Here is a 113,526-nt window from a genome sequence, read left to right on the forward strand (position 1 = left end):
CGCTTCCTGGGCTACATCGCCGGCACCCTGCACCTGCGCAGGGAAAGCGCGCTCAACGACCTGCTGGGCCTGCACCACTACAAAGACGGCTCCTATCTCTATGTGGTGGATGGCGACGGGCGGCTTATCTATCACACCGATGCCAGCCGGGTCGGCGAAGTGGTGAACGGCAATCCGGTGATCGAGGCCGTCATCGAGGGCCAGGCCGGCGCGCGCCGGGTGGTCAATTCACGCGGCGTGGACATGCTGGCCGGCTACGCGCCGGTGCCCGCCAGCGGTTGGGGCGTGGTGGCCCAGCGCCCCACCGCCGTGACACTGGAACCGATCCGCGAGCTGCTGTGGGCGCTGCTGGGCTACGCCGCGCCGCTGGCGTTGGTGTTCCTGCTGGCGATCTGGTGGTGTGCGCGGCAGATCTCGCTGCCGCTGTCGCAACTGGCCACCAACGTCGAACATCATGACGTCGCGGTGGCGATGCAACGGGTCAAGTCGGTGCGCGCCTGGTATTTCGAGGCCGAGCGCCTCAAGCGCGCGGTGATCTGGAGCTTCACCACCCTGCAGGAAAAGATCGGCAAGCTGAACCTGGCCAGCATCACCGACCCGCTGACCGGCCTGCGCAACCGGCGCGGCACGCAGGACGCGGTGGATCACCTGCAGGCTTCGGGCACGCCGTTCTCGGTGCTGGCGCTGGACATCGACCATTTCAAGCGGGTCAATGACACCTACGGCCATACCGCGGGCGACAAGGTGATCCAGGACGTGGCGCAGTTGATGCGCGACTGCTCGCGCCCCGGCGACATCCTGTGCCGCAACGGCGGCGAGGAATTCCTGATCCTGCTGCCGGGGGTGGCGCCGACGGAAGCAGTGATCGTGGCCGAGCGGCTGCGCCAACGCACCGCGGAGCGCGACTTCCCACAGGTGGGCGGGATCACGATGTCGGCGGGCGTGGCGCAATGGCCGACCAGCGGGCCGGACGTGGTCCAGGTGTTCCACGCCGCCGACGCCGCCCTCTATGCGGCCAAGCAGCAGGGCCGCAACCGCGTGGTGCTGCACGGCACTCCCTAGGGCCCGGGGCCGCCGCAAGCCCCCCTAAGCCATCGCCAACGCCCGGTAGTGGCTGGCGATGGCGGCCGCAAACAGGCCGCCGATTACCGACACGTGCTCCAGCGCGAAGAACAACGCCAGCCTGGCCTGCGGTTCGGGCAGGCGCCAGAAGGCGTGAACGATGAAGATCGTCAGCGCCAGGAACACCGCCAGCGCGGCGGCGGCCAGCCAGACAGCACGGTCCGCCAGGATCAGGATCGAACCGGCCAGCATCAGCGCCGCCACCGCGATGTTGAACAGGCGGGCCGGTTCCAGCCCCGCGCCCCGCATTTCCGCCACCCCGCCCTGGAAATCGATCAGCTTGGCCGCGCCCGAGGCGATGAAAACCACCGCCAGGCACAGCCGCGCGATGAACCAGAGCCAGGAGCTCTGAAGCACGGGTTCGAGGTATTGCGGCGTCTGCATGGGTGCTGCTCCTGATGGTCGGCGTTGTCCCGCCCGCCCGGCGGGCGCGGCGGCAGGCCGGATCCGGCGGGTTGCCAAATCCAGCGCGGCGGACTATAAGACCTCAACTTAACTTGAGGTCAACTTCCATGGCGGGCGACAAGCCGATCGACATCACGCGGCTCATGACGGTGGGCGAAGTCGCCCGGCGCAGCGGGGTGCCGGTCTCGACGATCCACTTCTACGAAACCAAGGGATTGATCCAGAGTTCGCGCAGCGACGGCAACCAGCGCCGCTTTCCCGGCATCGTGCTGCGCTACATCGCCATCATCAAGGTGGCGCAACGCACAGGCATTCCGCTGGAGGAAATCCGCGAGGCCATGTCGCGCTTCCCGCAGGACGGCAACCGCCTCAGTCCGGCGCAATGGAAGGCCCTGTCGTCGCAATGGCGCGCGAACCTGGATGAACGCATCCGCAAGCTGACCCGGCTGCGCGACGAACTGGACAGTTGCATCGGCTGCGGCTGCCTGTCGCTCAAGGACTGTCCGCTGCGCAACCCGGACGACGTGCTCGGCCGCGACGGGCCGGGCCCACGCATCCTGGAACGGCCCTGAGCCGCCCGGCGAGACGTCATGCGGCGCGCGGCGATGGCCTGGCAGCCGCGCAATTACAGTATCCTGCGCGCACAGCCACATCGCATCAGGCCGGCCCATCCGTATGTTGCGCAGTAGATTCTCGATCAAATCACTGGAACGCTATTTCCTGATATTGGCGGCGGGCGTGCTGCTGCCAATGTCGGTCCTGACGGGAATCCTGCTGCTCCAGAGCCGCGCCGCCTATCTCGCCACCGGCGAAGCGCTGCGCGCTTTCGCCATCGTCCGCACCACCATCGCGGCGATGGAAACGGTGTCCGCCGAGCGTGGTCCCATGAATGCCGCCCTGGGCGCCGACTACCCGGTCGGGGCATCCCTGCTGGATGGGCTGCAGGCGGCCCGCGAACGCAGCGACACGCGCATCGCCGAACTCCTGGCGCTGTACCGCGCCCCGCTCAGTCCGAACAGCGCGCGGGAGTTCACCAACATCCAGCGCATCCGCTACGCCCTGATCAAGGCCCGCGCAGACGCCGACGCCCTGATCGCCACGCCGCGCGCCGACATCTCGGGCCAGCGCGTGCTGGCGGCGGTGAACGGCATGGTGGCGCTGGTGCCCGAGCTGCAGGCGGCAATGGCCGAGAGCGCCGGCGTGGTGATGCGGAACGGAGCCGACGCGCCCAATCTGCTGACCCTGGCGTTGCTGGCGAGCGAGCTGCACGAACAGGCGGGCCTGCTGGGCTCGACCTTCACGCCGGCGCTTGCCAAGCACCGCCAACTGACCGAGTCCGACGAATACCGCATTGAACGGGTGCTGGGACGCATCGACCAGTTGCACGACCTGCTGGAGATGCGCCTGGCGACGCGGCCGGACCTGCGCGAGTCGCTGGCCTACGGCGACCTGCGGCATTTCTATTTCGGCGAAGGCATGCGCTATCTAGCGGAAGTGCGCGACATGGCGGCGCTGCAACCCGGCGGCGCCACCATCAGCGCGCGCGAGCTGGCCGCGACCTACGTGCCGCTGATGCATGCCATCAGCCAGTTCCGCGACCTGATGCTGGACCTGATGGAGGCGAGCATGCGCGAGCATCGGCGCGACGCGATCCGCTTGCTGGTCATCACACTGGTAGCCGCCACCGCGCTGGCGGCCGCGCTGATGCTGTCGCTGCGGCAGTTTCGCCGGCGCGTGATACGGCCGTTCGTGCAGGCCACCCGCATCATCGGCGCCATCGCCAACGGCACGCCCGTCGCCGCGATCCCCGTGGGCAAGTACCGCGGCGAGGTCGACGGCATGTTCGAGGCGCTGAGCGTGCTCAAGGACAACGCCGCCGCGCGCAAACGCGCCGAACTGGAGCGCGACCGCCTGATCGTCGACCTGGCGGTGATGGCGGAGACCGACTTCCTGACCGGCCTGCTCAACCGCCGCGCCTTCGAGAACCGCCTCGATCAAGCCCTGTCGCAATGGCGCGACGCCGGCGCGGCATTGGCCTTCATCCTGTTCGACATCGACGATTTCAAGGGCATCAACGACACCTACGGCCACGCCAGCGGCGACCAAGCCCTGAAAACGGTGGCCGACCTGTGCCGGCAGACCTGGCGGCAGGCGGATGTGGTCGCGCGGGTGGGCGGCGAGGAATTCGCCGTGCTGTGCCGGGCCCACAAGGCCGCCGAGGCGGTGGAGATGGCCGAACGCATGCGGCAGCGCATCGCGCGGGCCAGGGTGGCGGCGGAAAACGGCGCGGTGTTCGGGCTGACCGCCAGCTTCGGCGTGGCGCTGGCGCGCGGCCCCGGCATCGAGACGGCGGACAGCTTGTTCCGCCGCGCCGACGAACTGCTCTATCGGGCCAAGGTGGAACCGGGTGGCGCCGGAAAACACCGACTGACGGCGGGCGCCTTTGCGCCGCCAAAAAAAAGCCGCGTCGGAGTCGACGCGGCGTTGTTGCCTTGGAGGGGTCAGTCAGGAACGCGGGTCGCGTTCTTGTCCTGGGCGGCCTCGGAAGTTTCCGGGCGGGTGGAGGTTTCGGGGTCCGGGCGCGAACCTGGCGCCTTCCAGTTCAGCGGCGGAACTTCGAAGCGCGGTTTCTTGGCGATCAGTTGGGACATGTGCGTACTCTCCTGTGTGCGATGTCGGCCTGCCCTGCGCAGGGAACGACTCGGATATCCAGCGCGCCCGGGATGCCCTGGCGGCGATGCAAGGCAGGCATCAGGAACGGGCGCCAGGGCATGGCCCTGGGGTCGTCGGTAAAGCCGGCGGCGAAGCAAGACGCTTCGATGGACCCCCCCTTGGGGGAAGGCCAAGGCCTGCGCGCGGCATTGGCTTGGCGGCATCCGGAACAATTGCCGGCTTTTTGTGTGACGATCTAAGTATTTTAGTATTAATTAACAGATAAAGCAAGCATCTTGAGATTGGCTTATGTATCTGAATGGTGCGGCGACCCCAGCACCCGACGCCCGGACAGGGACGGCACAGCAAGTGAACCGAGCCCGTGCGTGGGGGGCGCGCTCACCGCCTGACCGACTCGCTTGACCGAAGAGAATGATCGTTCTACCATTGCCTCCATCGCATATAGAACGATCATTCTCAGCCATGCCCGACACGCCCAACCTCCCGCCCGACGACGCGCGCCTGCGCCTGCTCCAGGCCACCGAACGGCTGGTCTACGCCGGGGGCATCCACGCCACAGGCATGGATCTCATCGTCAAGACCTCCGGCGTGGCGCGCAAGCGCGTGTATCAGTACTACCCGAACAAGGATGCGCTGGTGGCCGCGGCCCTGCGGGCGCGCGACGAACGCTGGATGCGCTGGTTCGTCGACGCCACGTCGCGGGCGGCCACCCCCAGGGCGCGGTTGCTGTCCATGTTCGACGCCTTGCGTGAATGGTTCGCCAGCGAGGACTTTCGCGGCTGCGCGTTCCTCAATGCCGCCGGCGAAATCGGCGATGAAGCCAGTCCGGTGCTGGCGGTGGCACGCGAACACAAGGCGCGGCTGCTCGACCACATCCGCGCGCGGGTCCGCGATGCCGATCTGCCCGAGCCCGACGAGGCCGCCGCGCAATTGCTGGTGCTGATCGACGGCGCCATCGCGGTGGCGCTGGTCTCGCGCGATCCGGCCATCGCCGACAGCGCGCGCCGCGCCGCCGCCGCGCTGCTGGGCCCCGGGGACTGAGGCCATGACCCTGCCCGCCCCTTGCGCCCGGCCACGCTCGTGGCATTCCCGTTTTTTCCACCCGCCTGCGAGGCCAGCGCGATGACATCGACCCCCACTACCCGCCCCCCTCTTCCTCCCTTCACCCGCGACAGCGCGGCGCAAAAGGTGCGCCTGGCCGAAGATGGCTGGAACAGCCGCGACCCCGACAAGGTCGCGCTCGCCTACAGCCTGGATACGCGCTGGCGCAACCGCGCCGAGTTCGTCAACAGCCGCGAGCAAGCGCGCGCCTTCCTGGCCCGCAAATGGGCCAAGGAACTGGACTACCGACTCATCAAGGAACTGTGGGCCCACGACGGCAACCGCATCGCCGTGCGCTACGCCTATGAATGGCACGACGATTCCGGCAACTGGTTCCGTTCGTACGGCAACGAAAACTGGGAGTTCGGCGAGGACGGCCTGATGACGCACCGCTACGCCTGCATCAACGACCTGCCGATCCGGGAAGCCGACCGCAAGTTCCACTGGCCCCTGGGCCGGCGTCCCGACGATCACCCGGGGCTGTCCGAACTCGGCCTCTGAACCCACGGTGCGACGCTCGGCGGCGAGTCCCTTGCCCGCAGGGCGTCGTGGACGCCCTGCCTCGCGGCGGCGGCAAGCGGGCCTCGCGGTCCCGGGCTCGACGATCAGCGTTAACGGCCCCTAGGGATTTCCCGTGTTTTTTCCACGCGCTCCGCCTTGCGTGGAATTTTTTTCCATTTCCTGAAAGGTATTCGGAAGTTTGGATTCTTAGACTCCCGCATTCATTGGAATGTCAGCTTTCATTCAGGCCGAAGTCAGTCCGAATGAAAACCACAACAAAGGGAGGAATGAATCCAATGCAATCAAGACGCAGCGTCATCAAGCGCGAGGCGTGGGCCGCGGGCACGATGATCGTGCTCGGCCTGGGCGCCATCGCGCAGGCATCCACGTACACCCTGGGCAGCCTGGCCCGCATGGGCCCCGGCCTGTTTCCCGCCATTCTCGGCGTGCTGCTGGTCCTGCTGGGCCTGATCATCGCGCGCATGGCCTACTCGCCAATGATTACGGAAGAGGACGCCGAAGAGGTCCCGCCGCCCGAGTGGCGCGGCTGGGGGTGCATCATCGGCGGTCTACTGACCTTCATCCTGCTGGGCAAGTATGGCGGCCTCGTGCCCGCCACCTTCGCGCTGGTCTTCATCTCGGCCATGGGCGATCGCCAGCACACGCCGCGCAGCGCAGCGCTGCTGGCCGTGGGGGTGACCATTCTCGGCGTGGCCGTTTTCTCGTGGGCGCTGCAGTTGCAGTTTCCGCTGTTCCGCTGGGGCTGATCGATGGAAATCCTCAATAACCTGATGCATGGCTTTTCGGTCGCGTTCGCGCTCGACAACCTGCTGTGGGCCGTGTTCGGCGTGTTCATGGGCAACCTGATCGGCGTGCTGCCGGGCATGGGCGTGCTGGCCGCCATCTCGATCCTGTTGCCGCTGACCTACACCATGACCCCGACCGCCGCACTGGTGATGCTGTCGGGCATCTACTACGGCTCGCAGTACGGCGGCGGCATCACCTCGATCATGCTGAACCTGCCGGGCACCGCCTCGCACGCCGTGGCCTGCCTGGACGGCAATCCGCTGGCGCGCAACGGCAAGGCCGGCTCGGCGCTGTTCATGCTGATGTTCTCGTCGTTCTGCGGCGCGTCCGTCGGCATCCTGGCGATGATCCTGTTCTCGCCGCTGCTGGTCGACGTGGCCTTCAAGTTCGGCCCGGCCGAGTATTTCTCGATGATGATGCTGGGCCTGCTGGCCGGGGCCACGCTGGCCAAGGGCTCGGCGATCAAGGGCGTGGCGATGGTGGTGGTCGGCCTGCTGCTGGGCGTGATCGGCACCGACGTCAACACCGGCACCATGCGCTTTCACTTCGGCATTCTCGAACTGAGCGACGGCCTGCAGATCGTGGCGCTGGCGATGGGCCTGTTCGGCGTGGCCGACTTCCTCAAGAACATCAACCAGATCGGCGGCGACACCAAGGTCACCAGCACCAAGGTCAGCATGAAGTCGATGCGGCCCGAAGCCGGCGACATCAAGCAGTCGCGCGGCGCCCTGGTGCGCGGCACCGCCATCGGCGCGGCCTTCGGCATCCTGCCGGGCACCGGCCCGACCATCGCCTCGTTCATCTCGTACGCGGTGGAAAAGAAGGTGGCGCGCGAGCCGCGCCGCTTCGGCCGCGGCGCCATCGAGGGCATCGCCGGCCCCGAGGCCGCCACCAGCGCCTCGACCCAGACCAGCTTCATCCCCACCATGAGCCTGGGCATTCCGGGCGACCCGGTGATGGCGCTGATGCTGGGCGCGCTGATCATTCACGGCATCCAGCCAGGTCCGCAGATGATGGTCGAGCACGCCGACATGTTCTGGGGGCTGATCGCCAGTTTCTGGGTTGGCAACGTGCTGCTGTTGCTGCTGAACCTGCCGCTGATCGGCATGTGGGTGCGCCTGTTGACCGTGCCGTTCCGCTATCTGTTCCCGGCGGCGCTGTTCTTCGTCTGCGTCGGCGTCTATAGCACCAACAACAACCTGTTCGATGTGGGCATGGTGACCTTGTTCGGGGCGGCGGGCTATGCGCTGATCCGACTGCGCTTCGAACCGGCGCCGCTGCTGCTGGGCTTCGTGCTCGGGCCGATGGTGGAAGAGAATTTCCGCCGCGCCCTGCTGCTGTCGCGCGGCGACCTGTCGATCTTCGTGACGCGCCCGATCAGCCTGGGCTTCGTGCTGGCCTGCGTGATGCTGATCGCGTTGCTACTGGTGTCGGCCGTGAGGCAGAAGCACAAGGCGCAAGCCGCACTGGAACAAGCCCGCACGGCGGCCTGACCGGCCTCGACGGTGTGACCCACAGCCGCCCTCGGGCGGCTGTTTTTCCTGGCGCGAAAGACTCGTCGCGCGGGCGGACAACGGCCCGCTAGGCCTCGGGCGGCGCCGCCGGCCCCACGACGTGGCCATCGATATGGCCCAGCGGCCGGCCCGGATCGAGCCGGTCGCGCACCCGCTGCTTGAGCACCTTGGCTTCCGGAAAACCGCCGTCGCGCTTGCGGTCCCAAACCAGTTCGCCATCGTAGGTGATCTGGAAGATGCCGCCGGTGCCGGGCTGCAGCACCACCTCGCCCAGGTCGGTGGAGAACGTGGACAGCAGCTCCTGCGCCATCCAGCCGGCGCGCAGCAGCCATTGGCACTGCGTGCAATAAAGGATGACGATGCGGGGACGATGGGCGGCGGGCGGGGTGGCGGTCTGCATGGCGCGGATCATTCTACGCCAGCCAGGGGCGGGCGGCGCGGATCGCCAGTCGTGGATAATGTCAGGTTTTCCCGCGCGCGCGGTGCGCCCCGAGTCCGCCAATGAAGTCTGTATTACCCGCCCGCAGCCAACGCTGGCTGATCGGCCTGTTGATGGGTCTGGTCACCCTCACGCCGATGGGCATCGACATCTACCTGCCCTCCCTGCCCGCCATGGCCGTCGGCTTCGGCCAATCGATCAGCGCGCTGCAGGCCAGCATCACCCTCTTCATCTTCTCGGTCGGCGTCGGCCAGATCCTGATCGGCCCGCTGGCCGACCGCTACGGCCGCCGGCCGGTGGCGCTGGGCGGCGCGCTGGCCTACCTGGCCGGGTCGGCGCTGGGCGCCGCGGCCAATACGCTGGAGCTGTTCTACGCGGCCCGCGTGATCCAGGGCCTGGGCGCGTGCTCGGCTTCGTTGGTGGCATTCGCGGCGGTGCGCGACCGCTTCAGCCCGGCGGTCGGGGCGCGTGTCTACAGCTATCTGAACGGCGCATTGTGCACGGTGCCTGCGCTGGCGCCGATGCTGGGCGGCGCGCTGGCGGTGCATGCCGGCTGGCGCAGCACCTTCGTCTTCATGGTGCTGTTCGCACTGGCGCTGGCCGCGTTGCTGGCGTGGCGTTTCACCGAAACCCGCGCGGCCGCGCCGGCGCGCGGCACGCCCCTGTACAGCCTGCGCCGCTACGCGCCCATTGCGGCCAGCGGCCGCTTCCTTTACTTCGCCATTTTCGGCATGGCCGGCATGGCCATGATCCTGGTGTTCGTGTCGGCCGCGCCGGTGGTGCTGGTGCAGCAGCTCGGCTATTCGGAGCTGGGGTTTTCCGCCTGGTTTGGCGGCAACGCCGCCATCAACATCGCGGCGTTCTTCCTGGCGCCGGTGTTCATTGCGCGCTTCGGCCGCTATGCCATGCTGCGGGTCGGCATGATGGCGCTGCTGGCGGCCGCGCTGCTGCACCTGGCCGCCTGGCGCTGGGCGCCCGCGGCCGCTTGGATCTTCATGCTGCCGGTGGCGGTGCTCACCGTCGGCTTTTCGCTGGCGCTGGGTTCGGCGCTGAGCCTGGCGCTGGAACCCTTCGCCGATCGCGCCGGCACCGCCGCCGCGGTCTATGGGCTGTTCCAGATGAGCGGCTCGGCTGTCATCGCCACCGCCCTGCTGGACCAGGGTGTGGCCCCGCAAGCGGCGATGGGCCTGATCGGCGTAGTGATCGTGGGGCCGCTGCTCTGCCTGTCGGGCGTGATGGCCCGCCGCGTCGCCGCGTCTTCGCACTGAGCGCCCGGCCCACGCCGTCCGGCGTGGCTCACGCCGCCGCGCGCGGCGCGTTCGACAGGTGCATCAACAGCGCGCCGGCGGCGATCAGGGCCGCGCCCGCCAGCCGGCCGGGATTGAGCGCGCTGCCGACGAAGCCCACCAACGCATAGCGGTCCAGCAGCAGCGCCGCCAGCATCTGGCCGGCGATCACCGCCGCCAGGAAGGCGCCCGCGCCCAGGCGCGGCGCCAGCATCAGCGCCGCCGTGATGTAGAACACGCCGGCCAGCCCGCCGGTCCAGCCCCACCACGGCAGCCGGCCGATCTCGGCAAAGCTCGGCGCCGGCACGCGCAGAACCGCCATCACCGCCATCGCGGCGATGGCGCTGATGGCCAGCGAGACCATGGTGGCCCACAGCGGATGCCCCAGGTGACGGCCCAGGGCGGCATTGGCGCCGGCCTGGATAGGCACCAGCGCGCCCGCCAGGATGGCGGCGGGAACGGCGTAGAAGGTCGTGGTATTCAAGGTTTGCTCCGATTCAAGAGGATTGGCTTTATTCTCTTATTCGTCAACCGTTGAATCCAATTCGATATTTGTCTATTGAATATGCAGCCAGTGAATAATTTACGGGCCATCGACCTGAATCTGCTGGTGGTGCTGGACGCGTTGCTGCACGAGCGCAACCTGACCCGCGCCGCCGCCCGTCTGCCGATGAGCCAGCCCGCCATGAGCCACGCGCTGGCCCGCCTGCGGACGCTGCTTGGCGACCCGCTGTTCCATCGCACCCGTGGCGGCCTGCGGCCCACGCCGCACGCCCTGGCGCTCGAAGCGCCGCTGCGCGATGTGCTGGCGCAGGTGCGTCGGCTGTTGGCGGGCGCGGTGTTCGAGCCGGCGGCGAGCCGGCGCGCGTTTCGCCTGGCGATGTCCGACTATGGCGCGAGCGTGCTGCTGCCGCCGCTGATGCGGCGCCTGCGGCGCGACGCGCCGGGTATCGACCTGGAGATCAGTTATGCCAGCCGTAGCGGCATGATCGCGGGCGTGGCCGACGGCCAGCTCGACCTGGCGCTGGCCGTATTCGGCGAGACCCCCGCCGACATTCAGCGCGAGGTGCTGTTCGAAGAGCGCTTCGTCTGCGTCGCCGACGCCGCCGCCGGCCTGCCGTCGACATTGGAGGATTACCTGGCGCGACCGCACGTGCTGGCGGCCGCCAGCCAGGACCAGCGCGCGGCGGAAGTGGACGCGGCGCTGGCCCGCCTCGGCCAGTCGCGCCGCGTGGCGCTGCGGCTGCCGCATTGGACGGCGGCGTCCGCCGTGCTGGCCGGCACCGACCTGGTGCTGACGGTGGCGCGGCGCTCGGTGACGCCGGCGCCGGCCGGCCTGGCCGTGGGGCCGGCGCCATTCGCCATCGCGCCGCTGGCGTTCGAGATGATCTGGCACCAGCGCGCCGACGCGGACGCCGGCCTGGGCTGGCTGCGCGCGCTGCTCGGTCAGGTGGCCGGCTGAGGCGCGGCGGGCGCCGCCTATTCCCGCGCGCGCGGTGCCATGAACTCGGGGCCGACAGGATCGAGGACGTTCTTTTCCAGCAGTTCGTCGATGTCGGCCATGTCGGCGTCGCTCAGGTGCCAGCCGCAGGCCTGGTCCACGCCGTCCAGTTGTTCGGGACGGCGCGCGCCCCACAGGGCGATGGTCGGGCCGCTGTCCAGCACCCAGCGGATCGCCAAGGCCAGCACCGGCTTGTCGTAGCGGATCCGCGCCATGGCCTCCAGTTCCTTGGTGGCGCGCACGTACTGCTCGAAACGCGGCCGGCGGAACTTCGGATCCGCCGCCCGCAGGTCGTCGGCGCCGAAGGTGGTGTCCACCGTCATGCGACCCGACAGCAGGCCGCGGCACAAGGCGCCATAGGCCAGCACGGCCAGCCCGTGCTCGCGCGCATAGGGGAGCACGTCGCGCTCGATGGCGCGCTCGAACAGGTTGTAGGGCGGCTGCACCGACGCCAGCGGCAGCACCGCGCGGAACGCATCCATCTGCTCGGGCGAATAATTGCTCACCCCCACCGCCAGGATCTTGCCTTCGCGCTGCAACGCTTCCAGCGTGCGCGCCGTGTCCTCGATCGGCACCAGCGGATCGGGCCAATGGATCTGATACAGGTCGATGCGGTCGGTGCGCAGGCGGCGCAGCGAATCCTCCACCTCGCGCCGCAGCCGCTGCGGGCTGGAGTTGCGCCGCACGCCCTCGCCGGCCCATTCCAGGCCGCCCTTGGTGGCGATGACCGCCCGGTCGCGCATGCCCGCCAGGGCCTGCCCCACCATTTCCTCGGAATGGCCGAAGCCATACACCGGCGCGGTGTCGATCAGGTTGATGCCGCGCTCGACCGCGCCGCGCAGGGTGGCGATCGAGGCCGAGTCATCGGCGCCGCCCCACATCCAGCCACCGATCGCCCACGTGCCCAGGCCGATTCTCGACACAGGCGTGGGGATGCCTTCAATACGCATGGTCTCGACCAGCATGACTTCTCCTACACAAAAAGGTTGATGAGTGTAGGTCAGGTATTATTGAATCGGATTCAACGATTTATTCATCTTCGCCCCGCTGTTCATGCCGTCCTACAGCCGCCACGACCTGGCCGATCTCAGCGCCTTTGCGGCCATCTGCCGGCGCGGCAGTTTCCGCCTGGCGGCCATCGAACTGGGCGTATCGACCTCGGCCCTGAGCCACGCGCTACGCAACCTGGAAGATCGCCTGGGCGTCAAGCTGCTCAACCGCACCACCCGCTCGGTCGCGCCCACCGAAGCCGGCAGCCGCTTGGCGGCGCAACTGGACCAGAGCTTCGGCGAGATCGGCGCGGCCCTGTCGGAGCTGGACCGCTACCGCGGCGGCCCGCTGGGAGGCCTGCGCATCAACGTGCCGCGCGATGCCTCGCGGCTGCTCCTCAGCCCGGTGCTGGCTCGCTACCTCGACGACTATCCCGGCGTGCAGATCGAGGTCGTGGTCGACAACAACATGGTCGACATAGTCAAGGCCGGCTTCGACGCCGGCATTCGCTTCGGCGACACGGTGCCGCAAGACATGGTCTGCACGCCGCTGACCCCGCCATTGCGCTGGGTGGTGGTGGGCGCGCCCGCCTATCTCGGCCGCCACGGCACGCCCAGGACGCCCGAGGACCTGTTGCGCCACGCCTGCATCCGGCTGCGGCTCGGCGACCAGACCATGTACCGCTGGGAACTCGGGCAGCCGCCGCGCGCGCACGCCATCGACGTGCCCGGCGCGCTGATCGTGAACGAAACCGACATGGCGCTGGACGCCGCGCTGGACGGCATCGGCCTGGCCTATTGCCTGGAGCGCTGCGCGGAGCCGCACCTGCGCGCCGGACGCCTGCGGCGCGTGCTGGACGAGTGGTCGCCAGCGGGCGCGCCGCTGGTCATGTACTACCCCAGCCGGCGGCAACTGGCGCCCGCGCTGAGCCGCCTGATCGAAGCGATCCGCGGCGCCAACGGGCTGCCCGGCGCGATCGACGGCTAGGCCCCGCCAATCGCCCCGCATGGGTCGCGCCGGTCCGCAGGCGGCGCCAGCCTGCTATCGTGGAGGCCAGCCCCCCTTTCGGAGACGCCATGCCCGCCGATGCCCTGCCCCAGGACCCCTTGCTGTTGCACACGATGCGCGATGGCATCGCCACGCTGCGGTTGAACCGGCCCGCGCAATTCAATGCGTTGTCCGAAGGCTTGCTGGACGCGCTGCGCGCGCGCATCGACGCGCTCGCCCGTGAACCCGGCCTGCGCTGCGTGATCCTGGAATCGGCCGGCCGCGCGTTCTGCGCCGGCCACGACCTGCGCGAAATGCGCAGCCAGCCCGCGTTCGATTACTACCTGGCGCTGTTCCGCAAGTGCGGCGGCGTCATGCAGGGCCTGCAGGCCCTGCCGGTGCCGGTCATCGCCAAGGTCCGCGGGGTGGCCACCGCGGCGGGCTGCCAATTGGTGGCGAGCTGCGACCTGGCCGTGGCCGCCGACAGCGCGCGCTTCGCCGTCTCCGGCATCAATGCCGGCCTGTTCTGTTCCACGCCGGCGGTGGCGCTGAGCCGCAACGTGTCGACCAAGCGTGCCTTCGAAATGCTGGTGACCGCGCGCTTCATCGACGCCGCGCAGGCGTGCGACTGGGGCCTGCTGAACGACGTCGCGCCGGACGCGGAGCTGGATGCGCGGGTCCAGGCGCTGGCCGACGTGATCGCGTCCAAGAGCCCCGCCGCGATCCGCCACGGCAAGCGCATGTTCTACGCACAGCGCCAGATGGCGCAGGCCGAGGCCTACGAATACGCCGCCGAAGTCATGGCGCGCAACATGATGGAGGAGGACGCGGCCGAAGGCATCGACGCCTTCCTGCAAAAGCGCGCGCCGCGCTGGCGCCCGTGACCGGCGGCGCTACGCCAGCCAGCCCAGCGCCCAGCCGCCCGCCGCGGCGGCCAGCACCACCCACAGCGGCGACCAGCGCGCATACACCAGCAGGCCGAACAGGCCCAGCGCCAGCGCGAAATCCGCCTTGGAGCGGATCGCGCCGGTCCAGACCGGGTCGTACAGCGCCGCCAGCAGGATGCCCACCACGGCCGCGTTGACGCCCGCGACCATGTTGCGCACGCCGGGTCGGCGCCGCAGGCCTTCCCAGAAAGGCAAGGCGGCGGCCACCAGCAGCGCGCCGGGCAGGAACACTGCCACCAGCATGGCCAGGCCGCCGGCCCAGCCCGGCAATGGACCGGACGAGACCGCGCCCAGGAAAGCGGCGAACGTGAACAGCGGCCCCGGCAGCGCCTGCGCCACGCCATAGCCCGCCAGGAAATCCGCGCTGGACACCATGCCGCCGCCAACCGCGGCCGTCTCCAGCAACGGCAGCACCACGTGCCCGCCGCCGAACACCAGCGCGCCCGCGCGATAGAACCCCGCCAATTGCGTCGCCAGCGGCGCGTCCGACAGTGACGCCCATAGCGACAACCCCGCCAGCAACAGCGTGAACAGCGACAGGCAGAGATAACCGGCGCTGCGCGACACGCTCTGGGCCCGGTTCGCCAGCAGCGGCCGAGGCGGCACCTGCAGCAACACGGCGCCGGCCGCCGCGCCCAGCACGATGGCGCCGATCTGCCCCAGGGTGGTCGGTAGCGCGACGGCGATCAACGCGGCGACGATGGCCAACCCGGCGCGCGGCGCGTCTGGACAGAGCGAGCGGCCCATGCCCCACACCGCCTGCGCGATCACCGCCACGGCCGCCACCTTCAGGCCATGCACCAGCGGCAGGCTGGCCAGGCCGCCGAAACGCGCCAGCCCCAGGCCCAGCAGGATCATTGCCAGCGCGGACGGCAGCGTGAACGCAAGCCAGGCCGCCAGCATGCCCGTCCACCCGGCCCGTTTCAGGCCCAGCGCCATGCCGACCTGACTGCTGGCCGGGCCCGGCAAAAACTGGCACAACGCCACCAGATCGGAAAACGCATAATCGTCGAGCCAACGGCGGCGATCGACGAATTCCTCGCGGAAATAGGCCAGGTGCGCCACCGGGCCGCCAAAGGCGGTCAGGCCGAGCCGCAGAAAAGCGAAAAAGACCTCCGCACAGGTTCCGCCTCCAGCCGTCTCGGCCTCGCTGGCCACCGCTTTACTGGCGACGCGTTCATCGTGGGAAGGGGGTTGCGGCGGCATCGGACTCGACACTCTGGAACGGTTGGCGCCGGCCGGTCGCGCGGCGGCGTGATTCAAGCTTATAGCCGGGCGGCGTGGCAGTTTCAATCGTTCGCCCGGCGCGGTTCCGCCAGAGTACTGCATCAAGCTTCACAATTTCCATACAAAATCCGTTGGATAGCCCGATATCCGCTCTGTAGAATACGCCGGCCCACCGCGGTGGCCAGACGCGTCGAGCGGCAAATGTGCGGCGCCCGCGCCCACAGGAATTCCAGAATGCTCAAGTTCACGATCCGTATTTTCGTGGTCGCCGCCATCGCCTACATTGCCGCCTCGCAATTGGTCAACCGCAGCCTGGGTTATCTGCTCGAATCGATCAGCGCCGATCTGTCGTACGAGGCCGTGCGCGGCCAGATGTACGCGCTGCATAAAGAACTCGATCCGATCGAGCCCGAATCACGCGCCGCCTTCATCCGCGATTCCCTGCGCCCGCACTATGGCCTGGAATTGAAGCTGGTGACACCGGAACGGATCGAAGCGACCGAACAGGAAAAGCAGGATCTGGCCACGCGCGGCTTCATCATGCGCGACGAATACAACACCTATCTCGCTCCCCTGCCCGGCGAACCGCGGCAATGGCTGGAGATGCGCCTGCCCGGCGAACCCACGCTGGAAAAGTGGATCACATGGGGCGCGTGGCTGGCGCTGAGCATGGTGCTGGCGGCCGTGCTGCTGCTCCTGTGGGCGCTGCCGGTGTGGCGCGACCTGGATTCGCTGCGCAACGCCACCCTGCGCATGGGCCAGGGCGACCTGCGCGTACGCGCGCGCCTGTCGCATTTCTCCGGCATCCGCCATGTCGGCGAGAGCTTCAATCAAATGGCCGAGCGCATTTCGGCGCTGGTGGAGAATCAGCGCAGCCTGACCAACGCCGTCTCGCATGAATTGCGCACGCCGCTGGCGCGGCTGTCGTTCGAGGTCGACATGCTGGGCCAGGAGAAATTCCAGGCGCGGCGCGAACAGATCCTGCACGACATGCGCGCCGATATCCGCGAGCTCGAAACCATGGTCGACGAACTGCTGGTGTACGCGCGGCTGGAACGTCCCGCCGACGACGTCGTCAAGCAGGAAACCGTGGACGTGCGCGACTGGCTCGGCGAAGCGCTGGCGCAGGTGGCGCACCAGGCCGACGCGCGCGGCGTGCATTGCCACGTGCGCGACGGCCTGCCGGCGCATGTGCAGTTGCATCCGCGCTACATGAGCCGGGCGCTGCTCAACCTGGTCCAGAACGCCGTGCGTTACGCCAGCGCGCGCATCGAAATCTCGCTGACGAGCTGCCCGACGGGCGGCTACGAATTGATCGTCGATGACGACGGCCCGGGCGTCGCGCCTGTCGATCGCGAGCGCATTTTCGAACCCTTCATCCGGCTCGACGAAAGCCGCGACCGCGGCACCGGCGGCGCCGGCCTGGGCCTGGCCATCGTCAAGCGCGTGGCAGCCAGCCACAAGGGCACCATCGAAGTGCGCGAAAGCCCGTTGGGCGGCGCGCGCTTCATATTGCGCTGGATGTCCACGCCCGTCGCGGCGGATTGATTCACGCGCCGCATGGCGCCATGCCTGAATAGTATTCGCGCTGGCGGCACATTATCGCCAGGCGGTTGCATCACGCAGGAATTGTTGCATTCGCTGCCCCGAAAACTCACCGGTGCAACGCCGGACATTTATTCGAAAATTTACGAGCTTCTCCGGATCGCTGTTTCCGAATACACGAATCCGGTCAGCAAAAATCATTCCCGTGTGCCCCGCCCGGCCACGAAAAATCGACTCCCCAACAATATTTCCCCTGCGCATGCCGTGAGATTGACAACTTTTAAAAATAAAAAGCAGCAAAAAGCCGTCGCTTTGATGAATTATTAAAATTTCAAAATACTGGAACAAGGGATTTTATTGAGCCGAGCTCACATTCGCCCCATTATTTTGGATAGATAGTTCAATTAGTAATTTTAGTATCTATTTGAAAGTTTCATCATGAGAGAATTCGTTGAATTTATGAAAATAACAGTTACTATTTAAACAAGATTCTTAAAGAACATCTCGTCGAATTACTTTCAAACTGACGCCAGGTTTAAAAGCGGCACCCCTATAAAACCACCGCCGCTCGCGCTTCCCGATGTGCAGCAATCGCCTTTTTCGAGGCACCGGGCAGGTTGGCGATCCGGTGCTCCAGAAAAGGTTCATTGTGTTTCTGGAGCTGAGATGAAACCTGGCCACCGGCATGGCTTTTCCTGTTTTTCCTTCAACTATGCGTGGCGGGCGCTATTGCTGCTGCTGGCCCCCGTCCCGGCCGCACTGGCGTGTACCACCTCCGGCACGTCGATCCTGTGCAACGACGCCGTCGTCCTGCTCCCGATTCCCAACATCAACACCGTCAACAGCAGCGTGAACGGCGCCTCGGTGCTGGTCACCGCCAGCGGACAGTCCTCGTCCGCCTTGGTCGGCCCCTCGATCACCTTGAGTGGCAAGAACACCAGCCTGACCAATCAGGGCGCCGTCGACCCGGGCCTGGGGCTGGGCGCCCTGCTCAGCCTGGGCGCGACTGGCGCGCAACTGGGCAACACCGCCAACGGCGGCTCCGTGGTCATCAACAACAACGGACTGCTGCGCGGCACCGGCCTGTCCGTGCTGGGCCTGCCGGTCCTGACCGGCGTGGGCGGCGCCGCGCTGGTGGCCATGAGCGACGCCACCGGCACCATCAACATCACCAATACCAACCTCATCGAGATCCGCCCGGGCCTGCTGCCCGACCTGACCGCGCTGCTGAGCAGCCCTGTGATTGCCGCCTATGGCGGCGCGCCGATCACCGTGACCAACGCGGCCGGCGCCGTCATCAATGGCCGCGTCGGCCTGGGCCGCTCCGCTTCCGGCAATAGCTTCACCAATGCCGGCACGATCAACGGCAGCGTGCACATGGGCATCAACAGCGCCAACACCTTCACCGCGGTTACCGGCTCGTCCGTCAGCCAGGGCGGCGCCACGAGCATCGGCGTGGGCGCCAGCCTGAACGGACTCGGCGCGAGCGTGGCTTTGAATTTCTCGGCGCTGGGCCTGGTCGACGGCGGCGCTGGCGGCAACAACACGCTGGTGCTGCAGAACCCGGGCGCCAGCGGTACCAGCGGCAGCGGCACCGCCAGTTCCGCCACCTACATCAACTTCAACAACCTGATCGTCAACGGCGGCACCTGGAACGTCAGCGGTCCGCTGGTGGCCGCACAGGCCACGCTGAATGGCGGCCTGGTCAATTTCAACAATGCGGGCGCCTTCGGCAGCGGCACGCTGACCGCCAACGGCGGCGCCATCGCCAGCACGCAGGCCTTATCGCTGAGCAATGCGATCGCGCTCGGCGCCAACGGCCTCGGCATCCAGGGCGCCAACGACCTGACGCTGTCGGGCGCCACCAGCGGCGCCGGCTACCTGGACAAGTCGGGCGCCGGCACGCTGACGCTCAACGGCGCCAACGCCCACACCGGCGGCACGCGGCTGGGCGGCGGCACGCTGGTGCTGGGCACGAACTCCGCGCTCGGCCTGGGCGACCTGGCGGTCTATGGCGCCGCCACGCTGCAAACCGTGGGCGCCACCAGCATCGGCAACAACGTCGGGCTGGGGGCCACGCTCGCCCTGGCCAATACCGGCAACCTCGCGCTGTCGGGCAACCTCAGCGGCGCCGGCACGCTGGTCAAGAACGGCGCGGGCATACTGACCCTGAGCGGCGCCAACAGCCACGCCGCGACCCAGATCAACGCGGGCGGCCTGATCGTCGGCAACAACAACGCGCTCGGCAGCGGCGCGCTGACCGTGAATGGCGCCGCCAGCCTGGCCTCGACCACCTCGATGGCGCTGCAGAACGCCATCGTGCTGAACAATACGCTGACGCTCAATGGCGCCAGCGACCTGACCCTGAACGGCCTGCTCAGCGGCGCCAGCGGTTCGCTGGTCAAGAGCGGCGCGGGCGCGCTGACGCTCAACGGCGCCAACACGTTCGGCGGCGGCGCCACCCTCAGCGGCGGCAGCGTGAACGTCGGCAGCAACACCGCCCTGGGCAGCGGCGGCGTCATCGTCAATGGCGCGGTGACCCTGTCGAGCCTGGCCAACAACATCGCGCTCTCCAACACGTTCGCCTTGAGCAATACGCTGACCATCGCTGGCGGCAACAACCTGACGCTCAATGGCGCCCTTTCCGGCGCTGGCGGCTCGCTGGTCAAGACGGGTAGCGGCACCCTGACGCTCAACGCCGGCAACACCTTCGGCGGCGCCACGCTCAATGGCGGCGCCATCGTGGCGGGCGCCAACAACGCCCTGGGCACCGGCAGCGCCGTGGTGCAGAGCGCCACCGCGCTGGATGCCGGCGCGGCCGTCAGCCTGGGCAACCAATTCGTGCTGAACGACAACCTGTCGGTCCTCGGCTCGCAGGACCTGACGCTGGCCGGCGCCCTCTCCGGCAGCGGCCAGCTCATCAAGAACGGCGGCGCCAACCTGACGCTGGCGACCCAGAACACCCATAGCGGCGGCGTGCTGCTCAACGCCGGCACCCTGACGCTGGGCAGCGGCCAGGCTCTGGGCACCGGGCTGCTGGACGTGCAAGGCGCGGCTACGCTGGCCGCGGGCGGCCTGAGCGTGGCCAACCACATCCGCCTGGGCGCGGGCCTGGGCCTGAACACCGGCGGCCAGGGGTTGACGCTGTCCGGCGCGGTGAGCGGCGCCGGCGGCCTGACCTTGAACGACAACGGCATCCTGACCCTGTCCGGCAACAATAGCCATGCGGGCGGGGTCACGCTCAATGCCGGCACGCTGATCGCCGCGAGCGACACGGCGCTGGGCAGCGGCCAACTGACCATCGGCGGCAACGCCACGCTGCAAAGCACCGCCAACCGCAACTTCACCAACACTGTCGCGCTCAACGGCAACCTGACCGTCGACAGCGGCAACAACATCGGCCTGTACGGCGCCATCAACGGCGCGGGCAGCCTCATCAAGAACGGCGCCGGCACCCTGACGCTGACCGGCGCCAACAGCTTCGGCAACACCACCATCAATGCCGGCGTGCTGCAGGCGGGCACCGGCAGCCTGGGCGCCACCGTGCTCAACAACAGCAAGCTGGTGCTGGCGCAAGGCGCCAACGCGACCTACGGCGGCGCCATCAGCGGCAGCGGCAGCGTCGACGTGCTGGGCAACAACACCACGTTGATCCTGAACGGCACCAATACCTTCACCGGCGGCCTGAACCTGCTGTCGGGCACAGTCGAAACGCGCGGCGGACAGGCGCTGGCCGACAACCTGGCCGTCAACCTGGCGGCCGGCACCACGCTGCGGCTGACCGACAGCGAAACGTTCGGCTCGCTCAGCGGCGCCGGCAATCTGGCGCTGGGCGCCAGTGCCACCATGCAGATGGGGCAGAACAACGCCGACTCGGTCTTCGGCGGCGTGCTGAGCGGCGCCGGCAACATCGTCAAGAACGGCACCGGCGCGCTGACGCTGTCGGGCGTGAACACGCAGACCGGCCTGTTCAACGTGGCCGGCGGCAGCCTGAACGTCACCGGCTCGCTGGCCAGCTCGCAGGTCAACGTGGGCGCGGGCGCGAGCCTGGGCGGCACCGGCAGCGTGGCCGGCGTGGCCAATATCGCCACCGGCGGCGCGCTGACGGGCACCACCGGCCAGACGCTAACGCTGGGCGGCCTGAACATGAGTTCCAGCTCGCAATTCAATGTCTCGTTGGGCGCGCCCACGCCGCAGGCGCTGGTGCAGGTCAACGGCAACGTGACGCTCAACGGCAATCTCAACGTGACGGACAAGGGCGGCTTCGGCGTCGGCGTGTATCGCCTGCTGGGCTATACCGGCACGCTGACCAACAACGGCCTGGCGCTGGGCAGCCTGCCGCCAGGCACCCTGCCCGCCAACCTGCAGATCCAGACAGCGGTGAACCAGCAGGTGAACCTGGTGGTGTCCGCGGGCGGCAACAACGTGCAGTTCTGGAACGGCGCCAAGACCGCCGCCGACGGCGTGCTGGCCGGCGGCAGCGGCACCTGGGTGACGGGCCAGACCAACTGGACCGATCAGTCGGGCAACCTGTCGCAGGCCTGGGGCGGCCAGTACGCCGTGTTCGGCGGCGCCGCCGGTGGCAACGTCACCCTCACCGGCGACCAGGCGGTGACCGGCATGCAGTTCTTCACCGATGGCTACACCCTGACCGGCGGCGGCCTGCAACTGGCCACGGGGCCGAACGCGTTCCGCGTCGATCCGACCATGACCGGCACCGTCAACAGCGCCATCAAGGGCGCAGGCCAATTGCAGAAGCGCGACCTCGGCACGCTGGTGCTGGGCGGCGCCAACGCCTATACCGGGGGCACGCTGATCAGCGAGGGCGTGATCCAGGTCGGCGCCGACAACAACCTGGGCGACGCCAGCGGCGCGCTCGGTTTCGCCGGCGGTACGCTGCGCGTGACGGGCACCGGCTACACCGGCACCAGCCGCGCCATCGACGTCGGCGCGGGCGCAGGCTTCGACATCGCCGACGCCGGCAACGTCTTCACGCTGAACCAGGCCCTGGCGGGCGCGGGCCGCGTCACCAAGCTGGGCGCCGGCACGCTGGCGCTGGGCGGCGACAACAGCGCCATCGGCGGCGTCACGCTGGCGGCCGGCACGGTGTCGGTCGGCAGCAATACCGCGCTGGGCAGCGGTTCATTCAACATCAACGGCTCGGGTGCCCTGGACAGCACCGCCGCCGTGACGCTGGCCAACGATGTCTTCGTCGGCGCCGGCAACACGCTGACTCATCTGGGCTCGAACGACCTGACGCTCAACGGCGTTGTGGCCGGCACCACCGGCGCCCTGGCCAAACAGGGCAACGGCACGCTGACGCTTAACGGCGCCAACAGCTATGCCGGCGGCACCACCCTGTCCGCGGGCGCGATCCGCGTCGGCAGCAACACCGCGCTGGGCACGGGCCTGCTGACCGTCGCCGGGGCATCGAGCCTGCTGTCCGACGGCAGCGTCGCCCTGGACAACAACGTGGCGCTGGGCGCCAACCTGACCACGGGCGGCAGCGGCAACCTGACGTTGAACGGCGCCCTCGGCGGCGCCGGCACCTTGATCAAATCGGGCGGCGGCACGCTCACGCTGAACGGCATCAACACCCATGCCGGCACCCAGTTGAACAGCGGCACCCTGCTGCTGGGCAACAACCAGGCGCTGGGCCTGGGCCCGCTGGCCGTCAATGGCAACGCCGCGCTCGACGGCGGCGTCGACCTCTCGCTGGGCAATGCCATCACCGTGGCCGGCGGCGCCACCCTGACGCTGGCGCAGACGCACGACGCCCTCTTGTCCGGCGTGATCGATGGCGCTGGCGGCCTGATCGCCGGCGCGGCCGGCCGCAGCCTGACCCTGATTGGCGCCAACACCTACCAGGGCGGCACGCAACTGAACGGCGGCAGCCTGATAGTGGGGTCCGACACGGCGCTCGGCTCGGGCGCGCTGCAAGTCAACGACGCCGCCACGCTGGCCGGCACCGCCGGCGGCCCGGCCATCGCGCTGGCCAACACCGTGACGCTGAACAATGCGCTGACCGTCAACGGCGCGCGCGACCTGACCTTGTCCGGCACCATCGACGGCGCCGGCTCGCTGCTCAAGAGCGGCAGTTCGACCCTGACGTTGAACGGCGCCAACACTTACCAGGGCGGCACCAGCCTGGCCGCCGGCACCCTGCGGGTCGGCAACGGCGCCGCGCTGGGCAGCGGCGACCTGACGGTGACCGGCGCGGCGACGCTGGGCTCGACCCAGGCCGTCACGTTGAACAACAACGTGACGCTGAACCAGGGCCTGGCGCTGGATCTCACCAACGACCTGACCCTGGCCGGCGCGATCGGCGGCGCCGGCGGCCTGAACGCCAGCGGCGCCAGCACCCTGACGCTGGCCGGCGCCAACACCTTCGGCGGCGGCACCCGGATCAATGGCGGCACCCTGGTGGTCGGCGCCGATACCTCGCTGGGCAGCGGCGCCCTGGCGGTCAACGGCGCCGCCACGCTACAGGCGCTGACAGGCGTGACGCTGGCGAACAACGTGACCCTCAACGGCGGCGCGCTGACGGTTTCCGGCGCCCAGGACGTGACGCTGAGCGGCATGGTCGCGGGCGGCGGCTCTCTGGTCAAGCAAGGCGCCAACACGCTGAGCCTGAGCGGCGCCAACACCTTCCAGGGCGGCGTCACGCTGGCGCAGGGCGGCTTGAGCGTGGGCTCGAACCAGGCCCTGGGCAGCGGCGCGCTGACCGTGGCGGGCGCCTCGACGCTGACCAGCACCCAGGCCGTCAGCCTGACCAATAACGTCGCGCTCAATGGCGGCAACCTGAGCGTGGACGGCGGCAACGACATCACCCTGGGCGGCACCGTCAGCGGCGCCAACGGCCTCGTCATGAACGGCAGTGGCACCCTGACGCTGTCCGGCGCCAACAACTACGCCGGCGGCACCACCCTGGCCAGCGGCACGCTGGCCGCCAACAGCAATACCGCGTTGGGCACCGGCGCCCTGACGGTCACCGGCGCGGCCAACCTGACCGCCGCCGACGGCGTCACGCTGGCCAACAACGTCACGCTCAACAACACCCTCACCGCCGATGGCGCAGGCAACTGGACCCTGGCCGGCGTCATTGGCGGCGCCGGCGGCCTGGTCAAGGAAGGCAGCGGCACGCTCACCCTGACAGGCGCCAACACCTATAACGGCAATACCCAGTTGAACGCGGGCGGCCTGACCGGCGACACCGACAGCATCCGAGGCAATGTCGCGACCGCCGCCAACACCACGCTGACCTTCAACCAGAACGCCAACGGCACCTTCGGCAACGTGCTGTCGGGCGCGGGCAACCTGGAAAAGACCGGCACGGGAACCCTGACGCTGAGCGGCAACAACGCGCTGTCTGGCGGCATCGGCGTGGCGCAGGGCACGCTGCTCGCGGCGGGCGGCAACGCCATCAGTTCCGCGTCGGGCGTGCGCATCGACGGCGGCGCCACGCTGCAACTGACCGGCGCCGAGTCCATCGCCAGCCTGACGGGCAACGGCGTGCTGCAGGCCGACGCCAACGTGTCGCTGGGCAGCGCCAGCGACAGCCTCTTCGATGGCGTGCTGGCTGGCGCCGGCAACATCACCAAGACCGGCACCGGCACCCTGACGCTGGGCGGCGCCAGCACCAGCAGCGGCGCCTTCAACATCAACGGCGGCACGGTCAACCTGACCGGCTCGCTGGCCAACGCCAACGTCAACGTCAATGGCGCCGGCTCGACGCTGACCGGCAGCGGCACGGCCAGCGGCAACGTGTCGATCCTCAATGGCGGCAGCCTGGCGGTCAGCTCCGCCAACCCTGGCGGCCTGACCTTCGGTTCGCTCACGGTCGACAGCAGCTCCAGCATCGATGCGCTGCTGGGCGCGCCCTACTCCGGCAGCCTGGTCAACGTGCATGGCGACGTCACCCTGAACGGCAAGGTCAACGTCACCCAGGCCCCCGGCTTCGGCGTGGGCGTCTACCGCATCGTCACCTACAGCGGCAACGGCAACACCGCCGGCCTGGCGCTGGGCACCGGCGCGTCGCCGAACCTGAGCCTGCAGACCGGCATCGCCGGCCAGATCAACGTGCTGAACCAGTCGAGCGCGGGCGAGATCCAGTTCTGGCAAGGCGGCAACGGCGCCTGGACCACCGCGGGCACCACCTGGCGCAACGCCACCACGCTGGCGGCCGAGGCCTGGGGCGGCAAGTTCGGCGTGTTCCAGGGCAACGCCGGCACCGTCACGGTCGCCGCCAACCAGCAGTTCCAGGGCCTGCAGTTCTCCACCGACGGCTACATCGTCACCGGCGCCGGCGGCCTCACCGCGCAGGCCGGCAGCGACGGCGTGGCGACCCTGCGGGTCGAGCCCAACGCCACCGCCACGCTCGACACCGTGCTGAGCGGCAGTGTCGATATAGCCAAGCGCGATGCCGGCACGCTGATCTTCACCCAGGCCAACACCTACGTCGGCAACACCCGCCTCGAAGGCGGCGTGCTGCAGATCAGCGCCGACAACCAGTTGGGCAACGCCGCCAACGGCGTCGTCTTCGACGGCGGCACGCTGCGCTACGCTGGCGCGGCGCCGGGCACAACGGGCCGCGCCTGGACCCTGCAAGGGGCCGGCGGCGTCGACGTGGCCGATGCGGCCGCGGTCTACACCGTCAACGGCGTGGTGTCCGGCACGGCCACGACCGGCACGCTGACCAAGACCGGCGCGGGCACCCTGGTGCTGAACGGCGCCAACACCTATGTGGGCGGCACCCAGTTGCAGGGCGGCACCCTCAAGGTCGGCAATAACACTGCGCTCGGCACCGGCGTGCTGACGGCCGCGGCCGGCACCACGCTGGCCAACGACACCGCGCTGACGCTGGCCAACAACGCCGTGCTGCAGGGCGACCTGACGGTCCAGAGCAGCCAGGCGCTGACGCTGGGCGGCAACCTGTCGGGCGCCGGCGGCCTGGTCAAGTCCGGCACCGGCACGCTGACGCTGGCGGGCAACAACAGCTATCAGGGCAATACGCAACTGACTGCCGGACAGATCACCGCCGGCAGCAACACCGCGCTGGGTACCGGCAGCCTGATCGCCGCCGACGGCACGCAGCTCGATGCCGGCGTGGCGGTGCAATTGCAGAACGCCGTCGTGCTCAATGGCGCCCTGACCTTGCCGGGTTCCAACGACCTGACCCTGGCGGGCGCCGTCAGCGGCGCCGGCGGCCTGGTCAAGAACGGCGCCGGCACCCTGACGCTGGGCAACGCCAACAGCTTCGGCGGCGGCGTGCAGTTGAACGCGGGCACGCTGGCGGTGGGCAACCACGGCGCGCTGGGCAGCGGCACGCTGACGACCAGCGGCGGCACCACCCTCTCGGCCACCGCCCCGGTGACGCTGGCCAACGCCGTCACGCTCGGCGCCGGCACCACCACCGTCACCGGCGCCAACCTGGGACTGAGCGGCGTCATCAGCGGCGCCGGCGCGATCGACAAGACCGGCGCCGGCGTGCTGACCCTGACCGGCAACAACAACTACGGCGGCGGCACCGCCCTGTCGGGCGGCTCGCTGGTCGTGGGCGGCAGCAGCGCGCTCGGCAGCGGCGCCCTGACGGCCGCCGCCGGCACCACGCTGAGCGGCCTGGGCAACGCGTCCCTGACCAACGACGTGACCCTGGGCGGCAGCGTGACGGTCAACGGCGGCGACAGCCTGACGCTGGCCGGCGTGGTCGACGGCAGCGGTCCGCTGGTCAAGACCGGCACCTCCACGCTGACCCTGAACGGCGCCAACGCCTACAGTGGCGGCACCACCCTGGCGGGCGGCACGCTGGTCACCGGCGGCAACACCGCGTTGGGCAGCGGCGGCCTGTCGGTGACCGGCGCGAGCACCCTGCAGGCCGGCGCGCCCGGCGTCGCGCTCGCCAACCTGGTCAACCTGGGCGCGGCGCTGACCGTGTCCGGCGCCAACGACCTGACGCTGGCCGGCAACATCACCGGCGCCGGCAGCCTGACCAAGTCCGGCAGCGGCACGCTGACGCTGAACGGCCAGAACCAGTACAGCGGCGGCACCACGCTGGCCGGCGGCGCCCTGATCGGCGACACCCACAGCCTGACGGGCGCCATCGGCACCGCGACCGGCACCAGCCTGGTGTTCAACCAGGCCACGGGCGACGACGGCAGCTTCGGCGGCGCGATTTCCGGCGGCGGCAGCCTGACCAAGAACGGCGGCGGCACGGTCACCCTGACCGGCGCCAACAGCTACGCCGGCGGCACCACCGTCAACGCCGGCACGCTGGCGGGCAACGCCACCAGCCTGCAAGGCAACATCAACATCGTCGACGGCAGCGCGCTGATCTTCAACCAGACCGGCGCCGAGGGCACCTATGGCGGCAACATCACCACCACCGGCACCAACGCCGGCACGCTGACCAAGGACGGCTCGGCCAACCTGACGCTGACCGGCAACAACACGGTCGGCGGCGGCACCACCGTCAACGGCGGCGCGCTGCTGGTGAACGGCACGCTGGGCGGCGGCAACGTCACGGTCAACGCCGGCGGTTCGCTGGGCGGCTCGGGCTCGGTCGCCACCGACGTCACGCTGGGCAACGGCGCGCACCTGGTGGCGGGCACCCCGGGCAATCCGATCTCGTTCGCGCAGAACCTGAACCTGTCGGCCGGCACCCAGCTCGACTTCACGCTGGGCGCGCCGAACTCCGCCACCACCGCCGTGACCGTGGGGCAGAACCTGGCCCTGAACGGCATCCTCAACATCTACGACGGCGGCAGCCTCGGCACGGGCGTCTATCGCCTGTTCTCGTACAGCGGCACGATGACCGGCGCCGGCCTGACCTACGGCGTCCTGCCGTCCGGCTACACCAGCGCCAACCTGACCCTGCAGAACCAGCCGAACCAGGTCAACCTGGTGCTGCAAAGCCAGCCGGGCGAGATCCTGTTCTGGAACGGCGCCAAGACCGCGCCCGACGGCGTGATCGCCGGCGGCAGCGGCACCTGGAACGCCGCGGGCAACAACTGGACGGACGCCAGCGGCAACCTGGCCAGCAACTGGAACGGCAAGTACGCGGCCTTTTCCGGCGCCAGCGGCACCGTCACGATCGACGGCAGCCAGGCGGTCACCGGCGTGCAGTTCCTGACCAGCGGCTACACGCTGGCCGCCGGCGCCGGCGGGCAACTCAGCATCGCCCAGGCGCTGACCCCGTTCCGGGTCGAGGCCGGCGCCACCGCCACCATCGCGGCGCCAATCACCGGCGCGGGCGGCATCGAGAAAGGCAACGGCGGCACGCTGATCCTGGCCGGCAACAACACCTACACCGGCAACACCTCGATCCGCAGCGGCGTGCTGCAGGTGACCCAGGACAGCCAACTGGGCAATGGCGGCGCGATCTCGCTGAACGGCGGCACGCTGCGCATCGCCGATGCCGGCTACACCACCACCGCCCGGACGATCTCGCTCGACGGCACCGGCGGCGGCCTGGACATCGTCGCGGCCAACCAGACGTTCACGCTGAACCAGTCCATCAACGGCACCGGCGCGCTGCTCAAGCAGGGCGACGGCACCCTGGTGCTGAACGGCGTCAACGCCTATGCCGGCGGCACGGTGATCGCCGGCGGCACGCTGGAAGGCAACAGCGCCAGCGTCAAGGGCAACGTCAGCACCTCGGCCGGCACCACCCTGCGCATGAACCAGGGCGCCGATGGCGCCATGACGGGCGGCATCAGCGGCGGCGGCCAACTGGTCAAGGACGGCGCCGGCGCGCTGACGCTGACCCAGCCGTCCACCTACACCGGCGGCACCCGCATCAACGCCGGCACCCTGATCGGCGACACCAGCAGCCTGCAAGGCGTCATCACCAACAACGCCACGCTGGTGTTCAACCAGGGCTCGGACGGCAATTTCTCGGGGTCGCTCGCGGGCGCCGGCACCCTCGTCAAGCAAGGCGGCGGCGCGCTCGGCATCGGCGGTTCGCAGACCTTCAATGGCACCGTCGCGGTCAACGGGGGCACGCTGCAACTGGGCAGCGCCCAGGCGCCGGCCACCCTGCCCGCCGCGGTGCAGGTCAACAGCGGCGGCACCCTGTCCGGCTACGGCACCATCGCCAGCCTGACCAACGCCGGCACCGTGGTCAGCGGCTCGGGCGCGGGCGGCGGGCTGAAGGTCAGCACCAACTTCAGCAATGGCGCGGGCGCCACGCTCGCGGTCGGCGTCGGTCCGAACGCCGGCCCCAACGTGCACGTGACCGGCACCGCCGCCCTCGGCGGCACGCTGAAGGTGACCAACAACGGCCCCCTGACCGGCAACGATACCTTCACGGTGCTCACCGCCGACCAGGGCCGCCAGGGCGTGTTCGCCAACGCCGTCCTGCCGCAGTTGGCCTTCGTCGACGCGGCGGTCGGCTACGATCCGAACAACGTCACGGTGTCCTTCACCCGCAACCAGACCGGCTTCGGCTCGGTGGCGCAGACGCCGAACCAGCGCGCCGTGGCGGGCGCCCTGGGCGGCATCGATCCCAACTCGGCGCTGTATGGCGCCCTGCTCGGGCTGACCGCCGACGAGGCCACCGCCGCGTTCAAGCAGTTGTCCGGCGACAGCCACGCCTCGCTGGCCTCGGCGCTGATCCGCAGCTCGGAATCGGCCCGCACCCTGCCGCTGAACCACCTGCGCGACAGCCTGCAGAGCGAGAACACACAAGACGGCCGTCCGTGCGACGAGGCGCTGCGCACCAACGGCGGCTATTCGCAGCGCTTCTCCTGCCAGCGCAACGTCTGGGCCGAGGTCATCGGCAATTGGCAGAGCCAGGATGGCGACGGCAACGCGCCCAGCTACAAGCAGCGCGTGGGCGGCGTGCAGGCCGGCGGCGACATCCGCGTCGGCGACGGCTGGCGCGTCGGCATGGCGCTGGGCTACCAGGACAGCACCATCTGGCAGGACAGCCGCAATGCCCGCGCCAAGGTCGACAGCTACAGCGTCTCGCTGTTCGGCGGCAAGTCGTTCGTGCAGCCTGGCGGCTCGGCCTGGAACCTGATGGCGGGCGCGGCCTATAGCTGGCACCGCATCGACAACCGCCGCGACCTGACGCTGGCCGGCCGGAACCAGGAGCTCAAGACCAAGTACGACGGCAATACCACGCAGATCTTCGGGGAACTGGGCTACGCCATTCCGGTGTCGCCGCGGGCCACGGTCGAGCCGTTCGTCGGCGCGGCCTGGATCAAGCAGCGCATGGGCGGCTTCTCGGAAAACGGCGGTTCGGCGGCGCTGTCGGCGGGCAGCGACAGCAACGACATCACCACCACCACCGTGGGCCTGCGCGGCAAGCTGGACACCGAGATCGCCGGCGCCCCCGCGCGTCTGCGCGCCTCGCTCGGCTGGCGCCACGCGATGGGCGATGTCGATCCCGAGCGCGCCATGGCCTTCAGCTCGGGCCCGTCCTTCACGGTGGCCGGCACGCCGGTGGCGCGCGACGCCGCCGTCACCGAACTGGGCGCCGAGATCGCGGTCTCGAAGAACGCCTCGATCGGGCTGGGCTACCAGGGCCAGTTCGGCAACGGCAGCCGCGAGAACGCCGGTTTCCTGAACGTGCGCTGGAACTTCTGAGGGAATGCCCGCCCCGGCGGGCGCGGCCACACGGCGGGAGAGGGACGCGACGGTCCCCTTCCCGCCTGGCTATTCCCGGACGCCGCCCTGGGCGCCTCGCGCCAGCAGACTGGCGTCGAGCCGCATGGCGAATGCCGGTCTCCTCCTGCCGCTCATCTCCAGGCGCTGCCCACTTGTATGTAAAACGCGTTCTGGTCCTTGCTGTGCGCCACGTCGACGCCCACGGACAGGCCCAGCTTGCGCGCGATCAGATAGCGGAAACCAGCGCCTGCACTGACGATGCTGGAGGCCTCGCCGAAGCGGTTCCAGCGGCCATAGGCCTTGCCCACCCCGGAGAATCCCAGCACCGACCAGCGCGGCGTCACGTTCCAGCGCAGTTCGACCTCGGTGGTCAGTGCGTTCTTGTCCTGGTAGCGGCCGCGCGAAACGCCGCGCAGGTCCACATACGGCTGCGCGTAGAACGGCACCGTGCCGCTGGTGACCTGGCTGTCGAGCCGCAAGCCCAAGGTCCAGCGCGGCGAAAGCGGCTGCCACGCATAGCCGCGCGCGCCATAGGTATTGAAGGACTGCGAACTGCCGAACGACGGCCGCGCGAACTGCGCCTCCAGTTCGGCGTAGGCGCCCTTGGTCGGGTAGAACATGTTGTCGCGGCCGTCGTAGTCCACCACCAGGCCCAGCTTGCCGACGCGGCGCGTGACGTCGCTGGCCTTCAGTTCCGACGCCATCTGGCCGGCGAAGGTGGTGCGCGAATTGAAATAGGTATAGCGCGGACCCGCATACCATTTCGATTCGCCAAGCTTGACCAGCAACTGCTGCACCAGCATCGTGCCCTTCAGCTCATAGCTGCGGCCGCGGTTGAGCGCGCCGTAGTAATCCAGGTTCATACGCCCCTGGGCCAGGGCGCCCAGATAGCGGTAGCGGTCGCCGCCCCAGGTGTGGAAATGGAACAGCCCGCCGCCGCGCGATCCGTTCTCGGTCATCAGGCCGCCCACGCCCGTCACGTTGGGCGGCGCCAGCGCCTCGCCGCTTTCGCGCGCTTTCTGCCCGGCCTCCGACATCGATTCGGAAAAATACAGCAGCATCAACCCGCCGCCATAGCCCACCGCCGGCTCGGTGATCAGCGCCGGCACCGGCATCAGGCCCTTGTTGTTCAGCAGGTAGTTGCTGATGTCGAACGCGCCGTCCTCCGGATCGGTGAACTTCTGCGCTGCGGCGGCGCCGCAGACCAGCCACAATCCCAACACACGCGTGACACTCCGCATAGACGGCTCTCCCGACGACTCGGTCCGGCGACCTGGCCGGACGCCGGACCACGGCGCGTTGGCGCGTTTCAGAACACCAGCGTGGCCGATGCCATGAAGGTGCTGCTGCTATCCAGGCGGTTGGTGCTGCTGAGGGTCGGCACCCAGCGCAACCCGAGCGACAGTGAGCGCTTGTCGGCCAGCTTGCGGTCATAGGTGAGGACCGGACCCAGCGCCCAGTCGCGGCCCCGGAAGCCATTCAGCCGGTCGGCGGTGGGACCGCTGTCGCTGCCGAGCTGCTGTTGCGTGCCGAGCACCAGGCCCACGGCCAGGCCGTTCGAGAACATCTTGCGCCCCATCACATCGACGCCGAAGATCGGCGCGTTGCGATAGTCGGTGGCCTGGTTGCGGGTGTAGAACTGCACGCTGGCCACCGTGTCGAGCTGGAAGCCCGACTCCGGGAAGATGCGCGTATAGGCCACCTGCGGGATGAAGGTCCAGTTGTTCAGGCTGGGGTTGGCCAGCGCATTGGCATCGTACTTGCCGGTGGGCGCCCACACGTTCAGGCTCAGGGCCATGTGCGAGGTTTCGGAAAAGTGGTAGCCGGCGATGATCGGCGAGAAGTACAGGTCGAAAAGGTTCGACGTGATGTCGCTTTCGCCGCCGCTGCGGCCCAGCGGGCCGGTGACCTTGGCGTTGACCTTGGTCCAGACGTACGGCAGCGTGATGCCGGAAGCGAAGTTCCAGCGCCCCGGCCCGGTGTCCCAGGTCTTGAGCAGCGTGGCCAGCGTGAAAGCGGCCTTGCCCTCCACGTCGGCCGTGACCCGCTTGCCCAGGGGCACCTCGCGGCCGCCGCCGACCTTGCCGTCCAGGTAGATCTCGGCGAAATTCACCGCCCAGATCGGCTCGGGCGAAACGATGCCGGCGTTGGGCTGCACGCTGGTGCCCGTGACCTGCCGGCCCATCGCGCCCTCGGTGGCGTGGACTGCAAGGGGCGCGGCCAGCGCCGTGAAGGCGGCCACCCATGGTGCGGCGCATTGGCGCAGGCGGCGATGGCGCAACATTCTCGGCATGCTCGGAACTCCGGCGGAAGTTTGGAACCGGACGGGGCGCTCAGCGCCAGCGCCCAAAGAGGATGTTGATAGCGGCAATCCGGTCCCGTCGCACGGCGCAAGGGAAATCGTCGGCCGGATCAGGAAATCATTGGCATGCGCGGTCGAGCCCAACCGTTTTGGCGTGTAGTAATTCTGGAAATTGAGCGATGACGCCGGTATCCGCGTCCTGCTCCTGGTTTTCCGCGCCAACAACGTCATGCCCATGCTTCGTTCCCCTCGACCGGTTCACATCGCGCAAAGACAAACCTGCTGCCACTGATTATTCAGACCCTTTATGCATGCATAGAATTTATTATCGACAGGGTCAAATTCCGGACAATACTCTCACAAACTTTTGAATTCACCAATAGTGCGATCGGTTTTACCGGACGGCGCGATTGAAACAAATCGCAGGGCGCGCGGGGCGAAAATAAGAAACGCAAATAACAAAGCGGGAATGCCCCTTTCGGGGATTCCCGCCCATATTGAAAATACCGCGGCGCGTCGTCAGGCTGGCGCGGCCGCCCTGCGCGCATGGATCTGGTCAATGCGCAGTCCATCGCGGCGCGTGATCTCGAAGCGCCAGTCGCGCCACGCGATCACGTCGCCGGTTTCCGGAATCCGCCCTTCCGCACGCAGTAGCCGGCCCGCCAGCGTCGCGTCGTCGGCGCCCTCGGCCAGCTCCGCCGCCTCCAGCACCCGCGCCGCTTCGGCCAGCGCCAGGCGCCCGTCCAGCAGCCAGGAACCATCCGACAATTGCAGCGCTTCGGGCGGCGCCTCGCTATTTTCCGGCAGCTCGCCGGCCACCGCGGTCAGCACGTCCATCGGCGTCACCAGCCCTTCGCACACGCCGTGCTCGTCGACCACGATCAGCATGTGGTCGCGCGAGGCGCGCAGTTCTTCCAGCACCTTCAGCACCGGCGTGGTTTCCATCACGTAGCGCGGCTCGCGCGCCAGCTCGACCAGGTCGATCGGACCCGGGTTCTGCAGCAGCGGCAGCAGGTCCTTGAAGTGCAGCACGCCCAGCACGTTGGCCGGATCGCCGGCGCACAGCGGCAGGCGCGAGTGGCCCGAGGCGAACTTGCGCACGATCGCGTCGGGCGTGTCGGCCACATCCAGCCAGACCATGTCGCCGCGCGCCACCATGATCGCGCGCACATCATGCGCGCCAATGGCCAGCACCCGTTCGATCATGGAGCTTTCCTCCGGCGCGAACGCCGGTTCCTCGCCGACGCTGTCCACCAGCGCCACCACATCGTCGGCCGGTTGCGGCGCCTGGCCGCCGCGGCCGGCGCGCAACAGCCGCAGCACGGCCTGCGCGGTGCGCTGGCGGCGGCCCAGGGCATGCGCGCCCTTGGCCCGGTTGCGGCGCGCAAGCTGGTTGCACAGCTCGATCAGGATCGAGAAGCCGATCGCGGCGTACAGGTAGCCCTTCGGCACGTGGAAGCCCAGGCCTTCGGCCACCAGGCTGAAGCCGATCATCAACAGCAGGCCCAGGCACAGGATCACCACGGTGGGGTGACGCGCCACGAAGCCCATCAGCGGGCGGCTGGCCAGCATCATCACGGCCATGGCCACCACCACCGCGATCATCATGATGCTCAGGTCCTGCACCATGCCGACCGCCGTGATCACCGAGTCCAGCGAGAACACCGCGTCCAGCACCACGATCTGCAGGATCACCTGCCAGAACACCGCATGCTGCACCTTCTGGCCGCTGTCATGGCCGCTGCCGCCCTCGACGCGCTCGTGCAGCTCCATCGTGCCCTTGAACAGCAGGAACAGGCCGCCCAGGATCAGGATCAGGTCGCGCCCCGAGATCTCGGCGCCCAGCACGGTGAACAGCGGCGCGGTCAGGGTCACCACCCAGGCGATGCTGGCCAACAGGCCCAGGCGCATCAGCATGGCCAGCGTCAGGCCGATCATGCGGGCGCGGTTGCGCTGCGCCGGCGGCAGCTTGTCGGCCAGGATGGCAATGAACACCAGGTTATCGATACCCAGCACGATTTCAAGAATGACCAGCGTCGCCAGGCCAAGCCAGGCGGTCGGGTCGGACATCCAGTCAAAGATCATCAACGTTCCACAAGAAGACTCAGAAGCGGGCGAGCGCGCGGGTCCGGCAACGCCGGGGCCATGGCGAGGGGCGAACTCGGACAGAATGGAGCTGGGCCGCGCGTGCGCAAGGCGCGGACGGTGTCGGACAGGCCGGCGGCGCGCGGCCGCCTATGCGAGGCGTGGGCGCTGCGGCGAGATCGCGCGGAGCCGGCCGTGCGGGGCCGGACGCCGGAAGTCGGCAGGGAGGGGAAACCGGGCGCCGCCACGTGAGCGGCGCCGTACTAGGAGGCGGGTCGTCGGTCATAGATGGCGAAACCGTCCTCGCTTGCCGGGCAAGCGCAGGCCGCGTGTTCCGCCGTGCTCTCATTCTTTCAGGAACCTGAATATTAGCTGAAATGTAAGCGAGAGAAAAATCCGGGACGACCCGCATCGGAAGGGTGTCGCCGTCATCGAATCAGTGACAAACTCGATGCTCATACATATAAGCTGTCGCGGGATCCCTTTCACTCGGGAGCCGAACGCTCCGAAGGTTGTCGCCTCGCGGACCGCGCGCCGGGGGCCAGCCTCGCCGGACGCAGGCTCCGCCGCTGGAGCGATGAATGAAAGACCAACCTGTTTCCGCACGGCGCGGGCTGCTCAAGGCCCTGGCCGTGGGCGTGCCCGGCGCCGTCTGGGCGCCCCATGCCGCCGCCGCGCCCGAGGCCACGCCGGCCCCTGCCGCAGCTCCTCCCAACCGCACGCTCAAGTTCTTCAACGCCCAGGAAGCGCTGGCGATGGACGCCATCGCCGCGCGCCTGATCCCGGCCGACGAGCTCGGCCCCGGCGCCAAGGAAGCCGGCGTGACCCAGTTCGTCGACGGCCAGTTGGCGGGCGCCTGGGGCGCGGGCGAGCAGTTCTACCGTCAGGGCCCGTTCGAGGCCGGCACGCCCGAGCAGGGCTACCAGTTGTCGTTCACGCCCGCCGAGATGTTCCGGCGCGGCCTGGCGGCGCTGGACGCCGCCACCCGCAAACAGGATGGCAAGCCCTACGCCGAACTGGACGCCCAGCGCCAGGACGCCTGGCTGCACGACATGCAGGCCGGCAAGCCGGATTTTTCGCCATTGCCGTCGGCCGTGTTCTTCCAGGCCCTGCTGGACGCCACCATCGAGGGATTCTTCTCCGACCCGCTGTATGGCGGCAATATCGACATGGTGGGCTGGAAGCTGGTCGGCTTTCCCGGCGCCTACGCCTCGTTTTCCAACGACATCGAGCGCCACGGCGTGATCTGGGCCGGCCGGCCCGTATCCATCGCCAATGCGCGCGCCCACGCCATGAAACCGGGAGATGGCCATGGCTAAGACGCTCCCCGCGGTGGATGTGGCGATCGTCGGCGGCGGCTGGACCGGCGCCATCATCGGCAAGGAACTGGCCGCGGCCGGCCAGCGCGTGGTGGTGCTGGAACGCGGCGAGGCGCGCTGGCCCTCGCCCGATTTCCAGGGCCCCTACGTCCACGACGAACTCAAGTACACGCGGCGCCACGAGCTGCACCAGAACGCGGCCACCGAAACCTTCACCTTCCGCAACAACACCGACCAGAAGGCGTTGCCGATGCGCCGCTGGCAGTTCGCCTACCCCGGCACCCACCTGGGCGGCGCCGGCAACCACTGGTCGGGCGCGTACTACCGTTTCGATCCGACCGACTTCCGCCTGCGCAGCCACTACACCGAGCGCTACGGCGCCAAAATCTTCGATCCCGAGCTGACCTGCCAGGACTGGCCGCTGACCTACGACGAACTGGAGCCATACTTCGACCGCTTCGACTACCTGATCGGCGCCTCCGGCCAGGCTGGCAACATCAAGGGCCAGAAGCAGGAAGGCGGCAACCCGTTCGAGCCGTGGCGCTCGCGGCCCTACCCCAACCCGCCGATGAAGGTGCCGTATGCGCCGGCGCTGTTCGGCGAGGCCGCGCGCAAGCTCGGCTATCACCCCTACGTGCAACCGTCCGCGCTCTGTACCCGGCCCTATGTGAACAGCGAAGGCCTGCACATGAGCGCCTGTGTGTATTGCGGCTTCTGTTCCAACTTCGGCTGCGAGCACTTCGCCAAGGCCTCGCCGCAGGTCTGTATCCTGCCGGTGGCGATGAAGTTGCCGACCTTCGAGATCCGCACCGGCGCGCATGTGCTGCGGGTCGAGCTGACGCCGGACAAGAAGCGCGCGCGCGGGGTGACCTACGTGGACGCGGCCGGCGCCGAGATCTTCCAGCCGGCCGAGATCGTGGTGCTGTGCGCCTTCGGCATCAACAATGTGCGCCTGCTGCTGCTGTCCGGCATCGGCCAGCCCTACGACCCCGTGACCGACAAGGGCGTGGTGGGCCGCAACTACACGCACCAGACCACGTCCGGCGTGAACCTGTTCTTCGACGAGTCCGTGAACATCAATCCCTTCATGGGCGCCGGCGCCGTGGCGGTCACCATGGACGACTTCAGCGCCGACAACTTCGATCACGGCCCGCACGGCTTCGTCGGCGGCGGCTACCTGCAAATCCAGGTGGTCAGCGGCGCGCCGATCGGCTTTCATCCCACGCCAAAGGGCACGCCGGGCTGGGGCGCCGAATGGAAGAAGGCTGTCAAGCGCTACTACAACCACGCCGCCAACATCACCATTACCGGCTCGGCCCAACCGTGGCGCGGCGGCTACCTCAGCCTGGACCCCACCTACAAGGACGCCTGGGGCCTGCCGCTGCTGCGCGTGACCTACGACTTCCCCGACAACGACATCCGCATGTCGGCGTTCCTGACCGAACGCGGCGACGAGATCGGCCGCGCCATGAAAGGCGTGACGCAGACCGAGCCGGGGCCGCGCAAGCGGCCGTTCTCGGCCACCGTGTACCAGTCGACCCACCTGACCGGCGGCGCGGCCATGGGCAGCGATCCCGCCACCAGCGTGGTCAACCGCTACGGCCAGTCCTGGGACGTGCCCAATGTCTTCGTTACGGGCGCGGCGCTGTTTCCCCAGAACTCGGGCTACAACCCCACGGGCACGGTGGGCGCCACTGCCTATTGGATCGTCGAGAAAATCAAGGCGGACTACCTGCGTTCGCCGGGACGGTTGGTGTCATCATGATCGAACATCGCAACGGCATCTTCATCGCGGTGGCGCTGATGGTGGGCGTGCCCGCCGTCACACTGGTCGCCACCCTGCACCAGATGTTCGGCACCGGCGGCGACGGCCCGATCCGCGCCTCTGCGGTGCAGGCCCCGCCCGCGCCGGCTCAACCCGCGGCGCCTGCGGCGTCGGGCGCGCCGCCGGCCTCGGCCACACCGGCCACGGCAGCGCCGGCGTCCTCCGCTGCGCCCGCCCCCTCGGCGGCCTCGCCGGCCGCGCCCGTGCCCGGGCGCAGCGCGCTGGACTTCAGCGCATCGCGTCCGGCCTGGGAGGGCTACCTTCGCGGCGCCGACCCCGAACAGGGCAAGCAACTCGCCGCCGCGGGCAAGCCGGCGGCAGGCGTGCAGGCCTGTGTCGCCTGCCACGGCCAGGCCGGCATCACGCCCACCGGCGGCATCTTCCCCAACCTCGCCGGCCTGACGCCCGAGTACATCGCCAAGCAGTTGGCGGACTTCCGCCAGGGCACGCGCAAGCAGCCGCTGATGAACACCATCGCGCAAGCCCTGAGCGAGCAGGAAATCGGTCAGTTGGCAGCCTATTACGGTAGCCTGGCGGGACCGCCGCTGCACGTGGGCGAAGCCGGCGGCGAGGCGGCGCGCAAGCTCGACCAGGCCGGCGACGGCAGCCGCGCCTTGCCCGCCTGCGCCAATTGCCACGGCCTGCGCGGCATCGGCGAAGGGCCGTTGCTCCCGCGCTTGGCGGGCCAGTCCAAGGAGTACTTCGCGGACCAGATCAACGCCTTTCGCAACGGTTCGCGGCAGAACGACGATGTCGGCGTGATGCGCGCCTTCGCGCAGCGGCTGACCGACAGCGAGATCGAGGCGCTGGGCCAGTACTACGCGGGCACGCGCTGATCCGGCCACGGTCTCGGAGGGCGGCGCCCTGCCCGCGGCGCCGCCCTCCGAGGCCTTGCGTCCGACCTCGCTTTCGCCTGGCCGCCCCGTGGCCCGCGGGATGTGTTCCATTGCATATGAATATTCATCAAGTCTGTTTTTTTACTTGGTGTTTTCCCTAATCCCTTCATATAATTGCCGCACCATCAACCACCCCGAGATCATTGTGGACAACGACGGATGTAGTCGATACACGACTGCTTGCGCCGCTTGACGCAGGATCCGCAGAGTTTTCTGCCGAGTCCTGCGTAAAGCCAGGACACGGCTATTGGCCCGGCAGCCTCACGCTACCCCGGCCTCGGCCCTCCCGATACCGACTTACCGACGCGATACGCGGGCTTTGTTGCGCCCGTCCCACGCCCGGCGAGCGGCGCATGCATGTGGACCTTCCACCGTACTCCCGCCCGGAGACGACCATGCGCATCAAGAAATTCCTCCCCTTCCTGGATGGCGCCGCCGCCGTGCGCGGCGCCGACGCGGCCGCGCACACCCCGGCCGCCGCCCCGACCTATCAGTTCACCATCGTCAGCCTCGCCGACACCCTGAACGCGCTGCGCAAACAGTTGTACTACGAGCTGCAGGCCCTGAACCTGCGGGTCGTGAACGTGCGCATCTCGCGCCAGGAAGCCGGCCAGCTCGCCAGCACCATCGTCACGCTGCAATGCCCGCCCCAACTGCGCGGCCTGCTCAGCGCCATCGCCCTGCGCCTGGGCCAGAGCCCTGACGTGCGCCGCGTGCACTGGGAAAACGAAGGCGGCGCCCGCATCGCCGTGCTGCCGGCCTGAGCCGCGGAAAGGAGACTGTCATGAAAGACCCGTACAAATGCCTCCTCGTCGCCCGGGTGGCAGCCCTGCTGCTGCTCTGGCTGCTGGCTTTCATCCTGACCGCCGCCTCCGTCTGGCAAATGCCCTGAGGCCGAGGCCCGCCGCGACCGCCCCGGCCCGGTGAAGCCGCCGGGGCCGGGGCGACCTACATGCTGAACACGAGAACAACAACATGAAGAACTTCGAGAACATCCAGCTCCTCCCGCTGGCCAACACCCTCATCAGCCTGGCGGTGGCCTTCGTGCTCGGCTCCATCGTCGGCTTCGAACGCCAGTACCGCCAGCGCACCGCCGGCCTGCGCACCAACGCCCTGGTGGCGGTGGGCGCCGCCATCTTCGTCGACATGGCCTTTCGCGTCGGCGGCCCCGACGGCGGCGCGCGCGTGATTTCCTACGTGGTGTCCGGCGTCGGCTTCCTGGGCGCCGGCGCCATCATGCGCGAAGGCGGCAGCATCCGCGGCCTGAACACCGCGGCCACGCTGTGGGGCTCGGCCGCCATCGGCGCCTGCGCCGGCGCCTCGCTGATCCTGGAGGCAATCGCGGCCACCGTGTTCGTGCTCGCCGCCAATACGCTGCTGCGGCCGCTGGTCTCGTACGTAAACCGCCAGCCCGTCGACGCGCAGACCACCGAAGTCACGACCGTGATCCACGTCATCGCCCACGTCGACCAGCGCCAGGCCGCCATGACCGTGCTGGAAGACGTGCTCGAGGACGAGCAACTGCCCCTGTCCGAATTGAAGATCGACCAGTTCGGCGAGAACGAGGTCGAGATCGAGGCGGCGTTGAGCGAAGCCTCGGTGGACGAACTGGACCTGGACCGCGTCACCGCCCGGATCGCCGCCGCGCCGGGCATCCGCACCGCCTTCTGGGCCGCGCGCACGGTCTAGCGGCGCGGCGCCAAAACACTCTAGAATGGGCGCCGATCATGCGCCGCCCGTTCCCGTCCCTCGCTCGCAACGCCGCCTGCCTCTGGCTGGTGCTGGCGCTGTTCGCGCTCAAGGCTTTGGTGCCGCCGGGATTCATGCCCGCGACCCAGCAGCGCGGCACGCTGATCCAACTGTGCTCGGCCGCCGGCACCATCTGGGTGGCCGGTCCGTCCAGGCACAGCGACGCGCCCGACGAACGCCACGCGGCCCAGGCCGCCGCCTGCCCCATGGGCGCGATGCTGGCGGCGGTGGCCCTGCCATCGGCGGCCGCGCCGCTGCTCGCCGTCGGCGCGGTCATGATGCATCCGCTGGCGGCGCGCGCGCCTCCCGCGATCCACGAAGGATCCCCGCCCGGCCCGCCGCTCGGCGCCCGCGCCCCGCCCCTGCCCTCGGTACCCCGCTGATCGTTCCGCCGCGCCTTGCGCGGCTTTCTTGGCTTACCGGGAATTCCCATGGTTTCTATTTCCGCCAGGACGCGCCGCGTCCTGCCCTGGCGCGTGGCCGTCTGGACCGCGCTCGCCTTCACGCCCGCGCTGCATGCGCAGGTTGCTTCCACCCTGGCTGCCCCCAAGGCGCCCGGCGTCGCCACGCTGCCGGCGATCTCGGTCGCGGGCGACACGCCCCTGGCCACCCTGCTGGAACAGGCCAACACCGGCACCCTGCTGGGCCTGCGGCCGTTTGATACTCCCGCCAGCATCGACGTTATCAGCAACGAGCAGTTGCGCGCGCGCGGCGCGGTCAACGTCACCGACGCCATCACCCAGGCAGCCGGCGTCAGCGCCATGCGCCATCCTGGCAATGGCGGCTCGTCGTTGTCATCGCGCGGCTTCACCGATTCGAACTCGGTGGCCCAGTTGTTCGACGGCGTGCGCCAGTTCGGCGGCGTCGGCCAGACGTTCCTCTATGATCCCTGGGCAGTCGAGCGCATCGAAGTCCTGCGCGGCCCGGCGTCGGTGCTGTACGGCGAAGGCGCCATCGGCGGCGTGGTCAACGTCATCCCGAAAAAACCCACCCGCGGCCCGATCGAGAACGAGATCCAGACCACCATCGGCACCCACGACACCCAGAGGCTGGGCTTCGGCAGCGGCGGCGCGCTGGATGACAAGTGGTCATACCGGCTCGACATCAGCGGCAACCACAGCGACTCGGGCATCAGCCTGGGCGACGCGCGCGACCTCGCGGTCACCGCGGCGTTGCGGCTGGACGTGTCGCCGGAGCTGAACGTCACGCTGACCCAGGCCTACGCCTGGCAGGAGCCAACGCGCTACTTCGGCACGCCGCTGATCGCCGGCAAGATCGACTACGACCTGCGGCGCCAGAACTACAACGTGGCCGACAGCAAGATCATCTACCGCGACAGCCGCACCGACCTGAAGGCGGAGTGGTCGCCGAACCCGGCCACGCTGGTGCGCAGCCGCGTGTACTACATCGGCAGCGACCGCGACTACCGCGACGCCGAAAACTACACCTGGCAGCCGGCCAGCGGCCTGATCCAGCGCAGCGCCTACACCGACATCCGCCACGACCAGCAACAGGTCGGCAATGTCACCGATGCGTCCTTCGACGGCCACCTGTTCGGCCTGGCCAACAAGGTGGCGCTGGGCTTCGAGCTGAACCACGCCACGTTCAAGCACACCAACAATTCGCCGTATTCCGGCACCTCGCTGGTGGACGCGTACGACGTCGATCACGGCCGCTTCATCAACGTCGCCGGCACCTCGCCGCGCTATCGCAACAGCGCCGACCAGTACGCGCTGTTCGCGGAGAACCGCCTCATGCTGACCTCCCGCTGGTCGGTGCTGGCGGGCGTGCGCTATGACCACATCGACCTGAAACGACGTGACCTGGTGGCCGACCAGACCGCGTTCGACACCACCTTCAACAATGTCGGCTGGCGCATCGGGACCGTCTACGACCTGCTGCCCACGCTGTCCGTCTACGGCCAATACGCCGAGGCCGCCGACCCGATCGGCAGCCTGCTGCTGCTGTCGCCGGCCAACAAGGACTTCAAGCTGTCCAAGGGCCGCCAGATCGAAGTCGGCGTGAAGCAGACCTTCTGGGACGAAAAGGGCCAATGGACGCTGGCGGCGTACCACATCCGCAAGGACAATCTGGTGACGCGCGATCCCAACGATCCGACACTGCGCCTCCAGGTCGGCGAGCAGTCGTCGCGCGGCCTGGAGGCGACGCTGGGCGTGGAATTGACGCCGGCCTGGCGCGTGGACCTGAACGCGGCCGTGCTGCGGGCGCGCTACGACGACTTCAGCGAATCGGCCAACGGCGTGGCGGTATCGCGCGCCGGCAACGTTCCCACCGACGTGCCGGAACGCGTGGCCAATGCCTGGGTCAGTTGGAAATTCGCGCCGCAATGGACCGCCAGCGCCGGCCTGCGCTATGTCGGCCGCCGCTTCGCGGATGCCGCCAACCGGCTCGAAATGGCGGGCTACACCACCACCAACCTGGCCCTGCAATGGGAGCCGCGGCGTGACCTGACGCTGGCATTGCGCGCGTTCAACGTGTTCGACCGCCAGTACGCCGAGACCGCCTACTACAACCAGACGCAATGGCTGCTAGGCGAAGGCAGGCGCGTCGAGCTGAGCGCCAACTACCGCTTCTGACTCATTGGGTGAGCAGGTCGGAGATCGCGTCGCCCAGGTCTTTCACGGCGCCGGCCACGCCGCCGGCCGCGCCCTCGGCCCCCACGCCGATCGCGCGGCCGAAGCCGCGCGCGATCTGGGCCGCGAAACCCCGCGAGGCCGAGAACTTCGGATTGTCGAGGCTGCCGGCCAGCTTGAACTCCATGCGCAGCGTACCCTTGCGGTCTTCCAGCGCGGCCAGCACCGCCTTGCGCGGCAGCGAAAACAGCGAACCGTCGCCGCTGAACTTCAGATCGTGCAACGCCACCACGCCCGACGCGTTCAACTGCCGCTTGGCGACGGTGGTGCGCATGTCCAGGTCCATCGCGCCGCCGGCCAGCGATCCGGCGCCGTTCTCGGCCAGGTATGGCGCGGCATAGCGGATGTCCATGTTGCGCACCGCGACCGTCATGTCCGCGTCGCTGTCGCCCACCGCCAGCGAACCGCGCGCCTGCACCGTGGCCGCGCCGCTGCGGTTGTCGCGCACCGATCCCTTGAATTCCATCTGGCTCTGCTGGCCATCGGCCGGCAGCACCAGCGGATGCAGGCGCGCCGACACGTTCTCGAACGGAATGCGGTGCGGCGGCTTGGCGATGGCCGAGTCGATGAAGTCCAGCCGGCCGCCATCGAGGACGATATCGTCGACCCGGATCGGGCCCTTGTCGCGCGCCCGGCCGCCGTCGCCATCCGCCTCGCGCAAGGCGGCCTGCAGGGCCGGCGATATCTGCATGTCGCCGTCGGCGCTGCGCAGCACCGCGAAATCGAATCCCTCGATGGTGATCTTGCGGAAAACGGGCTGGCGCCGCAGCAGCGAGCCCCAGTCGGGCTCGGCCACCACGCGCTGCGCGCTGGCGGGCGCGACGCCTTCGGCGCCCGCGATCTTCACGTCCGTCAGCACCACCGCGTCGAACCCCAGCCGCACATCCGCCACCTGCGCACGCGGTCCCAGCAGGCCGGCGACGTGCCGCTCGATGAGGCGCATGCCGATCCAGGCAGCGGCGCCCAGCAGCAACGCCCCGAGCACCAGCGCGACCAGGAGCTTGCGCGCGAACGAACGGCGTGGCGTGGCGGAGGCGTTACCCATGGATGGTCCTGTTGACGATGCGCCGGAACGCGGCGGCTTCCCGGCGGGCCTTCTGGCGGCCCAGCCTGGCACCTTAGCGATCCCCGCGCCGGGGCGCAAGGCATACGGCGGCACCGGTGCGGCGCGATCAAGGGTCCGCCAGGGCGGATGCGGCGACGCCCGCGCCGGGTTTCCTGGCGCGGGCGTCGCCGCCACCAGCCCCGCGCCTGCCGGCGCGGGCGGCTGGATCGCGGGCCGGCTAGCGGCCCGTCAACGCATCAGCGCTGCGTCTGCGAGCGCTGCCCGGACTGCCCCGGCTGCTGTCCCGGATTGCGGTCCTTGTCCATCTGCTGGCCGCCCTGGCCGGGTTGTTGCTGACCCGGCTGGCTGCGGTCCTTCGGGTTTTCCTGCGATTGCTGCTTTTGCGGCTGCTGTTGCTGACCGGGCTGCTGGCCGGACTGATTGGGGTTTGCCATGACAAATCTCCTCGCAAGCGGAACCATTCCGCGAGGAATTGCCCAGCAACTGCCGTGCCCGCCAAGGCGCGGGGCGCGCCGACCTGAGACGCGTGATACGGCACCGGTAATTTCGGGGCGCGGGAAGTAAAAAAGCGCGGCTATTGCGTGGTGACGTGCGCCGGCAGGCCGCTCTCGGCGTCCTGCGGATCGAAGGCGTCGAGCCAGGCGGAAGCGTAGCTGGCGGGCGCCGCCAGCGGTTCGCCGCGGTCGCGCTGGACGCGCAGCCGCATCATCAGGTCATCCAGCGGCATTGGCCGGCCCAGCGCGTAGCCCTGGCCATAGCGACAGCCCGCGGCCCGCAACGCCGGCACGTCGGCCACGTTCTCGACCCCTTCGGCCACCACCCGCCAGCCCATCCGGGTGGCCAGTTCGGCCGCGGTGCGCAGCACCTCGAAGGCAACCGCGCTGCGGCGCATGCGCGTCACGAAGTACTGGTCGATCTTGACCTCGGACAAGGGAATCGCCGACAGCAGTTTCAACGAGGCGTGGCCGGTGCCGAAATCGTCCAGGCTGACCTCGCAGCCGGCCTGTTCCAGCCGTTCCAGCGTGGCGCGCAGGGCTTCCAGTTCCCTGATCGGCTGGTCTTCGGTCAGTTCGACGCGCAGCAGCGAAGCCGGCAGCTCGGCCACATGGATGCGGTCGAGCAGGAAATCGACCGCGCGTTCGTCGGACAGGGTCGAGGCAGGGGCATTGATGGCAATGGGAATCGCCATGCCGATGCGCCGCATGTTCTGCAGCATGTCGATCACGCGCTGCGCCACGCGCTCGAACAGGATCCGGTCCAGCCCCAGCCGGTTGACGGCGGGAATGAACTCAGCGGGCATGACCACGCCCAGTTGCGGATGCTGCCAGCGCGCCAGCGCCTCGGCCGATACGATGCGGCCCGTCAACAGGTCGACCTGCGGTTGCAACAGCACCCGCAGCCCTTCCTTGCCGGTAATCATGGCAGCGACTTCGTCGTCGCTCACCACCGAGCTTGTGGAAGCCTCGTGGGTTGGCGTCATGTTCGCTCCTTAAGCCCCCCGGAGTACGGCCTGCGCTGTCCGGGCGCAGAGCGGGGCATGTTGGACATGAGTATTCACAGTCGGCCTGCAGGAGTATCTTGCTGCCTTGCTTCTTACTGCCTTGTGTACTTACCCAGCGTAGTCGATCGCCAATGTTTTTTTTATGCGATTTTGCGCATTTACTCCAGGGTATTTTGCACGCTTGCGGCGCCAAAGTCACACATATGTAACCAGTAGTATTCGGGTCATTCAGATTCATGAACACCGCATTTTTCGGACGCTCCTATTAATCGGTGTTGTTTGTCCTTGTCGACATGGTAGCGTTGCGGTTTTCCCGCCGTTCCGGCCTTTATTTCCACCCCGTTTTCGCTTGACTACCCTGCTCTCCCGCTGGCGCGTTTCATTGCGCCACGTCCTCTGGCTGGACGCCCTGCAAGCCGCCGCCATCAGCGCCGCCCCCGTCATCCTGGCCGTGCTGGCGCACGAGCCGCGCCTGGGCTGGACCGCCATCGCCGCCTTCTGGGCCTGCTTCGGCGATCCTGGCGGCCCGCTGCGCCAACGCGCCGCGTCGATGCTGGCGCTGGGCCTGATCGGCGCGCTGTTCTGCTTCCTGGCCAGCGCCAGCGCGCACACCCTGTGGCTGCTGCTGCCGCTCACGTTCGTCTGTTGCACCTTCGGCGGCCTGCTGCGCGTACTGGGCCCCGCGGCGGCCATCGTCGGCACGCTGCTGTCGGCCGGCTTCGTGGTGGCGGCCGAACTGCCGGCGCCGACGTTGGGCGCCAGCGTTTCGTATACGCTGTTCTTCGTCGCAGGCGCCCTCTGGGCCATCCTGATGACGGCGCTGGTGTGGCGCCGCCGTCCCTGGAAGGACGCGACCCACGCGGTGGCGCACTGCTATCGGGGCCTGGCCGACTTTGCCGACGCGCTGGCGCGCATGTATTCGGGCCTGGCGCCCGCCGCCGGGCCGCAGGCGTGGAGCGCCGTCACCCGTCCCCAGCGCAGCGGCGTGCGCGCCGCGATCGAGGCGGCCCGCGTGCGCATCCGCGAGGTGCAGGATGCGCGGCCGTCGCGGCGCGCCCGCGCGCAGCAATTGTTCTATTTGCTCGATAGCGCCGAAGACAGCTTCATCGCCCTGGTGGCCGCGGCCGATCTGCTGGAATCGAATGCCCCGCGCTGGCTCGGCCGCGCGGCCGGCGCCAATCTGTCACACGCCTTCCATCGCTACGCCAGCGTCGCCAACGCCATCGCCAGCACCTCGGACGTCAGCGACCCCAGGCAGGCCGAGTGCCTGCGCGAGCGGCTGGCGCATTTCGGCGCCGGCCTGCACGAGCTGCGCGGCGCCGCCATGGCCTATGCGCCCGACCTGGCAACCATGGTGCCGGTGCTGGACCGCCTGCAGCAGACCGCCCAGGCGATCATGCAGGCCCTGTTCGACCAGGATGGCACGCCCGCCACGCCCGCGCTGGCCGCGCGCGCCGATTCGACGGCGCGGCAGGCCTGGCGCAGCCTGCGGCAAAACCTGCGGTTCGAGTCGGACGCGTTTCGCCACGCCCTGCGCGTGGGCATCGGCGCCACGATCGCGGTGGCGTTGTCCAAGACCTTCGCGGTCAACCACGGCTACTGGATGTCGTTGACGCTGGTGTTCATCCTGCAACCCTACTTCGCCACCACCTGGCAACGCACCGTCGAACGCGTGATCGGCAGCGTCGCCGGCGCTGTCGGCGCCTCGCTGCTGGGCCTGCTGCTGAGCACCCCGCTGTCGGTGGCCCTGGCGGTGCTGCCGATCGCGCTCGGCACGTTCGCGGCCCGCACCATCCACTACGCCTTGTTCACCTTTTTCCTGACGTCGCAGTTCGTGCTGGTCAGCCACATCCAGCAGCCCGACATCTATGAGCCGATGCTGGCTGCGCTGCGCGCCTTCAACAGCGTGCTGGGCGGCGTGCTGGCCCTGCTGGTGGGCTTTCTGGTGTGGCCCGAAAAGGAACCGCGCCAATTGGCCGGCGCCCTGAGCCGCGCGCTGGCACGCCATGCCGACTATGCGCGGGCGCTGACGGCCGACAAGAGCGGCGCGGCCCCCGCGGCCGACATCGTCGGCCTGCGCCGCCAGGCCTGCCTGGCTGCCGACAACGCCGAAGCGGCATTGCAGCGGCTGCAACAGAATCCCGTGCACCGCGACCGCAAGGTGGACACCGCGGTCAACCTGCTGAACGCGATGCGCCGCGTCACCGCCGCCGGCACCGTGCTGGAGATCCAGCCGCCGCTGCCGCCGGACAGCGAGGCCGCGCCGGCCCTGCGCGACTACGGGCTGGCGCTGGCGCACGCGCTGCATCCGCAGGAGCCGGCCCCCGTGGTCGAACTGCGCCAGTTGGCGGTGCCGGCCGCCGTCAACGCGGCCGCGCCGGCGCTGGCCGGGCCGCTCGACCGCATCGCCCAACAGGCGCGGCAGGTGCGCCAATTGCGCGACCGCCTGCAGCAGACCTGACAACCCGCGGCCGCTTGCGGCAACCCCGCGAAACTGCGGGGCGCTTGACGCGCATCAAGGGCCGAATGCCCGGAACGCGCAACGATGGAGACCTACCGCGCTCAAAAGGAGGCCGCCATGTATCGCCGCATTTCCGTCCACCTGGACCACGGATTCGATTGCCCCCGCCGCACCCGGGTGGCGCTGGCCCTGGCCAAGCGCCACCAGGCCGAGCTGGTCGGCATCTATGCCAGCTCCGCCCCGCCGCAGTATTACTACGGCGAATCGGTGCTGATGTCGAAAACGCTCAACGTGATGCGCGACCTGCAGGCGCAGAACCGCGGCGCGGTGCAGACCGCCTTCCTGGAAACCGTGGCGGCGGCCGACGTGCCGGCCGCGGTCCGCGCCGGCGCCAGCTCCCCAAGCGCCAGCATGGCGCGGCTGGGCCGCACCAGCGACCTGCTGGTGGTCAGCCAGCAGAACCGCGAAGACGTCGAGGCCGTGCACGAAAATGAATTCGTCGAACAGACTTTGCTGACCGCCGGCCGTCCCGTGCTGGTGGTGCCGTCCAGCGGCGATTTCCCGGTGGTGGGCGAACGCGTGCTCTACTGCTGGGACGGCAGCCGCGAAGCCGCCCGCGCGCTGGCGGACGCGGCGCCGCTACTGCGCCTGGCCTCGCACCTGGTGGTGCTGACCATGGATGAGGGCGCCGCCACCCGCGATGACGAGGCCGTGCCATTCGAGGATCTGGCCACCTACTGCATCGCCCAGGGCATGCCGGCGCCGGACCACGTCCGCCGCGACGTCAAGGGCGTCGGCGTGGGCAGCACCATCCTGAACGCCGCCGCCGACTACAGCGCCGACCTGATCGTGATGGGCGCCTACGGCCACAGCAAGTTCCGCGAATGGGCGATGGGCGGCGCCACGGCGTCGATCCTCAGGACCATGACCGTGCCGATCATGTTCTCGCACTGACCCTCGCCCGACGCCGTCGGCGCCTCAGCCCTGCTGTGGCACCGGCGTCAGCACCGGCTTGCCGGCGAAATGCGCGGTGGCGTTCTCCAGGAACAGCGCCACCGTCGCCGACACCGCTTCCGGCGAGCGCCCCGCGCTGTGAGGGGTCAATACCACGTTGTCCAGCTTCAGCAGCGCCGGCGGCACCACCGGTTCGCCTTCGACCACGTCCAGCCCCGCGCCCGCGATGCGGCGGCCGGCCAAGGCGGCGATCAACGCCTCGGTGTCGACCACGCTGCCGCGCGCGATGTTCACCAGATAGCCCTGCGGTCCCAGCGCCTCGAGCACGGCCGCGTTCACCAGGTGCCGCGTGTCGGCGCCGCCCGGCGTCGCCACCACCAGGAAGTCGCTGGCCTCGGCCAGCGCCAGCGCGCTGTCGTAATAGGTGTAGCCGCTCTCGGGGCGCGGCCGCCGGTTGTAGTAGCCGACCGTCATGCCGAAGCCGTGGGCGCCGCGCTTGGCGATCTCCTGGCCGATGGTGCCCAGGCCCACGATGCCCAGGCGCTTGCCCGAGACCTGCGGCCCCATGAAGCCATTCCAGTGCCCCTGCCGCACCCAGGCGTCGGCCTGCGGCAGGTGACGGGCGGCGCCCAGCAGCAGCGCCATGGCGTGATCGGCCACCGAGGTGGCATTGGCGCCGGGGCCATGCGTCACCCGCACGCCGCGCGCGCGGGCGGCGGCCAGGTCGATGTTCTCGAAGCCGACCCCCAGCGAACAGATCAGCTCGAGCCTGGGCAGGGCCGCCATCTCCTCGGCGTAAAAGCCGGTGGCGCCCCGCGTCAGCACCACGCGGATCTCGTCGGCGTGGTCGCGGATGGCCTGGGCGCGCTGCTCGGACGTGGTGGCAAGAATGCAGCGAAAGCCGCGGTCTTCGATGACCGGCAGGAAATCATGCACGCTTTCAATCAATATCAACAGGGGGATCTTCATGTCGCTACGGCTCGGAGGCGGTGAAACTGCAATGGCGCCAAAAAAGCGCCGCCAGATATTACGCCTCGGTACAATTGCGCGCCACCCGCCGTCGCCGCCATTGAACGCCCCATGAAAGCCAAGATCCGCAAGTCCGTGCGCTCCGCCGTGTCATTCCTGCACCGCTGGACAGGGCTGATCCTGGGAAGCGTGCTGGTGCTGGCGGGTCTGAGCGGCAGCCTGCTGGCCTTCGACCACGAGCTTGACGGCTGGCTGAACAGCGCCATGCTGCGCAACGCCGCGGGCGTCTGCGCCGCGCCGCTGCCGCCTTCGGCCGCGGCCCGCGCGGTCGAGCAGGCCTGGCCCGGCGCCACGATCGCCGCCGTCACCCTGCCCCAGGCGCCGGCCGACAGTTATCGGGTGCAATTCAAGCACGCGTCCACCGCCGACAACGAAGCCGGCGTGGACGCCTGTTCCGGCCAGTTGCTGGCCAGCCGCGACCGCGATGCGGTCACGCTGGACCGCGCCCACCTGATGCCGCTGCTGTTGCGCTGGCACATGACCCTGCTGCAAGGCAAGACCGGTCGTGAAGTGCTGGGCTGGCTCGCCGTCGTCTGGGTGGCATTGCTGCTGGCCGGCATCTACCTGGCATGGCCGCGGCCCGGTCACTGGCGCCGCTCGGTCACGGTCACGCGGGGCGTCGGCGCCTTCCGCACCAGCTACGAACTGCACCGCGCCGCGGGGCTGGTCTCGGCGCTGTTCCTGCTGGTGGTGGCCGGCAGCGGCTTCTTCATGGGCCTGCCGCAACTGGGCCGGCAACTGGTCGCCAGCGTCGCGACCCTGCCCGCCGACGCGCGCGCCGCCACACAGGCGCCGCTGGCCGCGGGCGAATCCGAAATCGGTTGGGATGGCGCCGCCGCCAAGGCGCGCACCCTGGCGCCGGCGGACGCCACGCTGGTCATGCTGCGCCGCGACCCGGCGGGCGGCGTCTACCAGGCACGGGTGCGCCGTGCCGACGACTGGCAGCCGGTCGGCACGTTGCGTCTGTTCCTGGCGATGCGCGGCGGCGAACTGCTGTCGCGCGCCGACCCGATATCAGGCACGACTGCCCAGCGTTTCCTGGCGGTGATGTTCCCGCTGCATTCCGGCAGTCTCTATGGCCTGCCGACCCGCATCCTGACGGCCGTCCTCGGCCTGCTGCCGCTGCTGTTCTTTGTCACCGGGCTGGTCATCTGGGTCAGCCGCCGCCGATTGCGGCACCGTGGCCGGCAGGCCGCGCAGGCGCGCGCTCGCGCGGCGCAAGAGCAGGCCTGAAGCGCCGGCACGCGGCGCGGCAGCCCGCCCGAACCACCGCCGCGCGGCGGTCCGGACCGGCTGCGTGTTCGGCCGGGCGGTCCTCGCGATCCGGCCCGGCCCCGCGCTATATGCGCCCTGTCAGCAGCAGCACGATCAGCACCACGAGCACGATGCCCAGCAGGCCGCTGGGGTAATAGCCCCACCCGCGGCTATATGGCCAGGCGGGCACCGCGCCGATCAGCAGCAGGATCAGGATGATCAACAGAATGGTAGACATGATGGCTCCGTTTGTTCTTGGTTGATGCGCAGGCAAGAGGGCAATCAGTGGATCGTCCGACGCGTCTTTTCGGGATGGGACGGCTCGAGCGGCGGCAGGTCCACTTCGGGCTCGTCGGTATCGGGATCGACCGGCAGGTCACCCGGTGGCGACCCCGGCGGGATCGGCTCCGGCTTGGGCGGAACGTGCAAGTGCTGAAGGTAAGGCATGGCTTGCTCCTGTAAAAATGTTGCTTGGCGCGCGGCCGGAATTCCCCGGTTCGCCCCTTGCCCGATGCGCTGACGCTCACTGGCGCGTCAGCGCGAAAACACGCGACAGCTCGCGGTTGAATGCGGGGATGTCGTCCGGCTTGCGGCTGCTGATCCAGCGGCCATCCACCACCACTTCCTGATCGACCCACTCCGCGCCGGCGTTGCGCAGGTCGTCGGCCAACGAGGGCCAACTGGTCAGCTTGCGTCCCTTGACCAGTCCTGCGGAAATCAGCAGCCAGGCGCCATGGCAGATCACCGCCACAGGCTTGCCGGCCTCATGCATGGCGCGCACGAAGGCGCGCGCCTCGGGATGCAGGCGGATCTCGTCGGCGTTGACCACGCCGCCCGGCAGCAGCACGGCGTCGAACCGCTCCGGCTGGGCCTCGGCAAACATCAGGTCGGCCTCGACCGACTCGCCCTTGTCGTGATGGCGCATCCCCTGCACGGGCCCGCGGCGGGCCGACACGACCACCGTGCGCGCGCCCTGCTGCTGTAGCGCGTCGCGCGGCTCGGTCAGTTCCACCTGTTCAAAGCCATCCACCACCAGGATGGCGACGTTGAAATCCTGCAATGTCTTGGTCATTCGAAACTCCCTGTCTGTGGCAAGGACCGGGACAGCAAGTGGCGTGCCCGCGCATGGCGGGGGCAATGGAGGGAGCAATCCGGCCAGGCGCAAGCCGGGCACGGCATTTGCTCCGGCGCTGGCGCCGATTGCTGGAGGAAAGATGGCAAACCGCAACCCGCAGCCGACGGCCAGCGCCGCCGACGACGCGCTGATCTACCTGGACGACACCACGCCGGGCTATTCCCGGGTGCGGGTCAATGGCACGACCTTCCATTACCTGGATACCGCGGGCAGGCGCATCCGCCGCGCCGCGGAACTGGCCCGCATCCGCGCGCTGGCGATCCCGCCCGCCTATGAGGATGTGTGGATCTGCCCCGACCCGCGCGGCCACCTCCAGGCCACCGGCCGTGACGCCCGCGGCCGCAAGCAATACCGCTACCATCCCGCCTGGGCGCGTCTGCGCGATGCCGACAAATACCAGAGCCTGAGCGAATTCGGCGCCCGGCTACCCCGCATCCGGCGCCAGGTGCGACGGGACCTGCAGGCGCCGGGCCTGCCTCGGGCCAAAGTGGTGGCGGTCGTGGTGCAACTGCTGGAAGACACGCTGATCCGCATCGGCTACCGTGAATACGCCCGCACCAACAAATCCTATGGCCTGACCACGCTGACACGGCGGCACGCGCACGTCAGCGGCGACCAGTTGCGATTCCGTTTCCGCGGCAAGAGCGGCGTCGCGCACGATGTCACGGTCAGGGACCGGCGCATCGCGCGGATTATCAAGCGCTGCCTGGACATTCCAGGCCAGCAGTTGTTCCAGTACCTGGACGCCGACGGCAGCGCCCACGGCATCGATTCGGAGGCGGTGAACGCGTACCTGCGCGAGGCCGGCGCGGCCGATTTCACCGCCAAGCATTACCGCACCTGGGCCGGCTCGGCGCTGGCGTTCGCGGCGCTGCAGGCCCGCCCCTACGTCGACGAGCGGCAGGCGCGGCAGGAAGTCGTCGACGTGATCCGGCAGGTGGCGCAGCGGCTGGCCAATACGCCCGCGGTCTGCCGCGCCTGCTACGTGCATCCCTCCATTATCGAGGCCTACCTGGCCGGAAAGCTGCCGCCCAAGGCGCCGGCGCCGCCCGGCCCGCGCGGCCTGGATGCCGACGAGCGCCGCCTGCTGGCGTTCCTGCGGACCACGCCATGACGAATGCCGCGGGCCGTCACAGAATCGAGGAACGGGCGTTCTTGGCGCGAGGTTGCGGCTTGGCGTTGTCGGCCCAATTCGATTCGGTCTTGTCGTCGGCCACCCGGCGGCCATCGCGCGCCGCTTCGTCCGGCGTGGACGCGGTGGGCTTGGCCGGCTGTCGCGGCACATCGACCGGCCCTCGCGGTGGCAGCACTTTGGCGCCGTCATGCTCTGCCGGGGTGGCTGCCGCCTTGCGGCCGGAAGGTCTGGAGGATGTCATCTGCGCGCTCCCAATGATTCCGATGTATGTAGATCCATGCTACGGCATGGTTGAGCCGGACACTGCGCATCGCCCGCCCAAATTGCAAGCGGATGTGGCAACCCGCGCAGGAACGGCGGTTCCCCGGTAAAACGAACATTCACTTCTGGAGTTTTCCCATGGCCAATACCCATACGCCCCTGCCTTCGGATTTCCCCGAGAACGGTCCTGACGATCGCGGCGCGCGCCGCCGGCGGCGCCACCCTGAAAGTTGGATCGACGACCTCGAGGCCACTTTGAGCGACGCCTCGGCCACCGATCTGGAGGCGCTCAAGGCCCGCCTGGCCGAGCAATTGCGCGACACGCGCCACAGCCTGCGCGATGCCTCCGACAGCGCCCAGGACATGGTGCGCGAGACCATCGACTGCACCGAGCAGTACATCCATGCGCGCCCATGGCAGGCGATCGGCCTGGTGGCGGGCGCCGCTTTCCTGTTCGGCGTTGTGGTCGGCCGCCAATAGCCTCAGGCGCGTCCGACCGGTCCGGCCCCGGAACGCGCGGGCGGGCACAACAGTTGCTTGGACTCCTTCGAGGACGCAACCGCGTCCGTTACTTCGAGGGAGACCGGCATGACCCAATCCGACAAGGCAGCGACCGGCGCGCGGCCTCACCCAACCCCGCCCATGCCTGGCCAGCATTTGCCGAAGCCCGGCATGGAGGCCGACATGGCGCTACGGCCGCAGTACCAGGCGCCCGACTATCGTGGCAGCGGCAAGCTGTCGGGCATGGCGGCCATCGTCACCGGCGGTGACTCCGGCATCGGCCGCGCCGTCAGCGTGCTGTTCGCGCGAGAAGGCGCGGACGTGGCGGTGGTCTATCTGGATGAGCACGAAGACGCCCGTGAAACGCAGCGCGCGGTCGAGGCCGAAGGCCGGCGATGCCTGCTGCTGCCCGGCGACGTGCGTGAATCCGCCTTCTGCACGCGCGCCGTGGAACAGGCGGCGCAGGCCTTTGGCCGGCTCGACGTGCTGGTGAACAACGCGGCCTACCAGCAGCATGACGACCGGCTGCAGGACATCAGCGACGAGAAGTGGGACAAGACCCTGCGCACCAACATCCACGGCTATTTCTACATGGCGCGCGCCGCATTGGCGTACCTGCAACCCGGGGCCGCCATCATCAACACGGGGTCGGTGACCGGGCTGCGCGGCAGCGGCGGATTGCTTGACTACTCCACCAGCAAGGGCGCCATCCACGCCTTCACCCGGGCGCTGGCGTCCAACCTGGCGCCGCAGGGCATCCGCGTCAACGCCGTGGCGCCGGGTCCGGTATGGACCCCCTTGAACCCGGCCGACAGGGACGCCGAAGCCATCAAGTCATTCGGCAAGAATACGGATCTCGGCCGGCCCGCCCAGCCGGAGGAAATCTCGCCCGCCTATGTCTTCCTGGCCTCGCCCGCCTGCGCCAGCTACATCACCGGCATCGTGCTGCCGATCACGGGCAGCGCGGGCGACTGACGCCCACCCGCCCGCGGGGCGCTATTTCCCGGGGGCCACCGAGGCCGGCGCGGCTCGTTCCGCGGGCGACACCGGCGGCGGTTCGCCGGGCGTCGCGGGCGGCATCCGCTCCGGGTTGGCGGCCGGGTCGCGCTTGAGCGCACGCGCCAGCGCAAGGTGGTCGCCGAGGGTGGACACGTGGCGCGCGGCAAACTCGCGGATTTTCGCGTCGCCGTCCTGCCCGGCCGCGGCGCGGTAGAGCTTCTCGGCCTTTTCGTGGGCCTGCAGCGCCACCTGCTCGACATACAACGCGTCGAATGCCGGGCCGGTCTTGCCCGCAAGCGCCTCCAGCGTGCGTTGGTCGGACGGCTCCGCCTTGCCCGGCAACGCCACCTTCCTGTCATCCGCGAGTTGCCGCAGTTCGCGGTCCAGCTCCGCGTAGCGAGCCTGCATCTTGGCGGCAAACGTGTGGACCTCGGTGCTGCCAGCGCGTTCGCCAGCCAGTTTCGCCGCCTCGACCTGGAATGCGTCGACCGCCGCGGCCGCCTGCAGGAAATGGCTGTCCGCCGGCGACACGGCTGCCGCGCGCGCGGCCAGCGGCGCGGCCAACAGCGAAAACAGGCAGGCCGCCACCAGCCCTTGCCACAAAGTCCTCTGGTTCATGACCTTCTCCTTACCCGCCCCACGGGCGCTTCATGGCGATTGATGGCGATTCATGGCGGTTCATGGCGTCACGGAAGGCGCCTCGACATGACGGGGCGGCTTGAGCGGGTCGAAGTCTTCCCATTTGCCGTCCAGCCATCGCCCCTGGGCCCGCTCGATGTCGTGTCCCCCCGCTTCGCGCAGCACGCGCCGCGCCGCCGACTCCCGCTCCGGCGCGACCGGCAGCGCCAGCATCACCCCAGCCTGCCGCAACGGCGGATGAGCCTGGGGGGCCGCGGCCGCGGGCCGGCGTTGCCGCCTGCCCGCCATCCACAAGGCCCCGCCCAGGGCGCCTACGTAAGCGCCGACGCCGGCCGCCGCGGCCACCACCAGCATGGCCGCGCCGGCCCACAACGCCACCAGCCCGCCCGCCAACGCCAGCACAATCCCCACCAGCGCCGCTCCCGCCAGCGCGCCGATGTGGGCGCCGCGCGCGTCCGGATCCGCCACGCGGTCTCCGCCAAGCGGGTAGCGCGCATGTTCTCCGGCCGTATTGATGTAGAACGTATGGATATCGCCCTCATCGAATCCCTCGCGGCCCAGGCGCTGCGCGGCCTCGCGGGCTTCGTCAAAAGTCTGGAAACGGGCGGCGACGATCAAGGACATGGCAATCTCCTGGGCTTCAAGGACGTTGCGGCCAAGGCAGCAACTGCCATGCCTGCCTCCGGCACGCGGGCACGTCACTTGCTGCGCCGGCAGCACGACCCGACGGCGGGAGTCCTCCCAAAACCGGCCTGCAATTGAAACGCGCGGCACCCACGCGCGGCAGTGCGCTGCCGCCACAGGAGGGAGAGACATGCACACCTTGAGCGACAACGATGAAGCGCATCCCGCCGGCCGGCCAGAGGACGCGCAACCGGGGACCGATGTCCGGCGTGGCCTCGGATCCCTGGATTGGGTCGCCCTCGTTGCGCTGGTGGCCGGTGGCTTGAACACCGGACTGATCGCGGCGGTCAACCTGGACCTGTTCGCGCGGCTGCTGCCCTGGGCAGTGGCCGCGCGCGTCGCGTATGGCCTGGTCGGGTTGGCGGCGCTGCATTGCGTGGTGCTGCTGTTCCGCCTCGGCGCCGAGGCGGACTGAGGCGCATCAGCGCCCTTTTCCCGGCTCGCGCGTGCCGGGATAGCGCCCCCCCTCCTCGTACTCGGGCCCCTGCGGGTGCGGCTGCGCGTCAGCGCCGCGGCGGGGCTTGGGCGGCGTGGCGCCGCCAGGCCCATCCGCGCCGAACTGGCCGCTGCGGCGGGCGGCCTCGCTGTCGCTCTGCGGCGTGTTGGCCTTGCCGCCCGCCCCGGCGCCTGCCTCGGTGGCGGGCGCCTGCCGATCGCGCTGGACGTCGGACGGGATGCTGTCGTGCTTGCTCATGGCGGTCTCCTGAAGGCAATCGTGCCAATGCCGAGCAAGCGGCGTGCCTGCGAGCGCGCGGGCACGCCGCTTGCTCAGCGGAAACGGGGCGGCCATCCCGGCCCCCTTACTCCAAGGAGTCATCCATGAATCTGTCCAAGATCCGCCTGTCCATGAGATTCGCGCCCGCCGCCGCCCTGTGCCTGTCGGCGCTGGCGTTGCCCGCGGCCGCGCAGACCACGCCCGTGCGCACCAGCGAACAGATCGACAATCAATACAAGATGGACAAGAAGCAGTGCGACGCCATGAAGGGCAATCAGAAGGATGTCTGCCAGAAGCAGGCGGAAGCCACGCGCGATAAAGCCAAGGCCGACGCCAAGGCCGCCAAGGAAAAGGCCGAAGCCAACCACGACGCGGCCAAGACACGCAACGATGCCGACTACAAGGTCGGCAAGGAGAAATGCGACGCCATGTCCGGCAACGCCAAGGACGCCTGCATGGCCGACTTGAAGACCCGCTACGGCAAGTAAGCGATGGAGGCGGACGTCAATGCGCGCTTCCCGGCTCCTCTCCCGGCAACGCATAACCGGCCGCCGCATATTCCTCGAGGCGGTTGTACAACGTCTTGGGGCTGATACCCAGCACCGCCGCCGCCTGTTTCTTCACGCCCTTGCAACGCTCGAGCGTCGCAAGGATCAGGCGGCGGTCGGCTTCCGCCAGCGTTTCTCCCACCGGCACGGTGACCTGTCCGCCGCGCATCTCGCCGCCTGGCGAGACCTGCGGCGTCAGCATGTCCGCGTCCAGCTCGTCGCCTTCGGCCATGATGAAGGCGCGACGCACGAAGTTCTTCAATTCGCGGACGTTGCCCGGCCATTCATACTGAGCCATTGCCGTGGCCGCCCGCGCCGAGAACGCCTTGGTCCGCCCGCTTTCCTCGTTCTGCGCCTGCAGGAAGCGATCGGCGAGCAACAGGATATCGTCGCCGCGTTCGCGCAGTGCCGGCAGCTCGAGCGGGAACACGTTCAAGCGGTAATACAGGTCTTCGCGCAGCTTGCCCTCCTGCACCGCCTGCTCGGGATTGCGATTGGTGGCGGCGACGATGCGGATGTCGCAGGCGATTTCGCGATGCGTGCCGACCCGCATGAATTGCCCCGTCTCGAGCACGCGCAGCAGCTTGACCTGCAGGTCCAGCGGCATCTCGGTCACTTCGTCCAGGAACAGCGTGCCGCCGTCGGCTCGCTCGAAATAGCCCTTGTGCTGGCGGTCCGCGCCGGTGAAGCTGCCGCGCTCATGGCCGAACATCTCGCTCTCGATCAGGTTGGGCGAAATGGCGCCGCAGTTGACCGCAATGAAGGGACGCTGGCGGCGCGCGCTAAGCTCGTGCACCGCATGCGCGGCCAGCTCCTTGCCCGTGCCGCTCTCGCCCACCAGCAGCACCGTCACGTCGGTGGGCGCCACCCGGCCGATCTGGCGATACAGCTCGCGCATCGGGGCCGACGCGCCGTACATCTTGCCGAAACGTCCCGGCTCCTCGAAGGGCCTGCCCGGCAGCTCGCCGCCGGCATTGGCCATGATGCGGGCCAGGATGCCGTTCAGGCGCTCCATGCAGATCGGCTTGACCAGGTAGTCCGTGGCGCCCAGGCGCAGGGCCTGCACCGCATTGTCGACCGTGCCGTGGCCGGTCATCACCACCACCTCGGCGCTGGCCGTGGCCACACTCTTGAAGATGTCCATGCCGCTGCCCCCGGGCAGGCGCACATCCGTCAGCACCAGGTCCGGCGACTGGCGCTCGAGCTGGATCAACGCATCCTTGACGCTGGCGGCCAGCGCTACGGTGAAGCCGTTGTCCCGGCCGAGTTCGGCCAGGGTTTCGCGGATGGCATCGTCATCATCGACGATCAGCAAGTGGGGCATGGCATCTCCTGGAGCCGTGGCTCGGGCAACAGCGCCCGGCGCCTGTGGGGCCATCCCTGAGCATAGCCAAGTCGCAGCAGATTGAAGTAATTATTCGATAGAAAAGACCAACATTTTCGATTACTTGCAACTGGTCGCATCCGCGTACCGGGGCAACCACTACCATGGCCAGACAATGAATGCTTCCAGTCTTTCCCCCATCATGCAGAAACTGGCCACCCAGGTGCGCCTGGCCGCCGAAACCGATGCCAGCGTTTTCATCGTGGGCGAAAGCGGCGCCGGCAAAGAAGTGGTGGCGCAGGCAATCCACGCGGCCAGTGCGCGCCGCGACCAGCCGTTCGTCGCCGTCAACTGCGGCGCCATCAGCGGGTCGCTCGCGCATGCGGAATTATTCGGTCACGAAAAGGGCAGCTTCACCGGCGCGCTTGCGCAGAACGCGGGTTATTTCGAATCGGCCAGCGGCGGCACGCTGTTCCTGGACGAAGTGACTGAAATGCCGCTCGACATGCAGGTGCATTTCCTGCGCGTGCTGGAAACCGGCACCTATCAACGCGTCGGCGGCTCGGACCTGCTGCGCGCCAACGCGCGCATTCTCTGCGCCAGCAACCGGGACCCCGCGGAGTCGGTGGCCGACGGCCGGCTGCGCCAGGACTTTCTGCATCGGCTGCTGGTGATCCCGCTGCGGGTGCCGCCGCTGCGCGAACGCGACGGCGACGCGGTCGTCCTGGCGCGGGAATTCCTGGCCGAATTGAACACGCGCCACAATACCCGCAAGGCCTTCTCGCCCCGCATGCTGCAGGCGATCGCGCGCCATGACTGGCCGGGCAACGTGCGCGAACTTCGCAACACCGTGCAGCGCGCCTACATCCTGGGCGACGAACAGCTCGACATCGACCTGCCCCGCCCGCGCGTCGCGCCGCACGCCGAGTTCAAGGACGGCGCCTTGAACGTGCCGGTCGGCACCGAGCTGGGCAACGCGCAACGCGACTTCATCCTCGCCACGCTGGCCCATCACGGCGGCGATAAGCGCCTTACGGCCGAAACCCTCGGCGTCAGCCTGAAGACCCTCTACAACCGCCTGGACGTCTACGAAAAAAGCGCGGGCGGCCCCGCCGCGGCCTGAACCCGCCCTCGCGGGCGCCGGCGGATCGTCGCCTGCCCGGCGGCCGTCCCTGGCGGCCCCCCCAAGGCAATATTTACGTCTCCTTGTAATCCTGGCCCGCGCCACGGCCCGCCCGGGCATGCCTGTCGCCCGCGCGCCAAGCGGGCATGATCTTTGCATGTATCCAGGGATATACCTTCGCCCCGACAGCCACATGGCAGGAGACTCCCTTGGGACACCCGATGCAAGAACTGCGCCTGCGCCAGCAAATGACCTTGGCCCCCCGGCTGCAACAGTCGGTCAAGCTGCTGCAAATGTCGGCGCTCGAATTCACCACCGCGGTCGAACTGGCCCTGGCGAGCAACCCCTTCCTCGAGGAAGTGGACGAGCAAGCGCCGGACCCGGCTGGGGGCATCGAGGCTGTTCCTCCCCTGGAACCGCCGTCCGGCACGCCAGCGGAGCCTGCGGCGGCCAACGCCGCGGAGACGCCGGCCGAGTCCCCGGCCACGCCGGAATACGCGGGCGACTATCCGACCGCGCCACGCGGCGACGGCGAGGACCACGACTTGGGCCAATGGGCCAGCGCCCCCGTCTCCATGCGCGAGAAACTCTCCCTGGAGCTGGGCAACTACCGGCTCGAACCTCGCGACCGGCTGCTGGCCGAGTTCATCATCGATTCGCTCGACGAAGACGGCTACCTGCGCACGCCGCTGGCCGAACTGTGCGGCAGCCTCAGCCAGGACTTCGCCCCGCCTCCCGAGGAGGAAGAGTGGCTGACCGCCCTGCGCCTGGTGCAGCAACTGGATGCGCCGGGCCTGGCCGCGCGCGACCTGCCGGAATGCCTGGCGCTGCAATTGGAGGCGGCCCCCGGCATCAACCCGCCCATACGCGCCCTGGCGCTTCGCATCGTGCGCGAGCACATCGACCGGCTGGCCAAGAACGACGCAGCCGGCCTGCGGCGCGCGCTCAATTGCGCCGACGACGCGCTGCGCGAGGCCTGCGCGTTGATCCGCAACCTGGATCCCAAGCCTGGACGCCGCTACGACGCCCAGGCCCCCGCGTACGTGGTGCCCGATGTCTTCGTCGACAAATGGCGCTCCCGCTGGCGCGTGGTGCCGAACCGGGGCGCCATGCCCCAGGCGCGGCTGCACCAGGTCTACGCCGACCTGTTCCGGCGCGCGCGGCTCGACGACCGCAGCCCGATGGCGCAGGAGCTGCAGGAGGCGCGCTGGCTGGTCCGCAATGTGGAGCAGCGCTACACCACCATCCAGCGCGTGGCGGAAGCCATCGTCAAGCGCCAGCAGACTTTCTTCGAATATGGGGAAGTGGCGCTGCGCCCGCTGATGCTCAAGGAAGTGGCCGACGACCTGGACATGCACGAGTCCACGGTGTCGCGCGCCACCACCGGCAAATACATGGTGACCCCGCGCGGCGTATTCGAGTTCCGTCATTTCTTTTCGCGTGAGTTGCCCACCGATTCGGGCGGCACCTGCTCGGCCGCGGCCGTGCGCGCGCTGATCAAGGAATTGATCGAGGCCGAGGATCCGGCCATGCCCCTCTCGGACGTGGCCCTGGCCCAGCAACTGGCTGCCAACGGCATCGTCCTGGCCCGTCGCACGGTCTCGAAATACCGCGGCCAGTTGCGGCTCCCGCCGGCCGAATTGCGGCGCGAGCACTGACCGCGGACAGGCGCGACGTCATCGACGCCGCGCCCCTTTCACTTACTTGCTGCCACCCGTGTTGGGATATCCCGGCGCGGGCGTGGCGCCGGCCGCCGGCGTGCGCGGCACATTGTCGTTGGCCTCGGGATGGCGCCGCGGCATTTCACCGCTGCGCTTGTCGCTGGACGGCGCCATATTCTTGTCCAGGTTGGGCGGCGTGCTGGTGCTGTTGGGCGCGGCGTTGGGCGCGGGCGCGGCCTGGCCCGGAGGGACCGGCCGGTTCGGCGGCACCGCCGTGCCGTCATTCGGCGCGGTGGACGGCGTCGTCGGACTGGCGGATTGGGCCCAGGCGGCGCCGGCTCCGCCCAGGCTGGCGGCGACAACGATGGCATAGGTCATGGCACGAATCTTCATGGTTCACTCCTTTTTCAGGTTGCCAGATCCATCCAGCAATTCGTATGCCCGGGATGATGCGCCAGGGCGGGCCCGCATCGCGGCCGGCACTTTTTACCGTCCAGTGCAAACCTGACACCCGCACTCCCTCATTCGTCTCCCTCTCCCGTCCCGCGGGCATACGTCGATTCAAGCATGCGCTGGACGCGCGCGGTCAGCGCATCCAGCGCGAAAGGCTTCACAATCAGCTCCATGCCGACCTCCAGGAACCCGGAGCCACGCGCGGCGCTTTCCGCATATCCGGTCATCAGCAGGACCTTGAGCCCGGGATGCACGGCGCGCGCCGCATCGGCCAGTTGGCGCCCGTTCAATCCCGGCAAGCCGACATCGGTCACCAGCAGATCGATATGAGCCGTGGCCCGCACCTGCTCCAGTCCGGCGTCGCCGTCGTTGGCGGTCAGCACCCGTATGCCCTGTTCGCCCAGGCATTCGCTGACCATATCGCGCACGTTCGCGTCGTCTTCCACCAGCACGATGATCGCCTGGTGCGACCGACCGCCGGGCGCGCGCGCCAAAGCCGGCGGCGCCACGGCATCCGCGGCGCTGCCCTGATGGCGGGGCAGGAAAATCCGGACCGACGTCCCGGTCCCCACGTGGCTTTCCAGCGTCACGACCCCGCCCGCCTGCTTGGCGAACCCGTAGATCATGGACAGGCCCAGGCCCGTGCCTTCCCCCTGCGGCTTGGTGGTGAAGAACGGATCGAAGGCATGCGCCAGCACGTCCGGCGTCATGCCACAGCCCACGTCCATGACCTGCACCTCGACGAAATCGCCCGCCGGCACGCCGGGATAGGGCCGCAGGAATGCCGGGTCCAGATGGATATTCCTCGCCGACACCGTCAACGGCCCGCCTTCCGGCATGGCATCGCGGGCGTTGATCACCAGATTGAGCAGCGCGTTCTCGAACTGGTTGCGGTCGCAGCGCACCGGCCACAGGTCCTGGTCCACGTTGAAGATCAGTGAGACGCCCTCGCCGGTATAGCGGCGGAACAGATCGACCATCGATTGCAACGTCGTGGCCACGCTGAACGGCTGCGGATCGATCGGCTGGCGCCGCGAGAACGTCAGCAGCCGCTGTGTCAGGTGCGCGGCGCGGTTGGCCGAGTCCATCGCCACGGTCACGAAACGCCCGGCCTGTTCCGGCACGCCGCTCGCCAGCTTGCGCTGGATCAGGTAGAGCGCGCCGGTGATCCCTTGCAGCATGTTGTTGAAATCATGGGCGATGCCGCCCGTGAGGCGCCCCACCGCCTCCATCTTCTGCGCCTGGCGCAGCGCGTGCTCGGTCGCCAGCAACGTCTCGGCCTGGGACTTCAGGTCCGTATCGTCGCGGCCGGCCATATAGAGGCTGTCCTGCGCCCACGACATGCTCCAGGTGATCCAGGCATAGCCGCCGTCCCGCTTGCGCATGCGGTTTTCCAGGTGCCGCACGCCCTGGGCCATCTCCGGGCGACGCGCGTGGGTCAGCGCTTCGCGCGTCGTTTCGTAGTCGTCCGGATGGATCAGGTCGCGCAGCCCCATCGCCAGGAACTGTTCCGGGGTCCAGCCCAGGATCGGCCGCACCGCGGGGTTGACGCTGGCGAAGCGCCCCTGCCCGTCGACCACCGCCAGCAGCTCGGGCGACAGGCGCCAGATGCGGTCGCGTTCCGCAATGGCGCTCTCGACGCGCTGCTCCAGCGTGCGCGAATACTGCGAACGCTCGACCGCGGTGCACAGGCGTTCGGCCACGTCCTCGATGCAGGTCACGTCGCCGCGCTTGAGCCGGGTGCCCGCCGTCGGCCGCACCACCAGCGCGCCGCCGGGCCGCCCCCAACGGGCCGTCGGCACCACGATGGCGGACGGCATGATGTCGCCGTTGGGCTGGGCCAGCAACGGCTCCAGGAAAGCCGTGCGGCCGCCGCGCACGGCCTCGACGAAGGCAGAGTCGAACGTCAGGTCCAGGTCCGCGCAGCCGTCGCGTCCCGGCCGCGGCCGCCAGCAGGTCGACACCTGGGGCTCGGCGCCCTCGCCCGCTCCGTCCACCAGCGCCACCAGGCCCAGCGCCAGATGCTGGCCGAGGCTCTCGCAGGCCAACTGCTCGATCGCCGCCTGGTGCTGCTGTTCGCGCATGCGGTCGCCCAGCGCCAGCACGAAATGCTTGCGATGCTGCCCTTCCCACAATTCCGCCTCGGCGGTCTTGCGCGCGGTGACGTCCAGGAACAGCGCCATCATCTGGTTGTCGCCCTCGCGCCGCGCGCGGGCCTCGTACCAGGCCGGCTGCGGCGACGGCACCGCGAATTCGAACTGCGCCGGCTCGCCGGTTTCGACCACCTGCGCGAACGTGTCAAGGATCCGGTCCGGCACCCCCGGAATCATCTCGCGCAGGGTATGGCCCAGCGTATCGCCCTCCTTCATGCCGCTTTGCCGCTCGAACGCGGGATTGACCTCGATGAAGCGGAAGTCGACGATGCGGCCCTGCGCGTCACGCAGCGCTTCGCTCAGGAAGAAGGCTTCCTGCATGCCCTCGAACATGGCGCGCCAGCGTTCGCCGCTGCGGCGCAGCGCGACTTCGGTCAGGTGGCGTTCGATCGCCAGCGCGGCGCTGCGCGTGACCACCGCGATGGCGTCGATATCGTCGGCCGACGGCGTGCGCGGCGAGCCGTAGTAATTCGAGAACACGCCCAGCAGGCGTCCATCGGGGGCCTTGATCGGCGTCGACCAACAGGCCCGCAGGCCGTGCGACAGCGCCAGCTCGCGCCATGACGCCCATGCCGGATGGCTGGCGATGTCCTCGACGTAGACGGGGCTGCCGGAATCCGCGGCCCTGCCCCAGGAGGCCATGTCCGGTCCGATCGGCGCACGGTCGACAGCGCTGTTGAACTCGTGCGGCAGGCTCGGCGCGGCGCCGTGCCGCAGGATCTTGCCGCTGTCATCGACCAGCGCGATCGAGGCGCGCAGTTCGACGCTGGATTGGGCTTCGATGGCGTGCAGCATATGGCCAAGCACCTCGGCCAGCGGCACGCCGGCGGCGATGCGCTGCAACATCACGCGCTCGTCTTCGAGACGCGCGAGCGTATTGGTCCAAGGGTGGGGCACATGGTCTCGCTGGGTCAGCATGGAATCTCCTGCAGGCTTCCCAGACTGTATTGCGGGCGCGGCGCGGCAGCCGCAACCCTCGGTAACTCGGCATTACATCTTGCCGGCGGCCCACGGCGAGACATCGCCGATTGACCGCCTCGCCGCCTTCAGCGCGGCATGTCGACGGTTTCGCGTGCCAGCCCCAGCGCCGTCAACGCCTCGGGTTTGTCCACCAGCACGCACTGCTTGCCGGTGCGGGTGCAGTGGTCCTTGACGCGCCAATAGGCGCCGTGGCTGACGCAGCCGGTCTGGCAGATCACCAGGTCGGCGGCGACCAGGCTGGCTTCCAACGTATCGCCGTCGGCGCCTTCCGCGCCGCAGTGGCCCAGGTAGCGGCCACCGGCCATTTCCACTACTTTGCGCGTCAGCATCAGGGCCATGGCGTCCTCGCCGACGCACAGCACGGATTTCTCGCGCAGCGCCGTCGCGGCGATCACCGCGGGCGCCACGGCGGGTCCGGTGGCGGCGTCAAGCGAATGCGCGCGCGCCGCGGCGGACCGATCCTGCCAGGCCAGGCGCTCGCGCATCAGGCTCTGCACCCGTTCCATCAGTTGCGTGACGCGCCTGGCCAGCGCCACCCGCCTGGGCAGCCCCGGAACCGCGCCTTCGAATGCCGCGCGGTCTTCACGCGCCCAGGCCAGCGCGGTGTCGCGCTGGATCACCGCGGCCCGCAGCTTGAGGACCTCCCCTTCCAGGTGCTGGATGCGCTGCGCCTGGGCGCTGAGCAGGCGGCTGCAGCGGCCCTGCGCCTGCCCATAGGCGGCGAGCAGCGCCGCGTGCTCGCGCTGCAGCGAATTGGGCTCCTGGAATGCTAGGGTCATCGTGGGCCTCTCGGGTGACGGGCTACAGGCGGACGCGGATCATGCGCCGGCCAACGTGCAGGGCATTATAAATGAGAATGAGTCCGTTTCAATGAATGAGAATATGTCAATTCCGAGTACAGGGAAATCCATTACTGACGGCCCCTGATCGCTTAAATATGATCGACAAACCATATCGGCACGCAAGCCTTCGCGGGCTTGACTAGACGCCCATACAGGACGCCTCGCGCCTTGCCTGTCCTGGCCCGTGCACCCGCCGGGCCGCGGATTCAATGAAGTGAGGGGCACCCGATGCCGCGATCAACCGAGCTTCTGCGCGATATCCACGAAACCAATCTGATGTATCTGCTGCTGTTGCAGCGGATGGCCCGCGCCGGCAACCTGCCGGCCCTGGCGGGCATGCAGATATCGGAACGCGCCTGTCAGTGGCTGGCGGGCCTGCGGCACGAGGACGTGGCCCGGCTGGCCAAGAGCAGCGTGGTGCTGGCGCAGTTGAACCTGCCGCCGCACCTGCTGCTGGCGACGCTCAGCCAGGGCATGGAGGCCACCCTGGCCGCCGAGCCCCAGGCCGAGGCGCCCCCGGTCCGCACCCTCGCCTAGTCGGCGCCACCGGAAAGCCCGATGGCCGGGCGCGCGCGGCGGCCCGCGGCCGCCGCTTGCTCCCCTCAAACAGGCTCAGGACGCGCCCCGCTCCACCGCCGCAGCCGACGGCACGCGGGCCGTGCGCCAGTAAAGCGCCGCGCTGATGGCCAGCGCCACCGTCAACAGGCTGCCGGCCATGGCCGCCACGCCAGGCCAGCCGCCATCGGTCCAGAAGTGGCCGCCCAGCGAACCCAGCACACTGGACCCGACGTAGTACACCAGCAGGTACAGCGCGGCCGCCAGCGCCTTGTAGCCCCGCGACATCTGGCCGACCCAGCCGCTGGCCACCGCGTGCGCCGCGAAGAAGCCGAAGGTGAAGACCACGATGCCGGCGATCAGCACCGCCAAGGCGTCCGACAAGGTCAGCAGCAGCCCCGCCAGCGCGATGCCCGTGGCCGCCGCCAGCATCGCGCCGCGACCATGGCGGTCGGCCAGGCGGCCGAAATAGGTCGACGCGAAGATGCCGACCAGGTACACGACGAAGATGAAGCCAATGAAGGTCTGGCTCAGCGAGAACGGCGGCGCCACCAGGCGGAAGCCGACGTAGTTGTAGACGGTGACGAAGGCGCCCATCAACAGCCCGCCCATGGCGAACAACCCGCACAGCGGACCGTTGCGCAGGTGCGCCCCGATGCCGTCGCGCACGTCGCCGGCCACGCCGGCCCAGCCGCGCGAGCGCTGCGGCGTGAAACGGCGCGAGGCCGGCAGCAGCCAGATGAACAGCAGCGCCGCGACGATGCCCAGCAGGCCCAGCGTGCCCAGCGCCGCGCGCCAGCCGAAATGGTCGGACACCAGGCCCGTGATCACGCGCCCGGACAGGCCGCCGAAGGCGCTGCCGCTGATGTACAACCCCATGACGAAACCGAGCGTGTCGGGTTCGACCTCTTCGGCCAGGTAGGCCATGGCCACCGCTGGCACCCCGCCCATCGCCACGCCCTGCAACGCGCGCAGCGCCAGCAGGCTGTGCCAGTCGGGCGCCACCGCCGCCGCCGTGCCCAGCACGGCCGAGGCGAACAGCGACAACGCCATGATGCGCTTGCGCGGCAGCGCCTGCGAAAACAGCCCCACCAGGAAGATCGCCACGGCCAGCAGGCCGGTACAGAGCGACAGCACCAGGCTGCTCTGGGCCGGCGAGACGCCGAAGGCCTGCGTGAACAGCGGCATCAGCGGCTGCACGCAATACAGCAGCGAAAAGGTGGAAAAGCCCGCCGCGAACAGCGCCCACTGGGCGCGCCGCAAGGCCGGCGTGCCGCGCGCGAGGTAATCGGCCTGGGGCGCGGCGGGGGAAGACGGAGGAACGACTGGGGCGATGGACATCTCGGAAATCTCGAAAACATCGGGCAATGGACCCGTGCGATCAAGGTAGACTTTTCCCCTGCATATGTCCAATATATGAAACCGGCACTCGCTATATTTTAAAACGATGGAACTGAGACATCTGCGCTATTTCACCGTGGTCGCGGAAGAACTGCACTTCACCCGCGCCGCCGCCCGGCTGGGCATCGGCCAGCCGCCGCTGAGCCAGCAGATCCAGCAGCTCGAGCGCGAGATCGGCACGGCGCTGTTCCTGCGCCTGCCGCGCGGGGTCGAGCTGACCGAGGCCGGCGCGCAGTTCCTGGAGGACGCCCGCGCCATCCTGGCCAGCGCCGACCGCGCCATCGACACCGCGCGCCGACTGGGGCGCGGCGAGCACGGCGCCATCACCGTGGGCTTCACCGCCTCGGCCGTGTTTCACCCGTATCTGCCGCGCGCCATCCGCGCTTTCCGCGACCGCTATCCGGACGTGCGCATCAGCCTCACCGAAAGCAATACCGTCAGCCTGCTGCGCGGCCTGCGCGAAAATGCCGTGGACGTGGCCTTCGTGCGGCCGCCGTACGTGCTGGATCCGGAATTCGAGGCCGAGCGCGTGCTGGACGAACCCATGCTGATCGCCCTGCCGCCCGACCATCCGCTCAGCCGCAAACGCAGCGTGCCGATCGCCGCGCTGGCCGACCAGGATTTCGTGCTCTATCCCCGCCCCATCGGCGCCGGCCTGTACGACGCGATCCAGAACGCCTGCCTGCGCGCCGGCTTTACGCCGCGCGTCATCCAGGAGGCGCCGCAGATGGCCTCGATCGTCAGCCTGGTGGCGGCCGGCGTCGGCATCGCCATCGTGCCCGCCGCCATGCGCCACATGGGCGCCCAGGGCATCGAGTACCGGCCGATCAAGGGCGACGCGCCGCACGCCCTGCTGGACATGGCCTACCGCCGCCACGACCGCTCCGTCGCCGCCCGCAACGCGGTCGAGATGCTGCGGCGGCTGGCGCACCCGGAGCCGTCCGCGCCCGCATGAAAACAGGGCGGTATCGCCCTGTCGCTTTTGTCATCTTCTGTAAACCCGTGCACCGCCGCGCCCTGTAAATTGTCGCGCTATCGCCGCTGCGGCCCCGTTCACCGGAAGGCCGGCCGGCCCAACCTGCCTATAGGTGCACACGTGCAACGTACTCTTCTGGCGGTGGCCATCGCCACCCTCCCCGGTCTGGCCGCGGCGGCCGGGCTGGCCTCCTCCATCGGCGCGGTCACGGTCTACCAGGACCGCGCCGTCGTCACCCGTGCCGCCAGCAGCGACCTGCCCGCCGGCGAACACGAACTGGTCCTGGAAAAGCTGCCCGCCAGCCTGCAGGAGAATTCGCTGCAGGTCTCGGCCAAGAGCAGCGGCCAGGCCACCCTGCTGGATGTGCGCGTGCGCGATGCCTTCCAGGCCGACACCGCGAACGAGCGCGTCAAGCAGTTGGAAGACCAGATCCGCAAGCTGCAGGGCCAGCAGGCCGCGCTGGACGACGAAGCGTCGGTGCTGGACAACCAGCGCGAGCTGGTGGCGATGATGCAGCGCGGCGCCACCGAGCCGGCCAAGGATGGCCCGCGGCCGACGCTCGATGAGCTCAAGGCGATCCAGGCCCTCAGCGCCGACACCCTCAGCCGCACGCTGGCCGGCCTGCGCCGCGTGGCCGAACAGCGCGAGGAGCTCGAGCGCCAACTGTCCGCCGCGCAGGGCGAACTGGGCCAGTTGCAGGGCCAGCTCAACCGCCGCACCAAGACCGTCACGCTGCGCGTCAACCTGGCCCGCGCCGGCAAGCTCGACCTGAACGTCTCCTACGCCGTGGCCGGCGCGCGCTGGACCCCGTCGTACGATGCGCGCCTGCGTCCGGCCGACCGCAGCGTCGATCTCGGCTACTTCGGCGTGATCCGCCAGAACACCGGCGAAGACTGGAACAACGTCAAGCTGACCCTGTCCACCGCCCGCCCGGCGCTGGGCGGCGGCGCTCCCAAGCTGAATCCGTGGATCATCGATGTGGCGGCGCCGCCTCCGCCGATGCCGGCCCCGGTGGCCGCGGCGCCGGTCATGCGTCCCGAGCCGCGGGCCCGCCAGAGCGCCAAGTCGGCCTCCGCCGAGATGGCCGCCGGCGACATGGCGCCCGCCCTGGAAGAGGCCACGGTCGCGACCGCCGCGGTCCAGTCCGAGGCCACCAGCGCCTCGTTCCAGATCCGCACGCCCGCCACGCTGCCGTCCGACAACAGCACGCAGCGTGTCGCCATCACCACCGCCAAGCTGCCGGCCACGCTGCAATACCAGTCGACCCCGGCGCTGCGCGAAGCCGCCTTCCTGACGGCGCTGGCCAACAACAACACCGAATACCCGTTCCTGGCCGGCACGCTCAATACTTTCCTGGATGACGCCTTCGTGGCCGCCTCGTCCATGAAATCGGTGATGCCCGGCGAAAAGGTCGAGCTGGCGCTGGGCGCCGACGACGGCATTTCGATCAAGCGCCAACTGGTCAACCGCTACACCGAAAGCACCGGGTTCTCGGGCAATGGCAAGCGCGTGACTTACGAGTACAAGATCACGGTCAAGAACAACAAGGCCACCAAGGAACAGGTGAGCTTCAAGGACCGGTTGCCGATCTCGCGCAACGAGAAGATCGAGGTCAAGCTGCTGTCGCCGTCCGAGCGCGACATCAAGCGCGAAGACGACGGCGTGCTGGTTTGGAACTGGGAGATGGAGCCCGGCAAGTCGCGCGACGCGGTGCTCAAGTTCTCGGTCGACTACCCCGGCGACATCGACGTCGCCGGTATCTGAGCGGCGATCGCGACGCCGCCGGCCTCATTGCCGGCGGCAGAACGCGATGAAATCGGCGGGGGCCAGCGGCATCGAAATGCCATAGCCCTGCGCCAGCGTGCACCCCAACTCGCGCAGCAGCAGGATGTCGCGCTCCTGCTCGACCCCTTCGGCCACCACCCGCCGCCCCAGCACCCGCCCCATCTCGATGGCCGCCGCCACCACCGCGCGCGAGGCCGGTTCGCGGTGCATGTGGACGATGAAGTCGCGGTCGATCTTCAGCTCGGTGAACGGCATGGCCGAGAACAGCCGCATCGACGCGATGCCCGCGCCGAAATCGTCCATCGCCAGCTCGAAGCCGCGCACCCGCAGCAGGTTCAGGGCCGACGACAGCGCCAGCCAGTCGGTGACCGGCTCGTCTTCCGTCAGTTCGACCTTGACCAGCCGCGCCGGCAGCCCGGCCCGGGTCACCCGCTGCTCCAGGCTGTCCGGCAGCCCGGGCGCGCACAGCGTCGAGGCCGAGGCGTTGATCGCGATCGGCACCGCGATGCCCTCCGCGTGCATCTCGGCCAGCACCTCGACCACGCAGTCGGCGACACGGTTGAACAAGGTCTGGTCCAGCCCCAGACGGTGCGCCGCCGGCACGAAATCCACCGCCGGAATGACGCCCAGCGTCGGATGGTCCCAGCGCGACAGCGCCTCGGCCGCCACCGTGCGTCCCGTGCCCAGGTCCACCTGGGGCTGAAGCACCACGCTCATGCCGTCGCCGGAACTGAGCGCGCGCCCCAGTTCCGCCTCGATCACCTCGCGCCGCACCGCGGTGCGGCGCGGCGAGGCCGTGTCATCGTCCAGGCTGTGCAGCGCCGTCTTGATCGCATGCTGCATGGCGGTGCGCGTCACCGGCTTGGCCAGCGCCTGCGACGACGGGCAGCCGGCCTGCAGCGCCAGCCGCACATGCGATTGCAGCAGCTCGTCGGAAAGGCTGCTGATCCAGACGATCGGCGGCATGCTCTTGAGCCGCCCCCCGTCGACCAGTTGGCGCAGTTCGTTGGGCAGGCGCGTGCCGTCGCCCTCGCCCATGACGATGTCGCTGATGACCACGTCGTAGGCCTGGCGCGCCAGGGCGGCGATGGCCTCGGCGCTGCTGCCCACGCCGGCCACCCGCCGGTATCCCAGGGCCAGCAGCATGTTCTGCAGATACGCCCGCTCCACCGGGTGGTCTTCCACCAGGAGGATCCTTCGAGAGGCGCCGGCGTGGAGTTTGGGCATCGGTCATGTCCTCGGGCGTGCGGCAGGCGGTGAGCCGGGCGCGGGGCGCTCGGCCTGGGGCGCGGTCGCGGGAACGCATGGCGTCATCGCTAAGGCGGTTGCGTCAATGCTAAGGCATCTGCCCCGACTGTAGCGCCACCGAACACGCCCTAGGCCCATTCGCCGCCCGGTCGCCATCGATCGTCCTAGGGCACACGGGGACATAGCCCGGACGGACGACGCCGGCCGGTGCGATAATGATGGTCTTTTCCGCATCTACGGCACGGAGCTTCCCTTGACCCGCATTGACGATCCCCTGCACGACCGCGAGGTCGGCACGGCCGACGCCACCCAGGACAACACCCGCACGGACGACACCCGCATCAGCGCGGTGCGTCCGCTGATTTCGCCCGCGCTGCTGCAGGACGAGCTGCCGGTGTCGGCCGAGATCCAGACGCTGGTCGAGGACAGCCGCGCCCGCATCGCCGACGTGCTGCACGGCCGCGACGACCGCCTGGTGCTGGTGGTCGGCCCCTGCTCGATCCACGACCACGGCCAGGCGATGGAATACGCGCGCCAACTGCGCGCCGCCGCCGACCAGTACCGTCACGACCTGCTGATCGTGATGCGTGTCTATTTCGAGAAGCCGCGCACCACCGTCGGCTGGAAGGGCTACATCAACGACCCGCGCCTGGACGGCAGCTTCCGCATCAACGAAGGCCTGCGCCGCGCCCGCGAACTGCTGCTGGACATCAGCGGCCTGGGCCTGCCGATCGCCACCGAATTCCTCGATCTGCTCAGCCCGCAGTACATCGCCGACCTGATCGCCTGGGGCGCCATCGGCGCGCGCACCACCGAAAGCCCCAGCCACCGCCAACTGAGCTCCGGCCTGAGCTGCCCGCTTGGGTTCAAGAACGGCACCGACGGCGGCGTGCAGATCGCGGCCGACGCCATCGTCGCCGCCAGCGCCAGGCACGCCTTCATGGGCATGACCAAGATGGGCATGGCGGCCATCTTCGAAACCCGCGGCAATGCCGACACCCATGTGATCCTGCGCGGCGGCAAGCAAGGCCCCAACTACGACGCCGCCAGCGTCGACGCCTGTTGCGCGGTGCTGCGCGCCGCCGGCCAGCGCGAGCAGGTCATGATCGACTGCTCGCACGCCAACTCCAACAAATCGCACCTGCGCCAGGTCGACGTGGCGCGCGACATCGCCGCCCAATTGTCCCAGGGCGACACGCGCATCACCGGCGTGATGATCGAGAGCCATCTCGAGGAAGGCCGCCAGGACCTCAAGCCCGGCCAGCCGCTGCGTCATGGCGTGTCGATCACCGACGCCTGCCTGGGCTGGACCCAGACGCTGCCTGTGCTGGACCTGCTGGCCGACGCGGTGCGCCAGCGCCGCGCCAAGGCCCGCGCCTGACAACCCGCCCCGGTGCGCGCGGCATCGCGCCGGACGGCCGGGATTGCCCCGCAAAATGCGCTAGCGATTCAACGCATACGGCGCCGGATCCATGTCCGGCGCCTGTCCCGTCATCAGGCAGGCCAGCAGCTTGCCGGTCACCGGCCCAAGTGTGAAGCCGTGATGAGCATGGCCGAAGGCCAGCCACAGGCCCGCATGGCGCGGCGCCGCGCCGATCACCGGGCGCATGTCCGGCATGCACGGCCGGCAGCCCATCCAGGGCGTTTTCTCCACCGCCTCGCCTAATGGCAGCAACTGCGCCGCCAGCGCCCGCGTGCGGGTCACCTGCACTGGCGACGGCGGCGCGTCGCGCGGCGCGAATTCGGCGCCCGTGGTCAGGCGCAGGCCCAGTGTCATGGGCGACATCACGAACCCGCTGTCGATATCGGCCACCGGATGCGCCAGCGAGGCCCCGCCTTCCAACGCGAAATGCTGGTGATAACCGCGCTTGACCGCCATGGGCACGCGATACCCCAGCGGCCGCAGCACGTCGGGCGACCACGGCCCCAGCGCCACCACCGCCTCGCGCGCCTGGACGGCCCCCGTCACGCCGCGCACGCGCCAGCCGCCAGGCACCGCCTCGAGACTGCGCGCATCGCCACGCGCCAGCGAGCCGCCACGCCGCTGGAACAGCGCCGCGTAGCCGCGCGCCACCGCGCCCGGATCCGACACATTGACCGGGTCGCGCCAGTGGATCGCGCCCACCATGCGCGGCGACAACGACGGCTCCAGCGCCGACAGGGCCTGGCGGTCCAGCAACTGGTAGTCCAGTCCGTACTCGGCCAGCGCGGCGGCCTCGGCAGCCGCGCTGTCGAGGCTTTGCTGGCTGCGCATGCCATCGATCCAGCCATTGCGGCGAAACAGCGCGCCGATGCCGGCGGCGTCCTTGAGCGCGTCGTGTTCGGCCACGCTGCGCTCGATCAGCGGCAGCATCGCGGCCGCGGCGCGCGCCAGCCGCGACGGCGCCGAATGCCACCAGTAGCGCAGCAGCCAGGGCGCGATGCGCGGCAGGAAGCGCGCGTGGTAGCGCACGTCGGGGGTGCGGTTGCCGGCATAGCGCAGCAGGCCGCGCCAGTCGCGCGGAAAGGCGTAGGGAATGACGCTGGCGCGTTCGATCAGCCCGGCGTTGCCATAGCTGGTTTCCTCGCCGGGACCGCGCCGGTCCAGCAGGACCACCGAGCGGCCGCGCGCCTGCAGGTGCAGCGCGGTGCTCACCCCGATGATGCCCGCGCCCAGGACAACCACGTCAGTTTTCATGCGCCGCATTCTGCGCCCGGGCGCGGGGGTTCGGCAAGCCGCCGAGGGCGGGCGTAGAATCGCTGGGCGTCCGGGACGCCGCCATGACGGCGGGCGCCCGACCGCGACGCGTCCGCGGAGTCTCCCGTCATGTCTTCCCCCGCCCGCCTGCCGCCCGTCACCCTGGAAGGCGAGATCGTCCGGCTCGAGCCCCTGACCCTGGTGCACGCCGCCGCGCTGGCCGAGGTTGGGCTGCACCCGGAACTGTGGCGGCTGCAGCCCGAACCGGTCGAATCCGCCGACGACATGCGCCGCTACGTCGAGCGCGCGCTGGACGGCCAGGCCGCCGGCGCCTGCCTGCCGTTCGCCATCGTGCGCCGCGAAGACGGCCGGGTCATCGGCACCACCCGTTATATGGATATCGCCCTGCCGCACAGGCGCCTGGAGATCGGCGCCACCTGGCTCACCCCCGCCAGCCAGCGCAGCGGCGCCAACACCGAGGCCAAGTACCTTTTATTGCAGCACGCCTTTGAAACAATTGGTATCATGCGGGTCGTGTTCAAGACGGAAGTGACCAACCTGCAATCCCGGCAGGCCATTCTCCGTATCGGCGGCGTCGAGGAAGGAGTCTTCCGCAAGCACCTCATCGCGCAGTCCGGACGCACCCGCGACATGGTCTACTTTGCCATCCTCGACGAGGATTGGCCCGCCGCCAAAGCGCGCCTGCTGGCGCGCCTGCGGCGCGCGCCGTAGCCCGGACGGGACCTTGCTCTTTGTTTGCATCAGGGCCGGCGCTCAAGTTCACCGGACGCGACGCCGTTAACGCAGTACCGCGGGGCAAGTTTCCACCCGCCCCCGCCTCTTTCAAGTCAGGTATGGATCGTTCTCCCCTCGCCCCGCCCTCGCCGCTCGGGCACAACCAGCGCACCATCTTCATCTACACCGAAGAGCAACGGGGCAACCAGTTGGTTGAATCATTGGTCATCGGCATGCTGTCGGACGTCTCGGGTTCGGACAAGCTCGTCGTGGTGCAGGACCCGTTCAGCGGCCTCAAATTCATCTACCGCATCGACCACGAAAGCAGCAATCTCGACGCCGCGGCGCTCACCGAACAGGACGAGTCCGCATTCAACGGCAAGACGTCGGTCCAGATCAACTCGATGTCCTACAAGTTGGGAACCGCCGAGAACGCAATGAAGCTGCTGCGCGGCAAGACCCAATGGATCCAGGACAAGGGCGCGGTGCTGTCGGTGCTGCTGCAGAACGCCGCGGCCCGCAAGACGCGCTTCGCCCCGCCCCGCATCGAACGCGATCGCGTGCGCCGGGTGCCCCAGGGCGTGCCCGTGGAATACCTGACGGACCCGGCCGCGCCGCCGCAATGACCCGCGCGGCACGGCGCAATCGCTGAATCGATGCCGGGCGAATTTTTTATCCACAGTTTCTGTGGATAAAAAACTCACGGGCGCACGACTGCTGGCCGTTACGACGCCGTTACCGGGGCTGGTCATTTTTTGACCACCGGTATCGGCGCGGTTCGAGGCGCCCTGCGACGGCATTCGCTGCGCCGCAATATGCCGCGCCGCCGCGGCGGCGATAATGATATTCTCCGCGAAAGCGCCTCGAGGGGATCACACCGATGGCGCCGTATCCGGCCTGCGCCAGGCGGAGTCCTACACACCAATAAGAAGCCGTAGCATGAAAGGAGCGGAAAGCGTGTTTGCCCTTGGAGCGCCTCGCGCACAACCGCTAGCTCGTCCGGCGCCGTGACCATCATCATCGTCGACGATCACGGGGACTGGCGCGACAGCATCGCCGAATTCATCCACGACCTCGGCCTGGGCGAAGCCATCCTCACCGCGGGTTCGCTGTCCGAACTCGACCAACTGCTGCTGAGCGTGACGCCCGGCATCCTGGTGCTGGACGCGATGCTGCCCGACGGCGACGGACTGGCGCGCGTGTCCCACCTGCGCACCACCTATCCCTCGATGGGCATCATCATGCTCACTGGTCGCCTGTTGAGCGAAGACAAGGTGTCCGGCCTGAGCCTGGGCGCCGATCATTACCTGACCAAGCCCGTCAACCTGGCCGAACTGGGCGCCACGCTGGTGTCGCTGTCGCGCCGGCTGAGGGTGGTGCCCGCGGCCGGCCCCGAAGCGCCCAGCGCCGAGATCTGGCGCTTCGATCCGGCGCGCCGCATGCTGGTCTCGCCCAAGCGCGTCCACGTCGACATCACCGATACCGAGAGCCGCCTGATCGGCGCGCTGATCCAGGCCGCGCCGCTGCCGCTGTCGCGCGGCCGGCTGGTCGAGGCGCTCGGCGCCAGCGCCGAAGCCTACGACACCCATCGGCTCGACGCCCACATGCACCGGCTGCGCCGCAAGCTGCGCGCGCAGGCCGGCGGCGACATGGGCATCCGCACGGTGTATGGCGTCGGCTACGTCTGCACCATGCCCGTGCAGGTCATCAGCAATCCCAAGAGTTGAATCCATGTCCCTCGCCGCCCGTCCCCGCCGTTCCGTCCTCTACATGCCGGGCGCCAATGCGCGCGCGCTGGACAAGGCCCGCAGCCTCGACGCCGACACGCTGATCCTGGACCTGGAAGACGCGGTCGCGCCCGACGCCAAGGCGCTGGCGCGACAGCAGGTTGCCGCGGCCCTGCGCGCCGGCGGCTATGGCCGGCGCGAATGCGTGGTGCGCGTCAATGCGCTCGATACGCCATGGGGCCTGGACGACGTGCGCGCCATCGCGCAGGCCGGCGCCGATGCGGTGCTGCTGCCCAAGGTGCAATCGGCGGCCGAACTGGAAGCCCTGGCGCAGGCGCTGGACGCGGCCGGCGCGCCCGCCGCGCTGCCGCTGTGGGCGATGGCCGAGACGCCGCTCGGTTTCCTGCGGCTGGACGCCATCGCCGGCGGCCACGCGCGGCTCGCGGCCATCGTGGTGGGCACGTCCGACCTGGTCAAGGACCTGCACGCCCGCCACACGCCCGAGCGCCACGAGACGCTGCTGGCGCGCTCGCTGGCGGTGCTGGCCGCGCGCGCCCATGGCCTGGCCGTGCTGGACGGCGTGCACCTGGGCCTGGATGACGACGCCGGGCTGGCCGCCGCGTGCCGTCAAGGACGCGACCAGGGCTTCGATGGCAAGACCTTGATCCACCCGAAGCAGATCGCCGCCGCCAACGCGGCCTTCGCCCCGACCGATGCCGAGCTGGCCAGCGCGCGCAAGCGGCTCGATGCCTGGCGCGCGGCCCAGGCCGCCGGCCAGGGGGTGGCGGTGGTGGACGGCGCGCTGGTCGAGAACCTGCATGCGCGCGAGGCCGAACGCCTGCTGGCCCTGGCCGACGCCATCGCCGCGCGTTCGGCCCCGGCCTGAGGCCGCGCCACGACTGGCTGAACCCGCCCTCGGGCGCGGGTCCGCGCGGCCGGCTACAATAGCGCCCGCGATCGGATGGGCATCCGCCCCGTCCGCCAGCCGCGCTTCGCGCGGCCCGCATGTCGCGCCGCCGGCGCGACCGCTCCACGGTTCCTTCTTTTTGCGCCGCACTTTGTGGCGGGAGCCTTGCCGCGCTTATTTCACGCCACCCCGGTCGGCTCCCTCCTGCCACACGATTCATGATCCGCTTCCAACAAGTTTCACTCATGCGCGGCGTCAAGCCCTTGTTCGACAAGGTCGACCTGCTCCTGAACCCCGGCGACAAGATCGGCCTGATCGGCGCCAACGGCGCCGGCAAGTCGAGCCTGTTCGGCCTGCTGCGCGGCACGCTGCATGCGGACCAGGGCGACCTGGACTATCCCGCCAGTTGGCGCATGGCCTACGTGGCGCAGGAAACGCCCGCGCTCGACCGCCCCGCCATCGAATACGCCATCGACGGCGACGTCACGCTGCGCAAGCTCGAAGCCGAACTGGCCGCTCTGGAAGCGGAGCCCGAGAGCGCCGAGAACGGCCTGCGCATGGCCGACATCTACGCCGCGCTGGCCGATGCCGACGCCTACACCGTGCATTCGCGCGCCGAGCAGTTGCTGACGGGCCTGGGCTTCACCCAGGCGCAGATGCAGTTGCCGCTGACCAGCTTCTCGGGCGGCTGGCGCATGCGCCTGAACCTGGCGCAGGCCCTGATGTGCCCGTCCGACCTGCTGCTGCTTGACGAGCCCACCAACCACCTGGATCTGGACGCCATCATCTGGCTGGAAGACTGGCTCAAGCGCTACCCGGGCACGCTCATCGTGATCTCGCACGACCGCGACTTCCTGGACGGCGTGGTCAACGTCATCGTCCACATCGACGAGCGCAAGCTCAAGCGCTACTCGGGCAACTACTCGTCGTTCGAGCGCCAGCGCGCCGCCCAGTTGGAACTGGCGCAAGGCATGATGGAAAAGCAGATGCGCCAGCGCGCGCACCTGCAGTCGTTCATCGACCGCTTCAAGGCGCAGGCCAGCAAGGCGCGCCAGGCCCAGAGCCGCATCAAGGCGCTGGCGCGCATGGAAGAAGTGGCGCCGCTGCGCGCCGCCGCCGAATTCTCGTTCGAGTTCCGCGAACCGCTGCGCGCGCCCAATCCGCTCTTGACGATGGACAAGGTCAGCGCCGGCTACCGCAACACCGACGAGGACAGCGGCGTCACGTCCGACAAGATCATCGTGTCGGGCATCGACTTCTCGCTGCAGGCGGGCCAGCGCCTGGGCCTGCTGGGCATCAACGGCGCCGGCAAGTCGACCTTCATCAAGACCATCGCCGGCGAGCTGCAGGCACTGGCGGGCGAGACGCAATTCAACAAGGGCCTGTCGATCGGCTACTTCGCCCAGCACCAGGTCGAGATGCTGCGCCATGACGAATCGCCGTTGTGGCACATGACCAAGATCGCGCCCACGGTCCGCGAGCAGGAACTGCGCAACTTCCTGGGCAGCTTCAATTTCAACGGCGCCATGGCCACCAGTTCGATCGCGCCGTTCTCGGGCGGCGAGAAGGCCCGCCTGGCGCTGGCGCTGATCGTGTGGCAGCGCCCCAACCTGCTGCTGCTGGACGAGCCCACCAACCACCTCGACCTGGAAACCCGCGAGGCGCTGACCACCGCGCTGGCGCAGTTCGAAGGCACGCTGGTGCTGGTGTCGCACGACCGCCACCTGCTGCGCGCCACCACCGATCAGTTCATCATCGTGGCCGATGGCCGCTTCAGCCCGTTCGACGGCGACCTGGACGACTACAAGGACTGGCTCTACAAGACCAAGCTGTCGGCCAAGGCCGCGGCCTGACCGCGCGCCCCAACCGGCATAGAATCGCAAGCATGTCCCGCCGCGCCGCGGCGGCCCTCAGCGGGGCGGCCCGGCCGGGCGGCCCGCCCTCCTTCCCAGGGAGCCCATGGACAGTCTCAGCCAGCTCCTGTCGACCGCCGAGCCCGCGGGCACGGTGGACCTGCTGTGCCGCTACGGCGGCCGCTGGCGCGCCGATCATCCACAGGCGCCGGCCGGCCACGTGCCTTACCACGTCATCCTGCAAGGCGAAGGCGTGGCCCGCGTCGGCCGCGACGAACTGGCGCTGCGGGCCGGCGACATCCTGCTGCTGCCGCACGGCGCCTCGCACCTGCTGCGCGGCATCGACGAGCGCGCGCCGGCCGCCGCCGCGCCGCCCGACATCCGCCACAACGGCGTCCTGACCGAACTGACCCAGGAGGGCGCGGGTCCGCGCCTGGAAATGCTGTGCGGCGTATTCACGCTGGGCCGCGCCGGCAGCCTGCTGCTGATGGCGCTGCCGCAGGCGATGGTGCTGCGCGCCGCCACCCTGGGCGACAACACGGCGCTGGCCGCGCTGCTGGCGCTGATGCGCGCCGAGGCCGGACAGCCGCGGCTCGGCGGCGCGGCCATCATCAACCAGCTATCCACCGCCCTCTTCACGCTGGTGCTGCGCGCGCTGGTGCACGACGGCCAGCAGACGCGCGGCCTGCTGGCGCTGATGGCCGACCCCAGGCTGGCGCCCGCCGTGCAATCCATGCTGCGGTCCCCCACCGAACCGTGGACACTGGCCACCCTGGCCCAACGCTGCCATTTGTCGCGCGCGACCTTCGCCCGCCAGTTCGTGCGCGCCAGCGGCCTGACGCCGCTGCGCCTGCTGACCGCGATCCGCATGGAGCATGCGGCGCGCCAGTTGGAGCGGCTGAAGGAATCCGTGGCGCGCGTCGCCGCAGGCATCGGCTACCAATCGGAGGCCGCCTTTGCCCGCGCCTTCAAGCAGCACTTCGGCGTCGGCCCGGGCACGTATCGGCGCCAGGGCGCCGCGCCGGAAGGCGCGCCGGCCCGGGCGCGCGCCTAGGTGTGGCAAGAAAGCTGTCCGCGCCATGGTCCATTGGCGGGCCGGACGCGTTACAATCCCGCGAATTGCACGCCCGGCGCGATCTTCGACGCCACCTTCAACGGCCCCCGGGCGCGACAACCTCCAACCACGTCCCGCTGTCCGCGGGACGCGTTTTTTTAGCGCTCCTAGATGCCGATCAAAGACCAACTTTTCCTCGCCAGCCAGTACCTCGCGCCGCATCACCTGGTGTCGCGTTTCTTCGGATACGCCTCGGACTGCCGGGAACCCGCGGTCAAGAACTGGATGATCTCGCGCTTCGTGCGCAAGTACGGCGTGGACATGAGCGAAGCCGAGCAGGAAGACGCGCTGGCCTACGATTGCTTCAACGATTTCTTCACCCGCGCCCTCAAGCCGGACGCCCGCCCGCTGGACGATGAGCCCGGCGGCGTGCTGTGCCCGGCGGACGGCGCCATCAGCCAGATGGGCGCCATCGAGCATGGCCGCATCTTCCAGGCCAAGGGCCACAGCTATGGCCTGGCCGACCTGCTGGGCGGGGACAGCGAGCGCGCCGCGCCGTTCCAGGGCGGCGAGTTCGCCACCATCTACCTGTCGCCCAAGGACTACCACCGCGTGCACATGCCGGTGGCCGGCACATTGCGCGAAATGATCCACGTGCCGGGCCGCCTGTTCTCGGTCAATCCGCTGACCGCGCGCAACGTGCCGCGCCTGTTCGCCCGCAACGAGCGCGTGGTCTGCATTTTCGACACCGAGCACGGGCCCATGGCCCTGGTGCTGGTCGGCGCCATGATCGTCGCCTCGATCGAAACCGTCTGGGCCGGCCTGGTCACGCCGTACAAGCGGCGCGTCAAGGCCGTGCGCTACGACGACGCGGCGCGCGCGCCGATCCAGCTCGCCAAGGGCGCCGAGATGGGCCGCTTCAAGCTGGGCTCGACCGCCATCGTGCTGTTCGGCCCGGGCAAGGTGCGCTGGGCCGATACGCCATCGGTGCGCGGTCCGGTCCGCATGGGAGAACTGCTGGCGCTGCCGCAGGCCTAGGGTCTATTTCCAAAAAAGCGAATAAGCGCGTGCGGATTTATTCGCTTTATGCGATGAATCCGCCTGGGTAGATTGGCGGTTTTCCCCAGGCCCCGCCATGTCCGCCACGTCCCTGCCCGCTGCCGCCGCCCCCGCCACCGCCAGTCGTCCGCCCCGCGCCCTGATGCGCCTGCTGTCGCTGGACGACTTCGAGGCGGCCGCCCGCCGCCGCCTGCCCAGACCCATCTTCGGCTATGTCGCGGGAGCCGCGGAGGACAATCAGTCACTGTGCGCCAATCGCGAGGCCTTCGGCCGCTACGCCTTCCAGCCGCGCGTGCTGGTCGACGTGTCGCGCCGCAGCCAGCACGTCGAATTGTTCGGCCGCCGCTACGAATCGCCGTTCGGCATCGCGCCCATGGGCATCAGCGCGCTGTCCGCCTATCGCGGCGACATCGTGCTGGCGCGCGCCGCGCGCGAACAGGGCATCCCCGCCATCCTCAGCGGCACCGCGCTGATCGCGCTCGAAGATGTCATCAAGGAGGCGCCCGGTACCTGGTTCCAGGCCTACCTGCCCGGCGACCCGGCGCGCATCGACGCGCTGGTGGCGCGCGCGGCGCGCGCCGGCTACGAAACCCTGGTGCTGACGGTGGACATCCCCGTGTCGGCCAATCGCGAGAACAACGTGCGCACCGGCTTTTCCACCCCGCTCAAGCCGAGCCTGCGGCTCGCCTGGGATGGCCTGACCCGGCCGCGCTGGCTCGCCGGCACCTTCCTGCGCACGCTGCTGGCCCACGGCATGCCGCACTTCGAGAATTCGTTCGCCACGCGCGGCGCGCCCATCGTGTCCGGCTCGGTGCTGCGCGATTTCAGCGCTCGCGACCATCTCAATTGGGAGCACGTGGCGCGCATCCGCCGGCAATGGCAGGGCGCCCTCATCATCAAGGGCATCCTGCATCCGGCCGACGCGCGGCTGGCGCGCGAGCACGGCGCGGACGGCATCATCGTCTCCAACCACGGCGGCCGCCAGCTCGACGGCGCGCTCTCGCCGCTGCGCGCCCTGCCCGGCGTGGTGGCGGCCGCCGGCGCCATGCCGGTGATGATGGACAGCGGCGTGCGCCGTGGTGGCGATGTCCTGAAGGCGCTGGCGCTGGGCGCGCGTTTCGTGTTCGTCGGACGTCCCTTCAACTATGCCGCGGCGGTCGGTGGCCAGACTGGCGTGGCGCACGCCATCGGCCTGCTGCGCGCCGAGGTCGACCGCAACATGGCCATGCTCGGCATCAACCGCCTGGACCAGATGGACGCCAGCCTGTTGACCCCCGCGTGACGCCTGCCTGATGCCGCCGCCAGGCGCGCGGGTGTCATTTCCCAGCGGGACGCCGCGGCCGCAGGGCATAGAATGGCGGTTCCTTCGCTATCGCCGGGCCGGCCTTCGCGCCGGCCCCCGCCCCGCCGCCCGTGTCCCTACGCCAATCCTCGTTTTTCCTGCGCTTTCTGACCCTGGGCGCGCTGGCCCACGTCTACGTCGGCGCCCGCCTGATTCCCGACGCCGGCCTGGACGGCCCGGGCTCGGCGACCGCGGTCCTGCTGCTGATCCTGTCGTGCATCCTGATCCCGCTGGGAATGCTGGCGCGCTCGTCCGTGCACCCGCCCTGGGGCGACCGCATCGCCTGGGTCGGCCTGATCGCCATGGGCCTGTTCTCATCGTTGTTCGTGCTGACGGTGCTGCGCGACGCGCTGTTGCTGGTGACGTGGCTGGTGAGCCTGGCGACCGGTCCGGGGCTGCCCTGGATCGACTTGCGGCGCGTCAGCGCGATAGCGGTCGCCGCGCTGGCCCTGGCGGCCACGCTGGTCGGCTTCTACAACGCCCGCCGGCGCGCCCGCGTGGTGACGGTGGAGGTGCCGATCCGCGGCCTGCCGACCGACCTGGACGGCTTCACCATCGTGCAGATCAGCGATATCCACGTCGGGCCGACGATCAAGCGGCGCTACGTGCAGGCCATCGTCGACGCGGTCAACGAACTGTCCCCCGACGTCATCGCCATCACCGGCGACGTGGTGGACGGCAGCGTCGAGCAGTTGGCGGCGCAAGCCAGCCCGCTGGGCCAGTTGCGCGCGCCTTTCGGCGTGTACCTGGTGACCGGCAACCATGAATATTATTCAGGCGCCGCGCCCTGGGTCGCGGAATTCCGCCGCATGGGCCTGCGGGTGCTGATGAACGAGCATGCCGTGATCCATCCCGCCGGCCTGCCGGTGGTGGTGGCCGGCGTCACCGACTACAGCGCCGGCGCCTTCGATCCGCGCCAACGCAGCAACCCCGCGGCGGCGCTGGCCGGCGCGCCGGCCGACGCGTTGCCCAAGATCCTGCTGGCGCACCAGCCGCGCAGCGCGGCCGCGGCCGCGCCGCTGGGCTACACCCTGCAGTTGTCGGGCCACACGCACGGCGGCCAGTTCTTCCCGTGGGGCTTTTTCGTGCGCTTCCAGCAGCCTTATACGGCGGGCCTGCACCGCCTGGGCGACATGTGGGTCTACATCAGCCGCGGCACCGGCTACTGGGGGCCGCCCAAGCGCCTGGGCGCGCCGTCCGAAATCACCCGCCTGCGGCTGCGGCCGCTGCGCTGAACGCCGCCAGGCGCGGCGCGCAATCGCCGAGGCCGCGCCCCGGCGTCCTAGGCGTCGTCCGGCAGCGGGCCGCGCTCCAGGTAGCTGGTCAGCGCGATGTCGCTGGTGGTATTGGTGATGCCCTCGATCTGGTGGATGCGCGCCAGCAGCGCCTCCAGCGCCTGGGTGTCGCGCACCCGCACTTTGAGCAGCATGGCGCTCTTGCCGGTGATGGTGTGGATCTCCTCGACCTCGGTCAATTCGGCCAGGCCGAGCACCTGCTGGGTAATGCTCCAGTTATTGGTATCCACATGCACGAACGCCAGCAGCGGCCTGCCGATGCGGGCGCCGTCCAGCCGCGCGGCGATGCCCTTGATGAGCCCGTCGCGCTTGAGGCGCTTGACCCGCTCGTGCACGGCGGGGGCCGACAGGTTCAGCAATTTGCCCAATTCGGCGTAGCTCGGCGAGGCGTCGTCCGCCAGCAGCGTTAATAGTTTTCGGTCGCGGTCGTCGAGATCTGGCATTGGAATCTGGTTCTGCCTAACGGCATTCGAAGTTTTACGGGATAAAGGAATATCGGTATTAACCCTTATTTTATTCCAATAAAATTCCGCGGATGCAGAACCGCAACACCGCGCGCGCGCCGTCGCGCCGCCCGCCGCTTCCCCCCGCCATCCCCGCCTTGATGTTCGCCGTCAGCGTCGTCGGCTCGAACGGCCTGGCCCTCAGCCCGATCCTGTCGGACGTGGCGCGCTCGTTCGGCAGCACTGCGCTCACCGTCAGCACCGCCATTTCCGCCTACGGCGCGGCCACCGCCGCCAGCGCCTTCCTGCTGGCCGCCCGCATCGACCGCTGGGGCATCCGGCGCGCCCTGCTGATCGCCATGGCGGTGCTGATCGCGGCGCTGTCGCTGTCGGCCGCCGCGCCGCACTGGATCGTGCTGACCGCGGCCCAGGCGCTGGCCGGCGCCGCTGCGGGCGTGATCCTGCCGGCGGCCTACGGGTCGGCCTCGCTGGTGGCCGCCGCCGGGCAGGAAACCCGCGCGCTGGGCCGCGTGATTTCGGGCTGGTCGGTATCGCTGGTGGCCGGCGTGCCCCTGTCGGCGCTGATCTCCGACGCGGTCGGCTGGCGCGCCACCTACGCCGTGCTGGCGCTGTGCGCCGCGGTCGCGCTGGCCGGGCTGCGCAAGCTCCCGGAACGCCGCAGCGGCCACGCCGCCCCGCCCCGGCTGTCACGCCTGCTGGCGCCGCTGTCGTACCGCGACGTGCCGGTGCTGCTGCTGGGCTGCCTGGCGTTCTCCTCGGCCTTCTACGGGGTCTATGCCTTCCTGGCCGACCACGTGCGCACGCTGCTGGGCCTGTCGGCCGGCCAGGTCGGCTTCATCGCCTTCGCCTATGGCGCCGGCTTCCTGCTGGCCGGGCTGAGCGGCGCGCCGCTGATCGAACGCGTGGGCCCGCGCCGCGCCCTGCCGCTGGCCCTGGCCGCGATCGCCCTGGTCTACCTGGCGCTGCTGCCAGCCGCCCATGCGCTGACCGCCGTGCTGGCGCTGGCCGCGCTGTGGGGCGCGGCTTCGCAACTGAGCCTGAATCTGCTGGTGCTGTTGTTGTCGCGAGCCCGACCCGACGAGCGCGGCGCAGTGCTCGGACTGAACACCTGCACCACGTACCTGGGCGCCAGCGTCGGCACCGCCGTGGCCGGCACGCTCTACACCCACGCCGGCTTCGAGAGCCTGGGGCTGGCCGCCGCGGCCGCCGTGGCGCTCGCCGCCCTGGCGCTGCACTGGCGCCTGAACGGCCGCCGCGCCGGCGAACGCCGCGCCGCCGCCTGACGCCTCAGGCCGGCAGCACCACCGCGCAATCGCGCCCCGCGCGCTTGGCCTGGTACAACGCCTGGTCGGCGCGCCGCAGCACATCCGACATGCTGACGTCGGTTTCCAGAAAGCCGGTGATCCCCCCGCTGGCCGACAGCACCACCGCATGGCCGTCGATGTTGGCGGGATGCTGGCGCAGGCTGGCGCGCAGGCGGTCGCACACCGCCAGGGCCGCGTCCTGGTCGGCATCGGCCAGCAGCACCACGAATTCCTCGCCGCCCAGGCGTCCCACCGAATCGCCCTCGCGCAGGCAGGCCCGCAACTGGTCGCAGAAGTGCCGCAAGGCGGCGTCGCCGCCCAGGTGGCCGTAGCGGTCGTTGACCTGCTTGAAATAGTCCAGGTCCAGCATCAACGCCGTGTGGCCGGCGCCGCGCCGGGCAGCCTCCAGCAGGGTCTTCATGCGTTGCAGGATCTCGGCGCGGGTCCAGCAGCCGGTCAACCCGTCGACCTTGGCCAGCCGCGCCAGGGCGGCCTCGTTGCGGCGGTTCTCGGTCACGTCCATGCCGATGTTGACCACGCTGCCATCGGGCAGGCGCACATTGGACCACATGACCGACAGGCACTCGCCGTCGCGTGCCAGCGGCCGCCATTCGCGAAAGCCCTGATGCGGCGTCGGCCCCACGCTGTCGAGGACGCGGGCGCGGACCTCGGGATCGGGGTAGAACAGCGCCAGCGGTTCGGGATGCCGATTGATTTCGTCGCGGGTCCAGCCGAAGCGGCGTTCGCAGGCGTCATTCCACAGCAGGCACTGGCCGTCTTCGTCGAAGGCGTTGATCAGCACGGGGGCGTTGTGGAACAGGGCCTCGTACTGAGCCACCACCTGGCGCAAGCGGGCCAGTTCCTCGTCGCGCGGGTCCGGCGCGCCCACGCCAGCCTCGCCGTCGAACCGCGACGGCGAGGCATTCAGGGCGTCATTCGAAGAAGCGAGTCGCATGGGATGGCGGGCGGGCAAAGGCGTCACGGCCGGGCCGCGGCGGCCCCGGGGATGCAAAGCGCGGCCAGTATACGTTCAAGGCCACGCGGCAACTGCCAAGAAACGTCAAGCCGCCCGGGGCGCCAGCACGCCCCCGCCGCGGCGCGGCACTACCAGGGAAAGCTGATCAGGTCGCCGTACAGGCTGCGCAGCCGGGCCTTGACCTCGGCCGACTGCTGATAGATGGCGATGAACTTGAGCAGCCGCGGGTCCTGCGCGCGGTCGGGCCGCGCGACCCAGCGGATGGCGTAGCGGCGCACATTGGCCGGGTCGGTATTGTCGAACGCCAGGCCGTCCTTTTCGTCCAGGCCGGCCTGCTTGGCGAAGGTGGTGTACGTGACCGACGCGGTGACGTCATCGAACACCCGTGCCGACTGCGAGCCCTCGATCTGCACGAACTTCAGCTTTTTGGGGTTGTCGGTCACGTCCTCGATCGTGGCCTGGTGCGCCGCGCCGGGCTTGAGCTTGATCAGGCCGATGGACTCCAGCAGCAGCAAGGCGCGGCCGGTGTTGACCGGATCGTTGGGCACCGCGATGGTGGCGCCGTCCGGCAGCGGCTGGCCCTTCTTGAGCTTCTTGGAGAACAGGCCGATGGTGGTCGAATACCCATAGGCAATGGGCGTCAGGTTGGCGCCGCGACGGGCGTTGAACAGTTGCAGGAACGGTTCGTGCTGGAAGAAATTGGCGTCGACCGAGCCGTCGGCCACCGCGATGTTCGGCAGCACCCAGTCATTGAACTCGACCAGTTCCACCTCCAGGCCGGCCTTGCGCGCCTCGGCCACGGCCAGCTCGGTGGCGGCATTGGCCACGCTCGGGATCAGGCCGATGCGCAGCGGTTTGTCGGCCGCCAGCGCCGGACTGGCGCAGGCCAGCCCCAGGGCGGCCGCGGCGGCGCCGCGCGCCAGGGTCAGGAACAGGGATTGCAGAGACATGGGATCATCCGGAAAAGAATTCGATCGGCCCGGCTATTGTGCCGCAGCGCCGGCCCTGCCCGGCCAAAGGCCTTGCCCGCGCCATGGCGATCGCGTCACGCCACGGCGCTACACTCGACCCCGATACCGAAACCCTGCATGACGGAGTCCGACCTTGCAAAACACCGCCACCCTGCCCCCGCATGTCACCCTGATCGGCGCCCCCACGGACATCGGCGCGGGCGCGCGCGGCGCTTCCATGGGACCCGAGGCCCTGCGCGTGGCCGGCATCGGCCCGGTCATCGAGGCACAGGGATTTCAGGTCGCCGATCGCGGCAACCTCTACGGCCCGCCCAACCCCTGGCAGCCGCCCGTGGACGGCTACCGCCACCTGGACGAAGTGGCCGCCTGGAACCAGGCCGTGCACGACGCCATGTACGAGGCCCTGACGCAGGGGTCGCTGCCGATCCTGCTGGGCGGCGACCATTGCCTGGGCATCGGCTCGATCAGCGCGGTGGCGCGCCACTGCCGCGAGACCGGCAAGAAGCTGCGCGTGCTGTGGCTGGACGCGCACACCGACTTCAACACCAACGTGCTCACGCCGACCGGCAATATCCACGGCATGCCGGTGGCCTGCCTGTGCGGCCATGGTCCGGCCCAGATCACCGGCATGTCGGGCCAGACGCCCGACATCGATCCGGCCTGGGTGCGCCAGATCGGCATCCGCAGCGTCGACGACGGCGAGAAACGCCTGGTGCACCAGGCCGGCCTCGAAGTGTTCGACATGCGCTACCTGGACGAAATGGGCATGCGCGCGACGATGGAAGCGGCGCTGGCCGGACTGGACGCCGACACCCACCTGCACGTCAGCTTCGACGTCGACTTCCTCGACCCCGAGATCGCGCCCGGCGTCGGCACCACGGTGATGGGCGGCCCCACCTATCGCGAGGCCCAATTGTGCATGGAGATGATCGCCGACACCGGCCTGATGCGCTCGCTGGACGTCGTGGAACTGAACCCGGCCTTCGATGTGCGCAACAAGACCGCCGACCTCGCGGTGGACCTGATCGAGAGCCTGTTCGGCAAATCGACGCTGGTGCGGCGCGGCAGTTGACGCACGCTGGGCGGCGGCGGTGGCGCGGCGCGGGTTGCCGATTGCCACCGAACTGATTGAGAATGCCCCAGGTAGAACAAGAAACGCCCCCAGAGGAGACATTCCATGAAGTGCTATTGCGTCGTCAATTTCCGCGAACCGCTGCAGGAAGTGGATCAGCCCGTTCCCGTGCCGCAGGGCTCGCAGGTGTTGCTGAGGGTCCGCGCCGCGGGGGTCTGCCACAGCGACATCCACCTGTGGGAAGGCGGTTACGATCTCGGCCAGGGCCGCACCCTGTCGCTCAAGGAACGGGGCGTGACGCTGCCCCTGACGATGGGCCATGAGACCGTCGGCAGCGTGGTCGCCGCCGGCCCCGAGGCGACCGGCATCCAGACCGGACGCAACTACCTGGTCTATCCGTGGATCGGCTGCGGCGCCTGCCCCACCTGCCTGTCCGGTCAGGAAAACCACTGCACCGCCCCCGCCTGCCTGGGCATCCACCGCGCCGGCGGCTATGCCGAGCACATGCTCGTCCCGCACCCGCGCTACCTGATCGACATCGGCGACCTGGATCCGGCCCGCATCGCTCCCTACGCCTGCTCCGGCCTGACCACCTATTCGGCGCTCAGGAAGATCGGCGAGGCCGTCTACCGCGAGCATCCCGTGGTGATCTTCGGCGCCGGCGGCCTGGGCCTGATGAGCCTGACGCTGATCAAGGCGCTCGGCGGCAAGGGCGGCATCGTGGTCGATATCGACCCGGCCAAGCGCCAGGCCGCGCTGGAGGCCGGCGCGCTGGCCGCCATCGACGGCGCCGCGCCCGACGCCGCGCAGCAGATCATCAAGGCCGCCGGTGGCAAGCCGCTGCAGGCCGCTATCGACCTGGTCGGCGCGCCGTCCACCACCGCGCTGGCCTTCGACTTCCTGACCAAGGGCGGCAAGCTCATCATCGTCGGGCTGTTCGGCGGCGCCTCGTCATGGCCGATCGCGCTGATTCCGATGAAAGCCATGTCGATCATCGGCAGCTACGTCGGCAATCTGGCCGAACTGCGCGAGCTGATGGACCTGGTGCGGGCCGGCAAGGTGCCGCCGATGCCGGTGCACCGCTATCCGCTGCGCGAGGCCGACGGCGTGCTGGCCTCGCTGCGCGCCGGCAAGGTGCTGGGCCGCGCGGTGCTCACGGTGGATTGACCCTCCGCCGGGGTCGCCGCGGCGGGTCGCGGCGCCCCCGGGGTCGGACGGATCGTCGGGCGTGCCTGGCCCCTGTCGCGAATGGGCCTATCATAGGCACCTGCGCAACCGCGCCCATCTTCCCGCAAAGGATCTCGCATGACCGACCGCCAGCTCACCATTCTCGCGGCCATCAACCTGCTGATCGCCGTCGGCGCCGGCGCCTTCGGCGCGCACGGCCTCAAGCGCCTGGTGACTCCCGAGCTGCTGGCGGTCTGGCAGACCGGCGTCATGTACCATCTGATCCACGGCCTGGGCCTGTTCATCATCGCGCTGCTCGGCGCGCGCTACGGTTCGCCGCTGCTGTCGGCCGCCGGGTTGGTGATGTTCATCGGCATCGTGCTGTTTTCAGGTAGCCTGTACGTCCTGACCCTGACCGGCACCCACTGGCTGGGCGCGATCACGCCCGTGGGCGGCGCGGCCTTCCTGGCCGCCTGGGCGATGGTGGCGCTGGCCGCCTACCGCGCCCGGGGCTGAGCCCTCGCCGGGCCGCCGCCCGGCAACCCCGCATTACCTTCCTTGGCGGCCTCGGCCGCCTTTCCCGCTGAACCCCGATGTCCTCCTCTACCGTTTTTCCCGCCGCGCGTGACCATTCCGCCTTCGCAGGCATCGCCTGTGTCGCCGGCGGCATCTTCTTCCTGACGCTCAGCGACGCCAACGCCAAGTGGCTGGGCACCACCTACAACCCGCTGCAGATCCTGTTCCTGCGCGCGCTGATCGCGTTGCCGTTCGTCACCGCGCTGGCCGTCTGTCTGGGCGGGCGCCGAGTGCTGCGCACCGCCCATCCCGGCCTGCACCTGACGCGCGGCGCCATCAACGTGGTCTCGGCCTGTTGTTTCTACCTGGGGTTGCGCGCGCTGCCGCTGGCGGAGGCCACCGCCATCGCGTTCGCCGCGCCGTTGTTCGTCACGGCGCTGTCGGTGCTGATCCTGAAGGAACGCGTCGATGGCCGCCGCTGGCTGGCGGTGCTGGCAGGGTTCGCGGGCGTGCTGATCATCGTGCGGCCCGGCACCGACGCGTTCCAGGCCGCGACCCTGCTGCCGTTGACCACCGCCTTCCTGTATGCCGTCATGATGATCACGGCGCGCGGCATCGGCCGCGGCGAAGGCATGCTCACCACCACCTTCTACATCGTTGCAGGCCAATTGGTGTGCAGCGCGGTGGCGCTGCCCTGGATCTGGCACACGCCGGCTCTGGCCGACCTGCCCTATTTCGCGGCGGTGGCGCTGTTCAGCACACTGGGGCTGGCGCTGATCACGCAGGGCTTTCGCATCGCGCCGGCCTCCGTAGTGGCGCCGTTCGACTACACCGGCCTGATCTGGGCCACCCTGCTGGGCTGGATCTTCTGGCGCGAGGCGCCCGATGCCTACGCCTACCTGGGGGCGCTGTTCATCGCGGGCAGCGGCGTCTACATCGCGCTGCGCGAGGCGCGCGGCTCGCAGAAGCGGCGCGCCAAAGACTAGTGTGACGCGCCGCGGATACGCCCGCCCGCCGGGCAGCGATCGCCGCGCGCCCGTCGCCAGCGGCGGCGCGATGCCTACTCGGTCGGCGGCGGGAAATTGCGCTTGAGCGCGCGCGCCACGTTCGGTTCCTGGGCGGCCTGGCGCGCCACTGCCGTCAGCGCCGGACAGTTGGCCTCGAACCAGGCCTGGCCCGGCCGCCAGTGCGTCATCACCGTCACGTACAGGTCCAGCGCGGAAAAGCGGCGGCCCAGCATGTGCGGCGCGCCGGCCTGGCGTTCCAGTTCCTGCCACAGCTCCGCGCGCCGCGTATGTATCCGCTCGCGCAGCAGCTCGGCCGGGGCGCCCGGGGTGGTCCACTGCGGCGGGTCGTCGCCATACGTGAAGGTGGGATAGATCGCCGCCACCAGGCGCACCAGCAGGTTCAGGAAGCGCGTCCGTTCAGGCCGCGCAGGCTCCGGCGCCAGGCCCGCCTGCGGCGCGACGTCGTGCAGGTGCAGCACCATGGCCGCGCTTTCGGTCATCACCTCGCCGTCCGGCGTGATCAGCGTCGGCACCTGCCCCAGCGGATTCAGGTGCAGCAGCCGGTCGCGTTCGGGACCGGGCTTCAGATAAGGCACGTCGGTCAGCGTATGCGGCACGTTGGCCAGCGCCAGCGCCATTTCGACCACGGCCGAGCCGCAGCCCGGCGAGCCGATCAGTTCATACGTCTTCATGATTTTCACCCTCCCGTTTGCGCCGGCGCCAGCCGCAGCAACTCGCCCGGCGAGGCGTCGGTCAACACATAGACATAGCCGTCGAGTCCCTGCCGCACATCGCGGATGCGGGCCTTGCGCTCGCCCAGCAGGCGTTCCTCGGCTACCACCTTGTCGCCGTCCAGCGTCAGGCGGATCAGGTCCTGGTCGGCCAGCGCGCCGATGAAGAGCGAGTGGCGCCAGGCCGGAAAACGGTCGGCGTCATAGAACGCCATGCCGCTGATGGCCGGCGACTTGGCCCACCAGTACAGCGGCGACTCCATGCCCGGCAGCGTTTCGCCCTTGGCCTCGGGAATCGGCTGGCCGGAGTAATTAATGCCATACGTCGCCAGCGGCCAGCCGTAGTTCCTGCCGGGCTGTACCAGATTGATCTCGTCGCCGCCGCGCGGGCCGTGTTCGTTCTCCCACAGCGCGCCGGTCCAGGGATTGAGCGCCATGCCCTGCGGGTTGCGATGCCCGTAGGACCAGATCTCGGGGCGCGCGCCGGCCCTGCCGGCGAAGGGATTGTCGGTCGGCACCGAGCCGTCGACCTTCAGGCGCACCACCTTGCCCTGCAGCTTGTCCAGGTCCTGCGCGGTCGGGCGCTGGTTGTTCTCGCCCAGCGAGATGAACAGGTAGCCCTTGCCGTCGAAGACCAGGCGCGAACCGAAGTGCAGCCCCTGCGACAGCTTGGGCGCCTGGCGGAACAGCACCTGGAAATCCTCCAGCGCGCTGGCGTCGGCCGAGAGGCGGCCGCGGCCGACCGCGGTGCCGCTGCGCGAACCGTCGGATTCGGCATACGAAAGATAGACGTAGCGGTCCTGCGCGAAACCCGGCGACAGCGCCACGTCGAGCAGGCCGCCCTGTCCTTGCGCGGCCACCTTGGGCACGCCGGCCAGCGGCTTGGACAGGCCGCCCGGCGTGCGCAGCAGGCGCAGGTTGCCCGGCCGCTCGGTGATCAGCACACCCCCTTCGGGCAGGAAGGCCATCGACCACGGATGATCCAGGCCGCCCACCACCACCGTCACCTGCGCGCGCGCGGCGGGCGGGTGCTCGGGGCTTTTCTGCGGCGTGGCCCAGGCCGCGGCCGCGCACAAGGCGGCGCCGGCGAAGGCGATCAGGGACGAGGCGCGACGGATCGCGGACGGGCGTGACGGCATGGACATCTCCGGCGGCTGGGTGGGCGCGGCGGCGCTCGGCGGCGCCGCGCGGGTGGCGTACCATAGGAGCCAGCGACGGGTGGCCTCCCGTCCATTTCTCTCAGGAGACTCCCTTACATGAAACTGTACTACATGCCCGGCGCGTGCTCGCTCGCTTCCCACATCGTGCTGGAATGGATCGGCAAGCCCTACGACGCGCACAAGCTCAGCCGCGACGAACTCAAGGGCCCCGCGTTCCTCAAGGTTAATCCGCTGGGCGCCGTGCCCGCCCTGGACGACGACGGTTTCACCCTGACCCAGAACGTCGCGATCCTCGAATACCTGGCCGAACAGGCGCCGCAGGCCAAGCTGCTGGGCGACGGCTCGGCCCGCTCGCGCGCCGACGTGCGCCGCTGGCTCGGCTTCATCAACTCCGACATCCACAAGACCTTCTCGATGATCTTCGGCGCGGGTCGCTTCCTCGCCGAGGAAGCGCCGCAGCAGGAACTGGCCGCCTCCGCGTCCAAGCTGCTGACGCGCCTGTTCGCGCTGCTGGACGCCCAGTTGATCAACCAGCCCTACCTGGGCGGCGAAGCGCCGTCGGTCGCCGACGCCTACCTGTACGTGGTGCTGCGCTGGGCCCATGCCAAGCAGGTCGACCTGTCGGGTCAGGAGCACCTGGCCGCGTTCTTCAAGCGCATGCAGGACAACGCCGGCGTCAAGGCCGCGCTCAAGGCCGAAGGCCTGGAGTAAGCCTGCCAGGCCGGCATGAACGGCCGGCCCGAACGCCCCGCCGCCCTTGCGCGCCGGGGCGTTTTCTCTTGCGCGCCGGCCTGATTGCCTTCAGCCGCCGACCAGCGCCGGCGCCGCGCTTTCCAGGACCTTCCTGACCGCCGCCAGGAAGCGCCGCGCCAGCAGCGGCGGCGCGCTCAGGTTCGAATGCGTGGCCCATATCTCGACGCTGGCGCCCGGCGCGATCGGCCGCAGCACCATGCTGTCGGTCTGGTCGGGCGACACGCACCACGCGTCCACCAGCGCCGGCCCCAGGCCCTGCTGCACGAACGAACAGGCCGTCACCGGCGAATGCACCTCCACCGCCGCCGGGCAGGCCGGCGCGCCGCCGAAGAACGATTGCAGCGCGCGTCCCAGCGGCGTGTCGCGCGGATAGCCGATCCACGCCGCCGAAGCGAAATCCTCCGGGTGCACCACCTCGTGCGCGGCCAGCGGATGGCCCTTTGGCAGCGCGCAGATCACCGGCACCGTCGCCAGCCGGGTCGAGGCCAGGTTGGGATGATCGGGCGGTCGCATCGAGATGCCGATATCGGCCTGCCCCGACAGGAAATACGCCGCCAGTTCGTCGAACGTGACGCTGCGGTAATCGACCCGCGCGTCGGCGTTGCGGTCGCGAAAGCGCCCCAGCGCCATCGGCACCAGCCGCTGGCCATAGCTGGCGCTGGCCACGATCTTGAGCATGCCCGCGCCCGATTGCCCGAGGCTGGCCGCGAGATCGTTGACGCGCTGGATGCCGCCATAGACCTGCTCGACCTCGGCGTACAGGCGCCGCGCCTCGGCGGTGGGCGAGAGCCGGCTCTTGACCCGCTCGAACAGGCGGTAGCCCAGGCGCGTCTCCGTCAGCGCCAGCACCCGGCTCACCGCCGGTTGCGACACATGCAGCATGCGCCCCGCGCCGCTGATCGAGCCGGCCATCATGATGGCGCGAAACACCTCGATCTGGCGCAGGTTCAGCGGCCGGCCGGCGCTCGGCCCGACCTCGTCGGCGTAGGCCTGCTCATCCATGTTGGTTCCCCTTGATCAATAACGGCGGATTATAGGTTTTCGACATTTTTCGATGACGCAGTGCCGCAATCCCGGTGCTAATCTGCCCGCCTCCACACAACAAAACAAGGGGAATCCAGCATGCAACGCACCTTCATCCGCAGCCTCGCCGCCCTGGCGCTGGCCGCCACCTTCAGCACGGGCGCGCAGGCCGCCGGCGCCTATCCCGACAAACCGATCACTTTCATCGTGCCGTCGGCCGCCGGCGGCTCGCCCGACGTGCTGTCGCGCCTGATCACCACGCAACTGGCCAAGGACACTGGCGCCACGCTGGTGGTGGAAAACCGCCCCGGCGCCGCCGGCAACATCGGCATCGCGCTGGTCAAGCGCGCCGCGCCCGACGGCTACACCGTGGGCTACGGCAACATCAACACGCTGGCCGTCAACCGCTCGCTGTTCAAGCGCCTGCCCTACGACGTCGACAAGGACCTGACGCCCGTGGCGCACATGTTCGACCTGTACAACGCGCTGATCGTGCCGGCGGATTCGCCTATCAAGAGCGTGCAGGACCTGATCGACCGCGCCCGCAAGGAACCCGGCCGCCTGTCGTATGGCGCCTCGGGCGTCGGCACCACCGGCCACATGGGCGGCGAGCTGTTCAAGAGCATGGCCAAGGTCGACGTCATGTTCATCCCGTACAACGGCGGCCCGGCCGCCATCCAGGACCTGCTGGGCGGCCGCCTGGACTACCTGTTCGTCAACACCTCCGAGGCCACCCCGCTGGTCAAGAGCGGCAAGGTGCGCGCCATCGGCGTCAGCAGCCTCAAGCGCCTGGCGCTGATGCCCGACGTGCCGACGCTGGACGAAGCCGGCCTGAAGGGTTACGAAACCGTGGCCTGGGGCGGCGTGGTCGCGCCCAAGGGCACCCCGCCCGAGGTCGTGACCAAGCTCAACGCCGACATCCAGAAGGCGCTGCAGGCGCCCGAAGTGCGCACCGGCCTGGAAACGCTCGGCGCCGTGCCCGCCAGCGGCGCGCCGGATGAGTTCAAGCAACTGATCGATCGCGAAACCGCCAAGTGGAAGCAGATCATCGACACCGCCGGCATCGAGAAACTGGACTGAGCCCCGCCATGACGGACCGCAGCACCCGGATGAACCCCGCTCCGCAAGCCGACTTCATCGTGGCAGGCGCCACGCTCATCGACGGCGGGGGCGGTCCGTCGCGGCAGGGCGACCTGGCGGTGCGCGATGGGCGCATCGTGGCGCTGGGCGATTTCGCCCACATGCCGGGCGTGCCCGTGATCGATGCCCGCGGCCTGGCGCTGGCGCCCGGCTTCATCGACTCGCACACCCACGACGACGGCTACCTGCTGGCGCATCCGGACATGCTGCCCAAGGTCTCGCAAGGCATCACCACGGTCGTCACCGGCAACTGCGGCGTCAGCCTGGCGCCGCTGTCGCGCCGGGAGATCCCGCAGCCGCTGGACCTGCTGGGCCCGCCGGACCTGTTCCGCTTCGACACCTTCCGCGCCTGGCTCCAGGCGCTGGCCGAGACGCCCGCCGCGGTCAACGTCATCCCGCTGGTCGGCCACACCACGCTGCGCGTGGCCGTCATGGACGACACCGGCCGCGCCGCCACCGACGCCGAACGCCAGGCCATGCGCGCCCTGCTCGACGAAGCGCTGGCGGCCGGCGCCTTCGGCGTCTCCACCGGCACCTTCTACCCGCCCGCCAGCGCCGCGCCCACCGACGAGATCATCGACGTCTGCCAGCCGCTGCGCGGCCGCGCCGGCGCGATCTACGCCACCCACCTGCGCGACGAGGCCGACCACATCGTGCCGGCCATGGAAGAGGCGCTGCTGATCGGCCGCGAACTGGACTGCCGCGTGGTGTTCTCGCACCACAAGCTGGCCGGCGAACGCAACCACGGCCGCAGCCGCGAGACGCTCGACATGATCAGCCGCGCCGCCGCCACGCAGCGCGTCTGCCTCGACTGCCATCCATATCCGGCCACCTCGACCATGCTGCGGCTGGACCGCGCCCGCCTGGCCAGCCGCACCATGATCACGTGGTCAAAGGGCTACCCCGAGGCCACCGGCCGCGACTTCAGCGAGGTCATGGCCGAACTGGGCCTGGACGACGAAGCCGCCATCGCCCGCCTGGCGCCCGCCGGCGCCATCTACTTCCTGATGGACCCGGCCGACGTCAACCGCATCTTCAGCCATCCGCTGACCATGGTCGGCTCGGACGGCCTGCCCTTCGACCCGCACCCGCACCCGCGCCAATGGGGCACCTTCACCAACGTGCTGCGCACCATGGTGCGCGAACAACGGCTGCTGTCGCTCGAAACCGCCATCCACAAGATGACCGGCCTGGCGGCGGCCCAATACGGCCTGACCGAGCGCGGCCTGCTGCGCGAGGGGTATCATGCTGATCTGGTGCTGTTCGATCCCGCCAACGTCACAGACACGGCCACTTTTTCAGCTCCCATTCAGGTCAGCCAGGGCATCCACGCCGTGTGGGTCAATGGCAGGCAGGTGTGGGATGGGGAACGGACCGGCGCCGAACGCCCGGGCCAGGTACTGGCGCCCGGTGATGCAATACCTTGGAGTCAACAAAGTGAATAGCTATTCCCAGGGCTGTTACCTGGGTGTTTTGGGCGGCATGGGCCCCATGGCCGGCGCCGCCTTCGCGCTCCGCCTCGCGGCGCTCACGCCCGCCGACGCGGACCAGCAGCACATCCCCACCCTGCTTCGCAACGATCCGCGCATCCCCGATCGTTCCAGCGCCTACATGGCCGGCGGCGAGAATCCCCTGCCCTACATGGTCGAAGGCGTGCGCTTCCTGGAACGCGCCGGCGCCCAGCTCATCGCCATCCCCTGCAACACCGCGCATCTCTGGTACGACGACATCGCCGCCGCCACCCAGCGCCCCGTGCTGCACATCATCCAGGCCGTCATCGACGACCTGCGCCGCCTGGGCCTGCAGCAGGGCCGCATCGGCCTGATGGGCACCGCCGCCACGCTCAAGCTCGGCCTCTACCAGCGCCACCTCGAAGCCCAGGGCTACGAATGCATCGTCCCCGACGACGATGAAGTCGAACGCTACTGCATGGCCTCGATCCGCGCCGTCAAGGGCAACCAGCTCGAAGCCGCCTTCGCCCCCGCCGCCGACTGCATCGCCCGCCTCAAGGCCCGCGGCGCCGACGCCGTCGTCCTGGGCTGCACCGAACTGCCCCTGGCCGTGCCCCACGCCCTGCGTCCCAGCCTCGGCATCACCCTGACCGACTCCATCGACGCCCTGGCCCGCGCCGCCATCGCCCACTACCTGGCCGACCAGCCCGAGCAACGCATCGCGGCATAGGCAAGGCCCGCGAGTTGCGCGACCGCGCGACAACCGGGAGAATCGATCCGTGGGCCACCCTGTCGGTGGCCCCGGACTATCCAGGAGTGAAGGACGTGCGCAACCCCGTTCTCGCGGCAATGCCGACCAGCATCATGAAAGGCCGGCGCCGGCAAAGCGCTCAAGGCAAACATGCGATCCTGCACGCGGCATTCTGCGCCGTCCTCGCCAGCGCCCCGTTCCTGCCAGTCAAAGCCGCCCACGCCGCCGGCTTCGACTGCAAGGCCGCGAAAACCCATGTCGAACATCTGATCTGCGCCGACCCATCGCTATCCAGGCTGGACGACCAGGTGAAGGATCTCTACGACAAGATCCAGTCCGAAACCGCTGGCCGTGACGGTGAAACCGGTGAATGGCGAGATCCCGTGGCAAAAGAGCAGACCCAATGGCGCACCACCGTGCGCGACCGTTGCCCCGACGCCGCCTGCCTGAAATCCGCCTACGAGGCCCGCATCGCCGCCATGAAAAAGAACTGGGCAGAAGCGCTAGGCCCCGCGGACAAGTAATACGCGACGCGCTCCGGCGTCGTCGAATCCTGCTATTTGAAAGCCCAGGCGCGCCAATCCCAGTGCCAGAGATTGAAGGCCGCTACCCGTTGAATTCGATATCGTCCGAGCTCCATGCTCGGCGCAGTTCGGCAATCCCTCCCTCTCCCCTCCCCAGCGGGTCACCCCCTCCCCCCCGCGCGCAGCGTCATCCTCCCGACGCAAACCCACCGCGTATGCAAAGATCGGCCGCCCGCGCGGCCGATCTTTGCGGGCCCCGCAAAACCCGCCCCTTACCCCACGCTCCAGCAGCGCGACGAGCCTCGCAATCCGCAGCCCGAGGCGGGTGGTGTCCTGGCGAGGCGCGCCGTCGATGCGCCCGAGGGAATCTGAAGGAGCAGCCGCAGGCTGTGACGAAGATGACGACGGGGCAGTCCGGAGCGAACGCTCCGGACCGCAATCGTTGGCGCGCCTCGCCAGGGCACCACCCGCCTCGGGCGACCTACGAAGACACGCCACTCCCAACAAAAAAAAAGGGCGCCCCTTTCAGCAGCGCCCAAATTTCCCTTCGCGGGGAATAAAACCTTCAAGCGGATCACCCGCCCAGATAAGCCTTCCGCACCTGATCATTGACCAGCAGATTCGCCCCCGTATCCTGCAGCACGACCCGCCCGTTCTCCAGCACATACCCGCGATCCGCCACCTGCAGCGCCTTGTTGGCATTCTGCTCGACCAGGAACACCGTCACGCCCTGCTCGCGGATCTCGCGGATGATGTCGAAGATCTGCGCGATCACCAGCGGCGCCAGCCCCAGCGTCGGCTCGTCCAGCAGCAGCAGGCGCGGCCGCGTCATCAACGCCCGCCCGATCGCCAGCATCTGCTGCTCGCCGCCCGACATCAGCCCGGCGCGCTGGCTGGCCCGTTCCTTCAGGCGCGGGAACAAGCCATAGACGTGGTCGATGCCCGCCTGGATCTCCTCGCGCTTGGAGAAAAAGCCGCCCATCATCAGGTTCTCGGCCACCGTCAGGTCCTTGAACACGCGCCGCCCTTCCGGCGAAATGGCGATGCCATTGCGCATGATGTGGTGCGTGTCCTTGTTGGTGATGTCCTCGCCCTCGAAGGTGATCTTGCCTTCCTTGGCGCGCGGATTGCCGCAGACCGTCATCAGCAGCGTGGTCTTGCCGGCGCCGTTGGCGCCGATCAGGGTCACGATCTCGCCCTTGTTGACGTCCACCGACACGCCATTGAGCGCCTGGATGGCGCCGTAGAACGTGTGAATGTTTTCCAGCTTCAGCATTTATTCCTCCCCCAGGTACGCCTTGATGACGCGCTCGTCGTTGCGCACCTGCTCGGGGGTGCCGGTAGTGATGGGCTTGCCGTGCTCCATGACCAGGATGCGGTCGGAAATGCCCATGATCAGGCTCATGTCGTGCTCGATCAGCAGCACCGCCACGCCGAACTCGCGGCGCAACTGGTCGATCAGCGATTGCAGATCGCGCTTTTCCTGCGGGTTCAGGCCGGCGGCCGGCTCGTCCAGCATCAACAGGCGCGGCTTGGTGATCATGCAGCGCGCGATCTCCAGGCGGCGCTGGTGGCCATAGGCCAGGTTGCCGGCCTCGCGGTTGGCATACTCGCGCAGCCCCATGAAATCCAGCCACTGCGCCGCGCGCGACAGCGCGTCGGCCTCCGACTGGCGGTAGGACTTGAGCTTGAGCAGGCCGGGCAGCAGGCGCGATTCGACCTGCGTATGCTGGGCCACCAGCAGGTTCTCCAGCACCGTCAACTGCTTGAACAGCCGCACGTTCTGGAACGTGCGCACCAGCCCGTGGCGCGCCACCTTGTGGCTCGGCAGGCCGGTGATGGACTTGCCGTCCATCACGATATCGCCGGCCGTCGGCGCGTAGAAGCCGCCCACGCAGTTGAACACGGTGGTCTTGCCGGCCCCGTTCGGGCCGATGATGGCGAACACCTCGTCGGATTTGACTTCGAACGCCACGCTATCGACGGCCAGCAGGCCGCCGAAGCGCATGGTCAGTCCGGATACTTTCAGCAATGCCTCGCTCATTTAGCCAGCTCCACGTGGGGACGCTTCATGGGCAACAACCCCTGCGGACGCCACATCATCATCAATACCATCACCAGGCCGAACATCAGCATCCGGTACTCGGCGAACTCGCGCGCCAGCTCGGGCAGCACCGTCAGCAGGACCGCCGCCAGGATCACCCCGATCTGCGAACCCATGCCGCCCAGCACCACGATGGCCAGGATCAGCGCCGACTCGATGAAGGTGAAGGATTCCGGGTTGACCATGCCCTGGCGCGCCGCGAAGAACGCGCCGCCGAAGCCGGCGAAGGTCGCGCCCAGCGTGAAGGCCGACAGCTTGATGCGGGTCGGGTTCAGGCCCAGCGAACGGCAGGCGATCTCGTCCTCGCGCAGCGCCTCCCAGGCGCGGCCGACCGGCATGCGGATCAGGCGCGTGGAGACGAACAGCGTGATCAGCGCCAGCAGCAGCGCCATCATGTAGAGATAGATCACCATGTGCTGGTTCTGGAAGGTCAGACCGAAGAAGTCGTGGAACGTGGTGCCCCCTTCCGTGCTGGCGCGTCGCGTCATCTCCAGGCCGAACACCGACGGCTTGGGAATGCCCGAGATGCCGTCCGGACCGCCCGTGAGCGTGTTCAGGTTGATCAGCAGCAGGCGGATCATTTCGCCGAAGCCCAGCGTCACGATGGCCAGGTAGTCGCCGCGCAGGCGCAGCACCGGAAAGCCCAGGATGAAGCCGAACAGCGCGGCCATGGCGCCCGAGAACGGCAGCGCCTCCCAGAAGCTCCAGCCGCCCCAGTGGTACAGCAAGGCGTAGGTATAGGCGCCGACGGCATAGAAGCCGACGAAGCCCAGGTCCAGCAGCCCGGCGAAACCGACCACGATGTTCAGGCCCAGGCCCAGCATCACGTAGATCAGCACCAGCGTGGCGATGTCGACCGAACTGCGGCCGGCGAAGAACGGCCAGGTCACGGCCACCGCCAAAATCAGCAGCATCAGCAGCTTGTGGTTCTTGGCCGGCGCCGACGGCAGCGTCGGCAGGTCTTTCTTGAGCTTCTGGAACGGCTTGGCGATCCAGGGCCGCAGCAACTGGAACACGAACACGACCGCGGCGGCGATGGCCACCAGCGACCAATGCGACTCCATCGAGGTGCGCGCGCCCTGGCGGATCAGTTGCAGGCCGAAGACGGGGGTGACGATGACGGCGGTCAGCACCGCCGCCATGGTGGCGTTTTTGAGATTGTTGTTCGACATCAGACTTTTTCCACCTCAGGTTTGCCCAACAGCCCGGTGGGACGGAACAGCAGGATCAGGACCAGCAGCGAGAACGCCACGATGTCCTTGTACTGCGACGAGATATAGGCTGCCGCGAACGTTTCGGCCAGGCCCAGCAGCACGCCGCCCAGCATGGCGCCGGGGATGCTGCCGATGCCGCCCAGCACCGCCGCCGTGAAGGCCTTGATGCCGGCCAGGAAGCCGATGAAGGGATTGAGCTTGCCGATGGTGATGGCGATCAGCACGCCGCCCACCGCCGCCAGGATCGCGCCCATCACGAAGGTGAACGAGATCACCCGGTTGGTGTCGATGCCCAGCAGGTTGGCCATGTGCATGTCCTGCGAGCAGGCGCGCGAGGCGCGGCCCATGCGGGAATACTTGATGAACAGCGTCAGGCCGATCATCAGCACCACGGTCACCAGGATGATCATGATGCGCGAATACGGCACCGTCACATCGAAGTCGGATCCCATGTGGAACTGCACCGCGCCCGACACCAGCGAAGGCACCGCCATGTCGCGCGCGCCCTGGCCCAGGGCGACCCAGTTCTGCAGGAAGATCGACATGCCGATGGCCGAGATCAGCGCCACCAGGCGGGGGCTGCCCCGCACCGGGCGGTACGCGACCCGCTCGACGCTGAAACCGTAGATGCCGGTGACGACGATGGCCACCAACAGCATGGCGGCGATGATGAACGGAACCGGCAGGCCGCTGCCCGTGCCGATGGCCGTCAGGGTGACCAGGCCGACATAGGCGCCGATCATGTAGATTTCGCCGTGAGCGAAGTTGATCATACCGATGATGCCGTAGACCATTGTGTAGCCGATGGCAATCAACGCGTAGATCGCGCCCAGAGACAATCCGTTGAAGAATTGCTGGGTAAGTTGGGGTATGAGGTCGGACATTATTTCTCTTGCTCCAAATAGTTCCGGCTCCGGTAGAGAGACCCGGAGCCGGAAACCTGGGCGTATTTTAAGGGCCTGTGGTCACCGCATGCCGGCCGCACAGCGCTTTTGGCGCATCGCTACGCGGATTACGGCACAACGACGACGACAGGCCCTACGCGCCGGCAACACGCCGGCGGAATCGCGGGAGTTTACAGCTGGGTCTTCTTGCCGTTCTTGTCCCATTTGTAAACGGCGAACTCGAAGTTCTTCAGGTCGCCCTTGGCGTCGTACTCGACCTTGCCGATGCCGGTGTTGAACGTGGTCTTGTGCATGTAGTCGGCGACCTTGGCGGGGTCTTCGCCCACCGCGGTGATGCTGTCGGCCAGGATCTGCACCGCGGCGTAGGCCGGCATCTGGAAGGCGCCGTCCGGATCACGCTTGGCGTCCTTGAAGGCCTTGACGATGCTTTCGTTGCCCGGCAGCTTGGTGAAGTCGGCGGGCAGCGTGACCAGCAGGCCCTCGATGGCCGGACCGGCGATCGCCACCAGATCCTGGTTGGCCGTGCCTTCCGGACCCATGAACTGGACCTTCAGGCCCTGTTCACGCGACTGGCGCAGCAGCAGGCCGAGTTCGGGGTGGTAGCCGCCGAAGTAGACCAGGTCGACGCCGGCCGACTTGAGCTTGGTGATGATGGCCGAGTAATCGCTGTCGCCGACGTTGATGCCTTCGAACAGCGCCACGTTCACGCCTTCCTTGGTCAGGGTGTCCTTGACCTGGGTGGCCACGCCCGAGCCGTAGGTCTGCTTGTCGTGCAGCACGGCGACCTTCTTGGGCTTGAGAGTGTTGGCGATGTAGCGGGCGGCGTACGGACCCTGCTGGTCGTCGCGGCCGATGGTGCGGAAGAAGTAATGCGGCTTGATCGTGTCGGTGACCAGCGGCGAGGTGGCGCCCGGGGTGATGCCGACGATGCCTTCCTGTTCGTAGACGTTGACGGCGGCCACGGTCACGCCCGAGCACGCATGGGCCACGGCGAACTTGGCGCCGGAGTTGACCACGCGGTTGGCGGCCGGCACGGCCTGCTTCGGTTCGCAGCCGTCGTCGATGAGGATCGGTTCGAGCTTCTTGCCCTTCACGCCGCCCTTGGCGTTGATGGTCTCGATGGCAGTCAGCGCGCCAGCCTGGATCTGGTCGCCGTACTGGGTGTTGGGGCCCGTCATGGGCTGCGGGATGCCGATCTTGATCGTATCGGCGGCGTGCACGGAACCTGCCAGGGCAAGCGCCCCGAATGCCATAGCTACCGGGGTAAGGCGATGCAGAAACTTCATGCGGAGTTCTCCAGCGAGGTTTTGAGCGGCTCTGTTCGATCCGGCCTGTCGGGTGGATACCCCGCAACCCGTATCGCGCGTCGCCGGCTTCTTGGGCAAAAACACGGTGTGGGCGGTATTCTGGAAGCAAGCCGACATACTGTCACTGCGTGTAATCCCCAATATTTCAGGACAAACCTTTAATCGTGACGGATTACCGCGACAAGTGCGTGAAAACGCAGGAGAAATCCGCGCGGCGCCTGTGATGGCGCATGGCGCCGCGGGCAAAAACATGGCAGGCGATTTATATGAATAATCATTAATACATCGTTTGACTTCGCATTTTCATACAGTGCTTACGCGAGTCTTACGGATAATGATTATCCCGTTAATAATAATCGCCGTTTTTTCGAAAATCAGGCGTTGGCCGGTTTGGCCAGATTCCACATCAGGGCGCGGAACGGCGCCAGCATGCTGATGTTGACGGCCAGCTTGATCGCCAGGTCGCCCATCATCCAGGTCACCCAGGGCGTGCCGGTGGCGGCGAAGGCCACGCTGAAGAACACCGCGGTGTCCAGGATCGCGCCCAGCACGCCCGAGACCAGCGGCGCGCGCCACCAGCGCTGGTCACGCAGGCGATCGAACACCTGGATGTCGACCAGTTGCGCGCAAATGTAGGCCAGGCCCGAGGCCAGCGCGATGCGCGGCGACGCCACCCACACCGACACCGCCAGCGCGGCGGCGAATCCGAACCACACCACCCGCCGCGCGGCCGCGGGGCCGAAACGGCGGTTGAGCACGTCGGTCACCAGGAAGGCCACCGGATACGACAGGCCGCCCCAGGTCAGCCAGTCGTTCAGCGGCACCTGCACCAGGATGTTCGAGCCCACCACCACCAGCAGCATGCACAGCACGGCGATGCCGAACTGCGCCCGGCTCATGGGGGCAAAGCGCGCCTTGGCCACGCTCACTTGCCGAACTCCTCGGCCAGCTCGCGCGAACGCCGCGCGGCCGCGGCCATGGCATCCTCGACGATGCCGGCGAAGCCGGCGGCATTGAACGCGGCCAGCGCCGCGGCGGTGGTGCCGCCCTTGGAAGTGACGCGCTCGCGCAGCACCGACGGCGGCTCGGACGATTCGGCCGCCAGCTTGGTGGCGCCCGCGAAAGTGCCCAGCGCCAACTGGCGCGCCTGCTCGGCCGTCAGGCCGACCTTCTGGCCGCCGGCGATCAGGGCTTCGAGGAACAGGAAGACATAAGCCGGACCGCTGCCCGACAGCGCCGTCACGGCGTCGAGCGCCGCGTCATCGGCCACCCACACCACCTCGCCGACGCTGGCCAGCATGGTGGCGGCCAGGTCGCGGTCGGCCTGCCCCACGCCATCCAGCGCCGCCAGGCCGGTGATGCCGGCGCCGACCAGCGCGGGAGTATTGGGCATGCACCGCACCAGGCGGCGCCACGGCGCCTCGGGCGTGCCCAGCCAGCCGGCCAGCGTATCGGCGCGGATGCCGGCCGCCACGCTTACCACCAAAGTGTCGTCGCGCAACCACTGACGCGTGGAAGCCACAACGTCTTTCATGTTCTGTGGCTTGACCGCGAACACCCACACGCGGCAGCGCGCCAGGGCCTCGTCCGGGACGGTCGCGGTGGTCATGCCGCGGGCCTGCCAGGCGGCGTGCGAATCCTGGTTAATGTCAATGACATGAATGCTGCCGGCGGGGCATACTTTGCCCGCAAGACCGGAAGCCAGCGCGGCGGCCATGTTGCCGCCGCCGATGAACGCAATCGAAAGTTCGTTTTTCATAGCATGCGATTGTAAACCGGCCTGTTCCGGCGGGAAAAAAAAGAAAATGTTCGTTCGCGCCTAAAACGCGCAATTTGACAGGCGTTTTAAGTGATGTGAAAGTCACGGTTTTGTCACAAACAATTCATAAGGTGACGTGTTTTCCGCGCCCGGACAACCCGGTCGCGACACGCCCAACTGGAGGAAACCTCTCATGCGATCCCACCGAATTGCCCTCACCTTTGCCGCCGTCATGGCGGCCTTCGCGGGCGCTTCCGCGCACGCGGCCACCGAAATCACGTTCTGGCACTCGATGGAAGGCGCGCTGGGCGACCGCGTGAACGGCCTGGTCGACGAGTTCAACAAGAAGAACCCCGACTACCAGGTCAAGGCCGTCTACAAGGGCAACTACGGTGAATCGATGAACGCCGGCATCGCCGCGTTCCGCGCCGGCAACGCCCCGGACATCCTCCAGGTGTTCGAAGTCGGCACCGCCACCATGATGTACGCCAAGGGCGCCATCAAGCCGGTGCAGCAGATGTCGGAAGAAGCCGGCAACCCGATCGACCCGAAGGAATTCATCGGCGCCGTGGCCGGCTACTACTCGTCGGCCGAAGGCAAGCTGGTGTCGATGCCCTTCAACAGCTCGACCGTGGTGTTCTACTACAACAAGGACGCCTTCAAGAAGGCCGGCCTGGACGCCGACAAGCCGCCCAAGACCTGGGAAGAGCTGGCCGCCGCCGGCCAGAAGCTCAAGGCCGCCGGCCAGGAATGCGGCTACACCACCTCGTGGCCGTCGTGGGTCCAGTTGGAGACGTTCTCGGCCTGGCACAACGTGCCGTACGCCACCAAGGATAACGGCTTCGGCGGCCTGGACGCCCGCATCGCCATCAACACCCCGCTGCACGTGCGCCACCTGGAAAACCTGGCCAAGCTGGGCAAGGAAGGCATCTTCATGTACGGCGGCCGCGGCGACGAGCCGAACTCGCTGTTCATCAGCGGCAAGTGCGCCATGATCACCGGTTCGTCGGGCCTGCGCGCCAACATCGCCAAGAACGCCAAGTTCGAATTCGGCACCTCGACCCTGCCCTACTACGCCGACGTCCAGGGCGCGCCGCAGAACACCATCATCGGCGGCGCCTCGCTGTGGGTCTTTGCCAACAAGAAGCCGGAAACCTACAAGGGCGTGACCGCGTTCTTCAAGTTCCTGGCCAGCCCGGAAATCGCCGCCCGCTGGCACCAGCAGACCGGCTACGTGCCCGTCACCAAGGCCGCCTACGAGCTGACCAAGAAGGAAGGCTTCTACGACAAGAACCCGGGCACCGAAGTCGGCGTCAAGCAGTTGAACGTCGAAACCACCGCGCAATCGCGCGGCCTGCGCCTGGGCTTCCTGCCGCAGATCCGCGAAATCGAGGACGCTGAAATCGAACGCATCGTGTCGGGCAAGGTCTCGGCCAAGGATGGCGCCGAGAACATCGTCAAGCGCGGCAACGAGCTGCTGGAAAAGTTCGAGAAGAGTGTAAAGTAACGCCCGTTCCGGGCCCCGGAACAAGCCCCGTCACGCACGATTTCCGTTTCGCGACAGGGGCTTGCGTGATTCAAGAGAGGCTTAAAGCCCTGGTTATTTTGGGGCTTTAAGCCTATCGTGCTTATGCGTGTCGGCGCCTTCGGGCGCCTAGAGCCAGGCCGGTGCCGCTTCCCGGCCGGCGGTTTCAAGCGGCGGTTAATCCAACCGCCGTTTTTCGTACCTTGGGTTCCCCCTATGGAAAAACGTGTTGTCTTTGGGCACAAGACCCTGCCCTATCTGCTGCTCCTGCCGCAGATCGTCATTACCGTGGTCTTCTTCTTCCTTCCCGCGGGCCAGGCCATGTGGCAGTCGATGCGGCTGGAAGATGCGTTCGGCCTGTCCTCCGAGTTCGTCGGTCTCGACAACTTCATGGAGCTGTTCTCGCAACAGGCCTACCTCGATTCCTTCCGTGTCACGGCGGTGTTCTCGATCCTGGTCGCCGTGGTCGGCCTGGGCGTGTCGCTGCTGCTGGCCGTCATGGCCGATCGCGTGATCCGCGGCGCCGGGCTCTACAAGACCCTGCTGATCTGGCCCTACGCCGTCGCGCCCGCCGTGGTCGGCGTGCTGTGGCTGTTCCTGTTCTCGCCCTCGGTCGGCATCCTGGCCGTGGCCCTGCGCCAGGCCGGCGTCGACTGGAACCCGCGCCTGGACGGCAACCAGGCCATGATCCTGGTGCTGATCGCCGCCGTCTGGAAGCAGGTCTCGTACAACTTCCTGTTCTTCCTGGCCGGCCTGCAGTCGATTCCGCGCTCGCTCATCGAAGCCGCCGCGATCGACGGCGCCAGCCCGTCGCGCCGCTTCTGGAGCATCGTCTTCCCGCTGCTGTCGCCCACCACCTTCTTCCTGCTGGTGGTCAACATCATCTACGCCTTCTTCGACACCTTCGCGGTGGTGGACACCACCACGCAGGGCGGCCCCGGCACCTCGACCTCGATCCTGGTCTACAAGGTGTACAGCGACGGCTTCCGCGGCCTGGACCTCGGTTCGTCCGCGGCCCAGTCGGTGGTGCTGATGTTCATTGTGATTGCCTTGACGGTCGTGCAGTTCCGCTACGTCGACCGCAAAGTGCAGTATTGATTTTCGAGGCAGATAACAATGGTTGAACGCCGTCCCTGGCTGGATATTCTGGCCCACGTCATCCTGCTGTGCGGGGTGGCCATGGTGGCCTTTCCGCTCTACGTCACTTTCGTCGCGTCGACCCAGACCGCGCAGGAAGTGGCCTCCGCGCCGATGTCGCTGATCCCCGGTCCGCACTTTGTCGACAACTACATGCAGGCGCTGTTCGGCGGCTCCTCCGGCGGCTCGTCCGGCGCGCCGGTGGGCCGCATGATGTACGTCAGCCTGATCATGGCGCTGGCGATTTCCATCGGCAAGATCGCCATCTCGCTGCTGTCGGCCTTCGCGGTGGTGTATTTCCGCTTCCCCGGCCGCATGTTCTTTTTCTGGATGATCTTCGTCACGCTGATGCTGCCGGTCGAAGTGCGGATCGCGCCCACCTACAAGGTGGTGGCGGACCTGGGCCTGCTCAACAGCTACGCCGGCCTGACGCTGCCGCTGATCGCCTCGGCCACGGCCACGTTCCTGTTCCGCCAGTTCTTCCTGACGGTGCCGGACGAGCTGATCGAGGCCGCCCGCATCGACGGCGCCGGCCCGGTGCGCTTCTTCCGCGACGTGCTGCTGCCGCTGTCCAAGACCAGCATCGCCGCGCTGTTCGTGATCCAGTTCATCTACGGCTGGAACCAATACCTGTGGCCGCTGCTGGTGACCACGCAGGAAGACATGTACCCCGTCGTCATCGGCATCAAGCGGATGATCAGCGGCGGCGACAGCGTGACCGAATGGAACATCACCATGGCCACCGCCATGCTGGCGATGATCCCGCCGGCGCTGGTCGTCATCCTGATGCAGAAATGGTTCGTCAAGGGTCTGGTCGACACTGAAAAGTGAAGATTGCCCATCACGCCTACCCGACAACGACTCCGATACGAATAACTCATGGCTACTCTCAGCTTTCGCAACGTAAAGAAAACCTACGCCGGCAACGTGCCGGTCATCCATGGCATCGACATGGATGTGAAGGACGGTGAATTCATCGTCATCGTCGGCCCCTCGGGCTGCGGCAAGTCCACGCTGATGCGCATGGTCGCGGGCCTGGAAACCGTGACCAGCGGCGAGATCGTGATCGACGACAAGGTCGTCAACAATCTCGAGCCGGCCGAACGCGACATCGCGATGGTGTTCCAGAACTACGCGCTCTATCCGCACATGACCGTGTTCGAGAACATGGCGTACGGCCTGAAGATCCGCAAGTTCTCCAAGGACGAGATCAAGAAGCGCGTCGACGCCGCCGCCCAGATCCTGGAACTGACCCACCTGCTGGACCGCCGCCCGCGCGCCCTCTCGGGCGGCCAGCGCCAGCGCGTGGCCATGGGCCGCGCCATCGTGCGCGAACCCAAGGTGTTCCTGTTCGACGAGCCGCTGTCGAACCTGGATGCCAAGCTGCGCGTGGCGATGCGCCTGGAAATCATGAAGCTGCACCGCCGCCTGGGCACCACCAGCCTGTACGTGACGCACGACCAGGTCGAGGCCATGACGCTGGCGCATCGCATGATCGTCATGTACCAGGGCGTGCCCGAGCAGATCGGCACGCCGATGGAAGTGTTCGAGAAGCCCGCCTCGACCTTCGTGGCCGGCTTCATCGGCTCGCCGCCGATGAACCTGATGGAAGTCAACGTGGCCGGCGACGGCACGGTGCAGACCGCCGACGGCCTGGCGCTGGAGATCTCGCCGCTGCAAGTGCCTTCGCCGGTGCGCGGCCGCAAGGTCATCATGGGCATGCGCCCCGAGCACATGCTGCTGAACACCCAGGGCGTGCCCGCCGAAGTCGAGATGGTCGAAACGCTGGGCTCCGAACAACTGGTCCACTGCCGCTGCGGCAAGACCACGCTGGTCGTGCGCTGCACCACGCGCCAACTGTCCGAGTCCTCGGCCAAGGTCGGCGACCGCGTCAATGTCGGTCCTGACGGCCGTCACCCGCTGCACTGGTTCGAGGCCGACACCGGCCGCCGCGTGCAAGGGCTGTAATCCATCGCGGCGGGGCCGGCGGCGATACGCCCGGCTGGCCCGCCCCGCCCTTTCCCGTCCGGGAAAGGGTCCCTTCCCGCTCAATACGTGTACGTCACCATGGTGCCGACAGAGTACTGGTTGCGCTCCTTCACGATGGGGCTGTCGGCCGCGTCGCCGTAAAGGCGGCGCGCTTCGCCCACCACCGACCAGGACCACGACTTGCTCAACGGCAGCGCCCAGGTCGCGCCCAGGCCGATGCTTTCCAGGCCGCCCTTGGGGTTGTAGCGGCGGTAGCCCGAGTTGGCGGACTGGCGGTCGCTCACGCCATACCAGGTGCGCATGTAGTTGCCGTCGCCGAAGTTGCCGCTCAACGCCAGCGAGACCGAGCCGGCCGAGCCTTCGTACACCGTGGTGCTGGCGCCCAGGTTGAACAGCGTGTAGGCGCTGCCCACGTCGCGGTCGTCGCCCTTCTTGAACGCGTGCGCCACCGTGGCCGACAGCGTCACCGGACCCCATTGCGTCTCGGCGTCCATGCCGATCTGCGCGCGGCTCTTGATGTCGCCCATGCCGCGCAGCTTGTTCGACCCCTCGAAGCCTTTCTTGTGATCCTTGCGCGAGGCGCTGGGCGCGAGATAGAAGCGGAAGGTGCTGCTGAGCGCCTGCGTCTCCCAGCCCAGGCCGTGCGCGGTGTCCAGGAAGAACCCGTTCGGGCTGCGAATGCCCAGGCCGACGATCGGCAGGGCCGAGCTTTCATCGCTGCCGCTGTAGCGCGGCGCATAGCCGACGCCCAGCGTGCCGTAGAATTTCCACTCGTCGGCCGGTTTCTCGGTGCCGGTAGCGACCTCGATGCCGCGCGAGCTGGCGCCGCGAGAACCGTAGACCGAATTGTCGGCGACCTGCTGGCCGCCCGCGGCGAACGACAACACCGGCAGGCTGGCCAGCAAACACGCCGCGCCGGCGCGGCGCTGCATCAGGGACATAGGGAGATTTCGCTTCATAAGAACATCCGGGAAACGAGGTTGGGGGAAAAACTCGGCCACGCCGCGGCAATCGCGGCGCGTGCTTACTCTTGCGCCATGCCTTTGGCCTGGCGCATCAG

The 113,526-nt window shown here is 68.7% G+C and carries 100 protein-coding genes (2 of these 100 only partly in view); 59 read left to right on the forward strand and 41 right to left on the reverse strand.

Going from position 1 to position 113,526, the window contains the following annotated elements; genetic code table 11:
- On the forward strand, positions 1 to 1,062 hold the 3' portion of the coding sequence (locus SB816_RS26020) for a sensor domain-containing diguanylate cyclase (protein ID WP_116793478.1). It extends 492 nt beyond the left edge of the window; only the last 1,062 of its 1,554 coding nucleotides appear in the window; the start codon falls outside the window, past its left edge; its stop codon occupies positions 1,060 to 1,062.
- Positions 1,063 to 1,086: 24 nt separating this feature from the next.
- On the opposite strand, the gene SB816_RS26025 is transcribed toward SB816_RS26020, so the two are convergent.
- The gene (locus SB816_RS26025) at positions 1,087 to 1,506 is read right to left on the reverse strand and encodes a DoxX family protein (protein ID WP_054502528.1); all 420 of its coding nucleotides are present in this window, start codon (positions 1,504 to 1,506) and stop codon (positions 1,087 to 1,089) included.
- 128 nt (positions 1,507 to 1,634) lie between these two features.
- On the opposite strand from SB816_RS26025, the gene soxR reads away from it, so the two are divergent.
- From soxR to SB816_RS26055, 6 genes are all read left to right on the forward strand, one after another.
- On the forward strand, positions 1,635 to 2,099 hold the full coding sequence (gene soxR, locus SB816_RS26030; RefSeq protein WP_054502529.1) for a redox-sensitive transcriptional activator SoxR: 465 nt from the start codon (positions 1,635 to 1,637) through the stop codon (positions 2,097 to 2,099).
- Between the two features lie 103 nt (positions 2,100 to 2,202).
- On the forward strand, positions 2,203 to 4,320 hold the full coding sequence (locus SB816_RS26035; RefSeq protein WP_410547734.1) for a diguanylate cyclase: 2,118 nt from the start codon (positions 2,203 to 2,205) through the stop codon (positions 4,318 to 4,320).
- A gap of 342 nt (positions 4,321 to 4,662) precedes the next feature.
- On the forward strand, positions 4,663 to 5,241 hold the full coding sequence (locus SB816_RS26040) for a TetR/AcrR family transcriptional regulator (protein ID WP_054502531.1): 579 nt from the start codon (positions 4,663 to 4,665) through the stop codon (positions 5,239 to 5,241).
- 81 nt (positions 5,242 to 5,322) lie between these two features.
- Complete coding sequence (locus SB816_RS26045; RefSeq protein ID WP_116793475.1) at positions 5,323 to 5,802, forward strand: DUF1348 family protein; 480 nt, start codon at positions 5,323 to 5,325, stop codon at positions 5,800 to 5,802.
- Positions 5,803 to 6,098: 296 nt separating this feature from the next.
- Positions 6,099 to 6,569, forward strand: a complete 471-nt coding sequence (locus SB816_RS26050; RefSeq protein ID WP_054502533.1) for a tripartite tricarboxylate transporter TctB family protein — start codon at positions 6,099 to 6,101, stop codon at positions 6,567 to 6,569.
- Between the two features lie 3 nt (positions 6,570 to 6,572).
- Positions 6,573 to 8,102 carry a tripartite tricarboxylate transporter permease gene (locus SB816_RS26055; protein WP_054502534.1) on the forward strand — a complete coding sequence of 510 codons (1,530 nt, stop codon included), beginning with the start codon at positions 6,573 to 6,575 and terminating at the stop codon, positions 8,100 to 8,102.
- 88 nt (positions 8,103 to 8,190) lie between these two features.
- Here the strand turns inward: SB816_RS26055 and SB816_RS26060 are convergent, their stop codons facing one another.
- Positions 8,191 to 8,523 carry a SelT/SelW/SelH family protein gene (locus SB816_RS26060; protein WP_054502860.1) on the reverse strand — a complete coding sequence of 111 codons (333 nt, stop codon included), beginning with the start codon at positions 8,521 to 8,523 and terminating at the stop codon, positions 8,191 to 8,193.
- Positions 8,524 to 8,624: 101 nt separating this feature from the next.
- Here SB816_RS26060 and SB816_RS26065 point away from each other — a divergent pair, with 101 nt between their 5' ends.
- Positions 8,625 to 9,830: a multidrug effflux MFS transporter gene (locus SB816_RS26065; RefSeq protein ID WP_410547735.1), complete on the forward strand. Its 1,206-nt coding sequence runs from the start codon at positions 8,625 to 8,627 to the stop codon at positions 9,828 to 9,830.
- Between the two features lie 28 nt (positions 9,831 to 9,858).
- On the opposite strand, the gene SB816_RS26070 is transcribed toward SB816_RS26065, so the two are convergent.
- A complete protein-coding gene (locus SB816_RS26070) occupies positions 9,859 to 10,332 on the reverse strand; it encodes a DMT family transporter (protein ID WP_054502536.1) in 474 nt (157 codons plus the stop codon).
- An 81-nt stretch (positions 10,333 to 10,413) separates the two neighbouring features.
- Here SB816_RS26070 and SB816_RS26075 point away from each other — a divergent pair, with 81 nt between their 5' ends.
- On the forward strand, positions 10,414 to 11,310 hold the full coding sequence (locus SB816_RS26075) for a LysR family transcriptional regulator (RefSeq protein ID WP_231133045.1): 897 nt from the start codon (positions 10,414 to 10,416) through the stop codon (positions 11,308 to 11,310).
- A 17-nt stretch (positions 11,311 to 11,327) separates the two neighbouring features.
- On the opposite strand, the gene SB816_RS26080 is transcribed toward SB816_RS26075, so the two are convergent.
- On the reverse strand, positions 11,328 to 12,314 hold the full coding sequence (locus tag SB816_RS26080) for an aldo/keto reductase (RefSeq protein ID WP_410547736.1): 987 nt from the start codon (positions 12,312 to 12,314) through the stop codon (positions 11,328 to 11,330).
- 88 nt (positions 12,315 to 12,402) lie between these two features.
- Between SB816_RS26080 and SB816_RS26085 the strand changes: the two genes are divergently transcribed.
- A complete protein-coding gene (locus SB816_RS26085; RefSeq protein WP_144657292.1) occupies positions 12,403 to 13,326 on the forward strand; it encodes a LysR family transcriptional regulator in 924 nt (307 codons plus the stop codon).
- 89 nt (positions 13,327 to 13,415) lie between these two features.
- Positions 13,416 to 14,210: an enoyl-CoA hydratase gene (locus SB816_RS26090; protein WP_054502539.1), complete on the forward strand. Its 795-nt coding sequence runs from the start codon at positions 13,416 to 13,418 to the stop codon at positions 14,208 to 14,210.
- Between the two features lie 9 nt (positions 14,211 to 14,219).
- On the opposite strand, the gene chrA is transcribed toward SB816_RS26090, so the two are convergent.
- On the reverse strand, positions 14,220 to 15,479 hold the full coding sequence (chrA, locus tag SB816_RS26095; protein ID WP_116793471.1) for a chromate efflux transporter: 1,260 nt from the start codon (positions 15,477 to 15,479) through the stop codon (positions 14,220 to 14,222).
- Positions 15,480 to 15,734: 255 nt separating this feature from the next.
- On the opposite strand from chrA, the gene SB816_RS26100 reads away from it, so the two are divergent.
- From SB816_RS26100 to SB816_RS26110, 3 genes are all read left to right on the forward strand, one after another.
- Complete coding sequence (locus SB816_RS26100; RefSeq protein WP_410547737.1) at positions 15,735 to 17,048, forward strand: ATP-binding protein; 1,314 nt, start codon at positions 15,735 to 15,737, stop codon at positions 17,046 to 17,048.
- 12 nt (positions 17,049 to 17,060) lie between these two features.
- Positions 17,061 to 17,372, forward strand: coding sequence for a hypothetical protein (locus SB816_RS26105; RefSeq protein WP_410547738.1), 312 nt, complete (start codon positions 17,061 to 17,063; stop codon positions 17,370 to 17,372).
- A gap of 339 nt (positions 17,373 to 17,711) precedes the next feature.
- Positions 17,712 to 30,632, forward strand: coding sequence for an autotransporter-associated beta strand repeat-containing protein (locus SB816_RS26110; protein ID WP_410547739.1), 12,921 nt, complete (start codon positions 17,712 to 17,714; stop codon positions 30,630 to 30,632).
- A gap of 152 nt (positions 30,633 to 30,784) precedes the next feature.
- Here the strand turns inward: SB816_RS26110 and SB816_RS26115 are convergent, their stop codons facing one another.
- From SB816_RS26115 to SB816_RS26125, 3 genes are all read right to left on the reverse strand, one after another.
- A complete protein-coding gene (locus SB816_RS26115; RefSeq protein ID WP_144657284.1) occupies positions 30,785 to 31,876 on the reverse strand; it encodes a BamA/TamA family outer membrane protein in 1,092 nt (363 codons plus the stop codon).
- An 86-nt stretch (positions 31,877 to 31,962) separates the two neighbouring features.
- Complete coding sequence (locus SB816_RS26120; RefSeq protein WP_410547757.1) at positions 31,963 to 32,937, reverse strand: transporter; 975 nt, start codon at positions 32,935 to 32,937, stop codon at positions 31,963 to 31,965.
- A gap of 537 nt (positions 32,938 to 33,474) precedes the next feature.
- A complete protein-coding gene (locus SB816_RS26125) occupies positions 33,475 to 35,040 on the reverse strand; it encodes a TerC family protein (protein WP_054502543.1) in 1,566 nt (521 codons plus the stop codon).
- 581 nt (positions 35,041 to 35,621) lie between these two features.
- On the opposite strand from SB816_RS26125, the gene SB816_RS26130 reads away from it, so the two are divergent.
- The 7 genes from SB816_RS26130 (at position 35,622) to SB816_RS26160 (ending at position 43,426) form a co-directional block, all read left to right on the forward strand.
- Positions 35,622 to 36,359 (forward strand): gluconate 2-dehydrogenase subunit 3 family protein, encoded by a 738-nt coding sequence (locus SB816_RS26130; RefSeq protein ID WP_054502544.1) that lies wholly within the window; start codon positions 35,622 to 35,624, stop codon positions 36,357 to 36,359.
- On the forward strand, positions 36,352 to 38,124 hold the full coding sequence (locus tag SB816_RS26135) for a GMC family oxidoreductase (protein ID WP_054502862.1): 1,773 nt from the start codon (positions 36,352 to 36,354) through the stop codon (positions 38,122 to 38,124). The genes SB816_RS26130 and SB816_RS26135 overlap by 8 nt, the downstream gene beginning before the upstream one ends.
- Complete coding sequence (locus SB816_RS26140; RefSeq protein WP_064527647.1) at positions 38,121 to 39,020, forward strand: c-type cytochrome; 900 nt, start codon at positions 38,121 to 38,123, stop codon at positions 39,018 to 39,020. Before SB816_RS26135 ends, SB816_RS26140 begins: the two co-directional genes overlap by 4 nt.
- A 455-nt stretch (positions 39,021 to 39,475) precedes the next feature.
- A complete protein-coding gene (locus SB816_RS26145; protein WP_269873968.1) occupies positions 39,476 to 39,844 on the forward strand; it encodes a hypothetical protein in 369 nt (122 codons plus the stop codon).
- A gap of 211 nt (positions 39,845 to 40,055) precedes the next feature.
- Entirely contained in the window at positions 40,056 to 40,769 is a 714-nt protein-coding gene (locus SB816_RS26150) for an MgtC/SapB family protein (protein WP_054502547.1), read from the forward strand.
- A gap of 38 nt (positions 40,770 to 40,807) precedes the next feature.
- On the forward strand, positions 40,808 to 41,212 hold the full coding sequence (locus tag SB816_RS26155; protein ID WP_410547740.1) for a DUF2946 domain-containing protein: 405 nt from the start codon (positions 40,808 to 40,810) through the stop codon (positions 41,210 to 41,212).
- Positions 41,213 to 41,260: 48 nt separating this feature from the next.
- Entirely contained in the window at positions 41,261 to 43,426 is a 2,166-nt protein-coding gene (locus SB816_RS26160) for a TonB-dependent receptor (protein WP_372413404.1), read from the forward strand.
- 1 nt (position 43,427) lies between these two features.
- On the opposite strand, the gene SB816_RS26165 is transcribed toward SB816_RS26160, so the two are convergent.
- The 3 genes from SB816_RS26165 to SB816_RS26175 all read right to left on the reverse strand — a co-directional run bounded on the left by SB816_RS26165 (position 43,428) and on the right by SB816_RS26175 (position 46,029).
- Positions 43,428 to 44,528 carry a DUF748 domain-containing protein gene (locus SB816_RS26165; protein ID WP_054502549.1) on the reverse strand — a complete coding sequence of 367 codons (1,101 nt, stop codon included), beginning with the start codon at positions 44,526 to 44,528 and terminating at the stop codon, positions 43,428 to 43,430.
- A 257-nt stretch (positions 44,529 to 44,785) separates the two neighbouring features.
- Positions 44,786 to 44,983 carry a hypothetical protein gene (locus tag SB816_RS26170; protein ID WP_054502550.1) on the reverse strand — a complete coding sequence of 66 codons (198 nt, stop codon included), beginning with the start codon at positions 44,981 to 44,983 and terminating at the stop codon, positions 44,786 to 44,788.
- A gap of 140 nt (positions 44,984 to 45,123) precedes the next feature.
- On the reverse strand, positions 45,124 to 46,029 hold the full coding sequence (locus SB816_RS26175; protein ID WP_054502551.1) for an EAL domain-containing protein: 906 nt from the start codon (positions 46,027 to 46,029) through the stop codon (positions 45,124 to 45,126).
- A gap of 403 nt (positions 46,030 to 46,432) precedes the next feature.
- Here SB816_RS26175 and SB816_RS26180 point away from each other — a divergent pair, with 403 nt between their 5' ends.
- The gene (locus tag SB816_RS26180; RefSeq protein WP_410547741.1) at positions 46,433 to 48,511 is read left to right on the forward strand and encodes an FUSC family protein; all 2,079 of its coding nucleotides are present in this window, start codon (positions 46,433 to 46,435) and stop codon (positions 48,509 to 48,511) included.
- Positions 48,512 to 48,628: 117 nt separating this feature from the next.
- Positions 48,629 to 49,465, forward strand: a complete 837-nt coding sequence (locus tag SB816_RS26185; protein WP_054502864.1) for a universal stress protein — start codon at positions 48,629 to 48,631, stop codon at positions 49,463 to 49,465.
- Between the two features lie 24 nt (positions 49,466 to 49,489).
- Here the strand turns inward: SB816_RS26185 and SB816_RS26190 are convergent, their stop codons facing one another.
- Positions 49,490 to 50,434: a 2-hydroxyacid dehydrogenase gene (locus SB816_RS26190; protein WP_116793463.1), complete on the reverse strand. Its 945-nt coding sequence runs from the start codon at positions 50,432 to 50,434 to the stop codon at positions 49,490 to 49,492.
- A gap of 111 nt (positions 50,435 to 50,545) precedes the next feature.
- On the opposite strand from SB816_RS26190, the gene SB816_RS26195 reads away from it, so the two are divergent.
- The gene (locus SB816_RS26195) at positions 50,546 to 51,727 is read left to right on the forward strand and encodes a PepSY-associated TM helix domain-containing protein (RefSeq protein ID WP_410547742.1); all 1,182 of its coding nucleotides are present in this window, start codon (positions 50,546 to 50,548) and stop codon (positions 51,725 to 51,727) included.
- A 106-nt stretch (positions 51,728 to 51,833) separates the two neighbouring features.
- Here SB816_RS26195 and SB816_RS26200 read toward each other — a convergent pair whose 3' ends face one another.
- The 3 genes from SB816_RS26200 to SB816_RS26210 form a co-directional block, all read right to left on the reverse strand.
- Complete coding sequence (locus SB816_RS26200; RefSeq protein WP_064527605.1) at positions 51,834 to 51,986, reverse strand: DUF3309 family protein; 153 nt, start codon at positions 51,984 to 51,986, stop codon at positions 51,834 to 51,836.
- Between the two features lie 44 nt (positions 51,987 to 52,030).
- Positions 52,031 to 52,195, reverse strand: a complete 165-nt coding sequence (locus SB816_RS26205) for a hypothetical protein (protein WP_167517698.1) — start codon at positions 52,193 to 52,195, stop codon at positions 52,031 to 52,033.
- 76 nt (positions 52,196 to 52,271) lie between these two features.
- Positions 52,272 to 52,820, reverse strand: a complete 549-nt coding sequence (locus SB816_RS26210) for a type 1 glutamine amidotransferase domain-containing protein (RefSeq protein WP_144657270.1) — start codon at positions 52,818 to 52,820, stop codon at positions 52,272 to 52,274.
- A 142-nt stretch (positions 52,821 to 52,962) separates the two neighbouring features.
- On the opposite strand from SB816_RS26210, the gene SB816_RS26215 reads away from it, so the two are divergent.
- Entirely contained in the window at positions 52,963 to 53,997 is a 1,035-nt protein-coding gene (locus SB816_RS26215) for a DNA topoisomerase IB (RefSeq protein ID WP_116793460.1), read from the forward strand.
- A gap of 16 nt (positions 53,998 to 54,013) precedes the next feature.
- On the opposite strand, the gene SB816_RS26220 is transcribed toward SB816_RS26215, so the two are convergent.
- The gene (locus tag SB816_RS26220) at positions 54,014 to 54,259 is read right to left on the reverse strand and encodes a hypothetical protein (protein ID WP_054502557.1); all 246 of its coding nucleotides are present in this window, start codon (positions 54,257 to 54,259) and stop codon (positions 54,014 to 54,016) included.
- Positions 54,260 to 54,417: 158 nt separating this feature from the next.
- Between SB816_RS26220 and SB816_RS26225 the strand changes: the two genes are divergently transcribed.
- Both SB816_RS26225 and SB816_RS26230 read left to right on the forward strand, forming a co-directional pair.
- Entirely contained in the window at positions 54,418 to 54,759 is a 342-nt protein-coding gene (locus tag SB816_RS26225) for a YqjD family protein (protein WP_054502558.1), read from the forward strand.
- 108 nt (positions 54,760 to 54,867) lie between these two features.
- Positions 54,868 to 55,755 carry an SDR family oxidoreductase gene (locus SB816_RS26230; RefSeq protein WP_054502559.1) on the forward strand — a complete coding sequence of 296 codons (888 nt, stop codon included), beginning with the start codon at positions 54,868 to 54,870 and terminating at the stop codon, positions 55,753 to 55,755.
- Positions 55,756 to 55,776: 21 nt separating this feature from the next.
- On the opposite strand, the gene SB816_RS26235 is transcribed toward SB816_RS26230, so the two are convergent.
- Positions 55,777 to 56,397, reverse strand: coding sequence for a DUF4142 domain-containing protein (locus SB816_RS26235; RefSeq protein WP_175188767.1), 621 nt, complete (start codon positions 56,395 to 56,397; stop codon positions 55,777 to 55,779).
- 60 nt (positions 56,398 to 56,457) lie between these two features.
- Positions 56,458 to 57,042: a hypothetical protein gene (locus SB816_RS26240; protein WP_054502561.1), complete on the reverse strand. Its 585-nt coding sequence runs from the start codon at positions 57,040 to 57,042 to the stop codon at positions 56,458 to 56,460.
- A gap of 190 nt (positions 57,043 to 57,232) precedes the next feature.
- Between SB816_RS26240 and SB816_RS26245 the strand changes: the two genes are divergently transcribed.
- Positions 57,233 to 57,517: a DUF378 domain-containing protein gene (locus tag SB816_RS26245; RefSeq protein ID WP_054502562.1), complete on the forward strand. Its 285-nt coding sequence runs from the start codon at positions 57,233 to 57,235 to the stop codon at positions 57,515 to 57,517.
- Between the two features lie 6 nt (positions 57,518 to 57,523).
- On the opposite strand, the gene SB816_RS26250 is transcribed toward SB816_RS26245, so the two are convergent.
- Positions 57,524 to 57,796: a hypothetical protein gene (locus tag SB816_RS26250; protein WP_116793550.1), complete on the reverse strand. Its 273-nt coding sequence runs from the start codon at positions 57,794 to 57,796 to the stop codon at positions 57,524 to 57,526.
- A gap of 125 nt (positions 57,797 to 57,921) precedes the next feature.
- On the opposite strand from SB816_RS26250, the gene SB816_RS26255 reads away from it, so the two are divergent.
- The gene (locus SB816_RS26255; protein ID WP_081273617.1) at positions 57,922 to 58,305 is read left to right on the forward strand and encodes a hypothetical protein; all 384 of its coding nucleotides are present in this window, start codon (positions 57,922 to 57,924) and stop codon (positions 58,303 to 58,305) included.
- Between the two features lie 16 nt (positions 58,306 to 58,321).
- Here SB816_RS26255 and SB816_RS26260 read toward each other — a convergent pair whose 3' ends face one another.
- Positions 58,322 to 59,689, reverse strand: a complete 1,368-nt coding sequence (locus SB816_RS26260; protein ID WP_054502565.1) for a sigma-54-dependent transcriptional regulator — start codon at positions 59,687 to 59,689, stop codon at positions 58,322 to 58,324.
- 175 nt (positions 59,690 to 59,864) lie between these two features.
- Between SB816_RS26260 and SB816_RS26265 the strand changes: the two genes are divergently transcribed.
- Complete coding sequence (locus tag SB816_RS26265) at positions 59,865 to 60,812, forward strand: sigma-54 interaction domain-containing protein (protein WP_231133044.1); 948 nt, start codon at positions 59,865 to 59,867, stop codon at positions 60,810 to 60,812.
- A gap of 221 nt (positions 60,813 to 61,033) precedes the next feature.
- Positions 61,034 to 62,470: an RNA polymerase factor sigma-54 gene (locus tag SB816_RS26270; protein ID WP_269873861.1), complete on the forward strand. Its 1,437-nt coding sequence runs from the start codon at positions 61,034 to 61,036 to the stop codon at positions 62,468 to 62,470.
- Between the two features lie 42 nt (positions 62,471 to 62,512).
- Here SB816_RS26270 and SB816_RS26275 read toward each other — a convergent pair whose 3' ends face one another.
- The 3 genes from SB816_RS26275 to SB816_RS26285 form a co-directional block, all read right to left on the reverse strand.
- Positions 62,513 to 62,866, reverse strand: a complete 354-nt coding sequence (locus tag SB816_RS26275) for a hypothetical protein (protein WP_054502568.1) — start codon at positions 62,864 to 62,866, stop codon at positions 62,513 to 62,515.
- Positions 62,867 to 62,994: 128 nt separating this feature from the next.
- Positions 62,995 to 65,997 (reverse strand): PAS domain S-box protein, encoded by a 3,003-nt coding sequence (locus tag SB816_RS26280; protein ID WP_410547743.1) that lies wholly within the window; start codon positions 65,995 to 65,997, stop codon positions 62,995 to 62,997.
- A gap of 128 nt (positions 65,998 to 66,125) precedes the next feature.
- Entirely contained in the window at positions 66,126 to 66,839 is a 714-nt protein-coding gene (locus SB816_RS26285; RefSeq protein WP_116793454.1) for a DUF2325 domain-containing protein, read from the reverse strand.
- 291 nt (positions 66,840 to 67,130) lie between these two features.
- Here SB816_RS26285 and SB816_RS26290 point away from each other — a divergent pair, with 291 nt between their 5' ends.
- Positions 67,131 to 67,439: a flagellar transcriptional regulator FlhD gene (locus SB816_RS26290; protein ID WP_054502571.1), complete on the forward strand. Its 309-nt coding sequence runs from the start codon at positions 67,131 to 67,133 to the stop codon at positions 67,437 to 67,439.
- 75 nt (positions 67,440 to 67,514) lie between these two features.
- Here SB816_RS26290 and SB816_RS26295 read toward each other — a convergent pair whose 3' ends face one another.
- Positions 67,515 to 68,798, reverse strand: a complete 1,284-nt coding sequence (locus SB816_RS26295; RefSeq protein WP_410547744.1) for an MFS transporter — start codon at positions 68,796 to 68,798, stop codon at positions 67,515 to 67,517.
- Between the two features lie 106 nt (positions 68,799 to 68,904).
- On the opposite strand from SB816_RS26295, the gene SB816_RS26300 reads away from it, so the two are divergent.
- The gene (locus SB816_RS26300; protein ID WP_064527619.1) at positions 68,905 to 69,813 is read left to right on the forward strand and encodes a LysR family transcriptional regulator; all 909 of its coding nucleotides are present in this window, start codon (positions 68,905 to 68,907) and stop codon (positions 69,811 to 69,813) included.
- Between the two features lie 141 nt (positions 69,814 to 69,954).
- The gene (locus SB816_RS26305; protein ID WP_054502573.1) at positions 69,955 to 71,598 is read left to right on the forward strand and encodes a mucoidy inhibitor MuiA family protein; all 1,644 of its coding nucleotides are present in this window, start codon (positions 69,955 to 69,957) and stop codon (positions 71,596 to 71,598) included.
- A 24-nt stretch (positions 71,599 to 71,622) separates the two neighbouring features.
- Here the strand turns inward: SB816_RS26305 and SB816_RS26310 are convergent, their stop codons facing one another.
- Positions 71,623 to 72,846 carry an EAL domain-containing protein gene (locus tag SB816_RS26310; RefSeq protein WP_054502574.1) on the reverse strand — a complete coding sequence of 408 codons (1,224 nt, stop codon included), beginning with the start codon at positions 72,844 to 72,846 and terminating at the stop codon, positions 71,623 to 71,625.
- A 274-nt stretch (positions 72,847 to 73,120) separates the two neighbouring features.
- On the opposite strand from SB816_RS26310, the gene SB816_RS26315 reads away from it, so the two are divergent.
- Positions 73,121 to 74,248 (forward strand): 3-deoxy-7-phosphoheptulonate synthase, encoded by a 1,128-nt coding sequence (locus SB816_RS26315; RefSeq protein WP_410547745.1) that lies wholly within the window; start codon positions 73,121 to 73,123, stop codon positions 74,246 to 74,248.
- A gap of 60 nt (positions 74,249 to 74,308) precedes the next feature.
- On the opposite strand, the gene SB816_RS26320 is transcribed toward SB816_RS26315, so the two are convergent.
- Positions 74,309 to 75,544 carry an NAD(P)/FAD-dependent oxidoreductase gene (locus tag SB816_RS26320; protein WP_410547746.1) on the reverse strand — a complete coding sequence of 412 codons (1,236 nt, stop codon included), beginning with the start codon at positions 75,542 to 75,544 and terminating at the stop codon, positions 74,309 to 74,311.
- Positions 75,545 to 75,673: 129 nt separating this feature from the next.
- Between SB816_RS26320 and SB816_RS26325 the strand changes: the two genes are divergently transcribed.
- The 9 genes from SB816_RS26325 (at position 75,674) to SB816_RS26365 (ending at position 85,456) form a co-directional block, all read left to right on the forward strand.
- Positions 75,674 to 76,276: a GNAT family N-acetyltransferase gene (locus SB816_RS26325; protein ID WP_410547747.1), complete on the forward strand. Its 603-nt coding sequence runs from the start codon at positions 75,674 to 75,676 to the stop codon at positions 76,274 to 76,276.
- A 122-nt stretch (positions 76,277 to 76,398) separates the two neighbouring features.
- The gene (locus SB816_RS26330; RefSeq protein WP_054502578.1) at positions 76,399 to 76,905 is read left to right on the forward strand and encodes a hypothetical protein; all 507 of its coding nucleotides are present in this window, start codon (positions 76,399 to 76,401) and stop codon (positions 76,903 to 76,905) included.
- Positions 76,906 to 77,286: 381 nt separating this feature from the next.
- Positions 77,287 to 78,006 carry a response regulator transcription factor gene (locus SB816_RS26335; RefSeq protein ID WP_054502579.1) on the forward strand — a complete coding sequence of 240 codons (720 nt, stop codon included), beginning with the start codon at positions 77,287 to 77,289 and terminating at the stop codon, positions 78,004 to 78,006.
- A 4-nt stretch (positions 78,007 to 78,010) separates the two neighbouring features.
- On the forward strand, positions 78,011 to 78,892 hold the full coding sequence (locus SB816_RS26340; RefSeq protein WP_054502580.1) for an HpcH/HpaI aldolase/citrate lyase family protein: 882 nt from the start codon (positions 78,011 to 78,013) through the stop codon (positions 78,890 to 78,892).
- A 239-nt stretch (positions 78,893 to 79,131) separates the two neighbouring features.
- Positions 79,132 to 80,766 carry an ATP-binding cassette domain-containing protein gene (locus tag SB816_RS26345; protein ID WP_175142360.1) on the forward strand — a complete coding sequence of 545 codons (1,635 nt, stop codon included), beginning with the start codon at positions 79,132 to 79,134 and terminating at the stop codon, positions 80,764 to 80,766.
- Positions 80,767 to 80,872: 106 nt separating this feature from the next.
- Complete coding sequence (locus SB816_RS26350; protein WP_054502582.1) at positions 80,873 to 81,820, forward strand: cupin domain-containing protein; 948 nt, start codon at positions 80,873 to 80,875, stop codon at positions 81,818 to 81,820.
- 171 nt (positions 81,821 to 81,991) lie between these two features.
- Positions 81,992 to 82,858 (forward strand): archaetidylserine decarboxylase, encoded by an 867-nt coding sequence (asd, locus tag SB816_RS26355; protein ID WP_410547748.1) that lies wholly within the window; start codon positions 81,992 to 81,994, stop codon positions 82,856 to 82,858.
- Positions 82,859 to 82,955: 97 nt separating this feature from the next.
- On the forward strand, positions 82,956 to 84,161 hold the full coding sequence (locus SB816_RS26360; protein ID WP_410547749.1) for an alpha-hydroxy acid oxidase: 1,206 nt from the start codon (positions 82,956 to 82,958) through the stop codon (positions 84,159 to 84,161).
- 131 nt (positions 84,162 to 84,292) lie between these two features.
- Positions 84,293 to 85,456, forward strand: a complete 1,164-nt coding sequence (locus SB816_RS26365) for a metallophosphoesterase (RefSeq protein ID WP_054502585.1) — start codon at positions 84,293 to 84,295, stop codon at positions 85,454 to 85,456.
- Between the two features lie 47 nt (positions 85,457 to 85,503).
- Here SB816_RS26365 and SB816_RS26370 read toward each other — a convergent pair whose 3' ends face one another.
- The gene (locus SB816_RS26370; RefSeq protein ID WP_006394840.1) at positions 85,504 to 85,959 is read right to left on the reverse strand and encodes an Lrp/AsnC family transcriptional regulator; all 456 of its coding nucleotides are present in this window, start codon (positions 85,957 to 85,959) and stop codon (positions 85,504 to 85,506) included.
- Between the two features lie 92 nt (positions 85,960 to 86,051).
- On the opposite strand from SB816_RS26370, the gene SB816_RS26375 reads away from it, so the two are divergent.
- Positions 86,052 to 87,263, forward strand: coding sequence for an MFS transporter (locus tag SB816_RS26375; protein ID WP_269873872.1), 1,212 nt, complete (start codon positions 86,052 to 86,054; stop codon positions 87,261 to 87,263).
- 4 nt (positions 87,264 to 87,267) lie between these two features.
- Here the strand turns inward: SB816_RS26375 and SB816_RS26380 are convergent, their stop codons facing one another.
- On the reverse strand, positions 87,268 to 88,239 hold the full coding sequence (locus tag SB816_RS26380) for a sensor domain-containing diguanylate cyclase (protein WP_231133008.1): 972 nt from the start codon (positions 88,237 to 88,239) through the stop codon (positions 87,268 to 87,270).
- A 149-nt stretch (positions 88,240 to 88,388) separates the two neighbouring features.
- The gene (locus SB816_RS26385) at positions 88,389 to 89,210 is read right to left on the reverse strand and encodes a MetQ/NlpA family ABC transporter substrate-binding protein (RefSeq protein ID WP_054502587.1); all 822 of its coding nucleotides are present in this window, start codon (positions 89,208 to 89,210) and stop codon (positions 88,389 to 88,391) included.
- Between the two features lie 154 nt (positions 89,211 to 89,364).
- On the opposite strand from SB816_RS26385, the gene rocF reads away from it, so the two are divergent.
- From rocF to SB816_RS26405, 4 genes are all read left to right on the forward strand, one after another.
- The gene (rocF, locus tag SB816_RS26390) at positions 89,365 to 90,303 is read left to right on the forward strand and encodes an arginase (protein WP_054502588.1); all 939 of its coding nucleotides are present in this window, start codon (positions 89,365 to 89,367) and stop codon (positions 90,301 to 90,303) included.
- Positions 90,304 to 90,408: 105 nt separating this feature from the next.
- The gene (locus tag SB816_RS26395; RefSeq protein ID WP_064526685.1) at positions 90,409 to 91,470 is read left to right on the forward strand and encodes an alcohol dehydrogenase; all 1,062 of its coding nucleotides are present in this window, start codon (positions 90,409 to 90,411) and stop codon (positions 91,468 to 91,470) included.
- Positions 91,471 to 91,608: 138 nt separating this feature from the next.
- Entirely contained in the window at positions 91,609 to 91,986 is a 378-nt protein-coding gene (locus SB816_RS26400; protein ID WP_410547750.1) for a DUF423 domain-containing protein, read from the forward strand.
- A 77-nt stretch (positions 91,987 to 92,063) separates the two neighbouring features.
- The gene (locus tag SB816_RS26405) at positions 92,064 to 92,972 is read left to right on the forward strand and encodes a DMT family transporter (RefSeq protein ID WP_144657240.1); all 909 of its coding nucleotides are present in this window, start codon (positions 92,064 to 92,066) and stop codon (positions 92,970 to 92,972) included.
- Between the two features lie 74 nt (positions 92,973 to 93,046).
- On the opposite strand, the gene SB816_RS26410 is transcribed toward SB816_RS26405, so the two are convergent.
- Positions 93,047 to 93,685, reverse strand: coding sequence for a glutathione S-transferase family protein (locus tag SB816_RS26410; protein WP_064526703.1), 639 nt, complete (start codon positions 93,683 to 93,685; stop codon positions 93,047 to 93,049).
- A 5-nt stretch (positions 93,686 to 93,690) separates the two neighbouring features.
- On the reverse strand, positions 93,691 to 94,863 hold the full coding sequence (locus SB816_RS26415; RefSeq protein ID WP_054502591.1) for a PQQ-dependent sugar dehydrogenase: 1,173 nt from the start codon (positions 94,861 to 94,863) through the stop codon (positions 93,691 to 93,693).
- 117 nt (positions 94,864 to 94,980) lie between these two features.
- Between SB816_RS26415 and SB816_RS26420 the strand changes: the two genes are divergently transcribed.
- Positions 94,981 to 95,595 (forward strand): glutathione S-transferase family protein, encoded by a 615-nt coding sequence (locus tag SB816_RS26420; protein WP_064526677.1) that lies wholly within the window; start codon positions 94,981 to 94,983, stop codon positions 95,593 to 95,595.
- Positions 95,596 to 95,685: 90 nt separating this feature from the next.
- Here the strand turns inward: SB816_RS26420 and SB816_RS26425 are convergent, their stop codons facing one another.
- On the reverse strand, positions 95,686 to 96,639 hold the full coding sequence (locus SB816_RS26425) for a LysR family transcriptional regulator (protein WP_054502593.1): 954 nt from the start codon (positions 96,637 to 96,639) through the stop codon (positions 95,686 to 95,688).
- A 120-nt stretch (positions 96,640 to 96,759) separates the two neighbouring features.
- On the opposite strand from SB816_RS26425, the gene SB816_RS26430 reads away from it, so the two are divergent.
- The 4 genes from SB816_RS26430 (at position 96,760) to SB816_RS26445 (ending at position 100,526) form a co-directional block, all read left to right on the forward strand.
- A complete protein-coding gene (locus tag SB816_RS26430; RefSeq protein ID WP_054502594.1) occupies positions 96,760 to 97,740 on the forward strand; it encodes a Bug family tripartite tricarboxylate transporter substrate binding protein in 981 nt (326 codons plus the stop codon).
- A gap of 8 nt (positions 97,741 to 97,748) precedes the next feature.
- A complete protein-coding gene (locus tag SB816_RS26435) occupies positions 97,749 to 99,245 on the forward strand; it encodes an N-acyl-D-amino-acid deacylase family protein (RefSeq protein WP_064526668.1) in 1,497 nt (498 codons plus the stop codon).
- The gene (locus SB816_RS26440) at positions 99,238 to 99,981 is read left to right on the forward strand and encodes an aspartate/glutamate racemase family protein (protein WP_024068774.1); all 744 of its coding nucleotides are present in this window, start codon (positions 99,238 to 99,240) and stop codon (positions 99,979 to 99,981) included. Before SB816_RS26435 ends, SB816_RS26440 begins: the two co-directional genes overlap by 8 nt.
- A 95-nt stretch (positions 99,982 to 100,076) precedes the next feature.
- Entirely contained in the window at positions 100,077 to 100,526 is a 450-nt protein-coding gene (locus SB816_RS26445; RefSeq protein WP_410547751.1) for a lysozyme inhibitor LprI family protein, read from the forward strand.
- Between the two features lie 574 nt (positions 100,527 to 101,100).
- On the opposite strand, the gene SB816_RS26450 is transcribed toward SB816_RS26445, so the two are convergent.
- The 5 genes from SB816_RS26450 to SB816_RS26470 form a co-directional block, all read right to left on the reverse strand.
- On the reverse strand, positions 101,101 to 101,802 hold the full coding sequence (locus tag SB816_RS26450) for an ABC transporter ATP-binding protein (protein ID WP_049073552.1): 702 nt from the start codon (positions 101,800 to 101,802) through the stop codon (positions 101,101 to 101,103).
- Positions 101,803 to 102,570: a high-affinity branched-chain amino acid ABC transporter ATP-binding protein LivG gene (gene livG / locus SB816_RS26455; RefSeq protein WP_049073551.1), complete on the reverse strand. Its 768-nt coding sequence runs from the start codon at positions 102,568 to 102,570 to the stop codon at positions 101,803 to 101,805.
- A complete protein-coding gene (locus SB816_RS26460; RefSeq protein ID WP_054502596.1) occupies positions 102,567 to 103,802 on the reverse strand; it encodes a high-affinity branched-chain amino acid ABC transporter permease LivM in 1,236 nt (411 codons plus the stop codon). Before SB816_RS26460 ends, livG begins: the two co-directional genes overlap by 4 nt.
- A complete protein-coding gene (gene livH / locus SB816_RS26465) occupies positions 103,802 to 104,728 on the reverse strand; it encodes a high-affinity branched-chain amino acid ABC transporter permease LivH (protein ID WP_049073549.1) in 927 nt (308 codons plus the stop codon). Before livH ends, SB816_RS26460 begins: the two co-directional genes overlap by 1 nt.
- A 191-nt stretch (positions 104,729 to 104,919) precedes the next feature.
- Positions 104,920 to 106,035 carry a branched-chain amino acid ABC transporter substrate-binding protein gene (locus tag SB816_RS26470; protein ID WP_025140820.1) on the reverse strand — a complete coding sequence of 372 codons (1,116 nt, stop codon included), beginning with the start codon at positions 106,033 to 106,035 and terminating at the stop codon, positions 104,920 to 104,922.
- A gap of 52 nt (positions 106,036 to 106,087) precedes the next feature.
- Between SB816_RS26470 and SB816_RS26475 the strand changes: the two genes are divergently transcribed.
- Positions 106,088 to 106,330: a hypothetical protein gene (locus SB816_RS26475; RefSeq protein WP_336235674.1), complete on the forward strand. Its 243-nt coding sequence runs from the start codon at positions 106,088 to 106,090 to the stop codon at positions 106,328 to 106,330.
- Between the two features lie 100 nt (positions 106,331 to 106,430).
- Here the strand turns inward: SB816_RS26475 and SB816_RS26480 are convergent, their stop codons facing one another.
- Positions 106,431 to 106,955 carry a queuosine precursor transporter gene (locus tag SB816_RS26480; RefSeq protein ID WP_049077771.1) on the reverse strand — a complete coding sequence of 175 codons (525 nt, stop codon included), beginning with the start codon at positions 106,953 to 106,955 and terminating at the stop codon, positions 106,431 to 106,433.
- Between the two features lie 26 nt (positions 106,956 to 106,981).
- Complete coding sequence (gene proC / locus SB816_RS26485; RefSeq protein WP_054502597.1) at positions 106,982 to 107,815, reverse strand: pyrroline-5-carboxylate reductase; 834 nt, start codon at positions 107,813 to 107,815, stop codon at positions 106,982 to 106,984.
- Between the two features lie 193 nt (positions 107,816 to 108,008).
- Here proC and ugpB point away from each other — a divergent pair, with 193 nt between their 5' ends.
- The 4 genes from ugpB to SB816_RS26505 all read left to right on the forward strand — a co-directional run bounded on the left by ugpB (position 108,009) and on the right by SB816_RS26505 (position 112,445).
- Positions 108,009 to 109,322, forward strand: coding sequence for a sn-glycerol-3-phosphate ABC transporter substrate-binding protein UgpB (ugpB, locus tag SB816_RS26490; protein ID WP_054502598.1), 1,314 nt, complete (start codon positions 108,009 to 108,011; stop codon positions 109,320 to 109,322).
- 234 nt (positions 109,323 to 109,556) lie between these two features.
- Positions 109,557 to 110,438 (forward strand): sn-glycerol-3-phosphate ABC transporter permease UgpA, encoded by an 882-nt coding sequence (gene ugpA / locus SB816_RS26495; RefSeq protein WP_006386446.1) that lies wholly within the window; start codon positions 109,557 to 109,559, stop codon positions 110,436 to 110,438.
- A gap of 18 nt (positions 110,439 to 110,456) precedes the next feature.
- Positions 110,457 to 111,308, forward strand: a complete 852-nt coding sequence (gene ugpE, locus SB816_RS26500; protein ID WP_006386445.1) for a sn-glycerol-3-phosphate ABC transporter permease UgpE — start codon at positions 110,457 to 110,459, stop codon at positions 111,306 to 111,308.
- 48 nt (positions 111,309 to 111,356) lie between these two features.
- Positions 111,357 to 112,445 carry a sn-glycerol-3-phosphate import ATP-binding protein UgpC gene (locus tag SB816_RS26505; RefSeq protein ID WP_054502599.1) on the forward strand — a complete coding sequence of 363 codons (1,089 nt, stop codon included), beginning with the start codon at positions 111,357 to 111,359 and terminating at the stop codon, positions 112,443 to 112,445.
- Between the two features lie 80 nt (positions 112,446 to 112,525).
- On the opposite strand, the gene SB816_RS26510 is transcribed toward SB816_RS26505, so the two are convergent.
- Both SB816_RS26510 and SB816_RS26515 read right to left on the reverse strand, forming a co-directional pair.
- Positions 112,526 to 113,407 carry a MipA/OmpV family protein gene (locus SB816_RS26510; RefSeq protein ID WP_116791204.1) on the reverse strand — a complete coding sequence of 294 codons (882 nt, stop codon included), beginning with the start codon at positions 113,405 to 113,407 and terminating at the stop codon, positions 112,526 to 112,528.
- An 83-nt stretch (positions 113,408 to 113,490) separates the two neighbouring features.
- Positions 113,491 to 113,526, reverse strand: partial view of a serine hydrolase domain-containing protein gene (locus tag SB816_RS26515; protein ID WP_175188753.1) — the final stretch only. Its footprint extends 1,068 nt past the window's final position; 36 of the gene's 1,104 nt are visible here — the last part of the coding sequence; its start codon lies off the right edge, out of view — the gene reads right to left on this strand; its stop codon occupies positions 113,491 to 113,493.

The sequence above is a fragment of the Achromobacter sp. SIMBA_011 genome, assembly GCF_046535435.1.
GTDB lineage: Bacteria > Pseudomonadota > Gammaproteobacteria > Burkholderiales > Burkholderiaceae_B > Achromobacter > Achromobacter dolens.

What these genes read in the sequence shown, in the direction of transcription:
- SB816_RS26025 (WP_054502528.1), bottom strand. Translation starts at nt 1,506, where the DNA reads ATGCAGACGCCGCAATACCTCGAACCCGTGCTTCAGAGCTCCTGGCTC.
- soxR (WP_054502529.1), top strand. Translation starts at nt 1,635, where the DNA reads ATGGCGGGCGACAAGCCGATCGACATCACGCGGCTCATGACGGTGGGC.
- SB816_RS26035 (WP_410547734.1), top strand. Translation starts at nt 2,203, where the DNA reads ATGTTGCGCAGTAGATTCTCGATCAAATCACTGGAACGCTATTTCCTG.
- SB816_RS26040 (WP_054502531.1), top strand. Translation starts at nt 4,663, where the DNA reads ATGCCCGACACGCCCAACCTCCCGCCCGACGACGCGCGCCTGCGCCTG.
- SB816_RS26045 (WP_116793475.1), top strand. Translation starts at nt 5,323, where the DNA reads ATGACATCGACCCCCACTACCCGCCCCCCTCTTCCTCCCTTCACCCGC.
- SB816_RS26050 (WP_054502533.1), top strand. Translation starts at nt 6,099, where the DNA reads ATGCAATCAAGACGCAGCGTCATCAAGCGCGAGGCGTGGGCCGCGGGC.
- SB816_RS26055 (WP_054502534.1), top strand. Translation starts at nt 6,573, where the DNA reads ATGGAAATCCTCAATAACCTGATGCATGGCTTTTCGGTCGCGTTCGCG.
- SB816_RS26060 (WP_054502860.1), bottom strand. Translation starts at nt 8,523, where the DNA reads ATGCAGACCGCCACCCCGCCCGCCGCCCATCGTCCCCGCATCGTCATC.
- SB816_RS26065 (WP_410547735.1), top strand. Translation starts at nt 8,625, where the DNA reads ATGAAGTCTGTATTACCCGCCCGCAGCCAACGCTGGCTGATCGGCCTG.
- SB816_RS26075 (WP_231133045.1), top strand. Translation starts at nt 10,414, where the DNA reads ATGCAGCCAGTGAATAATTTACGGGCCATCGACCTGAATCTGCTGGTG.
- SB816_RS26080 (WP_410547736.1), bottom strand. Translation starts at nt 12,314, where the DNA reads ATGCTGGTCGAGACCATGCGTATTGAAGGCATCCCCACGCCTGTGTCG.
- SB816_RS26085 (WP_144657292.1), top strand. Translation starts at nt 12,403, where the DNA reads ATGCCGTCCTACAGCCGCCACGACCTGGCCGATCTCAGCGCCTTTGCG.
- SB816_RS26090 (WP_054502539.1), top strand. Translation starts at nt 13,416, where the DNA reads ATGCCCGCCGATGCCCTGCCCCAGGACCCCTTGCTGTTGCACACGATG.
- chrA (WP_116793471.1), bottom strand. Translation starts at nt 15,479, where the DNA reads ATGCCGCCGCAACCCCCTTCCCACGATGAACGCGTCGCCAGTAAAGCG.
- SB816_RS26100 (WP_410547737.1), top strand. Translation starts at nt 15,735, where the DNA reads ATGCTCAAGTTCACGATCCGTATTTTCGTGGTCGCCGCCATCGCCTAC.
- SB816_RS26105 (WP_410547738.1), top strand. Translation starts at nt 17,061, where the DNA reads ATGGCGCCATGCCTGAATAGTATTCGCGCTGGCGGCACATTATCGCCA.
- SB816_RS26110 (WP_410547739.1), top strand. Translation starts at nt 17,712, where the DNA reads ATGAAACCTGGCCACCGGCATGGCTTTTCCTGTTTTTCCTTCAACTAT.
- SB816_RS26120 (WP_410547757.1), bottom strand. Translation starts at nt 32,937, where the DNA reads ATGTTGCGCCATCGCCGCCTGCGCCAATGCGCCGCACCATGGGTGGCC.
- SB816_RS26125 (WP_054502543.1), bottom strand. Translation starts at nt 35,040, where the DNA reads ATGATCTTTGACTGGATGTCCGACCCGACCGCCTGGCTTGGCCTGGCG.
- SB816_RS26130 (WP_054502544.1), top strand. Translation starts at nt 35,622, where the DNA reads ATGAAAGACCAACCTGTTTCCGCACGGCGCGGGCTGCTCAAGGCCCTG.
- SB816_RS26135 (WP_054502862.1), top strand. Translation starts at nt 36,352, where the DNA reads ATGGCTAAGACGCTCCCCGCGGTGGATGTGGCGATCGTCGGCGGCGGC.
- SB816_RS26140 (WP_064527647.1), top strand. Translation starts at nt 38,121, where the DNA reads ATGATCGAACATCGCAACGGCATCTTCATCGCGGTGGCGCTGATGGTG.
- SB816_RS26145 (WP_269873968.1), top strand. Translation starts at nt 39,476, where the DNA reads ATGCGCATCAAGAAATTCCTCCCCTTCCTGGATGGCGCCGCCGCCGTG.
- SB816_RS26150 (WP_054502547.1), top strand. Translation starts at nt 40,056, where the DNA reads ATGAAGAACTTCGAGAACATCCAGCTCCTCCCGCTGGCCAACACCCTC.
- SB816_RS26155 (WP_410547740.1), top strand. Translation starts at nt 40,808, where the DNA reads ATGCGCCGCCCGTTCCCGTCCCTCGCTCGCAACGCCGCCTGCCTCTGG.
- SB816_RS26160 (WP_372413404.1), top strand. Translation starts at nt 41,261, where the DNA reads ATGGTTTCTATTTCCGCCAGGACGCGCCGCGTCCTGCCCTGGCGCGTG.
- SB816_RS26165 (WP_054502549.1), bottom strand. Translation starts at nt 44,528, where the DNA reads ATGGGTAACGCCTCCGCCACGCCACGCCGTTCGTTCGCGCGCAAGCTC.
- SB816_RS26170 (WP_054502550.1), bottom strand. Translation starts at nt 44,983, where the DNA reads ATGGCAAACCCCAATCAGTCCGGCCAGCAGCCCGGTCAGCAACAGCAG.
- SB816_RS26175 (WP_054502551.1), bottom strand. Translation starts at nt 46,029, where the DNA reads ATGACGCCAACCCACGAGGCTTCCACAAGCTCGGTGGTGAGCGACGAC.
- SB816_RS26185 (WP_054502864.1), top strand. Translation starts at nt 48,629, where the DNA reads ATGTATCGCCGCATTTCCGTCCACCTGGACCACGGATTCGATTGCCCC.
- SB816_RS26190 (WP_116793463.1), bottom strand. Translation starts at nt 50,434, where the DNA reads ATGAAGATCCCCCTGTTGATATTGATTGAAAGCGTGCATGATTTCCTG.
- SB816_RS26195 (WP_410547742.1), top strand. Translation starts at nt 50,546, where the DNA reads ATGAAAGCCAAGATCCGCAAGTCCGTGCGCTCCGCCGTGTCATTCCTG.
- SB816_RS26200 (WP_064527605.1), bottom strand. Translation starts at nt 51,986, where the DNA reads ATGTCTACCATTCTGTTGATCATCCTGATCCTGCTGCTGATCGGCGCG.
- SB816_RS26205 (WP_167517698.1), bottom strand. Translation starts at nt 52,195, where the DNA reads ATGCCTTACCTTCAGCACTTGCACGTTCCGCCCAAGCCGGAGCCGATC.
- SB816_RS26210 (WP_144657270.1), bottom strand. Translation starts at nt 52,820, where the DNA reads ATGACCAAGACATTGCAGGATTTCAACGTCGCCATCCTGGTGGTGGAT.
- SB816_RS26215 (WP_116793460.1), top strand. Translation starts at nt 52,963, where the DNA reads ATGGCAAACCGCAACCCGCAGCCGACGGCCAGCGCCGCCGACGACGCG.
- SB816_RS26220 (WP_054502557.1), bottom strand. Translation starts at nt 54,259, where the DNA reads ATGACATCCTCCAGACCTTCCGGCCGCAAGGCGGCAGCCACCCCGGCA.
- SB816_RS26225 (WP_054502558.1), top strand. Translation starts at nt 54,418, where the DNA reads ATGGCCAATACCCATACGCCCCTGCCTTCGGATTTCCCCGAGAACGGT.
- SB816_RS26230 (WP_054502559.1), top strand. Translation starts at nt 54,868, where the DNA reads ATGACCCAATCCGACAAGGCAGCGACCGGCGCGCGGCCTCACCCAACC.
- SB816_RS26235 (WP_175188767.1), bottom strand. Translation starts at nt 56,397, where the DNA reads ATGAACCAGAGGACTTTGTGGCAAGGGCTGGTGGCGGCCTGCCTGTTT.
- SB816_RS26240 (WP_054502561.1), bottom strand. Translation starts at nt 57,042, where the DNA reads ATGTCCTTGATCGTCGCCGCCCGTTTCCAGACTTTTGACGAAGCCCGC.
- SB816_RS26245 (WP_054502562.1), top strand. Translation starts at nt 57,233, where the DNA reads ATGCACACCTTGAGCGACAACGATGAAGCGCATCCCGCCGGCCGGCCA.
- SB816_RS26250 (WP_116793550.1), bottom strand. Translation starts at nt 57,796, where the DNA reads ATGAGCAAGCACGACAGCATCCCGTCCGACGTCCAGCGCGATCGGCAG.
- SB816_RS26255 (WP_081273617.1), top strand. Translation starts at nt 57,922, where the DNA reads ATGAATCTGTCCAAGATCCGCCTGTCCATGAGATTCGCGCCCGCCGCC.
- SB816_RS26260 (WP_054502565.1), bottom strand. Translation starts at nt 59,689, where the DNA reads ATGCCCCACTTGCTGATCGTCGATGATGACGATGCCATCCGCGAAACC.
- SB816_RS26265 (WP_231133044.1), top strand. Translation starts at nt 59,865, where the DNA reads ATGAATGCTTCCAGTCTTTCCCCCATCATGCAGAAACTGGCCACCCAG.
- SB816_RS26270 (WP_269873861.1), top strand. Translation starts at nt 61,034, where the DNA reads ATGCAAGAACTGCGCCTGCGCCAGCAAATGACCTTGGCCCCCCGGCTG.
- SB816_RS26275 (WP_054502568.1), bottom strand. Translation starts at nt 62,866, where the DNA reads ATGAAGATTCGTGCCATGACCTATGCCATCGTTGTCGCCGCCAGCCTG.
- SB816_RS26280 (WP_410547743.1), bottom strand. Translation starts at nt 65,997, where the DNA reads ATGCTGACCCAGCGAGACCATGTGCCCCACCCTTGGACCAATACGCTC.
- SB816_RS26285 (WP_116793454.1), bottom strand. Translation starts at nt 66,839, where the DNA reads ATGACCCTAGCATTCCAGGAGCCCAATTCGCTGCAGCGCGAGCACGCG.
- SB816_RS26290 (WP_054502571.1), top strand. Translation starts at nt 67,131, where the DNA reads ATGCCGCGATCAACCGAGCTTCTGCGCGATATCCACGAAACCAATCTG.
- SB816_RS26295 (WP_410547744.1), bottom strand. Translation starts at nt 68,798, where the DNA reads ATGTCCATCGCCCCAGTCGTTCCTCCGTCTTCCCCCGCCGCGCCCCAG.
- SB816_RS26300 (WP_064527619.1), top strand. Translation starts at nt 68,905, where the DNA reads ATGGAACTGAGACATCTGCGCTATTTCACCGTGGTCGCGGAAGAACTG.
- SB816_RS26310 (WP_054502574.1), bottom strand. Translation starts at nt 72,846, where the DNA reads ATGCCCAAACTCCACGCCGGCGCCTCTCGAAGGATCCTCCTGGTGGAA.
- SB816_RS26320 (WP_410547746.1), bottom strand. Translation starts at nt 75,544, where the DNA reads ATGAAAACTGACGTGGTTGTCCTGGGCGCGGGCATCATCGGGGTGAGC.
- SB816_RS26325 (WP_410547747.1), top strand. Translation starts at nt 75,674, where the DNA reads ATGTCTTCCCCCGCCCGCCTGCCGCCCGTCACCCTGGAAGGCGAGATC.
- SB816_RS26330 (WP_054502578.1), top strand. Translation starts at nt 76,399, where the DNA reads ATGGATCGTTCTCCCCTCGCCCCGCCCTCGCCGCTCGGGCACAACCAG.
- SB816_RS26340 (WP_054502580.1), top strand. Translation starts at nt 78,011, where the DNA reads ATGTCCCTCGCCGCCCGTCCCCGCCGTTCCGTCCTCTACATGCCGGGC.
- SB816_RS26345 (WP_175142360.1), top strand. Translation starts at nt 79,132, where the DNA reads ATGATCCGCTTCCAACAAGTTTCACTCATGCGCGGCGTCAAGCCCTTG.
- SB816_RS26350 (WP_054502582.1), top strand. Translation starts at nt 80,873, where the DNA reads ATGGACAGTCTCAGCCAGCTCCTGTCGACCGCCGAGCCCGCGGGCACG.
- asd (WP_410547748.1), top strand. Translation starts at nt 81,992, where the DNA reads ATGCCGATCAAAGACCAACTTTTCCTCGCCAGCCAGTACCTCGCGCCG.
- SB816_RS26360 (WP_410547749.1), top strand. Translation starts at nt 82,956, where the DNA reads ATGTCCGCCACGTCCCTGCCCGCTGCCGCCGCCCCCGCCACCGCCAGT.
- SB816_RS26370 (WP_006394840.1), bottom strand. Translation starts at nt 85,959, where the DNA reads ATGCCAGATCTCGACGACCGCGACCGAAAACTATTAACGCTGCTGGCG.
- SB816_RS26375 (WP_269873872.1), top strand. Translation starts at nt 86,052, where the DNA reads ATGCAGAACCGCAACACCGCGCGCGCGCCGTCGCGCCGCCCGCCGCTT.
- SB816_RS26380 (WP_231133008.1), bottom strand. Translation starts at nt 88,239, where the DNA reads ATGCGACTCGCTTCTTCGAATGACGCCCTGAATGCCTCGCCGTCGCGG.
- SB816_RS26385 (WP_054502587.1), bottom strand. Translation starts at nt 89,210, where the DNA reads ATGTCTCTGCAATCCCTGTTCCTGACCCTGGCGCGCGGCGCCGCCGCG.
- SB816_RS26395 (WP_064526685.1), top strand. Translation starts at nt 90,409, where the DNA reads ATGAAGTGCTATTGCGTCGTCAATTTCCGCGAACCGCTGCAGGAAGTG.
- SB816_RS26400 (WP_410547750.1), top strand. Translation starts at nt 91,609, where the DNA reads ATGACCGACCGCCAGCTCACCATTCTCGCGGCCATCAACCTGCTGATC.
- SB816_RS26405 (WP_144657240.1), top strand. Translation starts at nt 92,064, where the DNA reads ATGTCCTCCTCTACCGTTTTTCCCGCCGCGCGTGACCATTCCGCCTTC.
- SB816_RS26410 (WP_064526703.1), bottom strand. Translation starts at nt 93,685, where the DNA reads ATGAAGACGTATGAACTGATCGGCTCGCCGGGCTGCGGCTCGGCCGTG.
- SB816_RS26415 (WP_054502591.1), bottom strand. Translation starts at nt 94,863, where the DNA reads ATGCCGTCACGCCCGTCCGCGATCCGTCGCGCCTCGTCCCTGATCGCC.
- SB816_RS26420 (WP_064526677.1), top strand. Translation starts at nt 94,981, where the DNA reads ATGAAACTGTACTACATGCCCGGCGCGTGCTCGCTCGCTTCCCACATC.
- SB816_RS26425 (WP_054502593.1), bottom strand. Translation starts at nt 96,639, where the DNA reads ATGGATGAGCAGGCCTACGCCGACGAGGTCGGGCCGAGCGCCGGCCGG.
- SB816_RS26430 (WP_054502594.1), top strand. Translation starts at nt 96,760, where the DNA reads ATGCAACGCACCTTCATCCGCAGCCTCGCCGCCCTGGCGCTGGCCGCC.
- SB816_RS26435 (WP_064526668.1), top strand. Translation starts at nt 97,749, where the DNA reads ATGACGGACCGCAGCACCCGGATGAACCCCGCTCCGCAAGCCGACTTC.
- SB816_RS26450 (WP_049073552.1), bottom strand. Translation starts at nt 101,802, where the DNA reads ATGCTGAAGCTGGAAAACATTCACACGTTCTACGGCGCCATCCAGGCG.
- livG (WP_049073551.1), bottom strand. Translation starts at nt 102,570, where the DNA reads ATGAGCGAGGCATTGCTGAAAGTATCCGGACTGACCATGCGCTTCGGC.
- SB816_RS26460 (WP_054502596.1), bottom strand. Translation starts at nt 103,802, where the DNA reads ATGTCGAACAACAATCTCAAAAACGCCACCATGGCGGCGGTGCTGACC.
- livH (WP_049073549.1), bottom strand. Translation starts at nt 104,728, where the DNA reads ATGTCCGACCTCATACCCCAACTTACCCAGCAATTCTTCAACGGATTG.
- SB816_RS26470 (WP_025140820.1), bottom strand. Translation starts at nt 106,035, where the DNA reads ATGAAGTTTCTGCATCGCCTTACCCCGGTAGCTATGGCATTCGGGGCG.
- SB816_RS26480 (WP_049077771.1), bottom strand. Translation starts at nt 106,955, where the DNA reads ATGAGCCGGGCGCAGTTCGGCATCGCCGTGCTGTGCATGCTGCTGGTG.
- proC (WP_054502597.1), bottom strand. Translation starts at nt 107,815, where the DNA reads ATGAAAAACGAACTTTCGATTGCGTTCATCGGCGGCGGCAACATGGCC.
- ugpB (WP_054502598.1), top strand. Translation starts at nt 108,009, where the DNA reads ATGCGATCCCACCGAATTGCCCTCACCTTTGCCGCCGTCATGGCGGCC.
- ugpA (WP_006386446.1), top strand. Translation starts at nt 109,557, where the DNA reads ATGGAAAAACGTGTTGTCTTTGGGCACAAGACCCTGCCCTATCTGCTG.
- ugpE (WP_006386445.1), top strand. Translation starts at nt 110,457, where the DNA reads ATGGTTGAACGCCGTCCCTGGCTGGATATTCTGGCCCACGTCATCCTG.
- SB816_RS26505 (WP_054502599.1), top strand. Translation starts at nt 111,357, where the DNA reads ATGGCTACTCTCAGCTTTCGCAACGTAAAGAAAACCTACGCCGGCAAC.
- SB816_RS26510 (WP_116791204.1), bottom strand. Translation starts at nt 113,407, where the DNA reads ATGTCCCTGATGCAGCGCCGCGCCGGCGCGGCGTGTTTGCTGGCCAGC.